Genomic DNA, 112704 nt, shown 5'->3' with positions numbered 1-112704 from the left:
TGGCCGATTTCATCGCGCTGATCTCGCTCCTGCACTTCGATACTGCGCTGGATTTGCTTTTGCGGCGCACGCGCGGCAACCTCCTGATCAACAACGAACTGGACCGCTTCGGCGAGCTCTCCGACGAAAAGCAGGTCCGACGGTTCAGCCACTCGCTGCGGATGAGCGACGTCAGCACGGAAGTGCATGACCTTTCCAAGCCCTTCGCGGGCGCACTCTTCGACATCCTTATCGAGATCTACCAGGTGCTGCTGTTCGAACGCGGGCTGTCCGATCTGGATCCGCGTGACTTTCGTGATCTCAGGAGTGAGCTTTCCGAAGAAGAGGTCGAAGACCTGCTTTCGGTTTCACTCGCCGCCAATGACGGCCGCCTCTTCGCATTGAAATCGGCATTGGAAGAAGCCCGCGACCTAGTGGGCGAGATCCTGGTGCGGTCGTGGGAAGAGCTTGATCCGCATGCACTGGACTATCGCGAAGCAGCCGAGGCGATGGTTGTTGCCTGCGAAAGCGGGCGTGCGCGCCGCTTCGCTGACAGCCTTGTCGACAACTTCGCCTGGCGCGAGATTTTTTGAAGGAGAAAGGGATGCCAAAGTCACCAACGCCGACAGGCAACCCACTTAAACCGTCTGGCCCGGGCGGTGGGCCAGGTCGATCGCCAAACAATACTGGAGGGAGAAGCATTATGTCGTCCGATATTCCTGCGCCACCCAGCGCGCAAAACTATTCGCCGGATCAGATTACGCTCTATGGCGTCAGGTTGAATTTCGATAATGTGGGCAAAGTTAGTCACAGAACAGCGACTTTGCCGTTGAATGAAAACTTACTTCGCATGTCCATTGTCAAGAAACGCGATGACCTCGAGCCTATAATTCCAACCAAGGAGGTGATTGCTGTCGTCTATGGATATGCCTTTGAAGGTCAATGCTACCGCAATGACAAACCAAAACTACTCATTTTTCATCCAACGTCACGAGAAACCGCCGCGACAGGATGCGGATTTGATGACCTGGGATACGTCATGTGGGGAGTTACAAAGAAAACCCCGATCATGGAACTTGCCACAAGTACTGACTTCGCCGAAGAAATCATCTTGAATGCAAACCTTCCCGGCAACCGCAGCCCAAACACTTACGGGAACAGCTTCATGCTGGCACATCGCGGCGGCCGGCTAAGCCGCGGAGGGGGGAGCCAAAGTTAGTTCTTGGTATCTTCCTTGGCGGCTTCTTGCTTCGACTTCGAGGGTGGCGGTGGCGGGAAAGCTTTGTCATCAATATTGTATGTGCTGTCAGCCTCGACCTCCATATTCTCTTCGTGTACAAGCCAATCTTTCTCGTTCTTGCTCACATAGACATCGACACTGCCGACGTTATTGCCTTGGGTCGTAACGGCCACCTCACGTTTGGCATCACGGACTTTCAGGAAAAACTCCGTCGGCGGCGGCTCGGGAAATGGTAGTTTGTCTGTTATTCTCAAAAATTTATCACTAACCGTCACGGTGAAATATATCGATTCCACGCCTGCCATTGATCCCTCCTGCAGAAGGCCGTGCTCAAATTCGGTGCGAAGCAGTACAGTGCAACCAGTTCGGCTCGTTGTAAAGGCAGTGACTACGGCCTTACCTTTCGGGCACAGAACCCACACGGACAAACTCGACCCCGGTGATCGCCATCGCAGGTCGCCTCTCCACGATTGCCAGGATGGAGCGGATAGTTGTGCTCGATCAGGGACGCATCGTGGAAGAAGGCGGGCCGGACGAACTGGTGGGACAGGATGGCCCTGTTTGCCCGTCTGTGGAAACACCAAACCGGTGGCTTTATTCCTTACGAGATAAGCTAACCTACCCCTGTTGCAGGAGCCGACAAAGCTCCAGAGATTTGCGACGGAAATTGGGATTCCCGTTCTGCAGTCGCGAGCGCTCCGATCTACGCTCACGGCGCTTCGTGGCTTGAACGTCGCTCTCATCTATGAAGCTCCATAAGCTGCCCTTCCGCTCGCGGCTCCAAACGCGACGTCTGAGCAGTAGTTCGGCGACAACGCTCCTGGCCCAATCAAGACGTTCGGTGTATAGCAGAAGCGTCCGCAAGTCCGCTTTTCCACACGGCATCAAGCGCCGGCCTTTTCGATCGTCAGCCCTTTCGCCGGCGCATCAGCGCCTCGAGCTCGGCGTCGCCGCCTTCCGGCAGCATCAGCCGCACGTGCGCGTAGAGGTCGCCGTGACCGCCGGCCTTTTCCGGCAGGCCCCTGCCCTTCAGCCGCAGAACCTTGTCCGAGCTCGACCAAGGGGGGACGTTGACCGCAATCCTGCCGGTCGGGGTTTCGACCGCCACCTTGGCGCCGTGCACCGCATCGGCCAGTTCCACCGGCAGGTCGACATGCAGGTCGCGCCCCTCGACGCGGTAGCGCGGGTGCCGGCGGAAACGGATTTTAACCAGCGCATCGCCCGGCTGGCCCGGTCCTTGCTCACCCTGGCCTTTCAGGCGGATGGTCTGGCCGTCCTCGACATAGGCCGGCAACTTGACCGCCATCTTGCGGCCGTCGGGGAACATCGCCGTCACTTTCTCGGCGGTTGCGGCCTCCTCGATGGTGACGTCCAGCGTCACGTTGAGGTCGGCTGCGGTCGGCATCCGGCGGCCGGCGCCCATGCCGGCACCGCGCTGCTGGCTGAAAGCATCGCCGAAGATCTGGCTGAAGATGTCGCTGTTGCCGTCGAACGGGTCACCGCCGGGACGGCCCGTGCGGAATTCGAAATGCGCGCCGCCCGGCCCTTGCTGCCGGCGGAAACCGGCGAAAGGATCGGCGCCGCCGGCCGCACTCTCGAAACCCTGGAACCGCGGTTTGCCTTCGGCGTCGATCTCACCGCGATCGAAAGCCGCGCGGTTCTTCTCGTCGCCGACGATCTCGTAAGCCTGGTTGGCGGCGGCAAAACGCTCCTTTGCCTTGGGATCCGGATTCTGGTCCGGATGATACTTCTTGGCGAGCTTCCGGTACGCCGATTTTATGTCCTTGGCCGATGCGTTCTTGGCAACGCCCAGCACCTCATAGGGGTCGCGCATGCTTACTGCCCTGGAGAAGGAGTGGTTCCATGATCGCCTCCTATATGCGCTTGCATAGGAAGAAATTCCAGTGGCTTACCACTATATCGCCGGCGGAAAATCAGAGCGCCTTGAAGTCCTGCATTCGCCAGGCGCTGCCGCCGGCCAGGCATACTTCGCCTTTGAACAGCGCGACGCCGTCGAAGCTCTCGCGCGACGCGGTGAAGCGACGGCATGTCTCACCGTTAGCCCTGAATTCCGCGAGCTCGGTGATGGAGCCGCGCGAGCCGGTGTCGGCATTCGCCCAGGGAACGGCCTGCCCAGCCAGTTGCTCGACGTCGGCGGAGGACACGGCGTTGCGGATCGTGGCCTGATCGGAGGCGCGGTCCTGATCGAGCGGCGTGACTGAGGCCGGCGTGCTCGAGGTCAGCACCGAGCGGTCGACCTCCGCCTGCTCCAGGCTGAAGCCGCCGCCGCCACAGGCGGTAAGCGGCAGGACGATTATCACGATCATGGCTTTGGCGCTGGCCGAAGCGATAACGCTCCATTGCCCACTGTCAAAAGCTTGCGCGATACGCGACAATCGGCAATCTCCCCAGCCGGCGACAAATTTGGGAAAACTATGAGCGAAACCGGGTTAACAAGCGGTGACTTTACCGAGGCGGCGGAGCCGTTCCGCCTCTTTGCGGCGTGGCTCGACGACGCGACGAAGAGCGAGATCAACGACCCCAACAGCGTGGCGCTGGCGACCGTTGATGCCGAAGGCATGCCGAATGTGCGTATGGTGCTGCTCAAGGGGTTCGATGAGGGCGGATTTGTCTTCTACACGAATTTCGAGAGCGCCAAGGGCCGTGAGATCCTTGGCAGCATGAAAGCGGCGATGTGCTTCCACTGGAAATCGCTGCGCCGGCAGGTGCGAGCGCGCGGCCCGGTGGAGATCGTCACCGACGCCGAAGCCGACGCCTATTACGCGACGCGTCCGCGCGGCAGCCGCATCGGCGCCTGGGCCTCCAAACAGTCGCGGCCGCTGGAGAGCCGCTTCGCGCTGGAAAAGGCGGTCGCCGAATACACGGCGCGCCATGCGATCGGCGAGATCCCGCGGCCAAAACACTGGTCAGGCTTTCGCATCGTGCCGCAGAGCATCGAGTTCTGGCACGACCGTCCGTTCCGGCTGCACGACCGTGTCGTCTTTTCGCGCAACGCCGAGGGCGGCTGGGACAAGGTGAGGCTTTATCCGTAGGGGACGATGCCGCGCTGTTTCAATCGCAGGAGTGACTCCTATGTGGCTGCGCAGGCCATCGAGGATTTTGTAGCCCGTGAGGAATGGCAACTCGCCGAAATAGAGGCAGGATTGGCTGAAGCCTCGCGCGGCGATTTTGCCAGTGCCGGCGAGGTAGAGGCTGTTGTCGGGAAATACGTCAAGTCGACCCGCCAGGCATAAGCCACAGTCAATCCGCTAAACCGAGCGGGCGCTGCGGCGGCTTGATGAAATCGGCGCGCATGGCGAGAAAGACAATCCCGAGGCCGCCGCGAGAGTCATTGCGCGCATCGTAACGGCGGCGGGACATCTCGCCGAACAACCGCGATGGGGCGTGTCGGGCGCATCAACGGGACACGGGAACTCGTCTTGGTCGAAGCCGTATATCATCCCTCATCGCGTCGACGGCGAGACTGTCGAAATCCTCACCGTCATGCACGCCGCCCAGCGGTGGCTTAGGCCTTGTAAGTCGCTCGGCACCCAGGTCAGGCCATACCGCCTGCGCCGAACCACCCGGAACTCCCGGGCTCCAGAGACCTGGCGCTTCCGATCTCACTTCACGATCTCGTGTGCGTGAAACGTTCCAGCTTGCGGGGACGAACCAGGGAAGGGCTCAACGCGCCGCTGGCGCAAATTCAGGAGGACGCAATGCATTCACTCAGGTTGGTCACGATAGCCGGTCTTGCCGGCCTTTTCGCTTCGCAAGCCTTTGCGGAGGACGCGATGGGGACAATGACGGTGATGAAGGGTGGCGAGGTCATGGCGATCATGCCCGATGGGCATATGGGCACCATGATGCCCGACGCGAAGATGAGCGCCGAAATGATGAAAATGGCGAAACCGATCAAGCATTGCATGATGTTGATGACCGACGCCAAAGGCAAGACATTCATGATCGACACGTCTTCGGCAAAGGCCCAGGCCGAATGTAAAAAAATGGCGATGTGACAAAGAGAGCATGGCGAGAAAACCCGCCGGTTGCTGCCGGCGGGTCCACGATGCGAGACAAGGCCAGAAGGTCTAGGCCTTTTTCCTGGTCAAGAAGGCGGTCAAGGCGGCGCGGGCTTCATCGGATTTGAGCCGCTCGCGGAAATGCTGGCTTTCCTGGCCGATGCGCTCGACAAGGTCTTCGCGCGAGCCGCGCATCAGGTCTCGCGCGATCCTCAGCGCTTGCGGCGGCTTGGCCGCGATCTGGCCCGCCGCCGCCAATACCGATGCTTCGAGTGCGTCTTCCTCGACCACCTCGTAGATCAGCCCGGCGGCCTTCGCCCGCTCGGCCGAAAAGCCCTCGCCAAGGCCAAGCAGCGCGAAAGCGCCCTGCCGGCCGAGGATCTGCGGTGCGAGCAGGCTCGAACCGGCCTCCGGCACAAGGCCGAGATCGACGAAGGGCGTCCGGAATATTGTGCGCGGCGTGGCGAACGTCAGGTCGCAATGCAGGTTGAGCGTGGTGCCGATGCCGACCGCAATCCCGTCGACGCCGGAAACCATGGGCTTTTCCACTTTGGCCAACGCCATCAGGAAATCCCAGACTTCGGTACCGGCTTCGCCGCCCGAGGCGATGACCATGAAATCGGCAAGGTCGTTGCCGGACGAGAAGGCACCGGGCACGCCGAGAAAGACATGGACACGGATCGCCGGATCGGCGTCGCCGCCGGTAAGAGCCGCCGACATTGTCGCATACATGGCGCGGGTCAGGGCGTTCTTCTTGTCCGGACGGTTGATGCGGATGATCTGGATGGCGCCCTGGCGTTCGACGAGGATGTGGTCTGTCACGGATTGTCCTTTGTGAATTTCGGGCGTTTGCGAACGTCAGGCGGAAATCAGCGACTTGCCGGCAACGCCAAGGCTGTCGGCGCCGCCGATGACGCGCTCCTTCAGCGCGCCCACCTCGCCCAGCAGGTTCTCGGCGAAGAACCGGCAAAGCGCGATGCGGTTTTGGTCGGCAAGCGCACCGCGCGCCAGATAGGCGCTGCCAGCGGCAAGCGAGATCAGCCTGAGATAAGGCGTGGCGCCGGCCAGCGCCTCGTCGGAACGGCCTTCGGCCTGCAGGTCTTGCAGGAAACAGGTCACCTGTGTGAGGTCGTCGAGCGCCTGGTCGAGGCGATCGGCGGTGCTGCCGAAGCCTTCAAGGTTCGACGCTCGCACCGCATCGGCGACGGCCTTGAGCTCGGCGATGTAGCCATGCACATGCCGACCGCCGCCGAGCGGCAGTTTGCGCGTCACCAGATCGATTGCCTGGATGCCATTGGTGCCTTCGTAAATGGGCGCAATGCGTGCGTCGCGATAAAGCGCTGCAGCCCCCGTCTCCTCGATGAACCCCATGCCGCCATGCACCTGAAGCCCAAGCGAGGCGACTTCGACGCCGACATCGGTGGAAAACGCCTTGGCCAGCGGCGTCAAAAGATTGGCGCGTTCCTGCCAGTGCTTTGCATCCTCGCTCGCGGACGCGAGATCGATGGCGTAGGCGCAGGAATAGCAGATGGCGCGGGCAATCTGGGTCAGCGCCTTCATGGTCAAAAGACTGCGCTGGATGTCGGGGTGATGCACGATCGGCGCCATGCCGGTACCGCGATAGCTTGCCGCCTTGCCTTGCCGGCGCTCGTTGGCGTAGGCCAGCGCCTTCTGCGTCGCCGCCTCGGCGACCGCGACGCCCTGCATGCCGACGGCAAGGCGCGCATTGTTCATCATGGTGAACATGCAGGCGAGGCCTTTGTTCTCCTCGCCGACCAGCCAGCCAATCGCGCCGGGCGTGCTGCCCTCGAAGCCATCGCCATAGATCATGGTGCAGGTCGGCGAAGCGTGGATGCCCAATTTGTGCTCCAGCGCGGAGCAGAAGACGTCATTGCGCCCGCCCAGCGCGCCATCGTCGCCAACCAGGAATTTCGGCACCAGGAACAGCGAAAGGCCACGCGTGCCGGCCGGCGCGTCCGGCAGCCGCGCCAGCACCAGATGGATGATGTTGTCGGTGAAATCGTGCTCGCCATAGGTAATGAAGATCTTTTGCCCGAAGATGCGGTAGGTGCCGTCGCCGGCCGGCTCGGCACGGGTTCGCAAGGCATTCAGGTCCGAGCCGGCCTGCGGCTCGGTCAGGTTCATAGTGCCCATCCATTCGCCAGAGACCAGCTTTTCCAGATATTTGGCCTTGAGCGCTTGCGAGCCGTGCTTGTCGAGTGCTTCGACCGCACCCATGGTCAGCGTCGGAGCGATGCCGAACGCCATTGAGGCGGAGTTCCACATTTCGAGCGCGGCGGCGCCGAGCATGGCCGGCAGCGCCTGGCCGCCATACGCTTCCGGCGCGGACAGCGCGTTCCAGCCGCCATCTATCCAGCGGCGATAAAGTTCCTTCCAGCCGGTTGGCGTGGTGACGGCAGCGCCGTTGAGCACCGCGCCTTGCCGGTCGCCGATCTCATAGAGCGGCGCCACCTCCTCACTGGCGAAACGGCCGGCCTCGGCCAGAATGGCGTCGACGAGGTCTTCGCCGAGTTCGCCAAAGGTGCCGGCATCGAGCGCCGCCTTCAAGCCGGCGACATGCTTCAGGGTGAAGGCGATTTCCTCGACCGGTGCCCGATACATGGCGCTCGCTTCTCCTCAGCCTGGCTCTCCTCAGTCCGGCAGGCCAAGTTAAGACCCGTGCCGGCGCAAAATCATCAGCTTTCGGAGTTCCCTGTCCATCTTCTTTTTACGTAAACGTCAAACTTTGTCACGTGGATTTTGCAATTGCCACGACGCAGGCTAAATTCGCCAAGATAGAGCAGAATACCGAAATAGGATTGCCTCGTGCTCGCAGACCTGACGCCCATCGCTGCATCGAATGCGCCTGCTTTGGCGGGCGGCCGGTTTTTGCTATCATGAAGGTAAGGTCGAGAACGGCGCAGCCTATTGGTCGGATCGCGGCACATTGTGCTCACCACCATGCTCGCTGACCCCTCATCGCAAACGCGAGGCCGAGGGAACGCTGTCGCAAGTGCCGGCGCTAAATCCGTTTCATATCCCCTCTCGCCAGTGACAACCATCAAGACCATCGACGGAGAAGCTGTCCGAGCCGTGGCATCCGCGGGCCGCGATCGAAAGCATTTCCTTAACCATGGCGGTTCAGGATCTGGCTTTGGCCAGCAAGGACCTGCTGTTTGAAAACGCCGGCGCACCCCCTTGTCCGCTCAGCGCTTCTCCTTGTCGCGGCCGCGATAACCCTGGCGCTGACGCCGGCAAGGGCCTCGGATTTCTCCGAACCGTGGAAGGATGCGGACCGGGCGCTGGTCGTCGACGCCTACGAATACAATTCCATTGACTGGACCCGGCTAGCTGCCGACAAGCGTCTTGTCGGCTTCATCAACAAGGCATCCGACGGAATGCCGCCACCCTATTTCTGTTTCGGCGACGAGACCGAGATGCGTCTGTGCAAGACGCTTTGGAAGCGCCATGCGATGGCACAGGAACTGTTCCAGACGCGCAAGGTGGTGGCCAAGGCGCTGGGCCTGAAATGGGGTGCCTATCATCTCGCCCGCCCTGGCAACCCCGTGGGACAGGCCAATAATTTCATCAATTTCGTGAAACCCGGGCCGGATGACCTGCTTGCCCTCGACATCGAGGACGATGATCCCACCCAATGGATGTCGCTCGAGGATGCCGAGGAATTCGTGCGCCATGTGCATCGTCGGGTTGGCCGCTTTCCGGTGCTCTACACCAACGGCACGACCGCCAGGCATATCGCCGACAATAAGTATAAATACCCGCTCCTGTCCCGGTTGCCGCTGTGGTACGCGCGTTATAAGCCAGACATCGATGTGCATTTTCCGATGGGCAACTGGCAGGGCTATGCGCTCTGGCAGTTTTCGGCGCGAGCAAATTGCGGCCGGTTCCGCTGTCCCTACAGGGTTGCGGGCACGCCCAACGATATCGATGTCAGCGTCGCGCCGATGAACGCGACGGAATTGCGCGCACAGTGGCCGTTCGGCGGCCTGATCGACGTGCAGCCGGATTATCTCGCCTCGATACCGGTGCCGCTCTCACGCGAGGCGGGGCTCGCCGGCACTGCCATGACCTATGCCACAGTGGCAGCACCCGCGAGCCTCGAGCAACTGGTCGCGGTATTTAGGACGCGCTTGGCCAGGTTCAGCAGCGGCTTTCAAATGCCTGCGGCGAAGGCGGCGCCGAGCCTTCCGCGCGGGATTGCCGAATATGTTGCCTGGACGCGAAACGAAGAGCGCCTGGCATCGGTGTCTGGAATTGCCCCCACCGCCGATGCGGTCAGCAGCGTCTCGTCCGTATTCGGCCGCGGCCTGCGCTGAGGCTGAGGGCCGCCTGAAGCGTCAGTTCGCCTGCTCGCGCGCCACCGCCAGCCAGCCAATGTCGCGGCGGCAAAAGCCTTGCGGCCAGTCGATCCGGTCGAGCGCGGCGTAAGCCTTCTTCTGCGCCTCGCCGACGGTGCGGCCGGTCGCCGTGACGTTGAGCACGCGACCGCCATTGGCGACGAGTGCGCCGCCGTTGATTGCGGTGCCGGCGTGAAAAATCTCGACGCCCTCACCTGCCGCCGCCTCGACGCCGCGAATGACCGAGCCCTTTTCCGGCGTGCCGGGATAACCCCTGGCTGCCATCACCACGGTGAGCGCCGCCTCGTCGCGCCAGCGCACCGAGGTGTGCGCCAGCTGGCCGTCGGCGGCGGCGTTGAGCAGGACCAGGAGATCGTCCTTCAGCCGCATCATCAGCACCTGGCATTCCGGGTCGCCGAAACGGGTGTTGTATTCGATCAGCTTCGGCCCGCTGTCTGATATCATCAGCCCGGCGAACAGCACGCCGGAAAACGGCGCGCCTGTTTCAGCCATGCCGCGCATGGTCGGCTCGACGATCTCGCGCATGGTTCGGTCGATCATCTCCGGCGTCATCACCGGCGCCGGCGAATAGGCGCCCATGCCGCCGGTGTTGGGGCCGGTGTCGCCGTCACTGAGGCGCTTATGATCCTGCGCGGTGCCGAAGGGCAGCGCGGTGATGCCGTCGCAAAGGCAGAAGAAGCTTGCCTCTTCGCCGCTGAGAAACTCCTCGACCACCACTTCGGCGCCGGCCTGGCCGAAGGAGCCGTCGAAACAGGCGTCGAGCGCGGCCAGCGCCTCGTCAAGCGTCATGGCGACGGTGACGCCCTTGCCGGCAGCGAGGCCGTCGGCCTTGATGACGATCGGCGCACCCATTCTCTCGACATAGGCCTTGGCCGAAGCCAGATCGCCGAAGCGGCCATAGGCGGCGGTCGGGATGCCGTATTTGGCGCAGAGGTCCTTGGTGAACCCCTTCGAGCCTTCCAGCCGTGCCGCTGCCTTTGACGGGCCGAAGACGCGGATGCCCTCGGCGCCAAGGTCGTCGGCAATGCCGGCGACCAGCGGCCCTTCCGGGCCGACCACGACGAGGTCTATTTCTTTCTCGCGGCAAAACCGGACCACCGCTGCATGATCCGAAACATCGAGCCTCACCAGTTCGGCTTCGCCGCCGATGCCCGGATTGCCGGGCGCCGCGTAGAGTTTGGTCAGCAGCGGCGACGCCGCCATCTTCCAGGCCAACGCATGTTCTCGTCCGCCGGAGCCGATCAGCAAAACACGCATGCCTGGATTCCTTGCCCGTTCCGATCAGGACTGCGCTATTGCGCCCCGGGCGGCGGGTCAAGACATTTGGCTGTCCGCGGCGGCGATTCCGCGCCGCGAGCGGATCCGGCCTGCTTGACGCTTGACGGCATTCGCCTCTGCTGCCACTCCAGCAAAATGGAAACCGTCCAGTCGAAAGCGGCCCAGGGCCGCGTCGCCGATGCGCCGAGCGGCCACTGGGTCTATCGCGCGCTGCCGCGGGGGTTGTGGCCCTATGCGCAGCTTGCCCGATGGGACCGGCCGATCGGCTGGCAATTGCTGCTGTGGCCATGCTGGTGGTCGGCTGCACTTGCCGCGAGCGCCTATCCGCGTCCGACGGACCCGCTGCTCTCGCTGCTGCCGTCGCCGTGGTATCTGCTGCTGTTTTTTCTTGGCGCGTTCGCCATGCGTGGCGCCGGCTGCACCTACAACGACCTAGTCGACGAGGACATCGACAACCAGGTGGAACGCACACGCTCGCGACCGCTGCCGGCCGGCAAGGTTACGCGCCGGCAGGCCTGGATGTTTGTTGTCTTGCAGGCACTGGTCGGCCTCGCCGTGCTTTTGCAGTTCAACAGCTTGGCCATCTTGCTCGGCATCGGCTCGCTGGTCATCGTCGCCATCTACCCGTTCATGAAGCGGTACACCAATTGGCCGCAACTGGTTCTCGGTCTTGCCTTTTCCTGGGGGGCGCTGATGGGATGGGCGGTCGAGTTCGGCGATCTCGATGGGCCGGCAATCATGCTCTATATCGGCTCGATCCTGTGGGTGATCGGCTATGACACGATCTATGCGCATCAGGACAAGGAGGACGACGCCATCGTCGGCGTGCGCTCGACGGCGCGCCTGTTCGGCGACAACACCAAGGGCTGGCTTGCCGGACTTTATGGCGGAGCGCTGGTCTGCTTCGCCATTGCTTTCGCCTCGGCGCAGGCACCGGTGCCGGCGCTCGCCGGGCTGATTGCCGCCGGCGCCCATCTGGCGCGGCAGATCGGCGTGCTCGACATCGACGATCCGGACCAGTGCCTGAGGCTGTTCAGATCGAACAACCAGGTCGGCTGGCTGATCTTCCTCGGCCTGATCGGCGGCGCGGTTTGGGTGGCGCTGAAGCCGCTGGTTTAGGAGCCTTTTCCCTTCTCCCCCTGTGGGAGAAGGTGGATTGGCGCGTAGCGCCAAGACGGTTGAGGGGTGTTGGAAGAAATGAGGCGTTGGCGGTCCCTGGAACACCCCTCATCCGACCGAGCTCCGCTCGGCCACCTTCTCCCACAGGGGGAGAAGGAAGAGGCGCTCAGGCCTATTCCCGCGAAATAAGCTCCTCGCCGCCGATGACCAGCCTGAGGCCGAGGTCGCCGGCGCGGCGGCGGGCGAGGAAGCGCGGGCGGCGCATGGTCGAGACGCGACCTTTGCGACGGTCCTGCGCCGGGAGCGCCTTGATGGCGGCGCCGAGCGATTCTTCCAGCGTGCGGGCAATGCCGTCGGCCTCGATCAGAAGCATCGGCAGGCGGTAGGCGTCGGCCCAGGCGCGCCAGTCGGCGGCGACGTCGTCGAGATCGTCGGCGACCAGCAGCGGCACCGACAGCATCGGGTCGTTGTGCAGAAGCTCAAGCGTCACTGTGACATTGCCATCCGGATCCTCCATGGCGCGGGCGGCGACGCCGCGAAACGCGTTGGCGGGCAGAGCGATGATCGCCGGCACGCCACTCATCTCCAGCGTGCGGCGGATAACCGCGCCGCGCTGATCGATGGTGAAGGTAACGTCGCCATAGTCGTCGCGCGTGGCGTAGCTCACCACCTGCGGCAGGCGGAATGGGTCGAGGCGCATATTGCGCCCGGCCCAGACTGGCTTCAGTCCAGTGTTCATATCGTGCCTTTCCTGTTTCTCCTGAGAGCCGGTGTTTCCGGATCTCCGGGCCGGTTTTCCCAGCCTCGTTGTGGAGAAACATTAGCGCGAGCTTCTTATCCTCGCGCTTAAGAAAGTCGGTTAAATTTTGCTGATCCGAGGCGGATGGTTATCGGAATACGAACCGGCGCGGGCCGGCGAAAGGATCAGATAACCTTACCGGGATTCATGATGCCGGCGGGATCGAAAGCGGCCTTCACCCTGCGCATCAGCTCGATCGCCATCGGCGGCGCCGTCGCGATCAATTCGTCCCGCTTCAACTGGCCGATGCCGTGCTCGGCCGAGATCGAGCCATGAAACGAGCGCACGACGTCGTGCACGGCCTTGTTCATGACGTGGTAAAGGCCGAGAAACGCCTCGTCGTCACCGTCGACCGGCCGGGAAATGTTGTAGTGCAGATTGCCGTCGCCCATGTGGCCGAAGCAGACGACGCGTGCGCCGGGACTGACCGATTGCACGGCGCCGGCGGCCTTTTCGATGAAGGGCGGGATCGACGCCACCGGCACCGAGATGTCGTGCTTGATCGAGGCACCTTCGGGTCTCTGCGCCTCGGGCAGCACTTCGCGGAAATTCCAGAACGCATCGCCCTGGGCGATGCTTGACGCGATCACCGCATCGCCGACGATCCCTTGCTCGAGGCCTGCCTCCAGCACCTCTTCGATCAGCGCCCGTGCATCCTCGGCCGAGCGGCCCGACGAGATCTGCATCAGCACATACCACGGCCAATCGCCGGCCAGCGGCCGCACTACGCCTTGTGCGTGGGCAAGCGTGAAGTCGTAAGGCCTCTGGCCGATCAGCTCGAAGGCGGTGAGCGCTGCCCCTGCACGGTCCATCGCGAGGCTGAACAGCGACAGTGCCGCCTCCGGCGATGACAGGCCGGCAAACGCCACCTCGCGCCCCTTGGGCTTGGGGAAAAGCTTGAGCACGGCGGCGGTGATGATGCCGAGCGTACCCTCGGCGCCGACGAACAGGTCCTTCAGATCATAACCGGTATTGTCCTTCTTCAGCTTGCGCAGATCGTCGAACACTTCGCCGGTCGGCAGCACCACTTCGACGCCGAGGCAGAGTTCGCGCGCATTGCCGTAGGCAAGCACGCCGGTGCCACCGGCGTTGGAAGAGAGATTGCCGCCGATCTGGCAGGAGCCTTGCGCGGCAAGCGACAGCGGAAACAGCCGGTCGGCGGCATCGGCCGCTTCCTGCAGCGTTTGCAGGATGACGCCGGTTTCGACCGTCACCGTGTTGGACAGGGTATCGATCTCACGGATGCGGTTTAGCCGCGACAGCGACAGCACGATCTCGCGGCCGGACGCGTCCGGCACCTGGGCGCCGACCAGCCCGGTGTTGCCGCTTTGCGGTACAATCGGCATGCCCGTTTCGGTCGCCAGCCGCATGATGCGGCTGATCTCCTCGACGCTGCCCGGCCTCAGCACCAGCGCCGTCCTGCCGTGCCAAAGTCCGCGCCGCTCGGTGAGGTAAGGCGCGATGTCCTGCTGGTCGCGCAGCGCATATTTGTCGCCGACGATTGTCACAAAGCGCGCGATGACGGCAGGATCGAGGTCGGGGGAAATGTCGTTCATGGGTGGAAACTATGGTGCTCAATCCATCTTGTCACGAGGGGCGATCTTGTCACGCGGGGCGGCGGCGCGCGAAAGCCTGTCGTTGATCGCCTCGCCCAGCCCTTCGAACGGGATCGGCTCGACGGCGATGGTTTTGGCGCCGCTGCCATCGAGATCCTGCAGATGAGCGAAGAGATTGCTTGCTGCCTCGCGCAGGTCGCCGGTCTCCGACAAATTGCGCAGTGCGGCTGCATCGCGCCAGCCCTCGGCACGGCGGCGGCCGAAGGCCAGCAAGGCTTCGCCTGTGGCGACCTTGCCGGCATTGAGCCGCACCGCCGCACCCGGAGCGTAATGCGAGGCGAGCATGCCGGGCGCCTCGATGCCCGAAGCGCCGCGCAGCAACTTTGTCCCGGCCACTGCTTCGATCTCTTCGGCGGCAATGCCGCCCGGTCGCAGCAGCCGCAGCTTTCCGGCTTCGACCTTGAGGATGGTCGATTCCAGCCCGACCGGCGTCGCGCCGCCATCGACCACAAGCTTGATCCTGGGACCGAGGTCGGCCGCCACTGCTTCCGCCGTCGTGGCGCTGATCCTGCCCGAGGAATTGGCGCTGGGCGCCGCAAGCGCGCGACCGAACCTGGCAATCAGCTCGCCGCCAAAGCCTTTCGGCATGCGCAGCGCGATGGTGTCCAGACCGGCGGTGACCAGCGGATGAATGCCGTTGCTGGGCCGTTGCGGCAGCACCATCGTCAGCGGCCCCGGCCAGAATACCTGCGCCAATCTTTCCGACAGCGGATCGAACAGCGCGATGCGCTCGGCCATCGCCGGATCGGCTATATGGGCGATCAGCGGGTTGAAGCGAGGTCGGCCCTTGGCTTCGAAGATACGAGCCACGGCAACGCCGTTGGTCGCGTCGCCGGCCAGGCCATAGACGGTCTCGGTCGGTATGGCGACGACGTCGCCGCTTTCGAGCAGCGCCAACGCCCTTTCCATCGCCTCGCCGACGGCACGAATTTCAGCCACTGTCGTCACCTCACGGATGCGGGTGCCTAATACGGCGACGCCGGGCGAGCAAGCCCAGGCATTGGCGAATCGCAAATCGCTAAAATGCTATGTTTCCCCGCAAGCCGGCATCAACTGCCCTCGGCTACGGTGCCGTCTTGTTGGGCAAGGGGAATTATCATGCTTTCGATGCGTATCCTTGGAGCGCTTGGTCTGGCGGTTATGGCCAGCACGGCACAGGCCTCATCGCTGGTTTTTCTCGGGCAAACGACGGCGACGCCTTCGGTTGTAAGTGCCAGCGCGCTCGAACGGGCGAAAACACGGTCGATCGTCGCGCTCGGCGAGAAGTTGCCTGACGTCAATGAAAACGTCACCGATGAAAAGGTCGCGGCAATCCCGAGCCAGCCGAGTCGTGGCTTCGACGGAAGTCCGATGATCATTCGCGGCGGTATCGTCGGCGATGCCTTTGCAACGCCTGCGCCCAAAGCCGCGCCGGCCACCGCTGCCGCGCCCGCCGCGAACAGCAAGGCCGATCCAAAGGTCGCCAGCAAAACCCCTGAGCCGGCAGCGCCGCAGCCTGCGCCGCTAGCAGCTCCCGACCAGCCCAAATAGCGCCACAAGCGATGATTTTTTCCCAGACGTCAGCCGGCTATCTTGGAGAAATCCGCGACCCGGTCGGTCGCCGCGCGGATGCGGGCGAGCAATGCCAGGCGATTGGCGCGCACCGCCTGGTCCTCGTCGTTTACCAGGACTTTCTCAAAGAATGAATCAACCGGCTCGCGCAACACGCTAAGCGCCAGCATGGCGGCGGAAAAGTCTTCGTTTTGAATTCCTTCGCCGGCTTGCCTCTCGGCCTGATTCACCGCCGCGAACAGGGTTTTTTCGGCGCCCTCCCGGAACAGAGCCGGCTCAACGCTGCTTGCGATCGCTGTCGCCTTCTTCTCTTCGGCAGCCACGATGTTGGCCGCGCGCTTGGTGCCGGCAAGCAGGTTCTTGCCGTCCTCGGTGTCGAGGAACGAGCCAAGGGCTTCGACCCGGCGGACGATTTGCAGAAGGTCGTCGTTTTGCGAAGCCCCCTCATCCGGCCGCTTCGCGGCCACCTTCTCCCCGAGGGGAGAAGAGGTCGCCAACGCCGGTGCCAGCCTCTTCTCCCCAGCGGGGAGAAGGTGGCCCGAAGGGCCGGATGAGGGAGCAGCGCCACTCGCCAGCACCGCGTCGATCAGGTCGTGCCGCGCACCCTGATCGCGGAGATAGACTTTGAGGCGATCGTGGAAGAAGGAGAGGAGATTGTTGATCTCTTGCTGCTGCCTTTCTCCGGAACGCTCAAAGGTGTTGTTTGAGATTGCGGAATCGCGTTCGATGACGAGATCGGTAAGCGAATCTCCTCCGAGTTGCTGGTCTAGCTCCGCAGCAATTTCGAACTGTCGGTCGAGTTTGGGATCGCGTATGTGACCTGCAATATCTTCGGACGCGATATTGGCCACAGATTTCAGGGACAACCTAATCCCGTTCTCAATCAGTATCCTCGTTACCCCCAGCGCCGCTCTCCGCAGCGCATAGGGGTCCTTCGATCCGGTCGGTTTTTCGTCGATCGCCCAGAACCCGACCAGCGTATCGAGCTTGTCGGCGAGCGCCACGGCGATCGATACCGGATCAGTCGGCACGCGATCTGACGGCCCCTGCGGCTTGTAGTGCTCCTCGATCGCAGCGGCGACCGACGGATGCTCGCGTTGCAGCAGGGCGTATTTGCGACCCATGGCGCCCTGCAGTTCCGGGAATTCGCCAACCACCTCGGTGGTGAGATCGGCCTTGGCGAGGACGGCAGCGCGACGCGCCAGCGCGGTAATCTCCCCCCTTGAGGGGGAGATGTCGCCGAAGGCGACAGAGGGGATCGGTGCGTCCTGACGCGACTCTCTCTTGTGGACCGAGGATGCCGGCGCTTCACGCGAAGCGACCCCCTCTGGCCTGCCGGCCATCTCCCCCTCAAGGGGGGAGATTGCGCGCACCACGATTGGTGCCAGTTCTTCGGCCAAGCGCGCAATCCGCTCCACCCGCTCGCCCTGCGTGCCGAGCTTGGCATGAAACGTCACATTGAGATGGTCGAGGCGGGCCATGCGCTGGTCGAGCGGCTTGTTGAGGTCAAGCCCGAACTTTTCCGCCGATGCCTGCAACTGGTCGAGATCCGGCAGGTCGCCCTGGTCGGTCTTCCAGAAATAGAGCGCGTCGGACAGGCGGGCGCGCACCACCTTGCCGTTGCCATGGGCGATCTCCTTGCCGCCATCCTTGGCCTCGACATTGGCGGTCAGGATGAAGCGGTTGGAGAGCTCTTCGCCCGCGCCATGCGGCCGCGTCACAAAACACTTCTGGTTGGCGCGGATGGTGAGCCGGATCACCTCGGCCGGAATGGCCAGAAAATCCTGCTCGAATTCGCCCATCAGCACGACGGGCCATTCGACCAGGCCCGACACTTCCTCCAGCAGCCCCTCGTCCTCGACGAGGTCGAGCCCGCTGGCGAAGGCGAGGTTCCTGGCATCGGCAAGAATGATCTCCTTGCGTCGGTCGGCATCGAGCACGACCTTGGCCGCTTCAAGCTTGGCGACGTAATCGTCAAAGCGGCGCACCGTGATGGCGCCCGGCGCATGAAAACGGTGGCCGTAGGTGACGTTGCCTGAGCGGATACCGTCGATCTCGAAATCGACCACCACCGGCTCCTCGGTTTCCGGGCCGAAGGTGCACAGGATCGATTGCAGCGGCCGCACCCAGCGCAGCGACCCGGGCTTGGCCGACGCCGGCCCCCAGCGCATCGATTTCGGCCAGGGGAAGTTGCGGATGATGCCCGGCACCAGCTCGGCGATGATCTGCTCCGCCGACCTGCCCGGCCTGGAAATATGGGCGACATAGAAGTCGCCCTTCTTCGGATCGGAATGGACATGCGCCTCGGCAATCGAGGCAAGGCCGGCCTTGCGCAGAAAACCTTGCACCGCCTGCTCGGGCGCCTTGGTCGAGGGGCCCTTGATCTCCTCGCTGATGTCCTTCGAGCGGGCGGTCAGGCCGCGGATGTCGAGCGCCAACCGACGCGGCGTCCAATGTTCGCGCGCCGCCTCATAGGTCAGCCCGGCTTCGACCAGACCGTCGGTCAAAAGCTTCCTGAGATCGCCGGCCGCCTTGCGCTGCATGCGAGCGGGGATTTCTTCGGAACGAAGTTCTAGAAGCAGGTCAGGCATTGAAAGAGCTCACGCGACAAAAAACAGCCGCCGCTTCGCGGCGTCCTCCCCCATCGAGGCGGAGGTAAGCGGGGCATAGCAACTCGGTCGGCTGCTGTCACCCTTCCCAGCAAGATCGGGCCAGCACGATCAAGGCGTCCAGCGGCGATTTCCGAAAAAATTCAGCCTCCTGTCGGACACGCGCCGGTCCGCCCGTCCTTGGATCAAAGATTTCCATGAACCGAACGCAGCGCTGAAGCGACCAACGCTCAGGCAGAGAGCTATTGGCTGAACGACCATGAAAACGGCATCGACATTCCTGCAGATCCTCGCGCTCAGCGCCTGTTTTACAGCGCAGGTGCACGGTGCCTTCTCGATGCCCGGCGTCCGGCAGGCGCTGCGGACAATAGCCGGTGCAAGCGGCCAAGGCACGTTGCCAATCAGCGCCCCTGTCGAAATCGCCTGGAGCTAAGCCGCCATTCCACCCGCCTGCGTCAGCAGAAACGCCTCGCCGCAGGCTTTGGCCAGATTGCGCACCCGCAAGATGTAGCTCTGGCGCTCGGTGACGGAAATGACGCCGCGTGCGTCGAGCAGGTTGAAGACATGGCTGGCCTTGATGCACTGGTCGTAGGCGGGGAATACCATCCTGTGCATCGCCAGATTGTCGTTCGACGCCGGCGCGCCGGCTTGTAGCAGCGCCTTGCACTCGGCCTCGGCGTCTTCGAAATGCCTGAGCAGCATCACCGTGTTGGCGAATTCGAAATTGTGGCGCGAATATTCCTGCTCGGCCTGCAGGAAGACGTCGCCATAGGTCACCTTGTCGGCGCCTTCGCGGCCGTTGAAGTTGAGGTCGTAGACATTGTCGACGCCCTGCACATACATGGCCAGCCGTTCCAGCCCGTAAGTGAGCTCACCCGCCACCGGCGCGCATTCGATGCCGCAGACCTGCTGGAAATAGGTGAACTGCGACACCTCCATGCCGTCGCACCAGCACTCCCAGCCCAGTCCCCAGGCGCCCAGTGTCGGGCTTTCCCAGTCGTCCTCGACGAAGCGGATGTCGTGCAGCAGCGGATCGATGCCGATCGCGGCCAGCGAGCCGAGGTAAAGCTCCTGCAAATTGGGCGGATTGGGCTTCAGGATCACCTGGTATTGGTAATAATGCTGCAGCCGGTTCGGATTTTCGCCATAGCGGCCGTCCTTGGGGCGGCGCGAGGGCTGGACATAGGCCGCGTTCCAGCGTTTTGGGCCGAGCGCGCGCAATGTCGTTGCCGGATGAAAGGTACCGGCGCCGACTTCCATGTCGTAAGGCTGGAGGACGACGCAGCCATAGTCCGCCCAATAATTATGCAAGGTCAGGATCAGCCCCTGGAACGAGCGGCTGGGATGCGTGTGGGCAGGGATGTCAACGGTCACGGCGGCCTCCGGCGGGATGCGGCACCTCGTAGAGTGCCGCTCCGCGACCGTCAAGGCGATGGGGTCACCCCTTCGGGGCGGGCGCCGGCTCGGGCTTTACGTTCGGGGTTTCCTGCGCCGTGTTGGATTCGATCGGCGGCAGGCCCTTCATCAGCTTTTGCTGCAAGGCGGCAAGCACGTCCGGGTCCGGCTTCAGGTCGCGGGCCTGGTTCCACTGGAAGGTGGCTTCCAGCTTGCGGCCAACGCGCCAGTAGGCGTCGCCGAGGTGATCGTTGAGCACCGGATCCTCCGGCTTCAACGAAACGGCGCGTTCCATTTCGCGCACAGCGTCGTCGAACTGGCCAAGGCGATAATAGGCCCAGCCCAGCGAATCGACGATGTAGCCGTCGCTCGGCCTCAGGTCGACGGCCTTCTGGATCATCGCGAGGCCTTCCTTGAGGTTCATGTCCTTGTCGACCCAGGAATAGCCGAGATAGTTCAAAACCTGCGGCTGGTCGGGGTAGAGCTCCAGCGCCTTGCGGAAATTCGGCTCGGCCTTCGGCCATTCCTTCAGCCGCTCATAGGCGATGCCGCGCTGGTAGAAGATGTTCCAGTTGACGGCGGTCGGCGTCTTCAGCACCTCGACCGCCTTGTCATAAAGATTGGCGGCGGAGCGGAAATCCTCCTTCGAGGAATAGACCCCGCCGAGCGCCAGATAGGCGCGCATGTCGTCGGGATGCGCATCGACGATGGCCTTGAGGTGGGTGATCGCCTCGTCGTTGCGGTCGAGATCGGCAAGGTTGAGGCCGAGCTGCAGGTCCGAAAGCTCCTTCAGCGGCGAACCGGCGGGAATGCGGCGATAGAGCGCGATGGCGCCCTCGCCGTCCTTCAACTGCTCGGCAACGGCGGCAAGCTGAACGAGCGCCGCGTCATTGTCGGGCCGCAGCGCCAGCGCATATTGCAGATAAAGCCGCACGAACGGCTCGCCGCCGCCGCGGTTGAGCGCGGTGGCGAGATCGAGCAGGATTTCCGAGGCGCCGTCCGACGGGCCGGCAGCGAAGGGTTGGATCCTTTCGCCCTTGTTGATCTTGTCGCGAAGGGCTGCAATCTCGACCTTGCCGGGCGCAAATGTCTCGGCCTGGTCGAGCACCGACAGCGCCTTGGCCTTGTCGCCCTTACGGGCGAGGAAAGAGGCGTAGGCCTGCGCGTTGCGCATCCATGTTTCGGGGGCGGCACCGCCGGCGGCCGTGTCCTGCAGGGTGGCGGTGTAGAGCGCATCCGCCCTGTCGGGCAGGCCGGAGGCGTCGGCAATCAAGGCACGGTGGAAGGACTTGAACAGGCCGAACCAGTCGGGGCCCTGCAGCTTGTCGATGGAAGCCATGGCCTCGCCGGCGTCACCCGCACCCTGCTTGGCCCAGCCGGTCATGACGCCGGAAATCAGCCGGTCGAGATCGGATTCGAGCGACAGCTTGAGCCAGTATTCGGCCTTGGAGAAATCCTTCTTGTGGAAGGAATCGATGGCCAGCGCCAGGCGCGAGAAGCGCTCGACATCGGGAACCGCCTTGAGCTTGTCGGCGTAGACCAGGGACTCATCGAAGCGCCCCTGTGCGATCAGCGACAGCATCAGGCTCTGCTGCAGTCCCGTATCGTTCGGATCGAAGGCAAGCGCCTGCTTGTAGTAGGAGACGGCGCTGTCGAGGTCGTTGTCGCCTTCGGCAATCCGGGCGGCGAGATAGGCCCCCGAGAAGGATGTGATCCTGACCGGCTCTGCGGTCTGTTTGGCATGGACCGGCAGAGCCGAGATCGCCATGCCCGTCGCGATTGCCAGCCCCGTCAGCCAGCGCGCATATCCTTGCCGCATCATATCCCTTTCAGCCAAACGCCATCTCCGCGTCAGCGGGATCGCCGTAGACTCGATCTTTACAGGTAAAGCATGGCCTTTTTGGGGTCGTGCTTCAACCCGGCCCGAATTCACAATCGGGTCAAGCAATTAATAAACCATGCCGAAAGGGCCTGAACTGCGACCCTTGACCGCGTGGCGTCCGCTTTGGCGCTGCCTGCGCGTCGCTATTTGCCCGATGCCGTAAGCGATCCATAAGCGCCATCGGTTGAAAGCTTCCGCCATGCAACTTTGCGTGGCAGGATGAGATTTCAATTCTTGCTTCGCCAGCCATGGGGGCGCCGATGCTGGAAGTGCCGCGCGACGAAGAAGCCTTCGCCATCGTCGATCGTATCTACGAAGCAGCGTTCGCCGCCGCCGACGCCGGAGGTCAATCCCAGAAGGGCCGCCGAACAAGCCGGTAAGTGAGGCGTCACGGCCCGGAACTCAGGACGTTTGCGAAAGCCTTGCGTCGAGCGCCTGCATGGCGACGGTGACAAGATCGTGCAGCCGTTTTTTCGGAATGCCGTCGCGTGCCTGCACCGAAAGGCCGTGCATCAGCGTGGCATAATAATCGCCCAACGCCGCGGCGTCGGTGGCCGGCTTCAATTCGCCATCGCGCACGGCCTTTTTCAATCGCTCGACGATCGATGCGGTACGTGCCAGCCGGTGCTCCGCCAGCCATTGCAGCACGGCGTCATTTTCGACGGCGCAATTGGTCGCGGCCGTCACCACCATGCAGCCCTGCGGCCGCCCCGGCCGCGTATAGATTTCGACGGCGTCGCGAAGCATGCGCTCGATGACGCGCCGGACGTTTGGTTCTTCCTGCAGCGCGCGCGTGGCGAAGCCGCCCTCATTGGCTTCGTAAAGCGCCACCGCTTCGCGAAACAGGTCCTCCTTCGAGCCGAAGGCGGCATAGATGCGCGCCGATGCGAGGCCAAGCGCCGATACGAGATCGGCCATCGAGGTGCCCTCGTAGCCGCGTCTCCAAAAGGCGTCGCGGGCTTTCTCAAGCGCCTGGTCGCGGTCGAATTCCCTTGGCCTGCCTGCCATGGCGGTCTCCAAATTTTGTCGATCAACAAATAATCCGCTTGACTTCGGATTGCAAATCTCAATTCTTTGTCGATCATTAAATAATTGTCGACAAGGAGACCGGCATGAGTTCACTCGATCAAGGCGCGCCGCTCGGGGCGATGGCAGCGCAAGGAACAACCAGCGCGAAGCGCGGCGCAACGCTGGCGCTGCTCGCCTTCGCGCAGCTCATCATCGCGCTCGACCTCAACATCGTCTTCGTGGCGTTGCCGGAGATCGGCGCCGGCCTCGGATTTTCAGGCCAGACCCTGCAATGGGTGGTCAGCGCCTATACCGTGTTCACCGGCGGCTTCCTACTGTTCGGCGGCCGGGCCGCCGACCTGATCGGCCAGCGCCGCGTCTTCATCTTCGCGCTCTGGCTCTACGCGCTCTCGTCCCTGGTCGGCGGCCTCGCATGGTCGCCGCAAATCATCATTGCGGCCCGCGCCGTGCAAGGCATCGGCGGCGCCTTCCTGTTTCCGGCGACGCTGTCGCTGATCAACCGTCTGTTCGCCGAAGGACCGGAACGCAACCGGGCGCTCGCCGTCTGGGGTGGCGCAGGCGCCAGCGGCCTGACGCTCGGTTCGCTTGCCGGCGGGTTTCTGACCAGCGCCTTCGGCTGGCCGTCGGTCTTCTACGTCAACGTGCTTTTGGCCGGGATCGCCATCATCGCGGCTTTCGCCATCATTCCGCGCGATCCGAAGCCGCACGAGCACCGCAGCTTCGATCTGCCGGGCGCGCTGACCGTCACCGCCGGCGCGACCTTGCTTGTCTTCACACTGGTTCAGGGGCCCGAATATGGCTGGGGATCGACCGCAATCATCGTCAGTGCAGCACTGGCGGCATTCTTCCTGATCGCTTTCACGATGATCGAGGCGAAGAGCGCCGATCCGCTGATGCCGCTGCGCCTGTTCCACAACCGCAGCCTCGTCGCCGGCATGACGATCACCTTCCTCTACATGGCCACTTTCGGAGCGCTGCCCTACTTCCTCACCGTGCTGTTGCAGAACGTGCACGGCTTCACCGCCTTGCAGACGGGCCTCGCCTTTCTCGTGCCGTCGGTCGCCATCGCCACCGGCACGCAAGCCGGCGAGCGTCTGGCGACGCGCTTTTCGACGCGCAGCACGCTGGTCGGCGGCATGATCGTCGGCGCGGTAGGCACAGCATTGATGGTATCAGGCGCGACCGCGGAGAGCAGCTATCTGTCCCTCGTACCCGGCCTGATCGTCTCCGGCGTTGGACAAGGCATCGTCTGGACAGCAATGTGGATTGCCGCCGCTTCCGGCGTTGCGCATGATCAGCAAGGCGTCGCCTCGGGGATGGCTTCGACGACACTCAATGTCGGCAATGCCGTCGGCATGGCCGTGCTGATTGCGATTGCGAACAGCCAAATCGGCGAATTGTCCGGCAATGCCTTGAAAATTGCCGTCGCCGACGGCATCCAGGTCGCCTTCTGGCTCGCGGCGGCGGGCATCGTCGTCAGCCTGCTCGCAGCAATGGTTCTTCCGGCAAAGGCGCGATGAGAACAGGCGCGGGCGCCGACGCCTGTCAATTCACCCGGCTGATGCAGAAATCGATGACGTCGATCAGCGCCGATTTCTGCGGCGTCGCCTCGAGCGGCGCCAGCGCGTCACGGGCGATCTCGCCGAAGTGGCGGGCGCGTCCGATGGTGTCGGCAATTGCGCCGTGGCGGAGCATCAGGCCGACGGCCTTCTCCAGTCCGGCATCGTCGGCGGCATTGTCCTCGATGGCGCGTTTCCAGAAGCTGCGCTCGGCCTTTGTGCCGCGCCGATAGGCGAGGATCACCGGCAGCGTCACCTTGCCCTCGCGGAAATCGTCGCCGACATTCTTGCCGAGGTCCTTGCTGGTGCCGCCGTAATCCAGCGCATCATCGATCAGTTGGAAGGCAAGGCCGAGATTCATGCCGTAGGAGCGGAGTGCTGCGCGATCATTGCGCGTCGCCTGGGCGATGACCGGGCCGACCTCGGCGGCGGCCGAAAACAGCGCCGCGGTCTTGGCCTTGATCACGGCGAAATGCTCATCCTCGGTGGTCTCGAGGTTTTTGGCGGCGGCGAGCTGCATCACCTCGCCTTCGGCGATGACCGAAGCCGCACTCGACAGGATGTCGAGCGCTTCCAGCGAGCCGACATCGACCATCATGCGAAAGGCCTGGCCGAGCAGGAAATCGCCGACCAAAACACTGGCCTGGTTACCCCAGATCATGCGCGCCGTCTTCTTGCCGCGCCGCATGCCGCTTTCGTCGACAACGTCGTCGTGGAGAAGTGTCGCGGTGTGCATGAATTCGACCGAGGTGGCGAGCTTGACGTGGCCGTCACCGGAATAGCCGAACATCTGGGCGGCGGCGAGCGTCAGCATCGGCCGCAGCCGTTTGCCGCCGGACGAGATCAAGTGGTTGGCAATCTCCGGGATCATCTCGACGTCGGAGCCGGCCTTCGACAGGATCAGTTCATTGACGCGCCCCATGTCGGCGGCGGTCAGGTCGATAAGGTCCTTGATCGAGGCGGCTTCCCGCTTCCCGTTTTCAATGTTGAGAACGACACCCACGGCAAAACTCCCAACCTCGATATGCACGACGGCAACATGGTCCCTGGACAGACTCTAGGGCGGCAGCCACCGGTGCGGCAAGAGGCGAATTGGCGCGGCGGCTCTGGTACATAATCACGTCCACGTTTACATCAACGCCGCAAACTGCGAGTTTCATCCGATGATAGAGCTCATCCGCACCAACGACGCCGTCATCATTTCCTTTGTCGAATCGCTAATGCGCGATGCCGGCATCGGCTTTTTCGTCGCCGACCAGAACATGAGCGTGCTCGACGGCTCGATCGGCATTCTGCCCCGCCGTGTCATGGTGGACGCCGACAAGGCCGATGCGGCGCGGCGCATCCTGACGGATGCCGGCATCGCCAACGAGATCCGCCAAAAATAATGTCCGCGTCGCCCGCTGCCCTTGTCCCGGACATGCCGGCTCATACGGTCGATGCCTTCCATCGCGGTCGCTTCTGGCTGGTGCAGCCGAGAAAGGCAGGTCACCGCGCCGGCATGGATGCGATGATGCTGGCGGCTGCCGTGCCGTCCTCGTTCGCCGGGCGGCTTGCAGACTTTGGCGCGGGTGCCGGTGCCGCCGGCCTGGCGGTACTGTCGCGCTGCCCCGGTGCCGAGGCAGTGCTCGTCGAGCGTTCTCCGGAAATGGCGGCCTTCGCCACAACCACGCTTGCCCATCCCGGCAACGCGCATCTCAGCGACCGCGCCTCGGTGCTCGTCGCCGATGTCGCGCTGTCGGGCCGGGCGCGAATGGCCGCCGGCCTCGAGGATAACAGCTTCGATTTCGTCATCATGAACCCGCCGTTCAATGCCGCCGAGGATCGCGCGACGCCCGATCCGCTGAGAAAGGCCGCGCATGTCGCGGAGGACGGGCTGTTCGACAGCTGGATCCGCAGCGCGGCGGCGGTGGTCAGGCCGGGCGGCGGGCTGGCCGTCATTGCCCGGCCGGAACAGCTCGGCGCCATCCTCGATGCCATTGCCGGCCGCTTCGGCGATGCCGAGATGCTGGCCGTCCATCCTCGCCCCGAAGCGGCAGCGATCCGCATCGTCGTCCGGGCAACACTCGGCGCACGCGGCAAGCTGTCGATCCGGCCGCCGCTGATGCTGCATGCCTATTCAGGCAATGGCCCCTCGGAACGGGCAGAGCTGATCAATAACGGGTTGGCGTCGCTGTTCGGAGACTGATCCATTTTGATTGCCGGGGTGACGGCATTGCCGTTGGCCGGCGAATTCCTACATGCCTCAAGCAAATCGACCGGAGACAGCCCCCTCGTGAAACGTCTTTTCAATCGCCTGCTGCCGAAATCCTGGCGCTCGAACGTCGTCACCATTCCGGTCATCCGGCTGCACGGCACCATCATGCCCGGCGGCGGCCAGTTCCGGCCGAGCCTGTCGCTGGCGTCGACTGCCGGCCTTCTCGAAAAGCTGTTTTCCTTCGACGCGCCGGCGGTCGCCATCTCGATCAATTCGCCAGGCGGCTCGCCGGTGCAGTCGCGGCTGATTTTCAGGCGCATCCGCGACCTGGCAACGGAGAAAAACAAGAAGGTCCTGGTCTTCGTCGAGGACGTGGCGGCATCGGGCGGCTACATGATCGCGGTCGCCGGCGACGAGATCTTTGCCGACCCGTCCTCCATCGTCGGCTCGATCGGCGTGGTGTCGGCCTCGTTCGGCTTTCCGGAGCTGTTGAAGAAGATCGGCGTCGAGCGCCGCGTCCACACCGCCGGCCAGAACAAGGCGGTGCTCGACCCGTTCAAACCGGAAAAGAAGGAAGACGTCGAGCGCCTGAAGGCGCTGCAGCTCGAGGTCCACGAGACCTTCATCGATCTCGTCAAGGATAGGCGCGGCAGCAAGCTCAAGGACGATCCCGACCTGTTCACCGGCCTGTTCTGGACGGCCAAGAAGGGGCTCGAGCTCGGGCTGGTCGATGCCCTCGGCGACATGCGCAGCGTGCTGAAAAGCCGTTTCGGGCCGAAGACCCAGCTCAAGCTGATCACCGCGCCGCGCGGCCTGTTCGGCCGCTTCGGCCTGTTCGGCTCGAGTTTTTCGGCGCCCGATATTGCCGCCGCCGCGGCAAGCGGCGTCATCGATGCGGCGGAAGAGCGCGCGCTGTGGGCGCGCTTCGGGCTTTGAAAAGCCGGTGAAAGCGTCTAGCATAAATCATCAACCGACCCGACCGGCCGTCTTGCCGGCCTAGATCGGAAGAGCACACGTCTGNCTTCGGGCTTTGAAAAGCCGGTGAAAGCGTCTAGCATAAATCATCAACCGACCCGACCGGCCGTCTTGCCGGCCTTGCGAGGGAGAGTTTGACATGCCGCAGATCATCTTCTTCGCCGTCGTCGGCATTGCCGCCTATTTCGGCTACCGCTCCTTCGTCAGGGAAGCCGAGCGGGTGACCGCCAAGGTGCGGCGTACCGAAAAGCAAGCCGCCAACGGTACGATGGGAACGCTGGTCAAGGATCCGAAGACCGGCGAATACCGTCTGGCCAAGGATTGACCGTCGTCTCCCTCGCGGCCGAGCCAGTGGATTCCGAGACCAGCATCCGGGCATCGCATGCGCACGCCAAGATAAATCTCGCGCTGCACGTCACCGGCCGGCGCGCCGACGGTTATCACACGATCGAAAGCCTGGCTGTGTTCACGCGCTTCGGCGACCGCATCGAGACGGAACTTGCCGACAGCGACGGGTTTTCCGTGTCCGGCAAATACGCCTCCGCGGTACCGGCCGACGACAATAATCTGGTGGCGAAAGCGCGCGACGCGCTGCGTCGCGAGGCCGGTCCCCAGCATGCGCCGGCTGTCGCCATCAGGCTCGAAAAGAACCTGCCGGTCGCGTCCGGCGTCGGCGGCGGGTCAAGCGACGCGGCGGCTGTGCTGCGTGCTCTGGTCCAGGCCTGGAGGCTCGACATCGGCGATGCCGAACTGGCGCGGATCGGCCTGTCGCTTGGCGCCGACGTGCCGATGTGCCTCGCAGCCAAGCCGCTGATAGCCCGCGGCATCGGCGACGAGCTGACGCTCGTGCGGAGTTTCCCGGCCCTGGGTCTGGTGCTCGTCAATCCAGGAACTGCCGTCTCGACGGCCGAAGTGTTCGAGGCGCTTGGCCGCCGCGACAATGCGGGGCTGCCGCCGCTGCCGCACAGCCTCGACTTCCACAGCATCCGCAACTGGCTGGAGATCACCCGCAACGATCTCGAGCCTGCGGCGCGTGCAATCCAGCCCGCCATCGGCAAGGCGCTTTCTGTGCTCAACAAGGCTGGAGCCGGTTTTGCCAGAATGTCTGGTTCCGGCGCCACCTGTTTCGGGCTGTTCGAGACCGGCAATGTGGCCAAGCGCGCGGCCGTCGATATCCGCAGCCGCCATCCCGACTGGTTTGTCGCCGCGACGCGAAGCATGACATCGGAGGCTGAGGCGCATGGCCAGGATTGACGAGAGCCGCCCCTTCGTTCCCGTACGCATCGCGGTACTGACCGTTTCAGATACGCGCAGCCTCGCCGACGACAAATCCGGGCAGACCCTGGCCGACCGCATCACCGAGGCCGGCCACATCCTCGCCGCTCGTGACATCGTCACCGACGACCGCGACAAGATCCGCGACAAGGTTTTGGGCTGGTCGAAGGACGATGCGATCGATGTCGTCATCACCACCGGCGGCACCGGCTTCACCGGCCGCGACGTGACGCCGGAGGCGCTGGAGCCGATCTTCGAAAAGCGCATGGACGGCTTTTCCGAAGTGTTCCACCGCATCTCCTACGACAAGATCGGCACTTCGACGATCCAGAGCCGGGCAACCGGCGGCGTCGTCAACGCCACCTTCGTCTTCGTGTTGCCGGGCTCGCCCGGCGCCTGCAAGGACGCCTGGGACGGCATTTTGAAGCCGCAGCTCGACTATCGGCACATGCCCTGCAACTTCGTCGAGATCATGCCGCGCCTGGACGAGCATTTGCGGCGCGGCTGAGACGGAGCGAGGTATCAGCCGGGCGATCCCGCCTCAGCGAATGACCGGCTCGCCGTGAAACCGCCGGCGCGACGGCGGCGAGACGCCGAAGCCGACTTCCATCATCAGTCGTGGCGTGCGCGTCGGCACGGTACCCATATGGAAGCCGAACGGATCCTCGACAAAGCCGAGACCGGCCTGCCCCGTCAGCGTGACCGGGCTCTGCTCGCCATAGACGCCCAGCACCTCTTCCGCCGAATGGCCGACCAGAAGCGTCAGCTGATGCTTCAGGATGCGGCGGTTGTGGGAGCCGCGGACATAGACATGCGGCCCGGTGTCGTTGTCGACCGGCACCAGGTAGAAAAAGAACTTCAGCATGCGCCAGTCGTCGAGGTCGAAATGGTATTTGCCGAGCGAAGCCATGTTCTTGTCGGCGTCCGAGACGCCACCGGTCGGAAAGCTCCACCAGACGCGGGTGGTGATCAGCTTGGCCTGGCTGCCGAGATAGTGCGCTGCGATGTCGAGGAGTAGCGGATCGCGCTGCACGGCGACCGCAGCGTTGCAGTCGAGGACCCGCTCGAAATAGTGGCCGCTGAGCAGCGGGCGGCCGAAATGCTTTTCTGCATCGGCGTGTTTTTCGGGCAGGAATTCCAGCCGGCGGTCGAAATTGCCGAAGCATGGCGTGTGCTCGGCGAAGCGGGCGATCTCCTCATGGATGGCGGCTGGCAGCGTCAGGCCCGAATAGAGCCCCTCCGTCCGCAGCGCGCCGACGACGGCATCGCGATCGACGCCGGCGAACATCGTTTCACTGACATTGCGCGCCGGCCGAACCGGCTTCGCACCGCGCCAGTGCAGCCGCCGCGCCGGCATGGTGCGCGCCAGCATGAACATCGGCAGCCATGCCGGATTCTCGCGAAGGTCGGAAAGATAGGTCGGAATGCGGGCGGCGATGCGGCGCAGCGTACCGCCGTTGCGTGCGATCGCCTCGAGGCTTGCAGCGCCGGACTTGTCAGGGCTTGAAAGGGTCATCGGGGTCCTCAAATGTCGAGGGAACAGCATCGACGATAGTCGTCGTCGCCGCTCCGGCACACCCCAAACCCATTCGCCCGTATCGCTGGGAATGGTAACCCCCGGCCAGATTTTGTGCAATGCACAATAAACGACAACCCGCCAGAAAATTTGCTTGGGCGGCGTTTCCTAGGCCGGGATGGTAAGCCGTCACTTCCGCGGCGCCACCCAGATCTCGGCGTGGAGCCTTCTTGTCGCCAGGCCGCGGGCGATCGCTTCGGCGCTGCGGGCGCTCTTAGACAGCGCGGCGGCCTGACGCTTGCTGATCACCAAGCCTTCGGCGAGAGCGCGATTTCCGGCAAAGACCCGCGACAGGAACGGCGCGCGGCTGCCGCGTGCCCGCGAAAATCGCGCCGCCATGGTTTGCCTGGCCGTATGGGCGACGACCTCGTCGATCCAGCCCTCCCCCAGCCGCGCTCCCGGTTCCAGCAAAAGCAGCCAGTCGCCCTTGGCCTGCCTGATGCCGGCGGCGATGCCGCCGCTGACATAGTGGCAGCCGGCATGTTCGGCGACGCGGTGCGTCTGATCGGTCGAGCCGGTGTCGCAGACGAGAACGTCGCGCACCACGCCTTCGACCGCGCCGCCGATCAGCGAGGCGAGCGTGCGGGCGAGGCCCTCCTCGTCATTCAGGGTTTCGATCAGGACGCTAAGCATGTTTAGCCGAATAGCGGAAAGCGGTGGGCAGCGCCAGTTTTTGCGGCACGCCGCGAGAAAGTTCTTGCTTTGTTCCACTCGGTGCGATAGGAATACATTCATGAGCAGAGCGATTCGACAGCGGGCGGACAGTCCCTGGGAAAGGGCCAAAATGGAACAGATCGTGCGTGCCGACATTGCCGCCTTCGGCGCTGGCAGGGCCGAGATGGCGAATGCGATGATCGAGCAGAGCGGCATGCGCGTCCGCCCAGACCGCAATCGCGGCAGGTCGGCGGGCATCAATCCGTCCGGCCGTTTCGAGCCGGTCAGCCGGCATGTGTTCGACGACGGCTGGAATTCGCTGGAGGAGCTGCCGCCCTTCAAGACCGAGGTACAGGTCGAGAAGCCGCGCACCATCATCACCCGCAACGAATCGCCCGACATCTCCTTCGACCGCTCGATCAATCCCTATCGCGGCTGCGAACATGGCTGCGTCTATTGCTTCGCGCGGCCGACGCACAGCTTCATGGGCCTGTCGCCGGGGCTGGATTTCGAATCGAAGCTGTTTGCCAAGCCGGATGCGGCGCGGCTGCTCGACAAGGAATTGTCCAGGGATAATTACCAGCCGCGCACCATCGCCATCGGCACCAACACCGATCCCTACCAGCCGATCGAGAAGCAATACCGGATCATGCGCGAGATCCTCGAAGTGCTGGAGGCGCGTGGGCATCCGGTCGGCATCGTCACCAAGTCAGCGCTGGTGACACGCGACATCGACATTCTGTCACGCATGGCCGAACGCGGGCTGGCCAAGGTGGCACTGTCGGTGACGACATTGGACAGGATGCTGGCCAGAACGATGGAGCCGCGCGCGTCGACGCCGACCAAGCGGCTGGAGGCGATCAGGCAGCTTTCGGACGCCGGCATTCCGGCCTCGGTGATGGTCGCACCGATCATCCCCGGACTGACCGACCCGGAAATGGAGCGCATCCTCGATTCGGCGCAGGCAGCGGGCGCGCGTGAAGCGGGCTATGTGCTGCTGCGCCTGCCGCTGGAGGTCGCGCCGATCTTCAAGGACTGGCTGCTGCGCCACTATCCCGACCGCTATCGCCACGTCATGTCGCTGATCCGTTCGATGCGCGACGGCAAGGACTACGATTCGGAATGGGGCAAGCGCATGAAAGGCTCCGGCCCTTATGCCTGGCAGATCGGCCGCCGTTTCGAGATCGCCGCCAAACGGCTCGGCCTCAATGCCGAGCGGCGCTCGCTGAGGACCGACCGGTTCGTCCCCGCCGCCAAGGCAACCGAGCAGCTGATGCTGCTGTGACAAAGCGTCTCGTGCGAGCCGCTTGAAGCGGCCGGCAACAGGCGAAAAATCCCGTCCGGCCTGTCCTGTCCCCGGGCTTGCAGACGGTAGCCCCCTCCTGGTCCGGTGCCCCGCCCGACCCGGAGGGACTTGCGGAGAATCGGAGCCGATGCGAACCTCGCCGCACCATGGCTCGCCCGCGTTCCGATTCTCCGCTTCTCTTCGAAATCGTCGAGAAACCCGACTTCTCGTTCGAGACGAAGGCAATGGCCGAAGGCCTGTGGCCGGTGGCGGGGATGGACGAGGCCGGGCGCGGCCCGCTCGCCGGGCCGGTGGTCGCGGCAGCGGTGGTGCTCGATCCCGCCAACATCCCCGACGGGCTCGACGATTCCAAGCGCCTGACGCATTTGCAGCGGGAGGCGCTGTTCCTGAAGATCCTCGGCTCCGCGCTTGCCGTGTCGATGGCCTCGGTCAGCGCCGAAGGCATCGACGCCAGCAACATCCTCAAGGCCAGCCTGGAGGCAATGCGCCGTGCCTTGATCGGGCTGTCGATCCGGCCGAAGCTGGCGCTGGCGGACGGCCGCGACGTGCCGCCCGGCCTGCCCTGCGAGGGCAGAGCGCTTATCAAGGGCGACCAGCGCTCGCAGTCGATCGCCGCCGCCTCGATCGTCGCCAAGGTGATGCGCGACCGCATGATGTGCGGCTGCGGCAGCCATCATGCGCATTACGGCTTCGAGTTGCATATGGGCTACGCCACAGTGCGCCATCGCACGGCGATCGATCTGCACGGGCCAGTGGCACGGCTGCACCGCGCCTCCTTCGCGCCGTTCCGGTTCGGCGGCACCGAGGTGCTGGAGGAAGAGGGCCTTTCGGGCCTGGATTGAGCGAAAGCGGCTAGGCGTAATCTCCCCCCTCGAGGGGGAGATGGCCGGCAGGCCAGAGGGGGTCGCCTCGCGTGAAGCGCCAACCTTCTCTTTCGTCCCACATGGCGTCGCGCCAGGACGTACTGACCCCCTCTGTCGCCTTCGGCGACATCTCCCCCTCGAGAGGGGGGAGATTTGCGCTCAGCCGCTTTCGCTAACAAAAAAGCCGCCAGGTTTCCCAGGCGGCCTTCGATGAATTTCTCGACGACGTCGCTTAATTCAGCTTCGACTTCAAATCCTGCAGCGAGGCGTTGAAAAGGTCGGCGCCGGCCTTGGCGTCGATCTTGCCGGCCAGCAGCGCGCGCGCGGCTTCGACCGCGATGTCGACGGCGCTGGCGCGCACTTCGCCGATCGCCTCGCGCTCGGCCTGGCCGATCTTCTGCTCTGCCAAGGCGGTACGCCGGGCGACATAATCCTCGGTCTTCTTGTGCGCCTCGGCGGCGAGCATGTCGGCTTCGCGCTTGGCGGCGGCGACGATGGCCGCGGCCTCCTGCTCGGCTTCCTTGCGCTTGCGCTGATATTGGCCGAGCAACTGCTGGGCCTCTTCGCGCAACCGGCGCGCTTCCTCGAGTTCGCTGCTGATCTTGTCGGCACGGGCATCGAGCGCCTTGGCGATCATGCCCGGCACCTTGATGTAGATGGCAATGCCGAGGAAGATTATGAGGGCAACGGTTGCCCAAAGCGTCGCGAGAGATGTGGCGTCCATGATGCGCTCCTCACCCGGCCACGGATTTGACCGCGGCCGCGATCTCGGCCTTGCTGGCCTTGCCGCCGACCAGCGCCTCGACGATGGCCGAAGCGGTGTCCTCGGCGATCGTGCCGACTTCCTTCATGGCATTGGCCTTGATGGAAGATATGCGCGCCTCGGCCTCGCCAAGCTTCTGGTCGAGGGCGGCTTCGATCGTCTTGCGGGCAGCCTCGGCTTCCGCCTTGGCCGCATCGTTGGCCTGCTGGCCGATCGCATTGGCCTTGCCCTTGGCTTCCGCCAATTCCTGCTCATAGGCGGCAACGGCGGCATCGGCCTCGCCTTTCAGCCGGGCAGCATGATCGAGATCCTGCGTGATGCGGTCGTTGCGCACGTCGATGATGCCGCCGACGCGCGGCATCACTACCCGCTTCAAGAAGAGGTAGAACAGCCCGAAAGTGATTGCCAGCCACAGCAGCTGTGACGGGTACGTCGCCGGATTGAATGGCGGGAACGTGCCGTGCGCCTCGGCAGGCACGCCGGTGGCGGCGTGCGTTTCGCCTTCCGTTGCGGCGGGCGCGGACTCTTGCGCAAAGGCAGATGTCACGAACATGGACTATCCCCGAAATTCAGACCCGCCGCAGGATCGCGGCCGGCCTGTTCAATTCTTCCCAATGTTCAGCCGAACAAGTATTCAGCCGAACAGGGCGAGAAGCGCGATGAGAAGCGAGAAAATACCCAGCGCTTCGGTCACGGCGAAGCCGAAAATCAGGCGGCCGAACTGGCCGTCGGCGGCCGACGGGTTGCGCAGCGCGCCCGCCAGATAGCTGCCGAATATGTTGCCGAGGCCAATGCCCGCGCCGCCCATGCCGAGGCATGCGATGCCGGCGCCGATGTACTTTGCTGCTTCTGCGTCCATTTGTTCAACTCCTTTGGATCTAAAATTCCGTTGCAAATTCGATCCGGCGGCAATGCCGGAAACCTTGTTAGTGCCCGGGATGCAGGGCGTCGTTGAGATACATGCAAGTCAGCACGGCAAAGACGTAGGCCTGCAGGAACGCGACCAGCAGCTCCAGCGCCGTCAGCGCCACGGCCATCGCCAGCGGCAGAACCGAGCCCGCCACGCCGACCGCGCCGAGCGCGCTCAGGCTGACGACAAAGCCCGAGAACACTTTCAGCGTGATGTGACCGGCAAGCATGTTGGCGAACAGACGAACCGAGAGGCTGACCGGACGCGAGACGAAGGAAATCACCTCGATCAGCACCACCAGCGGCAGCAGGTAGACCGGCACGCCATGCGGGACGAACAGCTTCAGGAAGCCAAAGCCGTGCTTGGTGAAGCCGTAGACGACGACCGTTCCGATCACCAGCGCAGCGAGGCCGAAGGTGACGATGATGTGGCTGGTGATGGTGAAGAAATATGGGAACAGGCCAAGCAGGTTGGCGACAAGCACGAACATGAACAGCGAGAACACGAAGGGGAAGAACTTCATGCCTTGCGTGCCCGCGGCGTCCCTCAGCATATTGCCGACAAATTCATAGGCCATTTCCGAGACCGACTGAAGGCGGCCGGGAACGAGGCTGCGGCTCGACGTGCTGAGGTAGAGAAACGCCGATGCAACAGCAACCGTCGCAAGCATAAACAGAGCCGAATTGGTGAAAGACAGGTCGTAACCGCCGATGTGAATCGGAATGATCGGCTGAATCTGGAACTGGTGGATCGGATCGACCTTGTCAGCAGCCACTTTAAGTCCCCATCGAAGCCGCAGACGGCTTGAGTATCCTGTTCAATGCGCCGGCATGCGGCGCCTCAATTCATTCTTTCGGATCGCGCGGTTTGTCGCCCGTTCCGAATTCCGACACAAGCCCGGCTGAACGCAGGACATTGAGCACGCCGGCGCCAAAACCCAGCAACAGCCCGACTATCAGACCCCATGGCGATGTCCCCGCCACGCGATCGATAAACCAGCCGAGAGCCGCGCCGACCACTATCCCGGCGATGAACTCGCTGGACAGCTTGAGCGCCTGGCCGTACCCGGCCACACTGCCCGCTTTCGCGTCGTCTTTCCCCTCGAGCCGGTCCGGCCGCCTTGTCGCAAGCGATGCTTCAAGGTCGCGCCGACGGCGCTCAAGATCGTCGTCGCGGATGTCGGCTTCATGCTGCTTGCCGCGGCCGGTTTTTCCGGTTCCGTCTGGCCCATTCTTGTCGGCCACGCAACCCCCCTGCCCGGTCAGACCGTCACCGTCCGTCCGTTTCTTAAAGTCGCCGGCAACATAGTTAGAGGGTCCGCGCCCGTCAAGCCACGAGCGGACGTTCAAGCTCAAGTATTTTTTCGTTATAAATCAGCTACTTGCTTGGGTGCGACATCGTGCCCGACGCGGTCTCTGGCGGGCTGCGGCCGAATCCCCACGACGACGGGTCTTCGATCGGCCGCTCTCCCGCGAAAGATGCAAGGGCTGCCCGAGCACTCAGCTCCAGCCGCCGCCATAGGTGCGGTAGAAGATATGCAGGCCGATCCTGGTCATTTTCTTCATCGTCCTCGCCCAGCCCGGATGGACGTAGTTGGCGTAATAATGGGTCGACGAGCCGACTTCCGGAATGAATATCTTGCCGGCTGTGACGGCCATGGCGACATCCTGGGCGGTCTTGTAGGCGGCGGGATTGTCGATGCGCTTCTTCCTGCCGTCGCAGGCGAAGGAAAACTGGCAGCGGTTGAACCAGTTGTCGTTCTGGTAGACGACGCCGCAGATCGAGTTCGGATAGGCCGGGTTGCGGACGCGGTTGAGGATAACCTGGGCGACGGCGGCCTGGCCGCGCACGGATTCGCCGCGCGCCTCGAAATAGATGCCGTTGGCGAGACAGGCCTGCTCCGGTTTGGAAAAGACGCTCGCCGGCAGCGGCGTCTGCATCCAAGAATGATCGCCCTTGCTCAGCGGTGGAATGAAGCGGCCATCGTTCGGGTCCTCGTCCTGCAGCAAGGCCTCGAAAGGCGATGCCTTGGCATAGTCGGGAGCCGACGAGGCATAGGCGGTTGCCAGCACGTCGGGATGATCGTTGTTGACCAGCGCGGCAAGCATCGCCGGCACGCCGGGATCCGGCTTCTTGTCGACGCGCGTGTGGAAGGCGGCGGCGATCTGGATTTCCTTGCCTTTGATCTCGGGCTTGGCGAAAGCCATCCTCAGGCCGCTGTCCATGCTTGGGCGGAGCAGTGAGGAGGTGCGCTCGAAGATCGAGCCGGCGTTGAAGTTCTTCGGCGGCGAGACGGGCGAGACCTGGATGATGCGGCCCTTCTTGTCGGCACGCGTGATACGGTTCTCGTCCGGCGTCGTGCCGGCGATGCCGCCCTTGCCGCGAAACGAGACGGAGCCGATGCCGGGCAGTTGGACGCCGGAGCCGGAGAGCGAGCCGGTGCTGCTGGAATCGAGGAAGGGCATTTCGGCGGCGTGAACGGAGCCGGCGACGGACTTCTCGACATAGGCGTTCCAGCGGACGCTCGGCGCCTCAAGGCCGGAGACCAGGCTTGTCATGTCCTGATAGGCAGCGACCGTCGGAAAGCCGATCCAGATGCCAAGGCCAATAATAAACGGAGACAGGAAGGAACGTTTTTTGTCACCGGCGGCGGCGACAAGCCGCGTCAAAACACGTCGATGCACGGAACTCTCCAGAAACGCAACGGACCCCACTGGAGAGCTACAATGATGCATTAACCTTGATGGGGCGTTAACAGCTTAGAACGTTGTTTTCCCATCTCATGTCGAAGTCAGGCGCTTTTGCGGCCATCGCTTGACGGAAGAAAGATCGGCCAGGCGATCAGTGCGCAAATAGCCGCACCCAGCCAGACGCCTGCCCACGAGCAGAGCACGAGAAGTCCGGGAATGGCGATCGGCACCAGGAAGAAGGCAATAAAGACCAGGCTGTTGGCGAGGCCGAGCGCCGTTCCGGCCTGGCTCGCGCCGGCCAGCGTCGCAAGCTCGGTGTAGGCGACGCCATGCCAGGAGGAGACGCAAATGCCGGCCACGACCAGCATCGCGACGATCGCCGGCGACAGCATCGGCACTTGGCCTGACAAGAATTGGGCCGCCAACAAGACGAGCGCCGCAAGCACGGTGAAGGCGATCAGGCTCAACAGGCTGCACAGACGCAGAAACGACCGGCGGTTGCCGTGACGGTCGGTGTAGCGGCCGCTCCAGACGCGCATGACCATGGCGCCGACCTGCACGGTGGCGAGGCTGGCGCTGATCACGGCTGTTCCCATGCCGGCGAAATCATGCAGGAAGACGGAAGCAAAGGTGAGCACCGCCACCTGTGGAAAGCACAGCAGGCCGATGGCTGTTGCGATGCGCCAGACGGCCGGGTTGCGCAGCGGCGCCGGGCCGGCCGGCAATGCCGTGCTGCTCGAATTGGTATCGTCATGCACCGGTGGCTGATGCAGCCAGCGCCAGGCGAGAGAGGTCGAGACGGCGGATGCAGCCGCCAGAAGTCCGAAGACCGCCGTGAAGCCATGGGCCGAAGCGAGCGACGGCAGCACGAGCGCGCCAAGCCCGCCGCCAAGCGGCACCGCTGTCTGCCTGATGCTCATGGCAAAGCCGCGCTCGCCTTCGCCGAACCAGGCCATGATGGCACGGCCGCTGGAGCCGTTGACGCTGCCGCCGAGCAATCCGGTGACCAGCAGGGCAGCGGCGAGAAGCGCGATGCCAGGAATGTGGGCCGGTGACGGCACGATCAGCGCGGCCATGACAAGCAGCCAAACCGCGGTTGCGCCGAGCCCGGTCAGCAGCACGCGGCGGTCGCCCCAGCGATCGGTCAGCAGTCCCCACGGCAATTCGCTCAGCGCTACGCCCAGGCCGAGAAGACCAAGCGCCATGCCGAGTTCGCCATTGGAGAGATGATAGCCCGAGCGCAGGAACACCGCCGTCGCCGGAATGCCGGAGAAGGTCGCGGAAAAGCAGGCATTGGCGGCGACGCCGATGCCCAGCACCTTCCAGCGATGATTGGCTCGAAGTGCCGCCGCTTCCGACGGGGCGGCAACGGCGCCTGGGCGAAGCGGTTTGCAATCTGGTCCTGTGGCGACAGCAGACATGGTTCAGCTCCTGCATGGGCTGGTTGCGTTCGGTCTTGACGCGCTGTCTCTATCGCCATAGCTTCGTCCTGAATATCAGGAAGTTTTTGACGTAATGTCCCAAATATCAGGATTATTGCCATGCGACGCGTGACATTCGATCTCGACGTCCTGCGCAGCTTCGTCACCGGTATGGAGTTGGGCAGCTTCGCCAAGGCCGCCGACCGGCTCGGCCGCTCGACCTCGGCAATCAGCGCACAATTGAAGAAACTGGAGGAGCAGGCGGCGACGCCGATCTTCCGCAAGTCGGGGCGCAGCCTGGCGCTGACCGAGGCAGGCGAGACCATGCTGGGCTATGCGCGGCGGCTGATCGAGCTCAACGACGAGGCCGCGTCCGCCATCCACGACGTCGAGCTGGAGGGCTGGGTGCGGCTTGGATTGCAGGAGGATTTCGGCGAGGCGGTCCTGCCGGAGGTGCTCGGGCGCTTCGCCCGCGCCCATCCCAAGGTCAAGATCGAAGCCAGGATCGCACGCAGCCACGAGCTTGCCGAACGGATCATTTCGGGCAGCCTCGATATCGCGCTTGCCTGGCACAATGGCGCGACGCTGCCCTACAGCCGGCATGTCGCCGACGTCCAGATGCGCTGGATCGGCCCGGCAAAACAGATCGAGACCAGCCTGCGCGATGGGGAGCCTTTGCCGCTGGTGGCGCTCGAAGCGCCGTGCCTGCTCCGCAGCGTGGCGACCGAAACCCTGGACCGCGCCGGTCTGGGATGGCGGATGGCCTTCTCCAGCCCGAGCCTTGGCGGTATCTGGGCAGCCGTCGCCGCCGGGCTCGGACTGACGATCCGCACCGATATCGGCCTGCCGGCCACCGTCAGGGCGATGACGCCGGGGATCGCCGGGCTGCCCGCTTTGCCCAAGATGGCGCTGTTCCTGCATCGCAAGGAGGCCGAGCCCGACCCGGTGGCGGCGCGGCTTGGCGACATCCTGCTGCAGGCGGCGCTGGAAGCGTTGCCGCAGACGCAAACAGCGCCTGTCCTGCGCAACGTGGCGTAGAGGAGAAGTGGCGCTCAGCGGCGCTTCTTTGCCTTGCTGGCGAATGGGTTGTCCGAGGTGCGCAAGGCGATGCGGATCGGCACGCCGGGCATGTCGAAAGCCTCGCGCAGGCTGTTCGAGAGATAGCGGACATAGGATTGCGGCATCGCGTCGGGCCGTGAGCAGGAGACGACGAAGCCCGGCGGCCGCGTCTTGGCCTGCGTGACATATTTGATCTTCAGCCGGCGTCCGGCGACGGCGGGCGGCGGGTGATGCGCCAGGATGCCTTCCAGCCAGCGGTTGAGCTTGCCGGTCGACACGCGGCTGTTCCAAACGCGATGCGTCCTGATGACAGCATCCATCAGCTTGTCGAGGCCACGCCCGGTCTCGGCCGAGACCGGCACCGCCTGCATGCCGCGCGCCTGCGGCAACAGCCGCTCGGTTTTTTCGCGCAGCTCGGCCAGCAACTCCTGGGGATGGTCGATAAGGTCCCATTTGTTGAAGGCGATCACCGGGGCACGGCCCTCGCGGATGATCAGGTCGGCGATCTGCAGATCCTGCTTCTCGAAGGGAATAGTCGCGTCGAGCACGATGATGACGATCTCGGCAAAGCGGATGGCGCGCAAGCCGTCCTGCACCGACATCACTTCGAGCTTTTCGTGGATCCTGGCCTTGCGGCGCATGCCGGCGGTGTCGAACAGTTTTAAGCGGCGGCCATGCCAGTCCCAGTCGACCGAGATGGAATCGCGGGTGATGCCGGCCTCGGGGCCGGTCAACAGCCGTTCCTCGCCGATCAGCGCGTTGATCAGCGTCGACTTGCCGGCGTTGGGACGGCCGACGACGGCGATGCGCATCGGCTTGGTGTCGTCATAGCTCGGCTCTGCGTCCGGGTCGGTGATGTCCTCGCCGATCAGCACCTCGCTGGCGGCGACCTCATCCTCGCCGGCCTCTTCGTCCTCGCCGAAGGCGCGCGCCTCGCCAAGTGCCGCGATCACCGCGTCGCGCAGATCGGGCAGGCCCTGGCCGTGTTCGGCCGAGACCGGGATCGGTTCGCCAAGGCCGAGCTCCCAGGCCTCCAGCATGCCGCCCTGGGCGCCGCGCGCCTCGGCCTTGTTGGCAACGACGACAACCGGCTTGCCGGACTTGCGCACGATCTCGGCGAACGTCTTGTCGTCGGGCATCAGCCCGGACTTGGCATCGATCGTAAAAAAGATCAGGTCGGCCTCGCGGATGGCGATCTCGGTCTGGGCGCGCATGCGGCCGGGCAGCGTCGAGGCAGCCGCATCCTCGAAGCCGGCGGTGTCGATGACGTCGAAATGCAGGTCGTAGAGCTTTGCGGCATGGACGCGGCGATCGCGTGTGACGCCGGGCGTATCGTCGACAAGCGCCAGCTTCCTTCCCACCAGCCGATTGAAAAGGGTCGATTTGCCGACGTTAGGCCGGCCGATGATGGCGACTTTGAAGGTCATGGACTATCACGACACGCCGCCCGAGCCGCGGATCAGCTCGGACATCAATGTCGCCCGCTCGCGCGTGTTGCGCGGGGCGCCGTCATCCGCGGCGATCTGGTCGAACAGCTTCAATGCATCCGCCGCCTTGCCTTCCTTCCAGGCGGCAAGGCCAAGCGCCTCGCGCGCCGTATGGCGCAGCGTGTTGGTGTCGGCGGTGAGCGCCTCGACGCGGCTGGAGACATCGGCGAAAGAGCCGTGGTCGACCAGAAGCAGCGCTGCCCTGAGACGAGCCATGTCGCGAATGCCGGAGGGGATCTTGGTGTCGGCGGCGACCTCGTCGAAATCCTTGACGGCGGCGTCGACGTCGCCCTTGTCCGCCTTGACGGTTGCCGCGCGCATGCGGGCGAGCAGCGGATAGGCGCCGTAGCCGTCCTTCTCCAACGCCTCCAGAGCGGCAAGCGCCTCGTCGTTCTTGCCGTCATTGGCAAGCTTGAGCGCCTGCGAAAAAGCATCGCCCGAGCGGTTGGCGCGGGTCTCGTCCCAATAGCGGTAGCCGACGACAGCAGCAGTGCCAAGCACCACCAGCACGGCCAGCACGAGCAAGGCGGGACCGAAACGGTCCCACAGCGCATGCGCCTGGTCGCGACGAATCTCTTCGTTGACTTCGCGGATAAAACTGTCGTCCGACATGATCAAAACCATTCATGCCCCGGGCGGGGCGGTTGATGAGCCCGCGTTTTAGCGAAATTTTGCCGGCATGGAAGGGGTTCGGCAGGAAAATCGCCTATTCACGAGGCAGTCGCCGCCAACGGCGGCCGACAGGTCGATCGTACCCGTGCCATATTTCACCGGTAGGCGTCGCTTCTACATTCCTTGACCCGGTCAGATGCCTTTGCCCCGTTTGTCCCGCGTTGTTGCGTTTTCCATTGCCGTGTTTGCTGCCGGCGCGGCTTGCGCCGACCCGCCGGCGCCGCCGGCAAAACCGAAGCAGATCGTCATCATCTCATTCGACAGCGCCCGCGACATTTCGCAGTGGCAGCGCAGCCGGGCGCTGGCCGCACGCACGGGTGCGCATTTCACCTATTTCGTCTCCTGCGTATTCCTGCTGTCGCCCGAGACGCGCAAGGAATACACCGCGCCCGGCAAGACAGAAGGCAAATCGAACATCGGCTTTGCCGCCTCCAAACAGGAAGTCGCCGAGCGGCTCGAGCAGATCAACCTCGCCGCCTCGGAAGGCCACGATATCGGCAGCCATGGCTGCGGCCATTTCGACGGCAAGGACTGGAGCAAAGCCGACTGGCTAAGCGAGTTCGGCTCGTTCAAGCATGTTCTCGAAAACGCCTATTCGATCAACGGCATTGCACCCGAACCAAAGGGCTGGCGCGATTTCGCAGGCAAGGCAGTGGTCGGCTTCCGCGCGCCTTATCTGTCGGCAAACAAGGCGCTCTACGAGGCGCTGCCTGCGGCCGGTTTCCTGCTCGACGCAAGCGGCGTCTCGCGTGGGCCGGTTGAGCCACCGACCGTCAGCGGCATCACGCGTTTTTCGCTGCCGCAGATCCCGGAAGGGCCGAGCTCAAGGCGGGTGATCGCCATGGACTACAATCTCTATGTCAGACATTCCGGCGGCTTCGAGCGGCCGAGCATGGCAGAAGAGTTCGCTGACCGGGCCTATCACGCGTTCCGCGCCGCCTTCGATGCGCAATACCGGGGCAAGCGCATTCCGCTGGAGCTCGGCTTCCACTTCACGCTGATGAACGACGGCGCCTACTGGAACGCGCTGGAACGCTTTGCCGGCGAGGTCTGCATCAAAGCGGACGTCGAGTGCATCAGTTTTCGCGATTATGTTGCGCGGCGCGGAGAAAGGCAGACGGCGGTGGGCGGCTGAGCCGCCCAGCGCCCTCCACCCGATTTTCTTAGCTTGCTGGCTGATCCTCAGGGCGCAGGCCAGCTTGCTCCCGTTCCAGATAGTGCTGATCGATTACCGGCAGCGGTGCCCCTTCAAGGGTCGCTTCGAACGCGCGCAGACGTTTGTAGATAGAAATCAACTCGACGATAGTAGGCCAGGAATTGACGAGATACTGGAACGAACTGGCGACTTGGGAAAAGGCGGAGACGACCTGCTGAAAAATGCCGAAGCTTATCTTGCCTACAGCGAGAGTCGGAACAAGAATAAGTGTGGCGAAAACATTGTCTACCTGGAGATAGAGATACCGGACCATGTCGAAGTAGACATAATGAGCGTAGAGGGTGAAATAGTTCTTCCGAACATTCGCGAACAGCTCAGCTAGGGTTGGCGGTTGCGCTCTTGCCATATCGTCCTCACCAAGGACAAGTTCCTTGCGCAGAGCGGCTTCAACCCGTTGATTCCGAAATTCCAGGCCAGGAAGCTTGACCCCGACCACGGCCAACAACCCAGTGCCGAACAACGACCACACGATTGCGGCGATGACCAGTGGATAGGGAATCGCTCCGACGATGGGAAGGGTTGGGACATGACGAGACAGAGCTGCCAGCAAGGGCAGGAATGCGATGAGGGTCATAACGGAATCGATGAAGTTCACTCCCAGCCCTTGCATTGTGCTCGAGAAGCGCATCGTGTCGTCCTGAACGCGCTGCGACGCCCCTTCGATATGACGTAGCCTCGGCCAATAGGCGGTAAAATAGTCGTTCATGGCCGTCCGCCAGCGGAAGACATAGTGCCTGACGAAGAAGACGTTCAAAACCGCGATGGTCATATAGACCAGCGCCAAAGAGAGGAACTGCCACACTCCGTAGTAAAGCTCGGCAGGCGTGACAGAGCCGGGCGTGGTCAGGGCCCTCTGCACCATGTCGTAGAACATGCCACGCCAATCGTTCAGCGCCACACTTATCTGGACGATGAAATTAGTGACAAAAACAACCAAACCAGAACCAAGGATCGACCAATTCTGCCAGGGATGGGGGGCGTACAGCGCCCAAAAAAGGTAAAATATGCCGATACCAGCGAAGAAATATCCGTAGAACCAGAGGAATGACGGCGTCAGGAATCTCACTGGGCTTATGACAGGCGCTGCCTGCGGATCGACTGGCGGCATGCCAAGCATCGTGCCGAGGTGTTCGCCGCCGAAAAACCAAAGAACAACGAGCAGAAGGCTCCAGACGGCCGCCGAGGTGAAAAACAGCTTCGGCTGCGGAAAAAACGATACAAACACTGTGGGAAAATCCTCGGTCGATGCGCAAATCAGCGGGTTCAGCGGGCATAAAGTCACACATTAGTGGGAAAGAAAATGCCCGCTACCCGACGCCCGGTGCCGAGCAAGACCATAATCATGGCGATTTTGGCGCAGCCGACCAGGCGATCGCGCCGGAGGCTAGCAGGACGGCGGCGGCCACGATCGAGGCAAGGAAAAAGTTACCCGAGGCCTGCGCAAGCAGCCCGGCGACGATCGGGCCGATGATCTGGCCAAGGCCGAAGGCGGCCGTCATTACCGCCAGCATCCGGCGTGGTGCTTGCGGAGCAAGCTGCCTGCCGGCCTGCAGGCCAAGCGCGGTGATGGCAATGAAGGTGCCGCCGACAAGAAGGCCGCCGAGCAGCGGCCCGGTGCACCCGCCCATGACGACACTGGCGCTGACGCCGACCACCTCGACCAGGCACCCCAAGGCGTAGGTGGCATAGAGCCCGATTTTAGCCGCGAGCTTCTGCCACAGCCAGACCGATGGGAAACCGGCAAGCCCGGTGACCATCCAGACCACGGCCTCGAAGACGCGGCCGCCGCCGCCCTGGCGGACGATGGCGACCAGGAACGTCGCCGTGACGATGTAGCCGAAGCCGAACAGGCCGTAGGCGACAATGATCTTCACCAGTGACGGGTTTTTTGGCAGTGCCGGCTCGCTCCCGGTGGTGCTGTTCGCGGCCGAGGTGCCGCCGGCCAGCAAGGCGACGGCGGCAAAGCCGCAGGCCGAAATCACCGCGGACCACAGCCAGCCCGCCGCCCAGCCGGCATGTTCGGTGACGAGGACTGCCAACAGCGCCGAGGACGCGGTGATGCCGAGGCCGACACCGCCGAAATACAGCGCCTGCAGGTCGTTTCGCCCCGTCGCGGCGAGATGGCCGAAAACGATGCTGGTCATGAAGACCAGGACAAAGGCGCTGGCGAGGCCGGCAAGAAAGCGGATGACGAGAAACGCGGCCATCGTGCCGCTCAGGCCCATCAGGCCGGCGAGGATCGCGGTGGCGGCAAGGCCGGCCAGCATCAGCTGGCGCTCGCGGCCTTGCGCCCAGCCGCCGGTAGCGGCAAGCGCGCCGACGAGGTAGCCGAGATAATTGGCCGATGCGATCCAGCCGGCATCGGCCGGCGACAGGCCGAGCTCTTCCATCATGCCGGGCAGGATCGGCGTATAGACGAAGCGGCCGATGCCCATGGCCACGGCCAGGGCGATCATGCCGGCGATTGCGAGGCGCAAAGGCGAAGCGATGTTCATCGCGGTGCACAATAGGTGCGCCTGCCGGTGAGACAATCCGCCTTTTATTGGGCCAGAAGGGCTGCGCAGCCTCGTCCGCGGCCGGCTCGCCTGAAGTGCCAGCAAGTCCTTGTTCAGCCGCAGCAGGTCCTTGGCGGGGCCGCCTCGAAGCGGGTACGACCCGCGGTCAGCCTGAACGGCATGTCGGCGAGCTCGCGCTCCGACATGGTGTCGAGCACCGGATGCGCCAGCGGATCGGTCACCCAGTTGATGGCCTCGCTGTCATGCCGGTGTGGCTGCGTTCCGATCGGGGAAAAGGCGCCGAGCCATGACAAAATCTTCATCAGATTGCCTCCTCACTCTGAGTAGCCCACTTAGAATCCGGCATTCGGCAGCGCCTGGCAATTGAGATTTCAGCCGGACGAGTTTAGATAAACTGTATGGCTATGCTGAACCGTGTCCATCTCAACGGCTTGCGCGCCGTCGAAGCCGTCGCGCGCCTGGGCTCGCTTGGGGCGGCGGCCGGCGAGCTCAACGTCTCGGTCAGCGCCGTCAGCCAGCAGATCAACCGGACCGAAAAGCAGCTCGCCCGGGCGCTGTTCGAACGAACGCCAGCCGGTCTGGTGGCGACGGAATTCGGCATCGTCTTTACCGCGCGGCTCAGCGCCGGGTTTCGCGAACTCGCACAGGCGATAGCGCTTGCCGATGAAAGCTCGGAGTGCACGCTGGTGGTTTCGGTGGCGCCGGCTTTCGCCTCGAAATGGCTGCTGCCGCGGCTGTCGCGGCATTTCGCCCGCCATCCGAACGTGCTCCTGCGCATCGATGCCTCGGTGCGGCTTGCCGATCTCGATCGCTCGGACATCGACGTCGCCATCCGGCTCGGCGACGGCAAATGGCCGGGCGGGCGGGCAGAATTGCTGCTGGCGCAGGAGGTGTTTCCGGTCTGTGCACCGGTGATCGCCAGCAAGCTGAAATCGATCGAGGACCTTGCTTTGACCTGTGCGATCACCGACGAAAGGTCGATGATCAGCTGGGAGAGCTGGTTCGAAGCGGCGGGGGTGGAGCCGGTCACCTTCATGAAGGGCGCGCGCTTCACCGATCCGATGCTGTGCCTGGAATCGGCGATTGCCGGTCACGGCGTCATGCTCGGCTGGCAGTTGCTGGCCGCCGACGCACTGGCCGACGGCCGGCTCGTCGCGCCGTTCGGCGTACGCGCGCAGAGCGGCCTCGGCTATTGGCTGGTGACTTCGGCCAGCAAGAGCGAAAGCCGCAAGGTCAGGGATTTCAAGATCTGGGTGCGCCAAGAGATCGAGGCGACGATGGCGCAGTTCAGGTCGCTCGAGAGTGCCAGCTAAACCTGCCGACATCATCACGGTGGAAAGGGCGGCAGCGCCGGTCTATGTAAGAAACAGTCCCCAATCACGACAGGCAGGATCATGACCACACATTCGCGCGGCGTTTCCGCAACCATCGACCCGGTAAAGCTCGACAGGCTGGCGGAGGTCGCCGTCAAGGTTGGGCTGCAATTGCAGCCGGGGCAGGATCTGGTGCTGACCTCGTCTATTGCAGCGCTGCCTTTGACGCGGCGGATCGTCGAGCACGCCTACAAGGCAGGTGCGGGCCTGGTGACGCCGATCTTCAACGATGACGAGATCACGCTGGCGCGCTTCCGCTACGGCGCCGACGCCGGCTTCGACCGCGCCGCCGGCTGGCTCTTTGAAGGCATGGCAAAAGCCTTCGCCAATAATGCGGCGAGGCTTGCCGTGCGCGGCGAGGATCCGTCGCTGCTTTCTTCTCAGGACCCGGCAAAGGTGGCGCGTGCCAACAAGGCGAATTCGATGGCTTACCAGCCGGCGCTGGAGAAGATCACCGGCTTCGATATCAACTGGAACATCGTCGCCTATCCCGATCAGGCCTGGGCCAAGCAGGTTTTCCCGGACGACGCCGAAGACGTCGCCGTGGCCAAGCTAGCCGACGCCATCTTTGCGGCCTCGCGGGTGGACGTCGAAGACCCGATCGGCAACTGGACGGCGCACAATGCGGCGTTGAAGAGCCGCACCGAATGGCTGAACGGCCACAATTTCCACGCACTGCATTTCACCGGCCCCGGCACCGACCTGACCGTCGGACTGGCCGAAGGCCACGAGTGGATGGGTGGTGCCTCGACCGCCAAGAACGGCATCACCTGCAACCCCAACATCCCGACCGAAGAGGTTTTCACCACGCCGCATGCAAGGCGCGTCGAGGGTCATGTCACCAGCACCAAGCCGCTGTCCTACCAGGGCACGCTGATCGACGGCATTGCGGTGCGTTTCGAGGCGGGGCGCATTGTCGAGGCCAAGGCCACGAAGGGCGAGGATGTGCTGCAAAAGGTGCTGGACACCGACGAAGGCTCGCGCCGTCTCGGCGAGGTGGCGCTGGTGCCGCATTCCTCGCCGATCGCCAAGAGCGGGCTGCTGTTTTTCAACACGCTGTTCGACGAGAACGCCGCCTGCCACATTGCGCTCGGCCAGTGCTACTCGAAGTGCTTCGTCGACGGCGCCTCGCTCAGCCAGGACGAGATCGCGGCGCGCGGCGGCAACAAGAGTTTCATCCACATCGACTGGATGATCGGCTCCGACAAGATCGACATAGACGGCATCCACAAGGACGGCAGCCGCGTGCCGGTGATGCGCAAGGGCGAGTGGGTTTAGGCCCGGGATCGCTAAGCGAAGGCCAGCAAGCATCGGCGCCTGCTGGCCCATGCGGAGTTGGCAATGGAGCTCGCGGTCAAGCGCATCTATGAGCCGCCGGCGCCCGATGACGGGCAGCGGGTGCTCGTCGATCGCATATGGCCGCGCGGCATCGCCAAGCAGGACGCGGCGCTGACGGCCTGGCTAAAGGACATCGCGCCAAGCGACGCGTTGCGCAAATGGTTCGGCCATGAGCCGGCGCGCTGGGCGGAGTTCCAGCGGCGATACCGCGATGAGCTTGAACGGAACGGCGAGGCGGTGGCGGAACTGCGCGCCTTGCTCCGTGAAGGCAAGGTGACGCTGCTCTACGGCGCCCATGACGAGGCGCACAACAATGCGGTGGCACTGGCTAGCTATTTGCGTGAGAACAATTAGTCACGCCGGCGGGACAGCACCCCTCTCTGTCCTGCCGGACATCTCCCCCTCGTGGGCCCCCAAGGGGGGAGATTGGCAGCTTCGCCGAAAGCGCCCTTCTTTGGAGACTAGCGAACGCCGAAGTGACATCCAATCACCCCACTAGAGTGGGAGATGTCCGGCAGGACAGAGGGGGCGCGACGGATCGCGGCGGGTCGGTCCTATTTCCCACTCACCGCCTGCTGATAAACATCAGGCTTGAAGCCAACGAGAACCCTGTCGCCAAGTTCCAGCACCGGTCGCTTTATCATCGTCGGTTTGGCCAGCATCAGCGCCTTGGCCTTGTTCTCGTCCAGACCCAGTCTGTCCTCCTCCGACAGTTCGCGAAACGTCGTGCTCGCCTTGTTGAGCAGGATTTCCCAGCCGACCTTGCCTGACCAGCCGTTCAGCCGATCCGCGTCAAGCCCGTCTGCCCTGTAATCGTGAAAGCGATAGGCAACATCATGGCTCGCCAGCCAGGAACGCGCCTTCTTGACCGTATCGCAATTGGTGATGCCGTACATGGTGATCGTCAAAACGCTTCCTCGGATCGGTCGAATCTGATGGCACCCTAAAACCGTGCCTCTCACTTTTCCAGCTGCCTTGCCAGGCATCCGTGATTTTTGCGCTTGCCAATAGTAAGGAATTTTCCTAACTATTTTCCCGAGCTAATTTTGGTCACGCGGAATGGCCGAGGCAAGGAAATGACCATGACGAGCCTGCAGACCGAAAGCCCCCCACCGATCGACGGCATTTTCCGTGCGCTCGCCGATCCGACCCGGCGGCGCGTGGTCGAGCGGCTGAACCGAAGCCCCGCCTCGGTCAGCGAGCTTGCCCAGCCGTTCGAGATGGCCCTGCCATCCTTCATCGAGCATCTCAGGGTTTTGGAAGGCTGCGGGCTGGTGCGTTCGGAGAAGGCCGGCCGCGTCAGGACCTACCGGCTTGCGCCGGAGCCGCTGAAGCTCGCGGAAAGCTGGCTGGCCGAGCAGCGTGAGCTGTGGGAGCGCCGTCTCGACCAGTTCGACGACTACGTGCTGAAACTCAAGGAGACAGACAGATGAATATGGTCGCGTTTTTTCAACCCGATCCGAAGCTCGACCTCGTGCTCGAACGGACGATCGAGGCGCCACGAGAACTGCTGTGGACGGCCTTGACGAAGCCCGAGCATGTCCGCCAATGGTTCACGCCGAAGCCGTGGATCATCACCGATTGCGAGATCGACCTGCGGCCCGGCGGTCTGTTCCGCACCCGCATGCAGTCGCCCGACGGCAAGGAGGTCAACGACAGGCGTTGCTGCTACCTCGAGATCGTCCAGAACGAGCGGCTGGTGTGGACCGATGCGCTGCTGCCCGGCTACCGGCCGTCAGGCGACCCATTCATCACAGCCGTCATATCGCTGCAATCGCAGGGCGAGGCGACGCGCTACACCGCGACCGCTATCCACCGCGACGAAGCCACGCGCAACAGCCACGAGGAGATGGGCTTTTACGACGGCTGGGGCACGGTGGCGGATCAGTTGGCGGGCTACGTCAAGACGATCTGAGGGGACCCTGGCTTGGCTCACATTGCGGCCACGGAATCGTCGTGGCCGTTCAACCGCCAGCGCCCGAGCTCTTCGTACCGGCCTTGCCGGATCAGACTGCGGATGAGCACAAAGTCACGTACGGTCCAGCTGATGGGTTCGATCGCCCGTTCTCGAACCCTTTGAACCCGCAATTTGTCACGAAGCAATGTAACATGAGGTTCAAAGGAGCTCCCCACAAAGGGCTTCAGCGGGCTGTCGGCGATCAGGGCGGTAAGATTGCGCCAGAACGCTTGCAGCGGCGGGACGCCGTCGCTGCCACGCAGCACCAACGCACCGCCGCCGAAAGCCGACAACCGATCGAACGACACCTCAAACGGTTCGCCTGGACCATCGAGGCGACGTGGCGGGCGATTTTGACCAATTCCTCCGGCAGTCCATCATAGTCGCCGAGCCCAATAAGCGAGATGTGCAGGCGTTCCGCCGGAAACACTTGCCCTCGCAATCCCGATTCTCGCCGCCAGACGGCGGCCCGGCGTGCAAGCGGCACGGCGATCGTACTTTCAAGAAGAATGGCGAAGAACAGCCGGTCATTCCAGCGCCGATCCAGCTCCTGCCAGTTGAACACGGCTTGGCCGTTTTCGGTGATCCTGAATGCGGGCAGCTCATTCATGTTCATTGCTCCTCTCAAAGCCATTCCCGCCCAGCCAAGCAGAATAGAACAAAAAGGGAACAAATCAAACGAAAATGATACGGGCGCCGGTACTGGCAGCACCAACGCTCGCAACCACATTTCGGTCGGCCGTATGTTGATGGCTCAGGCGCCGTCGCCGATGATGCCCTTGATCTCGAGGAAATCGTGGATCGCCCGGTCGGCGTATTCGCGGCCGTTGCCTAGCTGGACAGCATAGGGCAGTTGGCGCCACGGCGCAGGCTGATATGCGCCACGTCGCCGACGCTGAATTGAAAACCCTCCGCCCGGCGCGGCGCGTCGATCACCACCTGTGTCCCCTGCCCCAGCTCCGCATGAAGGCGCAAGGTGCGGCCGTGGAAGACGATGCTGTTCACCCGCACCGGTACAGTGCCGGCCGCCGCTTCGGTCGTCGCCAAAAAATCCTCTGGACGCACGCCGATGGTGCGCACCGTGCCCTCGCCAGGCAGTTCGCCCGTCTCCGAAACCGCTTCCAGCGGCAGGGCGCCGGCGGCGAACCGCAAGCGCTCGCCGTCACGGCCGACGAAGCGCGACTGCAGAAGGTTCATCGTGCCGATGAAGCTGGCAACGAATTTGGTGGCGGGCCGGTCGTAGAGGGTCGCCGGCGGCGCAATCTGCTCGATGCGGCCTTTGTTCATGACGACGATGCGATCAGAGATCGACAGCGCCTCGGTCTGGTCGTGCGTGACCATGACGAAAGTGGTGCCGAGGCGCGACTGCAGTCGCTTCAATTCGACCTGCATCTGTTCGCGCAGATGCGCATCGAGCGCCGACAACGGCTCGTCGAGCAGCAGCACGCGCGGTTCGCAGACGATGGCGCGGGCAAGCGCGACGCGCTGGCGCTGGCCACCCGACAATTCGGACACGCGGGCGCCGAGCTTTTCAGCAAGGCCGACCATGTCGAGCGCTGCGCCGACGCGCTTTGCCTGTTCGGCACCGGAGAGCTTGCGCAGCGACAAGCCGAAGCCGACATTTTCGGCGACGTTCATGTGCGGGAACAGCGCGTAGTCCTGGAATACGGTATTGACCGGACGGTCGAAGGGCCTGAGCGCACTGATGTCGCGGCCTTCGAGCAGAACCTTGCCGCTCGACGGGCTTTCGAAGCCGGCGATGACCCGCAGGCTGGTGGTCTTGCCGCAGCCGGATGGTCCGAGCAGGGTCAGGAACTCGCCGCGCGAAATATCGAGATCGACGGCATCGAGCCCGACGATGCTGCCGGGGAATATCTTGGAGACCTTGTCCAGCCGGACGAGTGGATCAGGTGCCATCGCGAACCTCGGACGGCTTGGTCGTGTTGACCCACAGGATCTGGCAGCGCTCGCTGCCCGGATTGCGGAAAGCATGCAGCAAGGTGCTCTTGAAGGCGAAGCTGTCGCCGGCCTTCAGGCCGTATCTGGTCGAATCGACCACCAGCTCGACCTCGCCCGAAAGGACGAACCCGAATTCATGGCCGGCATGGGCGTAGGCTTCGGCGGTGCCGCCACCGGCCTCCACCGTCACCAGCATGCCGGTCAGCGCAGCAGCCGGCGGCGACAGCAGCGACTTGGCGATGCCTTCCGACTTGACCGGGATCTGACGCCGGCTGTTGGCGCGCACACAATAAAGATCGTTGCCGGCGTCGTTGCCGTCGGCGATCAGCGCGGACGGCTCGATGTCGAGGGCGGCGGCGAGCGGCCAGATCACTCGGACCCGCAATGACGACATGCCGCGCTCGATCTGGCTCAGCGCTCCGATCGAGACGCCGGCTTTGGCTGCAAGTTCGGCCAGCGAGAGATTACGCTCCAGCCTGAGCGCCCGCACGCGCCGGCCGACCCTGACGTCGGCGTCGTCCTTCGGCTTCTCAGCCGCTTCGTCCAGCATGTCCATCCATTCGTCCTTTTTGCCAACGCTTTCCCTTCCCCTTGCGGGAGAAGGAAGAAGCAGGCTCAGCCGCCCGCCTTGACCTTCTCGAACACCTTGGCGAGTTCATCATTCTGTTTCATCGGCCCGGTGAAGATGGTGGTCTTCAACATCACTTCCGGATCGGACGGCAGCTGCAATTTCTCCAGCTCCTCCTTCGGCACGGCAGCGAAAGCCGAGCTGGTCGAGCTGCCATAGCCATAGGCCTGGATCAGGTATTTGCCCGAGTCCGTTTCCAGCCGGCTGTTGATGAAGTCATAGGCGAGGTCGACGTTCTTGGCGTCCTTGAGCATGACGAAACCGCAAGCCCAGGTAAGCATGCCTTCCTTCGGCTTCATGAACTCGACAGGCACGCCTTGCTTCTTCAGCGACGTGGCCGAGGCATTCCAGGTCATGGCGGCGACCAGCTGGCCGCTGGCCAGCGCCTGTTCGACCGATGTCATGTCTGTGGTGTAGTTTGAGAGCAGCGGGCGCTGCTCGCGCAGTTTCTCCGCAACCTTGTCCATCTGTTCCGCCGTCATGTCGAATGGATTGACGCCGGCAAGAAGGGCCGCCACCACCGGAGTGTCGTGGACGGCATCGATGGTCGCCATGCGCCCGGCATATTGCTTGTCCCAGAGCAGGTTCCAGCTCGCTTCCGGGTTCTTCACCAGATCGGTGCGGTAGAGAATCGAGGTGTTGCCCCAGTCCCACGGCACCATCCAGACCTTGCCGTCGCCGGCCTGCAGGTCGGGCAGGTTCTTGAAGACCGGGAAGATCGAATCCCAGTTCATGATGCGCTTGGTGTCGATCGGCTGCAGCAGGCCTTCCTTGTTCCAGCGCGCCACCTTGTCATAGCATGGGTGCGCGACATCGGGGCGGAAGCCGGCCTTGACCTTGGTGAAAGCGTCATCGTCGTCGCCGAACATCGAGGCTTCGACACCATCCGGGTGCGCGGCGAGGAAGCTCTTGTTGAAGTCGGGCAGCTCATAGCCCGACCAGGTGAAATATTGCAGCTTGTCGCCGGCAAAAGCGACAGTCGACGCAAGCGCCAGCGCGAAGGCGGCCAGTCCGGTTTTCGCTGTCTTTGTCGTTATCGATTTCAGGTCGAATGCCATTGCAGTTCTCCTCTTTCGGTTTCTTCTGGTTTTGACAGGCTGGCGGTCGCTGGCCGCTGAGCGGCGGCAAGCCCGCGATGGCGCAGGATTTCGGCGAGTGCGGCGGTGACGAAGGACACGGCCAAGATCGCCGTGCCCAGCGCCATGACGGTCGGCAGCGATTTCGGGAAGCGCAGCTGGCTCCAGATATAAAGCGGCAGCGTCGGCTCGGTACCGGCAAGGAAGAAGGCGACGATGAACTCGTCGAACGAGGTCAGGAAGGCCAGCATGAACGCCGAGATAATGGCGGGCAGGCTGAGTGGCAGCATCACCCGCCTGAAGGTCGTCCAGTCGGAGGCGCCGAGGTCGAGCGCTGCCTCACGGATGGTCTTCGGGATGGCGGCGAAGCGGCTGCGCATGACCACCACCGTCGCCGGCAGCGCCACCAATATGTGGCCGAGCACAATGGCAATGCGCGACGGCCCAAAGCCGGCGAGGTTGACGAGGATGAGCAGCGATATGCCGACGATGACCCCTGGGATCAGGATCGGCAGCCGCGCTATGGCACTGATGGTGGCGGCCAGCGGCGAGCGTCCGTAGAGGTCCATGTAGGACACCGTGATGCCACAGAGCGTGGCGCCGGTGGCGGCAATGGCGCCGATGACGAGGCTGTTGGCGAGCGCACCGGACAGCGCCGAATTGCCTAACAGCGTGCCGTACCATTCAAGCGTAAAGCCTTGCAGGGGAAATGCCGCCTGGACGGAATTGTTGAAGGAAAACAGCGGGATCAGCAATATCGGCAAATACAGGAACACCAGATAGGCAAGGACATAGGCACCGAGCCAGCCGCCGCCCTGCCTTGCATCGATACGCGCTGTGTTCATGTGCGGCTGCGGTATCGGCGGTCGGCGAAGCGCACCACCAGCACCACGGCGAGAATGACAAGCATGACGGCGACGGCGAGTGCGGCGCCGAACGGCCAGTCATTGGCCTTGCCGAACTCGGCCTGGATCAGTGTGCCGATCATCGTGCTGGCAGGGCCGCCGACCAGCGCCGGGGTGACGTAGTCGCCGACGGTCGGCACAAAAACGACGAGGGCCGCAGCCAGCACGCCGGGCATCGAATTGGGCAGCACGACGCGGCGGAAGCTGGTGAACGGTTTTGCGCCGAGATCGGAAGCGGCTTCGAGCAGCGATTTCGGGATCGTGTCCAGCGCCACGTAGATGGGCAGGATAGCGAATGGCGCATAAGCGTGGGCGAGCGTGACGACGACTGCTGCCGGCGTATTCAAGAACGCCAATGTCGGCTCCGACCAGATGCCGCTTTCAATCAGCGCCGAGTTCAGCACGCCATTATAGGCAAGCACGATCTTCCAGGCGAAGACGCGCAGGAGATAGCTGGTCCAGAACGGCAGGGTCAGCAGGAACAGCAGCAGCCCACGCCGCCGCCCGGCATGGAAAGCCAGATAATAGGCGACGGGATAGGCGGTGACGACGGTTGCGAGCGCGACCAGGCCGGCGATGCCCAGCGAGCGCAGCGTCACCGTCCAGTACAGTGGATCGGTGGCCACAGTGACGAAATTCGCAAGGGTAAAACCAGCCCCCAGCAGCGAGCCGTCATTGCCGCGGAAGGCAAGGAAGAACACCAAGCCAAGGGCGAAAAGGATCAGCAGAAAGGTGACCAGCCCGCCGGGCAGCAGCATAGCGAAACGGAAGCCTGGCGAAGACCGGGTTTCCGGCAGCGGCTGCGTTGCGGCAATGGTCGACATTGACTGTCCGTCGAAATTTGAAATCGACTAAGCTTTTTTCATATTGGTGAAACTGTCAAGCTGTTTCACCCTTGGGAATGAAAGTCAGCGTTCGAACGCGTCCAGCATCCGGTACCAGGCGATGGTCGCGGCAACGCCGACCTGCCGAAACGCGTGAAAAGGGATCGGCCGGATCGGCGATATCGGGAACGGCAATTGCCTGGTGTCGCCGCTCGACAGATAGGAGGCGATGCGCTCGCCAAGCGCGGTCATCAGGCCGATGCCGCGGCCCTGGCAGCCGACGACCGCCAGCAGACCCTTCTCTGGCTCGTGGATATGCGGGAGATGGTCCGGCGTCATTGCCACCCGGCCGAACCACCGCTTTTCAATGGCAATGTCTGACAGCGCCGGATAAAGCCGCAGCAGCGCGCGTTCAAGATGCGCCCAGTCGGCCGGGCCGTTCGGCAAAGCCATGCGGCCGCGCCCGCCGAGCACCAGCCGGCCGTCGGCACTCTTGCGGTAATAGACGAGGATGCGGCGCGAATCCGAAACCGGCTGCCCTTCCGGCAGGATCGCCGCAGCGAGATTGGACGATAGCGGCGCTGTCGCGATCTGGAAGGAATGCAGCGGAACGATCGTCTCGGCGAGGCCGGGAAGCAGGCCGCCGGTATAGGCGTTGGTCGCCAGAACGACCGCCTTGGCCTTCAGTTCGGCGCCGCTTTCCGCCGAAACGTGCCAAATGCCAGCACCCTTGCTGATCTGCATCACGTTCTGGCGTTCGGCGATCTTCACGCCCGCCGCGGCAGCGACGCGCGCCAGTTCCGACGTGTAGGCGAGCGGATCGATGACACCGGCGCGGCGATCGAGCCAGCCGCCGAGATAGCCTTGCGCGCCGGTCATCGTCGCAATCTCCGTCGCGCTCAGCAGCCGGACATCTGCGCCGCGGGCGCGCCACTGCCGATCCCGGTTTGCCGCCGCTTTTAGCGCGGTCCCGGTATGCGCCGCCTGGATCCAGCCATTACGGACGAACGGCACCGCCAGTCCTTCGTCGCGGATCAATTCGAAGACGGTGTCAGCGGTCGAGGCGGCAAAGTTGACGAGCGCTTCGCCGCGCTCCAGACCAAAATGCTCCAGCAGCCAGTCCGGATCGTATTTCAGGCCGGGAATGACCTGACCGCCGTTCAGGCCGGATGCGCCATTGCCGATTTCGCCGGCGTCCAGCACCTGGACGGCAAGACCGAGCCGGGCGGCGTGCAAGGCCGTCGACAGCCCCATGATGCCGCCGCCGACGATGACGACATCGACGCGTCGGCCGGCTGGAAAAAGCGACTGGAACGCGGTTGCTGTCCGCGGCTTTTGCCAGATTGGATCGGAAAACCGTAAGCGCAAGCGTCACCTGGAGATTTCAGTAAGTGAAAACCCTAGCGACGGTTTCATTATTTTGAAAGAGCGTTTTCCATGGCCATTGGCGCACGTCAGGCTCGATCAAGGTCCAGCGATGCGAAGACCGCTGGAAAGAATTGACAAAGCTCACCCTGGAAGCGGGATAGACGTTTGGCGGGAATTTGTTGAAAGTGCCGCGGCCAAAGGACAAGACAACAGGAAACGCAAGTCATGACGAACGCCACACATTTGCCCGCCGAGGGCCTCTTCGTAGGCCGCGCCCGGACGAGCGATGCTTCCCATCCGCTGGTGGTCACGGTGCGCGACGGCACGGTCTTCGACATCACGTCAAATGTGGCACCGACCGTACGCGACATTTGCGAATTGCCGGATCCGGCAGGACACGTCCGCTCGGCCAAGGGGCGGCCGATCGGCCCGCTCGAAGCCATTGCCGCCAACAGTTTCGAGACAGCGCGCGATCCGGGAACGCCGTACCTGCTGTCCCCCGTCGACCTGCAGGCGATCAAGGCGTCTGGCGTTACCTTTGTCGTCAGCCTGCTCGAGCGCGTCATCGAGGAACAGGCGCGCGGCTCGGCGGAGAAGGCCGACGCCATTCGAGCCGACATCGCCGGGCTGATCGGCCACGATCTGTCGAAGCTCAAACCCGGCTCGCCGGAAGCGATGGAGATCAAGGCCAAGCTGATCGCGCGCGGCGCCTGGTCGCAATATCTGGAAGTCGGCATCGGGCCCGATGCCGAGATCTTCACCAAATGCCAGCCGATGGCCTCGGTCGGCTTCGGCGCCGATGTTGGCCTGCATCCGGTTTCGACATGGAACAATCCGGAGCCGGAGATCGCCATGATTGCCGCCAGCAGCGGCAGGATTGTCGGGGCGACGATCGGCAACGACGTCAATCTGCGCGACGTCGAGGGACGCTCGGCGCTCCTGCTCGGCAAAGCCAAGGACAACAACGCTTCGGCAGCACTTGGCCCCTTTATCCGGCTGTTCGACGAGACATTTTCCATCGGCGACGTGAAGAAGGCGGTCGTACGGCTGAAGGTCGAGGGCGAGGACGGGTTCTCGCTGGAGGGCGCCAGTTCGATGGCCGAGATCAGCCGTTCGCCGGAAGAGTTGGTCGCCGCCGCGATGGGGCCGCACCACCAGTACCCGGACGGGCTCGCGCTCTATCTCGGCACGATGTTCGTGCCGTCGAAGGATCGCGGCGAAAAAGGCAAGGGTTTTACCCACAAGGTCGGCGACATCGTCACCATCTCGTCGGAGAAGTTCGGCGCCTTGGTCAACCGCGTGCGGCTGTCACCCGACTGCCCGCACTGGACCTATGGCGCCAGCCATCTGATGCGCGACCTCGCCAGAGCCGACCTGATCTGAATAGAGAACGATCCAATTCGGCAGTACCCAGGCCGTGAACCGCCTCTATTTCGGGACGGGCAAGCAGGAGCCGCCGAGGATCAGATGGGTCGGAAAGGCGATGCGTTGCGCCGGCCGCTCGCTCTGGCCGCCGAGCCGCTCCAGCAGAAGCTGTGCCGCGGTGCGGCCGATCTCCTCGACGGCCCGGTCGATGAGCGTGATCGGGCAGGGATAAAGCAACGCGACGTCCGACCTGTCGCAGCCAATCAGCGAGATATCGCCCGGGACCGAAACGCCTTGCTGCTGGATGGCGCGCAGCACGCCGACCAGAATGCGGTTGCCGGCGGCGATGATGGCGGTTGGACGCTCCTTCATCTGCAACAGGGCGGTGGCCTCGCGGAAACCGAAGTCCACCGAGAGGCTTTGCGAGCGGATCAGGTCCTGCGTCACCGGCAGGCCGCTGCGCCGGAACGCCTCGACGAAGCGCGCACCCGTTCACGGCCCGGCCTGATGTCGCTGCCGGCCGTGATGATGGCAATGCGACGGTGCCCGAGTTCGATCAGATAGCTTGTCGCCTGCCGTAACCCGGTGGCGTGCTCGGTCAGCACCGCGTCGATCTCGAGCGGAACGTCGCGATCGAGCAGTACTGATGGAATCCGCAACTCCTTCAAGCGCTTGATGGTGCGCGCATCCTGTTCGTTGTTGATGGTCATGATCATGCCGTCGGCCCGCCCATGCTGCAGCATGCCGATCGCCGCCGCCTCCTCGGTGGCCCGGCCGTTGGTGCTCATCAGGTAAAGCGAATAGCCGCGCTGGCGCATTTCCGCGTCCACCGCCTTGAAGCAACTGGCATGCCAGGGATTGGCAATGTCGTCGATCACGAAACCAACCGTCATGGTGTTTCGACGGCGCATGTTCTGGGCGCGCGAATCGGGCTGGAAGCCGAGCGACTGGATTGCAGCGCGTACCTTCCCCAACGTCTCCGGCCTGACAGTCTCAGGCGCGTTCAAGCTCCGTGAAACGGTTCCGACGGACACGCCGGAAACGCGCGCCACGTCGCGTATTGTCGCCGCCAGAATCCGGGTTTTCCATGTCGCGAAACTGAAAATCGAACGCGACATGATGAATGCTGGCGACTTCCGCGTCTCGCCGCTGGAAGTCGAGGCAGCGCTTGCGCCCTGCCCCGGCGTCGCCGAGATCGCCGTTGCCGAACACCGGGTGCGCGACGATGTCTCGGTCATCGCGGCCTATGTCGTGCGCAAGGCAGGCGTCAGCGTCAGCGCCGAAGATATCGTCGCCCTGGCGGGGCAAAGGCTCGCCGCCTACAAACGGCCGAAACAGGTGTTCTTCATGCCGAGCCTGCCGCGCAGCGCCAACGGCAAATTGCTGCGCCGAAATCTCGCGCCGGACTGAAGTGGTTCAGGTCTTCTGCGTCGGCTTCTTTGCGGCTCCCCGACCCCCAGCGAAGCGGGCGAGCACCGCCTCGGTATCGGCGTCGAACGGACGGCCCTGATGACGCAGGCGGCCGGGTGTCTTCGACATGCCGGCAACGACATTCTGCATCACCACGCCGTCCACTTCGGCGATCATACCGCGGGCGCGGAAATGCTCGTCGTCAAAGATGTCCTTCATGTCAAGGACCTTGGCGATTGCCGCATCGACGCGGCGGAACTCGCGCAGCACCTCCTCGGATGGCCGGCCGGCGACCCAGGCGGCGACATAGGCCTCCAATGCCTCGCGGTTCTGGCTGCGGGCCTGGAAGCCGGCAAAGCGGGGATCGTCACCGTGACCGATCAAGGCCAGGACGCGGCGGGCGACTGAATCGGACGAGCTCGAAATCGCCACCCACACGCCATCGGCGCAGCGATAGGTGCCGCGCGGGACGGTGTAGGGGATGCCGGAGCCGAGCCGCGGCTGCAGATAGCCGAGATGGGCATAGGCGGACGGTAACGGCCCCATGATCTGGAACATCGAGTTGAGCAGATTGACGTCGACTGTCTGGCCTTCGCCTGTCCGCTCGGCATGACGCAGCGCCGCCAGTGCCGCAAAGGCGCCGACAAGGGCGGTGACTTCGTCGGTCATGGCGATCGGCGGCAGAAGCGGCGGGCCCCCGGCCTCGCCGAGGAGCCCGGAAAACCCACTCATCGCCTCGGCAATCGTGGCGAAGCCCGGATGCATGGCATAGGGACCATCCTGGCCGAAACCGGTGATGCGCAGGATCACCAGCCTGGGATTGCGGCGCAGCAGTTCGTCCGGCGCAAAACCCAGCGCCTCGAGCTTGCCCGGCCGCATGTTCTCGATCAGTACGTTGGCGTCGAGCAGCAGCGACCAGAGATTTTCCTTGCCGGTATCGGTCTTGAGGTCGAGCGCAATGACCTGCTTGTTGCGGTTGACCAGTTTCCAGAAATAGGAATCCGTTTCCCCCGGACCGGTCCACCCCATGCGGCGGGTCGGGTCGCCACCCGGCCCCTCGACCTTGATGACCTCCGCGCCGAAATCAGCAAGATAACGGCCGGCACCCGGCCCGGCTACGACGGTGGCCAGCTCGATGACGCGGACGCCCTCGAGCGGCCCCGACGCTTCGGCCTTCGGCACGGTCTTGGTCGCTGGCGGAGCCGGCTTGTCCATCACGCGTCCTTCCCGGGGCGCAGCGGCAGCAGGACCGAGCGCGTGAATGTGCAGACTTTGAGCCGGTCCTGGTTGAACCCATCCGTGCGAACGGTCAAAACCCCCTCGCCCTGCCTGGAGGCGGATGGACGCTGCGCCAGTATTTCGGTCTCGCCATAGAGCGTATCGCCATGGAACAACGGAGCGAGATGGCGCAGCTCGCTAAGGCCGAGATTGGCGACCGCGCGTCCGGAAATGTCGGGTACGCTCATGCCGAGAAGCAGCGAGTAGACATAGGTGCCGACGACGACATTGCGGCCTTGCGCCATTTCGGTCTCGGCGAAATGGCGGTCGATGTGGAGCGGGCTGGCCGCCATGGTCAGCAGGCAAAAGAGGTGGTCATCGGCCTCGGTAACGGTCTTGCCCGGCCAGTGCTTGAACACGTCGCCGATCTCGTAGTCGTCGAGATACGAGCCAAACCTTTCGTCGCGGGCCGAATGAACCCTCGGCATGTCAGACCTCGAGCACCAGGGTCGGGGCGCCGGTCCTCACGTCATCGCCGACAGCGATCAATATCTCGATGACGGTTCCGGCGAAGGGTGCGGGAACCTCGACCTGGGTTTTGTCGGTCTCCACCGTGAACAGGGTTTGCCCCTCGGTGATCTTGGCACCGATGCTGGCCTGGATTTCGCTGATGACGACTTCATCGACGGCATCGCCGACCTTGGGCATCTTGAGTGTGGAACGCATCGTCAGTTCTCCGTCTGCAAGGCGAGGGTTGAAGGAAGTCCGCCGGCTGGCAGCCAGGCTTCGCGGCGGATGGGCGCTTGAAAACACCCACTTCTTCGTTGCCAGACGACAAGACCCCCGCCAAGATCGAGCGCAAAGACTTCGGTGAAATTCGAGGCGGCACGCGTTCTCATCACAGCGCCTTGCCCGTGGTGCCGTCGAAGAGATGCGCGCGGCTACCATCGATGACGAGTTCCAGCATCGTGTCGCGGCGCGGCACCTTGTCGGCGCTGACGCGAAGCACGATCAGGCGGGCATCCCGGCGCACCAGCTCGGCCGGATCGGCGGGAGTGCCGATCGAATAATCATCAGCGGTGCGGATGACGACCTGGGGATTGGCTGGAGCCACCGCGATGAAGGATTCAGGTTCGAGCTGTTCGACCAGCTCGACACGGCCGGCCAGACACCTTGCTGCCCCCCCGCTGGCCGAAGCTTCGCCTGCAGGCCGCCATGACAGGTGCTCCGGCCGGAGGCCGACCAGCAATGTTCTGCCGGCCGGGAGGTCGTGGGCATCCGACTTCGGTGTCACAACCAGCCGACCGTCGCCGATGGACACGACCATCTTGCCGCGCCCGGCATCGACTACAGTTGCCTCAAGGAAATTCATCGCCGGGCTGCCGATGAAACCGGCAACGAAAATGTTGGACGGCGCGTGATAGAGCGCGTGCGGCGTGTCGTACTGCTGCAGCGCGCCGCGCGAAAAGACGGCGACGCGGCTGCCGAGCGTCATCGCTTCGACCTGGTCGTGGGTGACATGGATTGTGGTGACGCCGAGCCGCACATGCAGGCGGCTGAGCTCGGCGCGTAGCTGGACGCGCAATTTCGCGTCAAGATTGGAGAGCGGCTCGTCGAGCAAAAAGGCCTCCGGATCGCGCACAATGGCGCGGCCCATGGCGACACGCTGCCGCTGGCCGCCGGAGAGCTCGCGCGGCTTACGGTCAAGCAGATCGGCGAGGTCGAGAATTCGCGCCGCTTCGCTGACGCGGCGGTCGATCTCGGCCTTGGCAAATTTACGCAACTGCAGCGCGAAGGCGATGTTCTCGCGCACCGTCATTTGCGGATAGAGCGCATAGTTCTGGAAGACCATGGCAATGTCGCGATCGCGCGGCGACACCTCGTTCATCACCTTGCCATTGATGCTGATCTTGCCGGTGGTGATGGATTCCAGCCCAGCGATCATGCGCAACAATGTCGACTTGCCGCAGCCGGACGGGCCGACGAAGACGACGAACTCGCCGTCCTCGACCTCAAGGTCGACGCCATGGACCGCCGAAACGGCGCCATAGAGCTTGCCGACCTTCTGCAGGCTGATCGATCCCATCAACACCCTTCCCTGCGCAACGGCCTGCAAGCAGCCAGGCGCGGGCGATGCAGGAGCGCATTTCGCACCGTTGGCGACTGCCGACAAAAGCGGTCCCGCACCAGAAATTGTGGCGCGAGACTAGGCAATTCGAGAATCTATGTCAATCGTTTGACCAGACCAGATCAATCGGTTGACCAAACCGCCTCGCGGGGCTATGGTTGCTCCGCTTTCCCGGGTCGGCCGGGGTCCTTGGGAGGGGATGGAATGCCTGGTCCTTCAACTATCGTCGATATCAGCGTCGCCGCCATACAGGGCCAATTGCCGGCGCCGGTGATCTTTGGCGACTGGGTGATGAAGCAAAGGGAATTCGTGGTCGTGCGGCTGCGCACGCAGTCCGGCCATGAGGGCTGGTCGTTCACGCTGACGCGGGATGGCGCCTGCGCCGAGCAGATCCGCAAGAGCATCGCCCCAGTTTATATCGGTACCGACGTTGGCGACCGCGTGAAGACCTTCAAGACAGCCAAGGGGCGCAGCTACGGTTCGCACAGCGCCGGTGTCGGCTTGCGCGCGCTGTCGCAGGTCGACCTCGCCGCATGGGACGCGGCAGCAAAGATAGCCGACAAGTCGATCGCCGAGTTCCTCGGCGGAACAACCGCGCCAATGCCGGCAACCGCGATCGTCGGCTACCCGCCGGCGCTGATGAACCCGCAGCAGATCGGCGACCAGGTGAAAGGGCTCTATGCCGCGGGCTGGCGCCGGTTCAAGGCGCCAATGGGCGTCACGCTGGATGAATCCGAAGCGCGGCTGCGCGCCGCGCGCAGGAACGCGCCGGACGCCTGGCTCGGCACCGATCTGGTCTGGATGTTCTCGGACGTCGACGCGGCTGCCGCCTATGCCAACCGCCTCGCCGATCTCAATATGGGCTGCATCGAAGACATCTTCCCGCCGGGAAACGCCAGGAAGCTCGCCGAGCTGCGCAAACGCGTGCCGATGCCGATCTGGCAAGGCGACGAACAGGGCGGCTCTTACTATCCCGAAGCGCTGATCATGGCCGGCTCCGTCGACCGCGTGCGCGTCGACCTGACCTGCATGGGTGGGATTACCGGCGGCCGCGCCATCATCGACGAGTGCCTTGCCGCGGGCGTCGATTTCGGTCCGCACATGTTCGCGCATGTGCACAGCCAGGTGTTCAGCGCCTGGGGCTTTTCCGACAAGCCGGTCGAATGGGGCGTGCCGTGGAGCGGCGTCGACCCCTATGCGGACAGCCTGGTGCAACCGGAAATCATCAAGGGCGGGCTGATGAAGCCGCTTCCTGCCAAACCCGGCTTCGGCGACATGATCAACCGGGAATGGGCGCTGAGCCAACCGCACCAGGATCCCGACCACATTCTCGACTGACCAAAGCCGCCGCGGAGCGGCCTAGACACGGGCATAGCGATGACCGACGACCAGACCGTTCCCGCCAATTATGCAGCGGGCCTCTTCGACCTCTCCGGCCGCGTCGCCGTCGTGACCGGCGGCGGCAGCGGGCTGGGTGCCGCGATCGCGATCGGCTACGCGCAATTGGGCGTCACCGTCATCGTTGCCGACATCAACATGGCCGGCGCCGAAGCGACGCGCGCAACGATCGCCGAACAGGGTGGCAAAGCCGAGGTCGCCAGCCTCGATGTCACCAAGCGCGACCAGTGCTTCGCCTTGGCCGAGGCGGTCAAGCGCGGTCACGGCCATATCGACATACTGGTCAACAGCGCCGGCTCGGCCTTCCGCAGCCCGGCCGAGGAGTTCCCCGAGGACAAATTCAACTTCATCCTCGACCTCAACCTGAAGGGCACGTATTTCTGCTGCCAGGCCTTTGGCGGAGTGATGCTCGGCCAGAACAAGGGCTCGATCATCAACATCGCCTCGATCGGCTCGTTCAAAGCCTATCCCTGGGCGAGCGCCTATCTCGCGTCGAAGGGCGGCGTCCTGCAGGTCACCCGCGCACTGGCGCTCGAGTGGCGCGACCGCGGCGTCAGGGTCAACGGCATCGGGCCGACACTGATGGAATCGCCGCTGACCAGGGCGGCGGGAGCGACAAGCTCGATCACCGCCGATTTCATCAAGGCGCGCATGCCGCGGCCGCGACTCGGCTTGCCGCGCGAACTGATCGGCACGGCGGTGTTCCTCGCCAGCGACGCCTCGGAACTGGTCACCGGCCATGTCGTCATGTGCGACGACGGCTATCTGAACGCCTGACCAAAGGAGCGCAGACGGAATGGCCAGGATCACGAAAGCCCATCACACCGGCTTCACCGTGCGGTCGCTCGACCGCTCGATCGCGTTCTATCGCGACGTGCTCGGATTCGAGCTGGCGTTCCAATGGAACCCGCGTGCGCCCTATATCGGCGAATTGGTCGGCTATCCGGAAGTCGACCTGCACAGCGCCATCCTGCGCCTGCCCGGTACCGACGTCTGCCTCGAGCTTCTGGAATACCGCAATGTCGAGCAGATTCCCGTCGACATGCATAACGGCAATGTCGGCAATGGCCACATCGCCTTCAACGTCGATGACCTCATGTCGTTCTACGAAAAACTGACGGCGATGGGCGTCAAATCCGTGTCGCCGCCGGTGACACCGACGATCGGGCCGAACAAGGGCGGCAAGGCGGTTTACATGATCGACCCGGACGGCTTCCGCGTCGAGCTCATCGAAAGTGCCCAAGCCTTCGGCAGCTACAAACCGGAATGACGCCAGTGCCGATAAAAACGTTCCAAATTTCTTCCGCTGCGATAATTTCGCCGACGCTATCGACGATCCGGGCAGTGCATTGGGAGGTCTGAACCTTGGCTAAGATCTGGATACGGCAAGCGGTTCTGCGGGCACTTGACGACGCGATGACGGATGACCCCAGCGTCATCGTCATGGGTGAAGACATCGCCGCCGCCGGGGGTCCGTTCAAGGTGACCGAGGGGCTGCTTGCCACGCATGGCCCCGAACGGGTGATCGACACACCGATTTCGGAAATGGCGTTCATGGGTGCCGCGGTCGGTGCTGCCGTCTGCGGCCTGAAGCCGGTGGTCGAGATGATGTTCATCGAATTCATCGGCGTCGCGCTCGACCAGTTGACGACGCAGGCGGCAACGATGCGCTATCTGTCGCGCGGCCGGCTGACGACGCCGCTCGTCGTGCGCGCGTCAGCCGGCGCCGGCCAGGGGTTTGGCTGCCAGCATTCGCAGATGCTCGACCACTGGTTCCGCGGCACGCCCGGCCTCAAGGTCGCGGTGACCAGCAATGCGCGCACGACCTATGGCCTGCTGCGGTCGGCGATCGAAGATCCGGATCCGGTGGTGGTGCTCGAACCGCGCGTGCTTTACGCCGAGCGCGAGGAATACGAATTCGACCGCAACTACCGCATTCCGCTCGGCCAAGCCGAGATCGCGCGGCCCGGCAGCGACGTGACGCTCGTCACCTGCGGCGCGATGCGGCGGGTGGCGCTCGCGGCAGCGGAAACCAGCCACGCCAATATCGAGGTCGTCGACCTTCTGACGCTGTGGCCATGGGACCGCCGGACCGTTGCCGAATCGGTTGTGCGCACAGGCCGCCTGGTGACGCTCGAAGAGGCGCCGGCCGGCAGCGGCTGGGGCGGCGATGTCGTCTCGTCGATCGCCATCGAAGCGTTCGGCCGGCTGAAGGCGCCGCCGCATCGTATCACGCTTCCCGAAGCGCCCGTACCTTATAGCGGCGCGCTCGAAGCCCGTTTCCTGCCGAGCCCGGCCTATGTGGCCGAACAGATCGCAACGCTTGTCTCGACCAACAAGCCACCCCTTCCGTGGTGGAGGAACGCAGCATGACGCTCTCCAATTCGAATGTGCCGATCGTGCGGCGCGAGGCCTTGAAGAACAGGCTGGAGCAGCTCACGCGCATGGTCGAGATTCGCGCGGTCGAGGAGCGCATCCAGAAACTCTTCGCCGAAGGGCACGTCCGCGGCAGCACGCATCTTGCCAGCGGACAGGAGGCCGTCTCGGTCGGCATCGCGCGCTCGATCGATCCCGACGACATCGTCACCTGCACCTATCGCGGCCATGGCCATGCATTGGCGCTCGGCGTGTCGCCAACGGCGGTCATCGGCGAGATCTGCGGCCGCGTCATCGGTTGCGCCGGTGGCCTCGGCGGTTCCATGCATCTGGTCGAGCCGGAGGTCGGGCTGCTGCCGACCGCCGCCATCGTCGGCGCCGGCCTGCCGATCGCCTGCGGCGCGGCGATGGCGGCTCGCGCCCGCGGCAAGGACCGCATCGCCGTATCCATTTTCGGCGACGGCTCGGCCAATATCGGCGCCTTCCACGAGTCGCTCAATTTCGCGGCGATCCGCAAGCTGCCGGTGGTCTTCGTCTGCGAGAACAATCTCTACGGCGAATACACCCGTATCCAGCTGTCGACGCCGGTCGAGGACATCGCCATACGTGCCGCGAGCTACAACATGCCGGGCGTCGTCGCCGACGGGCAGGATGTCGACAAGGTGGCGGAGGCGATGGCGACCGCCGTCGCCCGCGCCCGCCGCGGCGGAGGGCCGACACTGATCGAAATGAAGACCTATCGCTATTCCGGCCATTCACGTTCGGACCCGGCGACCTATCGGCCGGCCGGCGAGCTCGATGCCTGGCTGAAGCGTGACCCTATCGACATCCTGGCAGAGCGGCTGGCCGGCGAAAAAATATTGGCGCCGGGCGGTCTCGACCAGCTTAAGGCCGACATAAGCGATGCCGTGGAGCGGGCGACAATGGAGGTGCTGGACTCACCGGCGCCGGATCTCGGCGAAATCCTGTCGCATGTCGGCGCCCATTCGGCTGGAGGGGACCAGAGATGGAATTTCTGGTCGAAATAGAGGTCAATTTCCCGCCCGACGGCGACCCCCGGCAAAAGGCGGAGCTGATCGCGGCAGAAGGCCGTCGCGCCAAGGAATTGGCCGCGGCCGGCATCGTGCGCCGGCTGTGGCGTCAGCCGGGCCGATGGGCGAATTTCGGCATCTGGGAGGCGCCCGACGCGACCGCGCTGCATGAGGCGATCGCGTCGCTGCCGTTCTACCCCTGGCTGAAGGTGGTGGTGCGGCCGCTGGCAGCGCATCCTTCTGATCCGGGCCGAAGCTGACGAAGGATCAGCAGCGTGAGCACGTCTCCTCCCGCAATAGGCATCGACGGTCCGTTCTACGAGGATCTCCGCATCGGCGACCGCTTCGACGGAGCGCCGGTGATGCGGCTGAGCGACGGCCTTGCCGCTGCCCACCATACAATCGTCGGCGGCAGGCTGAGGCTGGCCTTCGATGCGGCACTGTCGGCATCCGTGACCGGACTAAAGCAGCCTTTTGCCGCGCCGGCGCTGGTCTGGGACGTGGCGATCGGCCAGTCGACGCTGGTGACGCAGCGGGCGATCGCCAACCTCTTCTACCGCGGTCTGATCTTTCGCCGGGCGCCGGCGATCGGCGACAGTTTGAAGACCGTTACCACCATCATCGGGCTGCGGTCCGCCGCCGCCAGGCCGGGGCGTGCGTCGCGCGGCCTGGTCACCATGCGGATCGCCACCAGCGATCAGGAGGACCGACCGGTACTCGATTTCTGCCGGTGCGCGCTACTACCGGCCAGACAGGCAGGGGATGGTGCCGCGCAGGGCGAAACCGATCCGCCGCGATCCGAGTTCATGGGAGCGCCGGCGGCGATCGGCGGATGGAACCTCGACGCTTACCGCAAGGCGGTGCCTGGCCCGCATTTCAACGATCTCAGCGCCGGCACCATCCATCGCCTTGCCGGCGGCGATGTGGTGAGCAGCGCGCCGGAGCTGGCGCGGCTGACGATGAACCTGGCGACGATCCACCATGACCGCACCCAGACGGGGCAGCGCCTCGTCTATGGCGGCCATACGATCGGGCTGGCAGCGGCACAGTTGACCCGTGCACTGCCGTCGCTGGTAACCATTTTGGGCTGGCAGGACTGCGATCATCTGGGGCCGGTGCACGAGGGCGACACGCTGCATTCCGAAATCGGCATCGGGCACTGCGAGCCTCTGCCCGGCGGCGGTGGGCTGGTGCATTTGCGCTCACTGGTGCGGGCGACCGCTTCCGATGGCGGGATTTCCGACGTGCTCGACTGGCGATCAGTGGGGCTGTTCGCATGAGCGGCGGCATTCTCGCCGGCCTTAGCATCGTCGAGGGCTCGGCCTTCGTGGCGGCACCGCTTGGCGGCATGACGCTGGCACAATTGGGGGCCGACGTGATCCGCTACGACCAGATCGGCGGTGGGCTCGACCATGGCCGGTGGCCAGTGGCGGACAACGGCCAGAGCCTGTTCTGGGCCGGCATGAACAAGGGCAAGCGTTCGATCCAGATCAACCTGCAGTCGCCCGAAGGGCAGGACGTCGTGGCCAGTCTGATCGCGAGACCGGGGCCGGGCAACGGCATCTTCCTGACCAATTTTGCGGCGCGCGGCGCCCTCTCCTACGAGGCCCTGAAGCACCGGCGCAACGACGTCATCATGATCGCGCTGACCGGCAACAATGATGGAACCAGCGAGGTCGACTATACCGTCAACGCGGCAACCGGCTTTGCCGAAATCACCGGCGCGCGCGGCGCCACGGAGCCTACCAATAGCGTGCTGCCGGCCTGGGACATCGCGATGGGCGAGATGGCGGCGGTGGGCGTGCTTGCCGCCGACCGCCACCGCAGCCGCACCGGCAACGGGTCATTGGTGAAACTGGCGCTATCGGACGTAGCGCTGGCCATGACCGGCAATCTCGGTCGGCTGGCGCAGGCCGAACTTGGAGGCAGTGCCGAAAAGGACGGCAACTATCTCTATGGTGCGTTCGGGCGGGATTTCCTCACCGCCGACGACCGCCGCGTCATGGTGATGGCGCTGACCGGCCGGCAATGGGCCGTACTGCTGCAGGCGACCGGGCTGGACACGGCAAAGCTCGCGGCAACAAGCGGCGCCGACCTCGACAGCGAAGGCGGGCGTTATGCGGCGCGCGAGGCGATCGCCGCCCTACTGGCGCCGTGGTTTTCGGCACGGAGCTTCGCCGACGTGCGGCGCAGCTTCACGGCATCCGGCGTCTCGTGGGGGCCTTACCAGACATTCCGGCAATTGTTGGTCGAGGATCCGCGCTGCTCGACGGACAACCCGATGTTCGCAAAGGTCGATCACCCCGGTCTCGGATCGCTGCTGACGCCGACTTCGCCACTGGATTTCTCCTCGGTGGAACGGCTTCCTGCAGTCCGCGCGCCCGTACTTGGCGAGCACACCGACGAGATCCTGACCGAACTGGGGTTGAGCGACGGCGAGATCGGAAGCCTGCACGACCGCGGCATCGTCGCCGGTCCGGCGACGGCTTGAGCCGCGAAGGCTTTAGCGCAATTCCAGGAAAGGTGTGAAACGGTTTTCCGTCCGGAATTGCGTAGAAACAAAGAGATAGAGCGGTTCGGCGTTTCCGTGAAACTATGAACCGCTTTAGCGAGGCGGCGGCGCCACGGATTCGCGGTAAACCAGCTTCGGCGGGATATTGATGACGACATCCTGCGGTTCGCGCCCCTGGATCATGGCTTCGAGCTCGACGACGGCGCGCGCGCCCATTTCGGCGAGCGGGGTAATGATGGCGGTCAGCGGCGGCGCGGTAAAGATGGCGTCCTCGCCGTCGAGCGTGACCACCGAAAGATCGTCCGGCACGCGCACGCCGCGCACACGGGCCGCCGCCAGCGCACCGATGCCGACCAGCATGTTGAAGGCGAAGACGCCGGTCGGGCGTTGCGCCTCATCGAGCAGCCTGTGCAAGGCATCGTAGCCACCGCGGCGCGAGACCGGGCCGGCGATTTCGACGACGGCTGGCAGGCCGGCAGCCTGGCAGACTTCGACGAAGCCATGGCGCCGGCGTCGCGAGGTGTCGAGTTCGGGCAACGCGCCGATGAAGCCGAGGCGCCGATGGCCGGCCTCGATCAGGGTCTGCGCGGCAAGCCGTCCCGAAGCCTGGTCGTCGACGGTGACGCTGCGGCCGATGCTGGAACGGCGGTTGACGAAGACGTGCGGCACCGGATTGTTCTCGATGGCAGCGATCATCTCGCTGGTTTCGGCGCTGACGGCGATGATCAGCCCGTCGATGCGGCGTTCGCTGACCAACCGCATATAGGCGGCGGCGGAGGTGCGCTCGTCCGCAACCTCGGCAATGAGCATGACGTAGCCGGACCGTTCGGCCTGGCGCATCGCACCATGCACCGTCTCGGCATAGATTGGATTGGTGAGGTCGGGCAGCAGAATGCCGAGTGCGCCGGTGCGCTGGGTGCGCAGGTTGCGAGCAAGCGCATGTGGGCGATAGTTGACCCGGCTTGCCTCGTCGATGATTGCTTGGCGCGTCTGCGGCCGCACGCTGATGCCGCCGTCGTTGAGCACCTTGGAAACGGTGGAAACGTCGACGCCGACAGTGCGGGCAATGTCCTTCAGCGTGGCGCGCCCCGGCGGGCTGATTGGCTTCAAAGGCTTCAGCCCTTTCCGTACATGGCGAGCAGTTGCGCGTCGGGCGCATAGCGGTAGCAGCGCGAGGTCAAGCCGCCATCGACGGCCAGCGACTGGCCGGTGACGAACGAGGCCTCGGACGAAATCAGCCACGAGACGGCGGCCGCGATCTCCTCCGGCTCGCCGATGCGCTCGAGCGGATGCTGAATCGACATTTCCTTTTCAGCCACCGCGCTGTCGGGGCTGTCGCGGATCACGCGTTGCACCAGCGCCGTACGGACGGCGCCGGGCGCGACCGCATTGGCGCGGATGCCGATCGGCCCGTATTCGACCGCGATATAGCGGGTCAGCGCATCGATGCCGGCCTTGGCCACATCATAGGCCGCCCACATGTTGAAGGCCGAGCGGCCATGCACCGAGGAGACATTGACGATCGAACCGGTCGCCCGGTCTCGAACCCACGTCCGGATGGCTTCGGACGAGCCCCAGAAATGCGACATCAGGTTGACGGCGAACAAACGCTCGACCTCGGGCTCATTGGGTTCATGCAGATTGCCCATCAAGGCGATGCCGACATTGTTGACCCATCCGCGCAACGGCGCGAGTTGTTCCGCCGCCTCGCGGGCGGCTTTCAGCACCGAGCGGTCGGATGCGTCGCCGCACACCGCATGATGGCCGTTGCCAAGCGTCTTGCCAAGCGCCTCGGCTGCCGCCCGGTCAAGTTCGAGGCCGACGACATTCCAGCCGTCGGCGGCCAATCGGATCGCTATGGCGCGTCCTATGCCGTCGCCCGCACCTGTCACGACAACGCTTCCCAGGCTCATCGACGACCTCCCTGTCGGTTCGGGCTTCGGATGCGCTGGAAGGCCGCCATTCAGTCGCCTGGCACATTGTTGTTTGCCATCGTGTAGAGGCCGTGCGCGACAGCTGTCAAGCGCCTGCGCCCGAGACAATTTTCACCCATAGAGCACGGCATCGATAACACGACGTGTTTGTTCAAGCAATCGTTTGAGCGATCATTAAGCAATCGATTGACTATTTAGATCGCCGGATGCAATCTGCCGTCCGGACCGATGCAGTCCCGTCGGCAGAACAAAGAAGAAACTGGGGAGTGAGACATGAGCGGAAAAGAGCAGACGGATCACCCGCGGCCCGGCGAAAACGCCGCCGTGGATACAGGCGGCCTGACGCGCCGCGACCTGATGCAGCGCGCCGGCATGCTGGGCCTGGCAACGGCGTTTGGAGGACTTGGCGGCACCGTGCCGCTCTACGCCGCCGGTTTCGACATGAAGAAGTTCGCCGGCACCAAAATCAACATCCTGATGACCGGCGATGAGAACGACCATCGCGCGCTCGCCGACATGATGCCGAAATTCGTCGAGGAGACCGGCATGGAACTGGAGATCACCTCGCCGGCACTCGGCGCGCTGATCGAAAAGACATTGCAGAACCTCAAGGCAGACAAATCCTCGTTCGAATTGATCGAGTATCTTGGGTTCCTGACGACCCAGCAGGTCGGCGGCGGCTATTACGAGCAGCTCAACGCCTATATCGACGATCCCGCAAAAACGCCGCCGGACTGGGATTTCGCCGATCTCATCCCGGCGGCGATGAAGAATGTCGGCATTTTCGACATGGCCTCCGGCACGGTTGGCAAAGGCAAGGACGTCTACGGCATACCCGGCCTGCATTCCGGGTCGGTCATCTATTTCTATCGCAAGGACCTGTTCGACGCGGCAGGCCTGCAGCCGGCCAAGACCTGGGACGAGTTCAAGGCTGCCGCCGAGAAGCTCAACACCGACGACGTGGCCGGTTGCTCCTTCATCGGCGCCAACGATTTCTCGCTCGCCGCGGTCGACTGGTACACTCGCTTCATCACCACTGGCGGCGTGCTGATGACCGGCAGCGCCAAGGAGAAGAATTTTAAGCCGCAGGTCAATTCCAAGGAAGGCATCGGCGCCTTGCAGATGCTGATCGACCTGCTGCCCTATGCGCCGAAGAATGTGACCAAATACGGCTTTGCCGAAAACGTCGACGGCTTCTCCACCGGCAAGATCGCGCAGATGATCTTCTGGTCTACAATTGCCGGGCCGATCCTGAACAGCGAGAATTCCATGGTCGCCGAGACCACCGCGACCACCCCGGTTCCTTCCGGCGACGGCAAGTCGCCGCGGGCAATCCAAGGCGGCTGGGGGGTCGGCATCCCGAAGAATATCGACCCGGCGAAGAAGGACGCCGCCTGGCTGGCGCTGACCTGGATCACCAGCAAGGCGGTGAACCGCTATTCCATCGAGAAATACAACATCGATGCGAACCGCACCTCGGCTTTCACAGATCCCGAGCTGGTGGCGAAGTTCCCCTACCTCAAGGACGCGCTGACGGCGATCGAGACGGCCGACACCATACCGACGTCGCTGATCCCGGAATTCTTTCAACTCAACGATGTCATGAACGTCGAGTTCAACGCGGCGCTGATCGGCACGCAAGATGCCAAGACTGCCTGTGAAAAAGTGCAGACCCAGTGGGAGGCGATCTTGCGGAAGGCAGGCCACCTTGCCTGATCGGTGCCCGCGCGGATCGCTGTGGATGTGATTTTCGATGAGCCTTGCGACAACCGCCGCCACCCAGACGAAATTCGTCTTCGGCACACGTGACGAGCCGGGGAGAGCCGTGTGGCTGCTCCTCGGCCCGTGCCTGCTTTACCTGATCGTCTTCAGCATTTATCCGCTGTTCCACAGCCTGCGCCTGTCGCTTACAGATTTGACCGCCGCGACCGGCACCGGCAATTTCGTCGGCCTCGCCAATTACCGTGCCCTGCTGGTCGATCCGCTGTTTTGGAACGCCGCCATGAACAGCGCCATCATGGTGTTTTTCTCGGTTTCCATCCAGGTCGTGCTCGGCGTCGCACTGGCGATGTTCTTCAACCTGCAGCTGAAGGGCGGCTGGATCGTGCGCGGCATCCTGTTGCTGCCGATGCTGATGACGCCGATCATCGTCGGGGTGATGTGGCGCGCCCTGCTCAATCCGGACTGGGGGCTGGTCAACTGGGCGATAAAGCAGATCGGACTGACGCCACCCGACTGGCTGGGCTCGGTCGGCATGTCGATGGTGACGGTGATCCTCGTCGACTGCTGGCAATGGACGCCATTCGTCTTCATCATCGTCTTTGCGCGCCTGCAGGCGCTGTCGCAGGATGTCTTCGAAGCCGCCCAGGTCGACGGCGCCGGCCCATTCGTCACCTTCCGGCGCATCACGCTGCCGATGCTGACGCCGGCCATCGTCTTCGCCGCCGTGTTCCGCGCCGTCGATGCTTTCCGTTCGTTCGACCTGATCTACGGGCTGAGCTATGGCGGGCCAGCGCGCAGCACGACGACGCTGTCCTTTTTCTCGTTCCAGAACGGCTTCCAGTTCCAGAATTACGGCTATGCCGCGGCGGTCGCCTACATGATGCTTTTGATCCTCGCCGTCGGCACGACAGTGATGCTCAGATACGTCCAGATCCGGCCCGGGAACTCGCGATGAAGATCCGCCCGGGCCGGGTCATCGCCTACCTCTTCCTCATCGTGCTCGGCATCTTCGGCGCCGCGCCCTTCCTCTATCTGGCGGTGCTGTCGACCAAGAAGCGCATCGAGATCCTGGCGCAGGTGCCACCGACGCTCAACCTCAACTGGACGCAGATCGTCAAGAACTACAATGAGGTGCTGTTCAGCCAGGGGATGCTGGCCTTCACCCTCAACTCCATCATCGTGGTCGGCATCGCAACCGCAGCCGCGATTCTGATCGGCACGCCGGCGGCCTATGCGTTTTCAAGGCTGCGCTTCAAGCATAGCGAGCAGCTGGCAAGCACCATCCTGTCGATGCGCTTCATGCCGCCGATCGCTGTCGCCATTCCGCTGTTTCTGATGGTCAAGACGGCCGGCCTGCAGGACAGTTATCCGGGCCTGGTCCTGCCCTATATCGCCTTTTCGCTGCCGCTCGTGGTGTGGATCATGATCGGCTTCTTCGACGAAATCCCGAGCGAGATCGATGAAGCGGCGATGATCGACGGCTGCACGCGCGTCGGTGTGCTGTGGCACGTCATGCTGCCGATCGTGCGGCCGGGCCTGGTGACGGCAGCGCTGTTCGGCGCGCTGTTCATCTGGAACGAGTTCCTGGTCGCACTCTACGTCATCGACAGCCGTGCCTTCCAGACCATATCGCTGGGTGCCGCGACCCTGGTCAGCGCGCAGCGACCGATCGACTGGAACATCGCCGCGACGGTCGGCGTCGTCACCGTCATCCCGATCCTCCTCTTCTCGCTTTTCGTCCAGCGCTACATCGTGCGCGGACTAACCGCAGGGGCCGTGAAATGAAGAACGATCTTTCGCCGGAACTGGTGACGGACAATCTCGGATGGCCGGAAGGGCCGACCGTGATGCCGGACGGCAGCCTGGTCTTCGTCGAAAGCTACCGCAGCCAGCTGACCATTGTCGGCAAGGATGACAAGGCAAGGCAATTCGCCTATGTGACCGGCGCGCCGAACTCCTGCGTGCTTGGCTCCGACGGCGCGCTCTATGTCTGCCAGAACGGCGGCACCGTCGGTCCGTGGCGCGCGCCTGAGATGACCGTGCCATCGATCCAGCGGGTGCGGCCGGGCGCCGGGCCGGAAATTCTGGTGACCGAGGTCGAGGGCGTCAAACTCAATGGCCCGAACGATCTGGTCTTTGCGCCGGACGGTACGCTGGTCTGGACCGACCCCGGCACCTATAATCCCGCCAGTCCCGACCCGAGCTACATTTTTGCGCTGGCGCCGGACGGCAAGGCGACGATCAAGGTGGCCTTCCCAGAACCGGTGTTTCCGAACGGCATCGTCGTCGAGGCCGACGGCTCGATCGTCTGGGACGAATCCTACACCGGCCGTGTCAGGCGACTGAAGGGCGACGGCAGCATCGAGGATCTCGGCCGCATGCCTGGCGACAACCCGATCCTCGACGGCATGACGATCGCCGCCGACGGTTCGCTGCTGGTCACGGACCTGGTCGGGGGCGGCATCCATGTCGTCGCCCGCGACGGCACCATCAAGGGCTTCATCAAGTGCGGCGGCGCGCCGACCAATCTCGCCTTCGACGGCGAGACGCTCTGGGTGACCGACGCCAGCGTGCTGGCATCGAGCGACAAACCGTCCTATGCCGGGCGCCTGTGGCGGCTGAAAGTGCCGGGCGGCGGCGCCCCGACCTACAAAGGCGCTATCAAAATGGCAGCGAAGGCGGGCGCATGAGCCCGCGCGACTCATTTCCCGGACTTTCCTATCAAGGCAAGGTCGCCTTCATCACGGGCGGCGGCTCGGGCATAGGCCGCGAGACGGCGCTGACGCTGGCCGATCTCGGCGCCGATGTCGCGATCCTCGACTGGACCGCGGGCGCTGCTGCAGACACCGCCAGGCAGGTCAAGCACATCGGTCGGAAAGCGATCGCCTTCGAAGGCGATGCCGGTCATGAGAAGACCGTCGCCGATGCCTTTGCAGCGACGCGCAAGCAGCTTGGCGAAATCGATGTCGCCGTGGCCTGTGCCGGCGTGCTTGGCGCCGGCGGCCCGGTGTTCGAGACCTCGGTCGAGGATTTCGAACAGGTGATGGGCGTCAACGTGCGAGGCTCGTTCCTGGTGGTGCGCGAGGCGGCCAAGGGCATGCGCAAGCAAAAGAGCGGCGCCATCGTGCTGCTCTCCAGCCTCGATGGGCTGCAGGCCGAGCACGGCATGTTCTCCTACTGCGTGTCGAAGGGAGCGCTGCTCAACCTTGCCCGCGCGGCGGCGCTCGACCTGGCGCGGGACCGGGTCACGGTCAATTGCGTCTGCCCGAGCGTGACCCATACGCCGCTGCTGGCCGGACGGCTGGCAGCGCTGCCGAATGGTGACGAGATCCTCGCCTCCTACGCCGAGCGGCATCCGCTCGGCCGGGTGCTGACACCGCGTGACATCGCAGCGGCGATTGCGTTCGTCGCCTCGCCCATAGCCAATGGCATTACAGGCGCTGCCATTCCGGTCGATGCAGGCATCGGTGCCACATGGGACAATTTTCGCGACCCGGCCTGGATCAAGGGCTGATCTTGACACCCGGAACCTGAGGTCTTCGGTATCAAACAGGCCCGCAGCGCCCACGACAAAGGGCGTCATGGTCATTTGGAGTAGATGGGCGCCGGGAGCAATCCGGCCGGCGCAGTCCAGGAATCGCCTGCCTGGAAATATCACGCAAACTGATGCAATCTGATGGTAGCTCTGATGGCGCCTGCGGATGCGCCAACTACCACTGGCAGATGAAGGCTTGCCATCGATCGAAAAAGGGGATGCTCTGATGCACCCAGGTCGACGCTGGCAGAATACGATCACGGTTTTTGCCGCGCACGGTTTTTCGCCGCGATCGTCGTGGGAGGAGGAGTTCGGTTCAAATGGGAGGAAATCAAATGCTGACGAGGCTAAGACTGCTTGTACTTGGCTTGGTGGTGGCGCTGGCCATTCCGGCCGCGGCACAGGCCAAGACATTCTACTGGATTTCGCATGGCGGCCCGGCCGATCCGGTCTGGACCTACTTCCTTGCCGGCGCCAAGCAATGGGCGACGGACACCGGCAATACCGTCAACACCTCGTTCCACAATGGTGACGTGGCGTCGCAGCAGGAAGCCGTTCGCGCCGCAATCGCCGCCAAGGCCGACGGCATCACCACCACCAGCCCCGATCCGGGCAGCCTTGTCGAGATCGTCAAGGAAGCGCGGGCGGCGAACATCCCGATCATCAACTTCAACACGCCCGACCCGAAAGCGGATTTCAACGCCTATGTCGGCGGCGACAACGTCACCTTCGGCAAGCATTGGGCGCAGTACTTGGTCGACAAGGGCCTGGTGAAGAAGGGCGACTTCGTCTGGATGCCGGTCGAAATTCCCGGCGCCACCTATGGCGTCCAGGAAGAGGAAGGCATCAAGAGCGTCTTCGAGCCGCTCGGCATCACTTATGAAATCACCGAAGCGACGCTCGACCAGGCCGAAGTGATCAACCGCATGGTCGATTACCTCACCGCCAACAGGGCCAAGGTCAAGGCGGTCATCGGTCTCGGCGACCTTGTCACCGGTTCGATCAAGCGAGTGTTCGACCAGGTCGGCGTCAAGCCGGGCGAAATCCCGGTTGTCGGCTGGGGCAACTCGCTCGATACCACCCAGGAAGTGCTGAACGGCTACGTCAATGCCGGCCAGTGGCAGGATCCGCAGGCGACCAGCTACGTCGCGCTCTCGCTCGCCAACATGGCGGCGAGCGGCATTCCGCCCGGCTTCGACGTGATCACCGGCGCGCTGTACGAGAAGGACACCGCGGCAGTCTACGACAAGATCCTGTCCGGCAAATAAATCCGCGATCGAGTTGGTCACGGCCGCTCCGGCGGCCGTGACTGTCGCATCATTCCGCCGAAGCCGGTTGCCGTCTCGGCCAGTTCCAATCCTATCGCGGGTCCAAGGTGGAAAATCGTTCCCTTATCCAACGCTCGATCGCGCGGCCAGAGTTCGGGCCTTTCGTGCTGCTTGTCGTCGAGATTGCCGTGTTCTGGGGCATCAATCACGACTTCCTGTCGCCGCAGAACATCTCGAACACGCTGGCCTTCACGGTCGAACTCGGGCTGATCGCGCTGGCGATGACACTGCTGATGACATCGGGCGAATTCGACCTCTCGGTCGGCTCGGTGTTCGGCTTCTCGCCGGTCCTGATGTGGACGCTGTTCAACAGCGGTCTCACCTCGCTTGAAGCCGCCTTCGCCGTTGCCCTGGTGGTTGCCGCCTTCATCGGGCTGGTCAATGGCTGGTTCGTGACGCAGCTCAAGATCCCGTCCTTCCTGGTGACGCTGGGCATGCTGCTGGTGGTGCGCGGCACCGCTTTGTTCGTCACCAACGGGTTTCCGCAGAGGACCTGGAGCGCCGAGGGCAGCTGGCTTGCGGAAGCGCTGGTCGGCGATTTCTTCATCGGGCCGTTCCGTATCTATATGTCGCTGTTCTGGTTCATCGCGGCCGCAGTCGCGCTCGGCTACGTGCTGACGCAGAGCCGGACCGGCAACTGGATCCAGGCGGCCGGCGGCAACCCAAGCGCTGCAAGGGCGCGCGGCGTCAATGTCAGCGGCGTCAAGATCGGCCTGTTCATCCTGTCGTCGATCCTGGCCTCGCTTGCCGGCGTCATCAGCTCGCTGCGCACCTCGGCGGCCAACCCCAACAGCGGCACCGGCTACGAGCTCGAAGTCATCGCCATGGTGGTGATCGGCGGTACGGCGCTGACCGGCGGGCGCGGCACCATCATCGGCACAGTGCTCGGTATCCTGATCCTGCGCGTGATGCGCAACGGCATCGTGCTGATCGGTGTGCCGGGCCTTGCCTACAACATCTTCATCGGCGCTATCATCCTCGGCATGATGGCGCTCCACTCCTGGCTGGAACGCCGGCATCAGGCAGGGACTTGAGACGATGGTCGAGCCGCTGATCCGCATGACGAACATCCGCAAGTCCTATGGCCGCGTTCAGGCGCTGGTTGATGCCAATTTCCATGTCAACGAAAGGGAGATCGTCGGACTGCTCGGCGACAATGGCGCCGGCAAGTCGACGCTGATCAAGGTGCTGTCGGGCGCGGTCCCGCTGACCAGCGGCGACATCTTCATCCGCGGCAAGAGGGTAAATTTGCGCAGCACCAGCGACGCCATCGCCCACGGCATCGAGACGATCTACCAGGACTCGGCGCTGGTGACGCAACTGTCGATCGCCCGCAACCTGTTCCTTGGACGCGAGCCGATCAAGCCGCCGCGTTTCCTCAACCGCATGGACCAGGAGGCGATGAACGTGGTTGCCCGCGACCTGCTCAAGCAGGTCGGCATCTCGAAGAACATTCCGCCGACGACGCCGATCGGCTCGCTCTCCGGCGGCGAGCGGCAGGCGGTGGCGATTGCACGCGCCATGCATTTCGACAGCGACCTCATCATCCTCGACGAGCCGACCAACAATCTCGGCGTCGCCGAAACGCAAGGCGTTCTAAGCTTCGTGCGCAGCGCCCGCGATTCCGGCCATTCCTGCATCTTCATCGCCCACAACATCCACCACGTCTTCCAGGTGGTCGACCGCATCGTCGTCATGCGCCGCGGCAAGGTGGTCGCCGACGATATCGACCCGAAGAAGACCAGCGTCGCCGAAGTCGAACGCGTCATCACCGGCATGTCGGACAAGGAGATCCACGACGCGCTGGTCGAGCGCACAAAGCGGCACGACTGACCGCCGGCTGACCGCCGAGGCACTGGATCGCATCGCCACATGGTTGCGAGATGAAAGCCACCGTTTCGGATATTGCCAGGAGCTGCGGCCTGTCGACCGCGACGGTCGACCGTGTGCTCAACAACCGGCCGGGGGCGAGTGCCGCCAACCGGCAGCGCGTAATGGAGGCGGCCAAGCAGCTCGGCTATCTGCCGGTTGTCGACCAGGTCGCGTTGCCCTCGCGGCCGGCGCATCTCGAATTCTTCCTGCCGATCGGCAGCAATGCCTTCATGGCCGATCTGGCCAGGCACATCGAGGATTATGCGGCGCGCCTGCCGCTGGTCGCCTCCTGCCGCATCCATAAGCTCACCGGCATTTCGCCGAGCGCCTTACAGACAGCCGTCGAAAACCTCTCCCTCAAGGCGAACGGGGTCGGCGTCATTGCCGTCGATCATCCAAGGACGCGCAACATCTTGCGCGAGATCGTCGAGGCCGGCATCCGCCTAGTCACGCTGGTGTCCGACGTTCCGGGCGCGCCCCGCTCGGCCTATGTCGGTATCGACAACCGGGTGGCGGGCCGCACCGCGGCGCTGCTGATGGGACGGTTCCTCGGCGGCCGCAAAGGCCATCTGGCGATGGTGGTCGGCTCACGTTCCTATCGCGGCCACGAGGAACGCGAAATGGGCTTTCGCTCCGTGCTCGGCGAGGAGTTCCCCAATCTGACCGTCACCAGTGCCGTCGAGATCAACGACGAGCCGGGGGTCAGTTACACCGCGACCATGAAGGCGCTGCACAACGAGCCGGAGCTGCTCGGCATCTACTGTATCGGCGCCGGACGATCAGGCGTGGCGAAAGCGTTGCTCGAAGCCAGACCGCAGAAAAAGCCGGTGTTCATCTGCCATGATCTGACGCGCGAAACGCGCGGCTATCTCGTCGACGATCTGCTCGACGTCGTCATCGACCAGAATGCCAGGCTGATCGCCGAACAGTCGGTCATTCGCCTGCTCGGCTCGATCGCCTCGTCGGCGCCCTATCTGACGCGGAAATTCATCGAGCCGCGCCTGATCTTCAAGGAAAATGTCCCGGTGCAGTGATGCCGCGCGAGGGCGGTGTTCGCTCGGCCTCGATCGTTAAAATTCGGTTGATACCGCAAATCTGCACATCAGCTATGCAACTTTTGTGGTTGCCGAATCATTGGGCAACCAGTAAGTTCATAAGCGTCGGCCATCTACTCCTCCCAGATGCGATGCCGACGTTGAATTCGGTGCACCTCCTCCCGCACCGCATTCGAAAATCAAGCCCGCTGCCACCTCCTCCCGGCAGCGGGCTTTTTTCGTTCCGGCTCTGAGGTATCGGCCAAGGCTGGGGCCATGACTATCACCGGGACGAGTACCGATCCGCGAATCGATGGGCCTTCGCTGAGATCGCCACGGCATTTCCGGGCGGAATCCTGTCACACTTGTCACTCTCACCAATTCGCTGCCGGCCCTATCTTGCCCTCACAACCAACAAGCAATACGCCGCGCAAGGAATGGCGCGGCGGCAGACGGAGAAGTGTGGTGACGACACATCCGAATGGGACGAAAGAGCGCTCGGCGGCGCGGCTCGTAACCAACGAGCTGTCAATGGTTTCGCCGCTTGCGAGACTATCTGGCCCTGAAAGAAGTGATCAGGCCTTCCGCCATGCGGACGAACTGCGCGCTCGGGCCTTCGGCGCCGACGCTTTGCAGGCTGACACGGGCGCCCTCGAGCAGAAGCGACAGCGTGTCGGCGAGAAGTTCGGCCTGGCCGATGCCGGCATCGCGACACAGCGAGACCAGCCGCTCGCGCTGCGCTTCCTTGAGTTCCTTGATCACTTGCCTTGCCGGATGATCGGTCTCGCTCAGCTCGATGGCGGCGTTGGCCATGTCGCAACCGCGACGATCCGACATCAGGCAATCGGCCGCCATCCGGACCCAGGCGTGCAGTTGCGCCAGTTTGTCGCCCGGATTCTCGGCCTCGAACTTTTCCCACATCGCGTTGGCGCTGCAGGCGGTCGCCCGCAGACATTCGATGATCAGGTCGTCCTTGGACTCGAAATGCCGGTAGAGCGTCATCTTGTTGGTACCGGCGGCCTCGGTGATGGCGTCGATGCCGACGCCGCGAATGCCATGCTTGTGAAACATGTCCCGTGCCGTCTCCAGGATCCTGTCCCGGGGGCGAACACGCTCCACAACACCGTCTGTCATCAAAACCTCCGTGATTGCGTTTCCCGAAATTCCCTCGGTGCACCTCTTGACTAGGGTGTTACCGGTCTGTAACGTTAGAGATGTTACTTACCTGTAACACCCGCATTGCATCATGTCAAACTCGCAAGTGCCGGCCATCAGCCCCGCCCAATCGGCAAGGGGACGAACCGCACCTTACGGCCTCGGCCGGCGAGCAAGAGAACACCCGATCCGCGGCCTGCCGCGGATCGCCAAAAACCAGGAGCCGCTTCGATGTCGCAGCGCAATGATCTGACGATCGATGAAGTTGTGAAGGATCCGATGATCCGCATGCTGATGAAGGCCGACCGCGTCGACCCGCGGTCTTTCGAGGCGATGCTGCGTGCGCTGGCGGACGAGCAGGCCGAGCGCCGCAACGCGCCGCGTCGCCCGCTGCAAGATTTCGGCTTTCTCGAAGATTCCGGCTCAACGCGCAGCCGGCGACTGTCCAGGGTGGCCAGGGCCTTTGGCCGGGCCAGAGCATCGGGCGAGGCGTGCATCTCATGGTAAACTTCTTCATTCATCGTCCGATCTTTGCGTCGGCGATCGCCATCATCATGGTGCTCGCCGGGGGCATTTGTTATTTTCTGCTGCCCGTCTCGCAGTTTCCCGACATCACGCCGCCCCAGGTCGTGGTCAGCGCCCACTACCCGGGCGCCAGCGCGCAGGTTGTCGCCGACACGGTGACGACGCCGCTCGAACAGCAGATCAACGGCGTTCAGGGCATGACCTATATGTCGTCGTCGAGCTCCAATGACGGCTCCTCGACGATCACCATCACTTTCGAGGTCGGCTATTCCCTGAGCACCGCCGCCGTCGACGTCCAGAACCGCGTTTCGCAGGCGGCTTCCTCGTTGCCGGCCATCGTCAACCAGGGCGGCGTGACGATCAAGAAACAGAACCCGAACTTCGTCCTGATCGTCGACCTCACCTCCCCGGACGGCTCCGTCAACCCGGTCACTTTGAGCAATCTCGCCTACCTGCAGGTGGTCGATCCGCTGAAGCGCCTGCCTGGCGTCGGCGACGTGCAGATCTTCGGCGAGCGGCGCTATTCGATGCGCGTTTGGCTCGATCCCGACAAGCTCGCCAATCTCGGCATCACCGCCGTCGACGTGCAGAACGCCGTCGCCGAGCAGAACGTCCAGGTGGCGGCCGGCAAGATCGGGCAATCGCCGGCTCCGGCCGGCACCGCTTTCGAGATGCAGGTCAACGCCGTCGGCAGGCTGAGCGACCCCAAGGAGTTCGGCGACATCGTCGTGCGGGCCAATACCGCCAACGGCTCGTTGGTGCGGCTCCGCGACGTTGCGCGCATCGAGCTCGGCGCGCTGCAATATTCGTCGTCGGCCTTCTTCGGCAAGGACCCGACGGTGGTGCTCGCGGTCTACCAGATGCCGGGCTCCAACGCGCTCGATCTGCAGCAGCGCGTCAAGGACAAGATGCAGGAGCTGTCGGCCCGCTTCCCGAAGGGGGTCAGCTATGCCATGCATTACGATACGACACGTTTCGTATCGGCGTCTATGCATGACGTGCTGATCACGCTCGGCGAGGCGCTGGTCCTGGTCGTCGCGGTGGTGTTCATCTTCCTGCAAAGCTGGCGCACCACGATCATCCCGACGATCGCGATTCCGGTGTCGCTGGTGTCGACATTAGTCGTCATGTACATGTTCGGCTTCTCCCTGAACATGCTCAGCCTGCTCGGCATGGTGCTGGCGATCGGCCTCGTCGTCGACGACGCGATCGTCGTCGTCGAGAATGTCGAACGCCAGCTCGAGGCCGGCCTCAAACCGCTGGCTGCCACGCGTACGGCGATGGCCGAGGTCACCGGACCGATCATCGCCACGACCGCCGTGCTGATGGCCGTGTTTGTGCCGGTTGCCTTCATCCCCGGCGTTTCCGGCCGGCTCTACAACCAGTTTGCCCTGACAGTCGCGATCTCCTTCGGCATCTCGGCCTTTGTCTCGCTCACGCTTACTCCGGCGCTCAGCGCGGCGTTCCTGCGCCACCGGCCTGAAACGCAGTTCGTGCTGTTCCGCTGGTTCAACATGGGCTTCGAACGGCTGTCGCATGCGTATGCGAATGGCGTGCGCATTCTCATCCGTCTGCGCTGGATCATGCTTGGCCTGTTCGCGGCCGGACTTGTCGCGACCTACTTCGTCTGGCAGCGCCTGCCCTCGACCTTCCTTCCGGTCGAAGACCAGGGCTACTTCTTCGTCGTTATCCAGCTCCCCGACGGGGCCTCGCTGGAACGCACCGATGCAGTGGCGCAAAAGGCACGCGATATCCTGCAGAACACGCCCGGCGTCGACATTGTCGGCTCGATCAGCGGCTTGAACTTCCTGACCAGTGCCGCGCAGTCGAACTCGGCGGTCGAATTCGCCATCCTGAAGCCATGGGACGAACGCGGCCCCGACCAGAGCGCCTCGAAGCTCGTCGCCGACGTGCGCAACAAGCTGCTGCAAATTCCAGAGGCTTTTGCGCTGAGCTTCGACCCGCCTTCGATCCCGGGCATCGGCACCACCGGTGGCTTCGAGTTCCAGGTCGAGGATCTGACCGGCCGCGGCAGCGTGGCGCTCAACGATGCGACGCAAGCTGTGATTGCCGAGGCGCGCAAGCAGCCGGAGCTCAACCCACAGCAATTGTTCTCGTCGTTCTCGACCTCGACGCCGCAGTTCAACTACGATCTCGATCGCGCCAAGGCAAAGCTGCTCGGGCTCAACCTGCCGGACGTCTTCAACACGCTGCAGATCTATCTCGGCTCGCTTTATGTGAACGACTTCAACCTGTTTGGCCGCACCTTCCGGGTGACGATCCAGGCCGACAAGGACTCTCGAGCCGGTCCGGCCGACATTTCGCGGCTCTATGTCCGCAATGCGTCGGGTGGCATGGTGCCGCTGAGCACGCTGGGCAAGCTTGTGCCCATCGTCGGCCCCGAGACCGTGCCGCACTACAACAACAATGCGTCGGCCCTGATCAATGGCGGCGCCGCCCCCGGCTTTTCGTCCGGCCAGGCGGTGGCGGCAATGGAACGTGCCGCTGCCACGGCGTTGCCGAGAGATTTCGGCTACGAATGGACCGGCATCACCTATCAGGAGCTCAAGGCGGGATCGATCGCATCCGTCGTCTTCGGCCTCGCCATCGTCTTCGTTTTCCTCATCCTTGCCGCGCAATATGAGAGCTGGGCGATGCCGTTCATGGTGCTGCTGGCGGTGCCGCTCGCATTGTTCGGTGCGTTCGTCGTGCTGTGGCTGCGCGGCATGCAGATCGACGTCTACTCGCAGATCGGCTTCGTCATGCTGATCGGACTGGCGGCCAAGAACGCGATTCTGATCGTCGAGTTTGCCCGGCGCCGGCGCGAAGAAGGCCTCAGCATCGTCGACGCCGCGATGGAAGCGGCGCGGCTGCGGCTGCGGCCGATCCTGATGACCGCCTTCGCCTTCATCCTCGGCGTGCTGCCGCTGATGTTCGCCACAGGTGCGGGTGCCGCAAGCCGGCAGTCGATCGGCACCACCGTCTTTGGCGGCATGGTCGCAGCGACCATCCTGTCGCTGGTGTTCGTGCCGGTCTTCTATGCGGTGATCGAGCAGCTGCGCGAGCGCCGCAGCGAGAGCGAACCGGTCTCCGAAACGACTGAACAACCAACCGCCGAACCCGCCTTCGAGCCATTGGCCGAAGCGGCTGAATAGGACTGGAGAATCGATCATGCGTAAATGGAAAATCGCGCTGGGAACGGCCGTCGCCCTTGGGGCGATTTCGATAGCGAGCGTTCACTTGCTCGACATGGGCAGTCTCAGCCTCAACGCCGGCACGGCCGGGGCGGCGACACCCAAGCCGGAAGCCTTTGTCATGCCGGTGCCGGTGGTGAGCGTCGTCAAGAAGACGATCCCGATCTATCTCGACTACGCCGCCCGGGTAGAGCCGATCCGCAGCATTACGCTGCAGGCGCGCGTGCCGGGCTATCTGCAGGAGCAGGTCGCCACCGACGGCGGCGATGTTGCAAAGGGCGACCTTCTCTACAAGATCGCCCCGGAGGATTTCCAGGCTGCCCTGGAGCAGGCGAAGGCGCTTATCCAGCGCGACACGGCAACACTCGACTATGCGCGCTCCAATCTCGGGCGCGGCAGCGAGCTCGCCAAGAGCGGCTATCTCGCCAAGGACGTGTTCGACCAGCGCACCAGCACCTTGCGCGAGGCTCAGGCCTCGCTCGCCGTGAACCAAGCCGCCTTGCGGACCGCCGAGCTCAATTTGAGCTATACCGAAATCCGTGCCCCGTTCGCGGGACGCATCGGACGTAGCCAGGCTTCCGTCGGAACGCTGGTCAGCGTTGCCGGCACGGTGCTCAACTCGCTGGTGCAGCTCGATCCGATCTACGTCACCTTCAATCCGAGCGAAACGGACCTGACCCAGATCGAGGAAGCTCGGGCTGCGGGACCGATCAGTGTCGACGTCCTGCTTCCCGGTGAAACCGAACCGCGCCAGAAGGGCGATCTTACCTTCATGGACAACACAATCGATCGCTCGACCGGCACGATCACGGCACGGGCGACGGTCGGCAACGGCAAATTCACGCTGCTGCCCGGGCAGTATGTCCGCGTCCGGCTGCACGTCAAAGAGCAGCCCGATGCGCTGATGGTGCCGCAGACGGCACTCGGCTCAGGCCAGCTCGGCAAATACCTCTATGTCGTCGGCAAGGACAACACCGTCGACCAGCGCATCGTTTCGCTCGGACCGACCAATGGCGATCAGGTGGCCATCTTGAGCGGCGTAGCCGAAGGCGACCAGGTGATCACCGGCAATCTGCAGAAGATCGGCCCGGGAATGCCGGTCTCGCCGCTACCCCAGAAACCGGCCACCTGATAACCCCCATCAGGTCCGGTCCCGCGGCGCCCTCGGCTCCCACGCCGAGGGCGCCGTTTTCTTGCTGAGCAGGGTCGGCAAGATTGGCCTCATCGGCGCACTCGGCCTTGGCAGGAGCCATGAAGGCGCAAATAGAGCGGGCCGTGACGTACCCATCTGCCGCAAGCTGCAGGCCAGCGGAGAACCTGAACCCGCAATTACCCTCTTGTTAGATTGTCGACAATCTGCTTGTGTAGCTTTTGGTCTCCTGGAGCACCGAATGGCGAAGCTGGATTTCAGTCCGATCGCGGATACGACACGCCGGGCCGAGATCGTGGCGCTGCTCCGGCGCGCGATCCTGACCGGCCAGTTAGAGCCAGGACAAAAACTCAACGAACTCAGGATTTCCGAGCAGATGCGGGTGAGTCGTGCGCCGCTGCGTGAGGCGATGCGCGAGCTGGTGCAGGAAGGCATCCTGACCAGCATCCCCTACGCCGGAACCTTCGTCATCGACGTTACCGCCAAGGACATCGACGATGCCTATTCGCTCAACAAGGTGCTGGACGAATTCGCCATCGAGCGGACCTGGCCGCTTCGCGACCAGCGCTTCTTCGATGAGATCGACCGGCGGCATGCGGCGGTGAAGCAGGCGACGCGCGAGTTGGACACGACGCGGCAGATCGAAACGGCGCTGCAACTGCATGGACTGATCCACGAATGGGCCGACAACTCGGTGCTGCTGGAAACCTGGCAGCGGCTGGCCAGCCGGCTGCAGATGTATTTTGCGCTGCACCAGCGGGCCCGCAACGAGCCGGTGCCTGCCGAAGACGCTCACGAAACCTATGTGCAGTTGCTCCAGGGCAGCGACATGCGCGCTGCCCAGCGCCACGCCAAGGAGCATATCGATTTGGATTTCGAGGAACTGCTCGCCTATGCGCGCGGGCTGGAAGAGCGCGGCTCAAAGGGCGCCGGTGCCGATCGTAGCGGCCGGCCCGAAGGCGGTTGAAACCGACAAGTTTGGCGGGTCATCCCGGAACATAGGCAACGGACAGAAAACGTGCAGATCAAAACCATCAAAGCCTACCATGTCGTGCAGCCCTTCGTTGACGGGCCTTATCGTATGTCCAAGGGGCGCGTCGCCGATGCGTTCGACGCGGTGATCGTCGCCGTCATCGCAGATAGCGGGCTCACCGGCTGGGGCGAGATGGCGCCGCTCGGCAATTTTTATTCACCGGCGTTCGCCGCCGGCACGCGCGCCGGCGTCGTCGAGATCGCGCCGCATCTCATGGGCCATGACCCACGCGGGCTTGCCGGGATCAACAGGCTCATGGATACGGTGTTCAAGGGCCATCCCTACGTCAAGTCGGCGCTCGACATGGCATGCTCGGATCTCGCGGCGCGCGCCGCCGACGTGCCGCTGGTTACGTTGCTTGGCGGACGCGAGAGCGAGACGGCCGAACTCTACAAGGTCGTCACCCATGGCACGGTCGACGCGATGGCTGCACTTGCCAAGCGCATCGTCAAAGACGGCTTTCATCGACTGCAGGTCAAGGTCGGCGGCAACGTCCATGACGACATCGAACGCGTCACAGCCGTCGCCGCCGCGGTGCCGAAGGGCACCGTCATCTTCTGCGACGCCAATGCCGGCTGGACGCCTTACCAGGCATGCCAGTTCGTGGATGCGACGCGCACCATCGACTACACGTTCGAACAGCCCTGCACGACGATCGACGAATGCATGTCGGTGCGCCGCTCGCTTGACAAACCGATGGTGCTCGACGAATCCGTCGCCTCGCTGGACGACATGCTCGACATCCACCGCAAGCGCGCTGCCGACGGGCTGACGCTGAAGATCTCGCGGCTCGGAGGAGTGACCAAAACGCGCCAAATCCGCGACCTCGCCGTCGATCTCGGCTTCATGATCACCGTCGAGGACACTGGCGGCGCCGAGATCGACACATCGGCCATGGCGCATCTGTCGCTGTCGACGCCCGAGGAGCGCCGGCTGCACGCCATCGCCTTCCACGAATGGGTGACGGTGCGCACCGCATCCAATATGCCGCCGGTCTCGGGCAGCCGCATGGGCATTCCGGACGGGCCGGGACTTGGTATCGATGTCGTTCCCGACCTGCTCGGCGCGCCCTTCTTCGAGATCGGCAGCTGAGGTAGAGACCGCGCCACCTCAAGGCAACGTCGAGCAACCCGCATCGGTCGGCGCCGTCCGGCTACCTGCAGAGGTCGTGCCCTGACCGGCAGCTGACCCCAAGCGATCGGCCATTCCAGAGCGGGAATGTCCCAATTGCAGGTTGAAATATTTTTCATTTGGAAATAGGAATGTTCAAAACGTTGATTTGGACGCTGCGGCGCGTCAAGAACTGGAGGAAGCGACATGTCCCATCCGCAATTTGCAGCGGAACTTCTGCAGCGCGCTGAACAGCAGGGGCCGATCACCATCGGGCTTGCCGGCGCCGGTCAGATGGGCACCGACATCGTCGTCCAGGTGGCACTGATGCCGGGCATGCGGATCGGCGCTATTTCCGAGGTCAGGCCGCAGGCAGCGATCGACGCGGCGCTGCTCGCTGGCCACGACCGTTCCGACATCGTCCAGGCCGGCAATGCGGCGGCGATCGACCGCGCCATCGAGGCCGGCAAGATTGCGGTGACCGAAGATTTGCACGCGCTGGCGGCGGCCGGCCGGATCGACGTCATCATCGACGCGACGGGCAATCCCAATATCGGCACGCTGTTCGCGCTGGAAGTGATGAAGAACGGCAAGCACATCGTCATGCTCAATGTCGAGGCCGACATCACGATCGGCCGCTTCCTCAAGGACGAGGCACGCAAGGCCGGCGTCGTCTATACCGGTGCCGCCGGCGACGAGCCGGCCTGCACGCTGGAGATCATCGGCTTTGCCAAAAGCCTCGGCTTCAACATCATCGCCGCCGGCAAGGGCAAGAACAATCCGCTGAAGATCGACGCCATGCCGGCCGATTACGAGAAAGAAGCGGCCGAGCGCAACATGAATGCGCGCATGCTGGTCGAATTCGTCGACGGCTCGAAGACGGCCATCGAAATGGTGGCGATCGCCAATGCCACCGGCCTGGTGCCCGACGTGCCGGGCATGCACGGCCCAACCGCAACGCTGGAGGAGCTCGCCAGCGTGCTCTGCCCGCGCGAGGATGGCGGCGTGCTGCATCGCAAGGGCGTGGTCGATTATTCGATCGGCAAGGGCGTGGCGCCCGGCGTGTTCTGCATCATCGAGACCCAGCATCCGCGCGTGCTGGAGCGCATGATCGACCTCAAGGTCGGCAAAGGCCCCTATTTCACGATCTTCCGGCCCTATCATCTGACCAGCCTGGAAGTGCCGCTGTCGGCGGCGCGCGCCGTCGTCTACAAACGGGCCGACATGGAGCCGCTCGACCGTCCGGTCGCCGAGGCGGTGGCGGTTGCCAAGAGCGATCTTGGCGTCGGCCAGTCGCTCGGCATGATCGGCGAGAACGACTATCGCGGCTTCGCCATGACATGGGAAGATGCACGCGCCCGGGGCGCGCTGCCGCTCGGCCTTGCCGAACGGGCCAAGGTGGTCAAGCCGCTCAAGATCGGCGATTTCCTGACCTATGAAAATTGTGTACCCGACGATTCGATGGTGATAACCCAGATCCGCCGTCGTCTCGATCAGTCGGACGGACGGTTCGCTACCAACGCGGCTTGACCCCGCCGGATCTCCGCCTGATGGACGATATCGTAATCGGGATCGACGCCTCGACCACGGCCGTGAAGGCGATTGCCTTCACCCGCGACGGCGAGGAGCTGTTCCAGGCGCGCGAGACTTATCCGCTTTCAAATCCGAAGCCCAGCCATTTCGAGCAGGACGCCGAACATTGGTGGACGGCGCTGCTTGGCGCATTGAAGCAGGTCACTGAGGCGGTCGGCGCTTTCCGCGTGGCGGCGATCTCCATTGCCCACCAGCGCGAGACCTTCACGCTGGTCGACAGCGCCGGCAAACCACTTATTCCGGCGATCCTGTGGCTGGACGAACGCGCCCGGCCGCAGGTTATCAGGCTTTCGGCCGAACTCGGCCGCGAGGCGATCCGCGACTGGAGCGGCAAGCCGCCGGACCCGACGCCGGCGCTCTACGCCATCGCCTGGCTTGCCGAACACCAGCCTCAGGTGCTTCACCAGGCAGCGGCACTGGTCGACGTGCACGGTTTCTTCGTCCAGCGGCTGACCGGGCGATTGGTCACCAGCACCGCAAGTGCGGATCCGCTCGGGCTCCTCGACGTCGAGAGAGGTACCTGGCATCCCCGCCTCGTTGCGGCCGCCGGACTGCAGATGGAGCAATTGCCCGACCTGGTCGCGCCGGGCGCAATTTGCGGCGGGCTTTCCGCAACCGCGGCGCAACTGACCGGCCTGAGGGCCGGCACGCCGGTCGTTGCCGGCGCTGGGGACGGCCAGGCGATGGGCCTCGGCATGGGCGTCTACGGCGAAGGCAAGAGCTATCTCTCGCTCGGCTCCGGCGTGGTCAGCGGCTGCTATTCCGGCAAGGTGAAAACCTCGGACGCCTTTCGCACGCTGGTCTCGCCGACCGGTTCCGGTTTCATGCTGGAGACAGTGCTGCGTTCGGGCATGCAACTGGTCGACTGGATTGTCCGCACGACCGGTTCGCCGTCGGCGGCAGCACTGGAGAAAGCGGCGCTGGAGGTTGCCGCTGGCAGCGAGGGCCTGCTCGTCATGCCCTATTGGGCCGGCGTCATGAGCCCCTATTGGGATGGTGCCGCGCGTGGCGCCATTGTCGGCCTGTCGCTCGACCACCGGCCGGAGCATCTTTTCCGCGCTGTCCTGGAAGGCATCGCCTTCGAGCAGGCCGTTGCCACCGAGGCCATGGAAGCCCAGGCCGGCGGACAGGCGGCGATGATTGCCGCCGGCGGCGGCACCAATTGCGTACTCCTCATGCAGATCATGGCAAGCGTGCTCGAGCGGCCGATCTCGGTTTCGCCGGTCAACGAAGCCGCCGCACTCGGCGCCGCCATGCTGGCGGCCGCCGCGGTCGGCTGGTTTGCCTCGCCGGAAGCCGCCGCAAAGGCAATGGCTGCCGCTCCCACCATGCATGTCGACCCGGTCGATGGACTTGTTGCCGGCTATCGCGGCCGCAAGGCAATCTACCGCGATCTCTATCAAGCGACGCGCGATATCCACGTGCGGCTGAGTGCTCTCAACGCGACTAGCGGTTGAGCAGCCCCTTTGCCGCATCCTCGTCGGTGATCAGAACCGATACCTTGGTGTTGGCGAGTGCTGCCCGCATGATGGCAATCTTTTCCTGCCCTCCCGACACCAGGATGATGCTCGGGATATCCGACAGATCCTGCAGCGGATAGGCACAGACGCGGCGGTTCACCTCGTGGTCGACCGGGCGGCCCTCGGCGTCGATGAAATGACACAGAATATCGCCGACGGCGCCGGCCGCCTGCAGTTCCTCGAGTTCGCTTGGCTTGATGAAGCCGTAATTGGCGATCGGGCTGTCGTTGGAAAACGAGCCGACGCTGAGCACGGCAATGTTTGCCCGGCGTGCACGGAAGACAACGTCCTGAACGCTGCGCTGGCTCATGAACGCGTCGCGCTGTTCCGGCCGGTCGGCATAGACCGGCACCGGCAGCAGGAAGCACTCCGCACCGATCTTCTCGGCGAAATCCCAGGCGCTTTCTGTCGGGTTGAGCGGCTGTGCATGGGTCAGGCCGCCAAGCATCGAAACCACCGTGGTCCTGGCGATAGGCCGCCTTGGCAACTCATTGATGGCGAATTTCAGCGTCCGCCCCCAGCCCAGCGCAATGACATCGCCGGCATTCACATGGTCGGCCAGATAGGCGGCGGCGGCGTGGCCGATCATCAGCGGTGCGTTGCTTCGGTCGGCAGCCGACGGCACCACAACAGCCTGGCTGAGCCCGAACCTCTGCTTGAGGCTTTCCTCCAAAACCACGCATTCGACGACGCTGTCGCGGATGCGAAACTGGACGACACCCTCTTCGCGGGCGGCTGAGAGAATGCGATGTACCTTGATGCGGCCGACGCCAAGAATTTCGGAAATCCGCTCCTGTGTAAGACCCTCGACATAATAGTGCCAGGCGGCGCGGGCCTTGAGTTCGGCGTCGGGAAAGCGCGAGGCTCTTTCGTTCTCTACGATCGTCATCTGTTTGCCTTGCCGCAGCCGCCGGCTCTGCTCATGATATTCCAATCCGGCGACTTCGAAATGCCCAAGATTTCCGAGACCTTGCGTAAGGCAAACCGGCGGACAGCGCAAACCGTCGTCGAATGAAACGGCAGGCCTTGACAATTTTCCGACGAACAGTTTAGCTGAACAAAATTGCATGTTAAAGATAAATTGTTCACATGGAGGGGCCTGGTGAACAAAGTGGCCCGGTGATGCAGCGCCGGATTGCTGTGGAGGAGACGAAGTGGCTGTGAGCAACGACGCAAGCGAGTTGAAAGCAGGCTCTGGTACGCAGGCCACGACGGGCGCAAAGTTTTCGGCTGTCTTTGCCGGAACCATGGGCCCGCTGATCGGGCTGGTCCTGCTGTGCCTGGCGCTCTCGCTGACCACCGATACGTTCCTGACCATCCGCAACATCCTCAACGTGCTCGACCAGGTTACCGTACTCGGCATCATGGCGATCGGCATGACGCTGGTCATCCTGATCGGCGGCATCGACCTGTCCGTTGGCTCGGTGCTGGCGCTGGCTTCCATGGTGATGGGCTTCGTCGCCCATCCGGACTATCTCAATCTCGGCCTGCCGGCCGGCATCGCCGCAGCCCTCGTCGTCGCCGGCCTTTGCGGGCTGGTTTCGGGCCTGCTGGTGACGGTCACCAAGCTGCCGCCCTTCATCGCCACGCTGGCCATGATGTCGGTGGCGCGCGGTCTCGCCAATATGATCACCGACGGCTCGCAGATCGTCGGCTTTCCCGACTGGTTCACCAGCCTGTCGATCATCCGCCATTTCGGCTTCCTGTCGGTCACCGTCGGGCTGATGATCGTGCTTGCCGTCATTTTCGCGATCTTCCTGAATTATCGCGCCACCGGCCGCAGCCTCTACGCAATCGGCGGCAGCGCCGAAGTCGCCCGGCTGTCCGGCATACCGGTCAGGTCGCTGACAAACTGGGTCTATACGATCTGCGCCGTGCTGGCCGGTCTCGCCGGCATCGTGCTTGCCGCCCGGCTCGATTCCGTCCAGCCGAGCTCCGGCCTTGGCTACGAGCTCGACACCATCGCGGCGGTGGTTATCGGCGGCGCCAGCCTGTCGGGCGGCGTCGGTTCGATCGGCGGCACCGCCATCGGCGTCCTCATCATCGGCGTGCTGCGCAACGGGCTGAACCTGCTCGGTGTCTCGCCCTTCATCCAGCAAGTGGTTATCGGCGTGGTGATCGCGCTGGCGGTGGCCACCGACACCTGGCGGCGCAGAGCACAATGAAAAATGGGGCACAATGAAGAATTGGGCTCAATGAGATTCACCCGGATATTCGGGCGAAAACGGATCGGTGATCCGAAACTGGGAGTTGTTCGGCCACGGGGCGCCGCGATGCGCGGGCAGGACAGATTGAACATCAACGGAGGAATAACATGCTGACTAAACGTTCATTGCTGGTTGCCGCCGCGGCCATCATCCCGCTGCTTAGCCTGTCCGACATGGCCTCGGCCAAGGAAGCCAAGAAGCTCGGCCTCGCCGTCGCCAATCTGCAGGCCGACTTCTTCAACCAGATCAAGCAGTCCGTCGAAGCCTACGGCAAGGAAAAGGGCATCGAGGTCGTCACCGTCGACGCCAAGGGCGATTCGGCGACCCAGGTCAGCCAGGTGCAGGATCTGATCACGCAGAATATCGATGCGCTGATCTACATTCCGGCCGGCGCCACCGCCGCCACCGTGCCGACCAAGACGGCCAAGGCTGCCAGCATCCCAGTCATCAATGTCGACCGCAACGCCGACGGCGCGCCCGGCGACACCTTCATCGCCACCAATAGCGTGGCATCGGCGAAAGCGGTTTGCGACTACATCGCCAAGCAGGCCGGCGGCAAGGGCGAGCTGATCATCATCCACGGCCAGAAGGGTACGACGCCCGAGGTCGATCGCTCGAAGGGCTGCGGCGAAGCGCTGAAGGGCTATCCCGACATCAAGGTCGTCGGCGAATTGTGGAGCGAAGGCTGGCACCAGGACGAAGGTTTCAAGCTGACGCAGGATCTGTTGCAGTCGCATCCCGACGTGTCGATCGTCATCGGCCAGGCCGATGCGCTGGCGCTCGGTGCGGCGCAGGCGGTCAAGGTCGCCAATCCCGGCCACAAGGTCTGGGTTGCCGGCTTCGACGGCGACGTGGCGGCGCTCAAGGCGCTGAAGGACGGCGTCTTCGACGTGACGGCGACGCAGCAGACCCAGGGCATGGGCCGGCTTGCCGTCGATGCGGCAATCAAGCTGGTGGCCGGCGAGACCATTCCCGCAGAACAGCTGCAGGATGCGACGCTGACCACCAAGGACAATGTCGAGCAGTTCATCGCCAAGCATCCCTGATTTAGACCAGTCCGGCAGTCGACGAGCGCAACAATGTCCACCGAACCTCGCCACACGCACAGCCCCAATCTGGGTCTCGTCGTCAGCGGCCTCTGCAAAAGCTACGGACCGGTGCAGGTCCTGGCCGATGCGAGCTTCGAGGTGCGGCCGGGCGAGGTCGTGGCGCTGCTTGGCGAAAACGGCGCCGGCAAGTCCACCGTCTCGAACATCATCGCCGGGTCGACCAAGCCCGATGCCGGCACCATCACCTGGCGGGGGAACGCTTATTCCCCCGCCAATCCTGCCGCGGCGATCGACGCCGGCATCGGCATGATCCACCAGGAGCTGAAGCTGCTGCCGGATCTGTCGGTCGCCGAAAACGTCTATGTCGGGCGCCTGCCGATGCGCGGCGGCCGCATCGACCGCGCGGCAATGAATGCACGGGCATCAGCCCAGTTGAAGCGCCTCGGGCTCGATGTCTCGCCCGAGCGCAAGGTGCGCACGCTGCGTATCGCCGCCCAGCAGCAGGTCGAGATTGCCAAGGCGCTGACGCTCAATGCCGAGCTGCTGATCTTCGATGAACCGACGGCCGCCCTTGGCGGCGAGGAAACGGAGCTCCTGTTCCAGCAAATCCGCAAGCTCAAGGCGGAAGGCATGTCCTTCATCTATATCAGCCACCGGCTGGACGAAATCGCCCAAATCGCCGACCGTGTGGTGGTGATGCGCGACGGGCGCATCGTCGCGCGGCACGAGCGCGCCGACATTCCGGTGCGCACCGTTGTCGAGCAGATGGTCGGCCGCAGCGTCGAGCGGATGTTCCCGACTTTGTCGGCGCCCCGCAACGACACGCTGCTCGAGGTCGAGAACCTGTCCTCGCCGGAACGCAGTTTTCAAAATGTCAGCTTTTCGGTGCGGGCCGGCGAAATCCTCGGCATTGCCGGGCTGATCGGCGCCGGCCGCACGGAGCTGGTGAGGGCGATCGCCGGCGCCGACCCGATCTCATCCGGCTCGGTGCGCGTCGCCGGCAAGCCGGTGCATCTCAATGGGCCGGCGGCGGCGATCAAGGCCGGCGTCGTGCTCGTGCCGGAAGACCGCAAGGCGCAAGGCGTGGTGCTCGACCAGACGATCGGCGAGAATCTGGCGATCGGCAATTTCGACCATGTCGCGCCGAATGGCTGGGTGTTCCCGAAGGCGGTGCAGAAATTCGCCGAGGCCGGTATTCGCCGGCTCGGCGTCAAAGGCCGGCCGAACCAGGCGGTCAGCAAGCTTTCAGGCGGCAACCAGCAGAAGGTGATCATTGCCAAATGGGTGTCGCGCCCGCCCAAGGTGTTTATCCTGGACGAGCCGACGCGCGGCATCGACGTTGGTGCCCGCGCCGCGATCTACGATGTCATCGCCGACCTTGCCCGTTCCGGCATGGCGGTGGTGGTGGTGAGTTCCGACCTCGAGGAAGTGCTCGGCCTGTCGCATCGCGTGCTCGTGCTGAGCCGCGGCCGTCAGCGCGGCATTCTCGACCGCAGTGATGCGAGCAATGTCGCCGTCATGGAACTCGCCACAAGCTAGGACAGCCCATCGAAACAAAGCGCAGCAGGTGGTATCCTCCCGGGCACCAGACCGCGCGGGGCGCCAGCAACAGAGTTGGCGCCCCTTTATTTCCGGAGGACGGCGGTTGGAGGAGAGGGACCGACGATGAAACTATTCGAACTTCATGGTGACGTGGCACTTGTGACAGGCGCCGGCAGCGGCATCGGGCAAGCAATCGCCATCGGCCTGGCCGAAGCCGGCGCCGACATAGCCTGTTTCGGTCACGCCTCCAAAGGCGGGCTGGAGGAGACCGCACACCAGATCACAGCACTCGGCCGCAAGGCACTGGTGCTGACTGGCACGGTGACTTCAGAGGCCGATTTGGCGGCTGCGATCGAGCGTACGGAGGCTGAGCTCGGCGCGCTGACCGTCGCCGTCAACAATGCCGGCGTTGCCGCTGCCGAGCCGGCCGAGACGCTGTCGCTGGAGAAATGGCAGAAGCTCTACGACGTCAATGTCAGCGGCGTGTTCCTGTCCTGCCAGGCCGAGGCCCGTGCCATGCTGACGCGGCGCAAGGGCTCGATCATCAACATCGCGTCGATGTCGGGCTCGATCGTCAATCGCGGCCTGACCCAGGCGCATTACAACTCGTCGAAGGCCGCGGTCATCCACATGTCGAAGAGCCTCGCCATGGAATGGGCCGATCGCGGCCTGCGCGTCAACGTCGTCAGCCCCGGCTACACGCTGACGCCGATGAACAAGCGGCCGGAGGTCGCCGACCAGGTCAGGATCTTTGAGCGCGACACGCCGATGGGCCGCATGGCGGCGCCGGAAGAGATGGTCGGCCCGACCGTGTTCCTGGCCAGCCGCGCCGCGAGTTTCGTCACCGGCATCGACCTGATCGTCGATGGCGGCTTCGTCTGCTGGTAGGAGAAAAAATGCAGAAGCGATTCCAGGGAAAAACGGCGGTGATCACCGGCGCGAGCGGCGGCATTGGCGCGGCAATGGCCAGGCGCTTCGCGGCGGAAGGTGCTGCGGTCGTCGTCAGCGCCATCGACGCGCGCGTCGAAGAGGTTGCCGCCGATCTGAAGACTGCGGGCGCCAAGGTCGCGTGGATGCGCATGGACGTGACCAAAAAGGACGAAGTCGTCGCGCTCTACGATCTGGCCGAGCAGGAGTTCGGCCGCGTCGACATCTCCGTGCAGAATGCCGGTGTCATCACCATCGCCAGGATCGAGGCGATGACCGAGGCAGAATGGGACAAGGTGATGGCGGTCAACACCAAGGGCGTGTTCCTGTGCTGCCAGGAGGCGATCGCGCGCATCCGCAAGCATGGCGATGGCGGCCGGCTGATCAACACCGCATCCGGCCAGGCGCGGCAGGGCTTTATCTACACGCCGCATTATGCGGCCTCGAAATTCGGCGTCGTCGGCATCACCCAGAGCCTCGCCAAGGAAGTGGCGAAGGAGAAGATCACCGTCAACGCGATCTGCCCCGGCATCATCGACACCGATATGTGGGCCTATAACGATGCCGCATGGGGCAAGTTGATGGGCGACTACAAGCCCGGCGAGCTGATGGCCGAATGGGTGGAGAACATCCCGATGGGCCGCGCCGGCAGCGGCGAGGACGTCTCCGGCCTGGTCAGCTTTCTCGCCAGCGACGATGCGGCCTATATCACCGGGCAGACCATCAATGTCGATGGCGGCCTGATCATGTCGTAAGATACGACACAGGCCAACGTTCCATCCGCCGGGATCTGAAAGCCGCTTCGCTGCATTCAGGCTGCTCGGCCGGCCCGCGCCAATCCATGTTCCACGAGCCGGTCGATGATTTCGGAATAGCTGACGCCGCTTGCCGCCATTGCCTTGGAGTACATGCTGATATCGGTGAAGCCGGGGATGGTGTTGATTTCATTGACCAAGAACTGCATGTCCGGTGTCAGGAAAAAGTCGATGCGCGCCATCCCGTCACAGCCGACGGCTCTGAAAGCCCTTGCAGCCACATCCCGCATGCTTGCCTCGACCTCGGGCGGCAGTTCGGCCGGCACTTTTAGCGCCGCGCCGTTCTCGTCGATGTATTTGGCATCGTAGCTGTAGAAACCGTGGCTTTCCGCCGGCACGATCTCGCCTGGCCGCGAGACGAACAGGTCGCCTGCCGGGTCCTCCAACACGCTACATTCGATCTCGCGCCCATGAACGAATTCCTCGGCCAACAGCTTGCAATCGTGCTGGAAGGCTTCAGCAAGCGCCCCATCGAATTCCTGGCTGGCATTGACCTTTCTGACCCCGACAGACGACCCCTGACGCGCCGGTTTGATGAAGAACGGCAGGCCGAGTTCGCTTTCTAGTATGGCGAGGGCAGGCGCCGCACCTTCATAGACCGTCACTGAGCGCGCGATTGGCAGACCCGCCGCTTTCAGGAGCCGCTTGGTGATATCCTTGTCCAGTGCGGTTGCTGAACCCAGGATGCCGCAGCCGGCGAGCGGCACCAGAGCCACCTCGGCCACCCCCTGTACCGAGCCGTCTTCGCCATGGGGGCCGTGCAGGACGGGAAACAGGATGTCGATCGTTGGCAGATCATAGGGCGTGCCGTCGGCCGGGATCGCCATCATCCGTCCGCGCCCACCCGGAAGCAGGCAAACTTCCGTGCCGCCTGCAGGTTTCGCGAGCTTACCATCCTGAAAGCTGCTCAGCCGCCACCGTCCCTCGCGCGTGACGAAGATTGGGACGGCATCGTATTTGGCAGGCAGCAGCGCACGCATGACATTGGTTGCGGAAAGCACCGAAACGTCATGTTCGGCGGAACGTCCGCCAAAGAGCACGGCAATGCGCAGTCTGTTCAAGGAAGAGGTCATGCAAGCCTCGGAGACGATCTGGTGTTGAAAGGGTCAGAAGCCGACGGCGATACCGCGGTTGGCGAAGAAATAAGGCGCTCTGGTCTGCTGCATTGTGTCGATATCCTGTCGTCGCGGCTGGTAACCCGATGACTGGCAACCTTGGCTTTTTTCGAACCGATCTAAGGGTTCATGCAAAAAGACGGCCGTGAAATTGGCGCAGGCGTTAATCGTTGCGCCACGTGAACGTTGGTATATATAATTTCATCTCATGAAAGTGGCTCTGGCAAATTACAGAGCCAACAGCCGAGATCATGGGACTTTGATGGTTTGCACCTCAAGACCGGCGATCGATCCGTGGATCACTGCCTCGGCAGCAATCGTTCGGCAGTCATGACGCGGCCGGTCCCGCCACATCTTCACCAATTTGGGCACCACGCCGTTTTGCGCCGGCATCCGCTTCGGCAGCATTGTGGCGCCGACGGCCTTGCGCAACGACCAGCTTTTCCAACACAATCAAAAAAAGACGCAAGAAGGGAACGAACGATAACGTCCACCAGAGCTTGACAGGAGAACAAGCATGTTACTTCGGAGCATGATTTCGAAACTATCAATGGGAGCCTTGGCGCTTGCCGCAGCAAGCGCGCTGACACTACCGGCACAAGCAGCGGCGCCGGAATCCAACGACCCGATCAAGATCGCGCTGTTCGACTGGACCAGCGTCAATCTGAACGCCAAGATCCTCGGCGGCATCCTCGAAAAGCTCGGCTATACCGTCGAGTACCCGACCGCCGACTATCTCTCCAGCCTGACCACCGGCCTGACCAATGGCGACATCGATGTCGGCATGGAGTTCTGGGACACGACGGCCGGCGAAGCGATGAAGGCCTCGGATGCGACCGGCCAGACCGAACGTCTCGGCAAGCTCGGGCCCAAGGCCAAGGAGGAATGGTGGTTTCCTGAATATATGAAAGAGAAATGCCCGGGCCTGCCGAACTGGGAGGCATTGAAGGACCCGAAATGCGCCGAGACCTTTTCGACGGCGGAAACAACACCGAAGGGGCGCTATCTCGGCGGCCCTGTGACATGGGAAGGTTTTGACGACGAGCGCGTCGAGGCGCTGAAACTGCCCTTCACCGTCATCCATGCTGGCACCGATGCAGCGATGTTCGCCGAACTGGACTCGGCCTATCAGCGCAAGGCGCCGATAATGCTGTGGATCTATTCGCCGCATTGGGCACCGGCCAAATACAAGGGCGAATGGATCGAATTCCCCGACTATACTGTAGAGTGCTACACCGACCCGAAATGGGGCGTGAACCCCGATGCGAAATACGACTGTGGCAAGCCGCATGGCGAGATCTGGAAATATTCCTGGGCCGGCATGAAGGACAAATGGCCGGTCGCCTACAAGGTCGCCAAAAACTACACGGTCGATACCGACGAGCTCAACAAGATGAGCGGCGAGATCGATCTCGAAGGCAAGACGCCGGAAGACGTCGCCGCCGCCTGGATCGCCGCCCACGAAGCCGACTGGAAAGCTTGGGCCGAGTGACCGTCTGACTGGAAATCCGACGGCCCGGCCATTCGTGGCCGGGTCTCGATCCCTATTCCAGAAGGACGATTGCATGACCGATACGATTGAACGCGCGGCGAAAGCGGGCAACGATGCCCGCCCGATAAAGCTTGCCTGCCGCAATGTCTGGAAGCTGTTCGGGGCGGACGCGGCCAATTTCATCCGCCGGCGCGACGGCAAGGCCAGCCTGGCGGACATCGCCGCTGCCGGACTGGTTGGCGCGGTGCGCGCCGTCGATCTCGAAATCCGGCAAGGCGAGATCTTCATCATCATGGGACTTTCGGGATCAGGCAAGTCGACGCTGGTGCGCTGCATGTCGCGGCTGATCGAGCCGACCCACGGCAAGGTCGAGTTTGAAGGCAAGGACCTGCTCAAGATTTCCGATGCCGCGCTGATCGAGCTGCGACGCCACCGCATGGGCATGGTGTTCCAGAATTTTGCCCTGCTGCCGCATCTCAACGTACTGGAGAACATCGCCTTTCCCTTGGGCATCCAGGGGCAGGACCGGCCGACGCGCGAAAAGCGGGCTCGCGAGGTCATCGAGTTGGTCGGCCTGCGCGGCCGCGAGCATTTCTATCCACGCGAGCTTTCCGGCGGCCAGCAGCAGCGTGTCGGCATCGCCCGCAGCCTCGCCACCAAGCCGGAAATCTGGTTCCTCGACGAGCCATTCTCGGCGCTCGATCCGCTGATCCGCCGTGAGATGCAGGACGAGCTGATGCGGCTGCAGACCATGCTGCACAAGACCATCGTCTTCATCACCCATGATTTCGACGAGGCCATCCGGCTGGCCGACCGGATCGCCATCATGAAGGACGGCGAGGTCATCCAGATCGGCACGCCGGAAGAGCTGGTGGTCAACCCGGCGACGGATTATGTCGCCGAATTCACCCGCGACGTCGACCGCGCCAAGGTGATCTCGGCCAAGAGCCTGATGCGCGCCTGCGACGGCGCTGAACATGGCGGCACGGTCGCGCCCGATGCCAAGATCGCCAGTTTCTCGGCAGATATCGTCTCTGCCGGCAAGCCCTTCGCGGTGGTCAACGGCACCGGCAAGCCGATCGGCGAGGTAACGCCGCAGGCGGTGATCGATCTTCTCGCTGGCATCGAACGTCCCGGAGCCGGCGCATGACGGTCACGGCAAGCGCGAGCGCAGCGAGGCCGCGGCAGGGTCAGACCTGGCTGGTGATCTGGGCCTGCGCGCTCGCCGCCGTGCTTGTTGTCTTCCTGCTGCAGGAAAGCCTGCCCTGGACGGTCAATTACCCAGCCAATGCCGTCATTCCCGTCGCCGACTGGGTCAGCGCGCTGATGAACTGGGTGAAGTCGAACTTCTCCTGGCTGACGCGCTCGCTCACCGCCGTGCTCGGCGTGCCGCTCGATTTCGCGCTCAATCTTCTCGCCAAGAATTTCAAGATCGGCCATGGCGCGGATATGATCGTCTTGCCGCGCCTGTCCTGGGTCGGCGTCTGCGCTGCCGCGTACCTTGCCGGCCGCGCTGCCGGCGGCTGGAAGCTGGGCGCGCTGGTCGGCGGGTGTTTTCTCTACATCGCGCTGTTCGGGCAGTGGACCAGCGCCATGCTGACGCTGGGCCTGATCTCGATCGCTGTGCCGTTTTGCATTGTCACCGGGCTGTTCGCCGGCATCTGGGCATGGCGCAAGCCTTGGGCAGAAAGGCTATTGATCTCCCCTGCCCTCGATCTGATGCAGACGATCCCAACCTTCGCCTATCTCATCCCGATGCTGCTTTTGTTCGGCAACAGCCCAGTCTCGGCAATGATCGCGACGGCAATCTTCGCGACACCGCCAATGGTGCGGGCGACGATGCTGGGCCTGTCGCGGGTGCCGTCGGAGATCGACGATTTCAGCGAGATGGCCGGCTGCACGGCACGGCAGAAGCTGTGGCGGGTGCTGTTGCCGTCGGCGCGGCCGACGCTGATGGTCGGCGTCAACCAGGTTATCATGCTGGCGCTCAATATGGTGATCATCGCCTCGATGATCGGCGCCGGCGGCCTCGGCTATGATGTGCTTTTGGCGCTGCGCGCGCTCAAGGTCGGCGAGGCGATGGAGGCAGGCCTCGCCATCGTCGCACTGGCAATTGCGCTCGACCGGCTGAGCCAGGCGATCGCGCACAATCACGCCAAGGGCAATGTCTATCAGGACGTGAGCCCGAGCTTCTGGCGCCGTTATCCCAATCTGACGCTGGCCGTTGCCATCCTTGCCGTCAGCACACTGTTCGGCCTGTTCGTGCCGGCCTTCGCGGCGGTGCCGAAGGCGATCACCTTCACCACCGCGCCTTTGTGGAAGGCGGCGGTGAACTGGATCACCATCAACTTCTTCGACACGATCGAGGCGTTCCGCGTGGCGCTGATCCTCAATGTGCTGAACCCGGTGCGCGCTCTCTGCGAGGGCTTTCCGTGGCTGGGCGCGGTTTGTCTCCTCGGCCTTGCCGGATACCAGCTCGGCGGCTTGCGCTTCGCCGCCCTGGTCGCGGCATTGACAGCGTTCTGCGCCGTCACCGGCCTTTGGGAAAAGACCATGGCGACGGTCTACCTGTGCGGCATCTCGGCCTTTATCGCTTGCCTGATCGGCATCCCTATCGGGCTGATGGCATCGCGCAGCGACCGCTTCGAAAAGATCGTGACGCCGGTCATCGACACGCTGCAGGTGCTGCCGTCGTTCTGCTTCATCATTCCGGTGGTGATGCTGTTCAGAGTCGGCGACGTCACCGCGATGATCGCCACCGTCGCCTTCGCCGTGGTGCCGGCCATCCGCTACACCAATCACGGAATCCGGCAGGTGCCGCCGGCGCTGATCGAGGCGGCGAAGGTTTCCGGCTGCACCAAGCGCCAGACCTTCTTTCGCGTGCAGCTGCCGCTGGCGTTGCCGGAGATCATGCTCGGCGTCAACCAGACTATCCTGATGGCGCTGGCAATGATCATCATCTGCGCCATGGTCGGCACGCGCGATCTCGGCCAGGAAGTGTTCATCGCCCTGTCCAAGGCCGATTCCGGCCGCGGCATCGTCGCCGGCCTGGCCATCGCCTTCATCGGCATCGTCGCCGACCGGCTGTTCAATGCATGGACGGCCAAGGCGAGAGCGAGGCTGGGATAGCCGGGAATAGGACGGCCACAGGAAGCTGCCGTTAATGGCGCCCCGGTGACGAGTTACCGATCCCTACGCCTAACGACATAGCCCTTCGGGATTATTGCTCGCTCTTGGCTCACATCGTACGGCTGTGATGGGACGGGTAGGCTCAACAGGAGAGCGGATAATGTCTAAACGCGTTCCCTTTACTACCGGTGATCTAGCAGATCATCAGTGGGGTATCGATGACGCCCTCACAGGCGATCCAAACACGAATATCTTGACCGGCGACGCCGGCGGCAGCCTGCTCGATTTCTCGAGAGGCGGCAACGATACCTTTACGGAAACCGCACCGTCGACCTACACCTTCTACGGTGACGCGGCTCGGAGCTTGTTCAATTTTGCTCGGGGCGGTGACGACACCTTCACCACGGGGCTTTCGTCCACCACGACGACTGCCTATGGTGACGCGGGCGACGATATGTCGGACCACAGCAAGGGCGGCAACGATACCTTCAACAGTGGATTGGCAAGGCAGGTAGTCGATACCTTCTATGGTGACGCCGGCGGCAACATGCTCGGCCATGCTCATGGGGGTGACGACACTTTCCTGACCCAAACCAAACAAGGAGCCGACCACACCTTCTACGGTGATGCAGGCGGCGAGATGTCCGATCGCAGCAAGGGCGGCAACGACACCTTCGAGGGCTCGAAAGAAGCCAATAACATTTTCTACGGTGACGCCGGCAGCAACATGTCCGGCAATGCGCGGGGCGGCGACGATAGCTTCACGGGCAAGAGCGATTCATTCAACACTTTCTACGGCGATGCCGGCGGCGACATGTCGGACGACAGTAGGGGTGGCAACGATACCTTTACGGGCCGCTCCTTTTCCACCAACACTTTCTTCGGCGACGCCGGCGGCAACATGTCTGGCCATGCTCTGGGCGGCGACGACTATTACACAGACACGTTTGGGGATCTCGGGAGCAAAACTCTCTATGGCGATGCGGGCGGCGATCTTTCCGGTTTTGCCACGGGCGGCAACGACACCTTCACGAGCGTGGGTGGGTCCCGGGTAACGTTCTACGGTGACGCGGGCGGCAGTATGTTCGACCATGCGCTTGGGGGCGATGACGTGGCCGTGCTGCAAGGCACCGCCCATAATGTGGGGTATGGCGACGCCGTGACGATGCTCGGCAACGCTGTGGGCGGCAATGACACCCTGACCGGCGGGGACAAGAGCGCCTTTCCTGACGTTCTAAACGAGTTGTCCGGCGACGCGCGCGCTATGTCCGGCTCCGCCCAGGGCGGCAATGACATTCTTACCGGGGGCCAGAACAGCGAAAGCGGCCAAGTTCGCAACTTCCTGTGCGGCGACGCTCTGCAAATGTCCGGTTCGGCTCAGGGCGGCAACGATGTCCTGTACGCAGGGAGCGCGGCACCTGGCTGCACGGTCATCAATGACATGTGGGGGGATGGACAACTGAGCGAGTTGGCTCAGGGCGGCGCAGACCAATTCATATTCAAGCACGATGGTTCAATGACGGTCGGAACCCAAAACACCATCTACGACTTCAGCCAGACCCAAGGCGACACTATCGTGTTTAGTGGCGTGGAGGGCGTGCAATCGTTCGATGATCTCACAATTGCGCAAAGTGGAACCGACACCATTATTACCGCGGGAGTCGATCAAGTTACTCTCGCAAACTTTGCGAGCCCGCTGACAACGAGTGACTTTTTGTTCGTCTGAAAGTGAAACCTTACCTGTTCGAAGTAGCTGGAATGCGGTGAGAGTTCGTTGAAGATGGTCGCGCGGCCGGTCGCCCCAATTCTGCTCGACCGGCCGATCGGCGATCCCAGCCGCAAGTATGGATCAAGCGGCCAGGAATCTCTCGGTCAATCGAGCCCAGAGCGCTGCGCCAACGGTCAAATTGCCGTCGTTGAAATCATATTTCGAGCTGTGAAGGATGGCTGAATCCTCGCCGTTGCCGAGGCGGAGGAAGCAACCGGGTTTGTGCTCGAGGAAATAGGAAAAGTCTTCGCTGCCGGGGATCAACGGGCAGACGGCCACCTTGTCGTGACCAACGAGTTCAACAGCGACGTCTGTCGCAAAGGACGTCTCGCTCTCGGAATTGACCACCACCGGGTAGCCGCGCTCGTAGTCGATCTCGACGGTTGCGCCATGCGCCTGCGCCACAAGTGCTGCGATACTGCGAATACGCTGCTCGAGCCTATCGCGAATCTCGACCGAGAAGGAGCGGACGCTGAGCGTGATCTCGGCCTGTTCGGGGATGACGTTGGAGGCCGTGCCGCCGTGAATGGTGCCGACGGTGACGACAGCCGTCTCGATCGGGTTGACGTTGCGCGACACCACCGTCTGGAGGGTCATGATGATGTTGGCGGCAGCGACGATCGGGTCGACCGTCAGGTGCGGACGCGAGGCGTGGCCGCCACGCCCGGCGATCTTGATGGTGACGGTATCGCTCGCTGCCATCAGCGGCCCCGCGCGCATCAGGAAGGAACCCGCCGGCGCGCCCGGATGGTTGTGCAGCCCGAAAATCGCATCGCAGGGAAAGCGCTCGAACAGGCCGTCGGCGATCATCGCCTGCGCCCCGCTTCCTTTGCCGGCTTCCTCGGCCGGCTGGAAGATGAGGTTCACCGTGCCGTTGAAATGGCGCGTGCGCGCCAGGTATTCGGCCGCGCCGAGCAGCATCGTGGTGTGGCCGTCATGGCCGCAGGCGTGCATCTTGCCGCTGGCTTGGCTGGCATAAGGGAGATTGGTCGCTTCGGTGATCGGCAAGGCGTCCATGTCGGCGCGGATGGCAATGCTGCGGCCGCTGCCTTGGCGCAAGCGGCCGACGACCCCGAGCCCGCCGACATTGCGTGTCACCTCATAGCCCCAGCTTTCGAGCCGTTCGGCAACGTATGCACCCGTTTCGTGCTCCTGGAAGGAAAGCTCGGGATGCGCGTGCAGGTGCTGGCGAGCCGCAGCAAGCTCGGCGGCCTTGTCGGCGAAGTCGGAAACATCGGCGAACTGGTTGGAGGTCTTTGGCATGAGGGGTCCTTTGCCGAGCACGTAATGGCGCCGGCTTTTCTGTCAGATGAAACGGCTTAAAAAGGCCCGCGTGCGCGGGTGCCTGGGTTTGGCGAGAACCTCGTCCGGAGGCCCGGCCTCGATCACATTGCCGTCGTCCATGAACACCACCCGATCCGCCGCTTCGCGGGCGAAGCCGATCTCATGCGTGACCACGATCATGGTCAAGCCCTGCCTGGCAAGATCGCGCATGGTGGCGAGCACCTCGCCGACCAACTCCGGATCGAGCGCCGACGTCGGCTCGTCGAAGAGCATCAATTTCGGGCGGATGGCGAGCGCACGGGCGATGGCGACGCGCTGCTGCTGGCCGCCTGAAAGCTGGCGCGGATAGGCGTCGATCTTGTCGGCGAGACCGACACGGGTCAGCAGTTCGCGGGCGTAGCCGATCGCTTCCTTGCGGTTCTCCCGGTGAACGCCGACCGGAGCCTCGATGACGTTCTGAAGGGTCGTCATGTGTGGATAGAGATTGAACTGCTGGAACACCATGCCGATCTTGCGCCGCTGCGCCGCGATCGCCCGATCGGAGAGCTTGTCGAGACGGTCGTCGTGCAACCGGTAGCCGATCTGCTCGCCGTCCACCTCGATCGCCCCTTGGTCGATCGCCTCGAGATGATTGATGCATCGCAGGAAGGTCGACTTTCCGGAGCCGGACGGTCCGAGAACGACCACCACCTCGCCAGGCGCGACGTCCAGGTCGATGCCCTTCAGCACCTCGAGCGGGCCGAAGGCCTTGTGAACGTTGCGCGCCCGGACCAAGGGCGTGTCATGCGCGCTCATTGGCGGCCTCCAGGGTGGCGGTCGCCGTCTTCTCGCGGGCGCCGCGGTCGCCGCGGCTGTAATGGCGTTCGATCGCGCCCTGCGCGACATTGAGAACCGAGATGATCAGCAGGTACCAGAGCACCGCAACCATCAGCAGCGGAATGATTTCGAAGGTGCGGTTGTAGATCGACTGCACGGAGTACAGCAGGTCGGCCATGGCGATGACGCTGACCAGCGACGTCGCCTTGATCATGCTGATCAGCTGATTGCCGGTCGGCGGCACGATCGAGCGCATCGCCTGCGGGATGATGATGCGCCGCAGGGCCCGCGCGCGGGTCATGCCGAAGGCTTCAGCCGTTTCGGCCTGCCCCTTGTCCACCGACAGCAGCCCACCACGAATGATCTCTGCCATATAGGCGGCCTCATTCAGCGCCAGACCGAGGATAGCCGCCGTCAAAGGCGTGATCAGGTCGTTGGTGTTCCAACTGGCGAAACCGATGGAAATGCGCGGAAACAGCGTCGAAAGATTGTACCACAGGATGAGCTGCACCAGCAGCGGCGTTCCCCGGAAGAACCAGATGAACAGTCCGGATAGAAAAGATGCCAGCCTGTCTTTCGACATGCGCGCGATGGCGAGCAGCAGGCCGAGCACGATACCCAGGATCATCGCCACGACCGTCAGGCCGAGCGTTACGGAAAGCCCCTGCATGACCGTCGGATCGAAGAAATACTGGGCGACGACTGGCCAACCGAAATTCGGGTTGACCGCGACGATATAGGCGAAGCCGGCCGCCACGGCGACGGTGAACGCCCAGAGCGCCAGCCGGACAAGCGGAAACGGCCGGTGGGCTCGCTTGACATCGCGCAGAGCGTCGTCGGGACGTCGCGGCACCTCGGACGCGTAGGCAGCGGTCGCGTCGGTCATGGCAGCCTCTACTGTCCCTGGTTGATGCCGGGCGCGTCGATCATGTTCTTCTCGAGACCCCACTTCTTCATCACCGCGGCGTAGGTGCCGTTCTTCATCAGGATCTTGAACGCGTCGAGTAGTACACCGCCCAGCGGCGAGCCCTTCTTGACGACGGCGCCTTGATAGATGTCCTTGAAGCCATTGGCCTGGCCGACACCTGAAAGTTCCAGTTGGCCCTTCGCCTGCTCGACGAAATAGGTCAGTGGCGCCTGCGAGGAGAAGAATGCGTCGGAGCGCTTCGACCGGACGGCCAGTATCGAGCTCGGCTGGTCGGTGAAGGATTGCACCTCGACGGCCGGCTTGCCGCCCTCGGTGCATTTCTGCGCCTGCTGCTTGATGACCTTTTCGGCTGAGCCACCCGACATCACGGCGATGCGCTTGCCGCACGCCGTGTCGAGCGAGGTGATGCCTTGCGGATTGCCCTTCTCGACGGAAAAGACGACGTATTCGCGCACCCAATCGATGAAGTCGTTGGATTTCTGGCGGTCGGGATAGTCGCCGACAGGTCCCATCGCGAACTGATAACGGCCGGCATTGATGCCGCTCAGCAAGGCCGGCAAGCCGGCGACCGAGGCGTGATCGACTTCGACACCGAGCAGCTGGCCGATGGCGTCGGAAATGTCCCTGGTTGCCCCGGTCAGTTCGGTGCCGGTGACGATCTCATAGGGCGGGAACGAGCCGTTGTTGACGGCCGTGATCTTTCCCGCCGTGCGGATCTCTTCCGGCAGCCGGGCCCGCAAATCTTCGTTCACCGATTGCTTCTGGATATCCTGGGCGAAGCTGGCCTGCGCCAGAATGGTGACGAGCGAGGCGAATATGAAGCTGATTGTCCTCATGGCATTCTCCTTCGTGTTCTTCGTTGCGCGTTGTCAGGCTGCGGTGGCCCGCGACCTGGCGTCGAAAGGAAACAAGGCTTCGGCGGAAATCGGTTCCGTCAGAATGCCCTGGGCATGTAGCTCGGTGACGAAATCCTCGATCATGCGCCGGTTGGCGGGCAGGCCGCTGGCGTTCCAGGAGGCAGGCAGGTCGCGCCCCGCATGAAGCAGCTCCTCGAGGATCCAGGGCGAGGTATCGGCATATTTTCGGCGCTTGCCCGTCCAGACGCGCTGGCTTTCGTCGATCAGCCTGGCGAGTTCCTGCGGCAGCCAGGGGTGCTCCCTGGCCAGGACGGCCTTGACGGCGACCAGATGCATGCCCGGGACATAACCGACGTCGGCGAAATAGGCGCGTTCGGCCGCGCGAAAATCGCGCAGCACTTGCCGGAAGCCGGAAGCCGGGCCGAAAAAGCCGTCCGGCATGAAGGGTGTGAAAACGGCGTCGAGCTCGCCTTGCGCCAGCAGCTCCATCATCGGGCGCTCGCCTGGCGCTGCTTCGATGCGACCCGGCCTGCCGAATCCGTCGAGGCGGTCGGCGACCGGGTGCTCGGATGTCAGCCTGCCGGCAAACCAGTAGGCGTCCTCGACGCCGACACCTTCGCGGCGAAGTGCCGCCCGCGTCCATGTGTTGCCGGAATCGCGCCAGCCGGTGACGCCGATGCGTTTGCCGGCAAGGTCGGAGAGCCGTACCAGCGGACTGTCACTGACCGTGATGATGCAGCGGTGGCGAAAGCCGCGCATGATGAAACACGGTATTCCAACCACCGTATCCCGGCCCGACGCCATGGCCGACACATAACGGCTGAACGAGACCTCCGCCGCATCGTAGTTCGGATCCGTGCAGAGATCCGGGATCAGCGTGGCGACACGGTCGACCTTCACCGACAGGCGGCTCGAAGTGACGTCACCCAGGACCAAGGGAGTGAGGTAGTCCCAATCGCGGGTGGCTATGGTGATGGAGACGGGCGTGGTGGAGGCGGGCATCGGCATGAACTTCAAAGCTATGTTTGACCGGCGATTGGTAAATGTTTATTTTTGGCCGATCAAATGTTATTATGTTACTGAACATTCACACTGACAGTCGTTGATTCGATGGATTTCGATGCAGGATGGTTCGCTGAACGCCTCGGTGACCGCACGACGCGCGGC

General features: G+C 63.6%; 117 protein-coding genes and 1 pseudogene (2 of these 118 only partly in view). 64 read left to right on the top strand and 54 right to left on the bottom strand.

From position 1 onward, the window contains the following. Together X760_RS42895 and X760_RS73600 are read left to right on the top strand one after the other, a co-directional pair. On the top strand, positions 1-572 hold the end of the coding sequence (locus X760_RS42895; protein ID WP_023716889.1) for a hypothetical protein. Its footprint begins 625 nt before the window's first position; the window shows 572 of its 1197 coding nt (coding positions 626-1197); its start codon lies beyond the left edge, outside the window; the stop codon is at positions 570-572. Positions 573-682: 110 nt separating this feature from the next. After that, entirely contained in the window at positions 683-1198 is a 516-nt protein-coding gene (locus X760_RS73600; RefSeq protein WP_051409559.1) for a hypothetical protein, read from the top strand. On the opposite strand, the gene X760_RS42885 is transcribed toward X760_RS73600, so the two are convergent. From X760_RS42885 to X760_RS42875, 3 genes are all read right to left on the bottom strand, one after another. Then, the gene (locus X760_RS42885; RefSeq protein WP_023716887.1) at positions 1195-1524 is read right to left on the bottom strand and encodes a hypothetical protein; all 330 of its coding nucleotides are present in this window, start codon (positions 1522-1524) and stop codon (positions 1195-1197) included. The two genes, X760_RS73600 and X760_RS42885, sit on opposite strands and share 4 nt — an antisense overlap. 602 nt (positions 1525-2126) lie before the next feature. Continuing rightward, positions 2127-3053 (bottom strand): DnaJ C-terminal domain-containing protein, encoded by a 927-nt coding sequence (locus X760_RS42880; protein WP_023716886.1) that lies wholly within the window; start codon positions 3051-3053, stop codon positions 2127-2129. 100 nt (positions 3054-3153) lie between these two features. Further along, positions 3154-3615: an RT0821/Lpp0805 family surface protein gene (locus tag X760_RS42875; protein WP_023716885.1), complete on the bottom strand. Its 462-nt coding sequence runs from the start codon at positions 3613-3615 to the stop codon at positions 3154-3156. Between the two features lie 39 nt (positions 3616-3654). Here X760_RS42875 and pdxH point away from each other — a divergent pair, with 39 nt between their 5' ends. From pdxH to X760_RS42860, 4 genes are all read left to right on the top strand, one after another. Continuing rightward, on the top strand, positions 3655-4272 hold the full coding sequence (gene pdxH, locus X760_RS42870) for a pyridoxamine 5'-phosphate oxidase (protein WP_023716884.1): 618 nt from the start codon (positions 3655-3657) through the stop codon (positions 4270-4272). Positions 4273-4278: 6 nt separating this feature from the next. After that, the gene (locus X760_RS42865; protein ID WP_023716883.1) at positions 4279-4473 is read left to right on the top strand and encodes a hypothetical protein; all 195 of its coding nucleotides are present in this window, start codon (positions 4279-4281) and stop codon (positions 4471-4473) included. Between the two features lie 31 nt (positions 4474-4504). Next, positions 4505-4867, top strand: coding sequence for a type II toxin-antitoxin system RelE/ParE family toxin (locus tag X760_RS74240; protein ID WP_348633202.1), 363 nt, complete (start codon positions 4505-4507; stop codon positions 4865-4867). Between the two features lie 71 nt (positions 4868-4938). Beyond that, on the top strand, positions 4939-5238 hold the full coding sequence (locus X760_RS42860) for a hypothetical protein (RefSeq protein ID WP_023716881.1): 300 nt from the start codon (positions 4939-4941) through the stop codon (positions 5236-5238). A gap of 72 nt (positions 5239-5310) precedes the next feature. Here the strand turns inward: X760_RS42860 and X760_RS42855 are convergent, their stop codons facing one another. Next, positions 5311-6063 carry a crotonase/enoyl-CoA hydratase family protein gene (locus X760_RS42855; RefSeq protein WP_023716880.1) on the bottom strand — a complete coding sequence of 251 codons (753 nt, stop codon included), beginning with the start codon at positions 6061-6063 and terminating at the stop codon, positions 5311-5313. Between the two features lie 36 nt (positions 6064-6099). Continuing rightward, complete coding sequence (locus X760_RS42850; protein WP_023716879.1) at positions 6100-7863, bottom strand: acyl-CoA dehydrogenase; 1764 nt, start codon at positions 7861-7863, stop codon at positions 6100-6102. A gap of 197 nt (positions 7864-8060) precedes the next feature. Here X760_RS42850 and X760_RS77750 point away from each other — a divergent pair. Together X760_RS77750 and X760_RS42845 are read left to right on the top strand one after the other, a co-directional pair. Next, a pseudogene (locus tag X760_RS77750) lies at positions 8061-8296 on the top strand (hypothetical protein). Positions 8297-8474: 178 nt separating this feature from the next. After that, a complete protein-coding gene (locus X760_RS42845) occupies positions 8475-9578 on the top strand; it encodes a GH25 family lysozyme (RefSeq protein WP_023716878.1) in 1104 nt (367 codons plus the stop codon). A 21-nt stretch (positions 9579-9599) separates the two neighbouring features. On the opposite strand, the gene purD is transcribed toward X760_RS42845, so the two are convergent. Further along, positions 9600-10877 carry a phosphoribosylamine--glycine ligase gene (gene purD / locus X760_RS42840; RefSeq protein ID WP_023716877.1) on the bottom strand — a complete coding sequence of 426 codons (1278 nt, stop codon included), beginning with the start codon at positions 10875-10877 and terminating at the stop codon, positions 9600-9602. Between the two features lie 156 nt (positions 10878-11033). On the opposite strand from purD, the gene ubiA reads away from it, so the two are divergent. Next, a complete protein-coding gene (gene ubiA, locus X760_RS42835; RefSeq protein ID WP_023716876.1) occupies positions 11034-12017 on the top strand; it encodes a 4-hydroxybenzoate octaprenyltransferase in 984 nt (327 codons plus the stop codon). A 172-nt stretch (positions 12018-12189) separates the two neighbouring features. Here the strand turns inward: ubiA and X760_RS42830 are convergent, their stop codons facing one another. The 3 genes from X760_RS42830 to X760_RS42820 all read right to left on the bottom strand — a co-directional run bounded on the left by X760_RS42830 (position 12190) and on the right by X760_RS42820 (position 15371). After that, positions 12190-12756, bottom strand: a complete 567-nt coding sequence (locus X760_RS42830; RefSeq protein WP_023674094.1) for a DUF6101 family protein — start codon at positions 12754-12756, stop codon at positions 12190-12192. Positions 12757-12941: 185 nt separating this feature from the next. After that, positions 12942-14372: an FAD-binding oxidoreductase gene (locus X760_RS42825; protein ID WP_023716875.1), complete on the bottom strand. Its 1431-nt coding sequence runs from the start codon at positions 14370-14372 to the stop codon at positions 12942-12944. An 18-nt stretch (positions 14373-14390) separates the two neighbouring features. Next, positions 14391-15371 carry an L-threonylcarbamoyladenylate synthase gene (locus tag X760_RS42820; protein ID WP_023716874.1) on the bottom strand — a complete coding sequence of 327 codons (981 nt, stop codon included), beginning with the start codon at positions 15369-15371 and terminating at the stop codon, positions 14391-14393. 159 nt (positions 15372-15530) lie between these two features. Between X760_RS42820 and X760_RS42815 the strand changes: the two genes are divergently transcribed. Next, a complete protein-coding gene (locus X760_RS42815; RefSeq protein WP_023716873.1) occupies positions 15531-15962 on the top strand; it encodes a hypothetical protein in 432 nt (143 codons plus the stop codon). A gap of 29 nt (positions 15963-15991) precedes the next feature. Here X760_RS42815 and glyS read toward each other — a convergent pair whose 3' ends face one another. Beyond that, positions 15992-18574 carry a glycine--tRNA ligase subunit beta gene (gene glyS / locus X760_RS42810; protein WP_023716872.1) on the bottom strand — a complete coding sequence of 861 codons (2583 nt, stop codon included), beginning with the start codon at positions 18572-18574 and terminating at the stop codon, positions 15992-15994. 277 nt (positions 18575-18851) lie between these two features. Between glyS and X760_RS77095 the strand changes: the two genes are divergently transcribed. Next, entirely contained in the window at positions 18852-19025 is a 174-nt protein-coding gene (locus X760_RS77095; protein ID WP_023716871.1) for a hypothetical protein, read from the top strand. Here X760_RS77095 and X760_RS42805 read toward each other — a convergent pair. From X760_RS42805 to X760_RS42795, 3 genes are all read right to left on the bottom strand, one after another. Further along, positions 19022-19966 (bottom strand): glycine--tRNA ligase subunit alpha, encoded by a 945-nt coding sequence (locus X760_RS42805; RefSeq protein ID WP_023716870.1) that lies wholly within the window; start codon positions 19964-19966, stop codon positions 19022-19024. The genes X760_RS77095 and X760_RS42805 overlap by 4 nt on opposite strands. 64 nt (positions 19967-20030) lie before the next feature. Beyond that, the gene (locus X760_RS42800) at positions 20031-21806 is read right to left on the bottom strand and encodes a tetratricopeptide repeat protein (RefSeq protein ID WP_023716869.1); all 1776 of its coding nucleotides are present in this window, start codon (positions 21804-21806) and stop codon (positions 20031-20033) included. A 465-nt stretch (positions 21807-22271) separates the two neighbouring features. Then, complete coding sequence (locus tag X760_RS42795; RefSeq protein WP_023716867.1) at positions 22272-22877, bottom strand: TetR/AcrR family transcriptional regulator; 606 nt, start codon at positions 22875-22877, stop codon at positions 22272-22274. 104 nt (positions 22878-22981) lie between these two features. Here X760_RS42795 and X760_RS42790 point away from each other — a divergent pair, with 104 nt between their 5' ends. Continuing rightward, a complete protein-coding gene (locus X760_RS42790; RefSeq protein WP_198030447.1) occupies positions 22982-24418 on the top strand; it encodes an MFS transporter in 1437 nt (478 codons plus the stop codon). A 25-nt stretch (positions 24419-24443) separates the two neighbouring features. On the opposite strand, the gene X760_RS42785 is transcribed toward X760_RS42790, so the two are convergent. After that, entirely contained in the window at positions 24444-25460 is a 1017-nt protein-coding gene (locus X760_RS42785; RefSeq protein WP_023716865.1) for a polyprenyl synthetase family protein, read from the bottom strand. A gap of 160 nt (positions 25461-25620) precedes the next feature. Between X760_RS42785 and X760_RS42780 the strand changes: the two genes are divergently transcribed. From X760_RS42780 to moaB, 6 genes are all read left to right on the top strand, one after another. Further along, a complete protein-coding gene (locus tag X760_RS42780; protein WP_023716864.1) occupies positions 25621-25845 on the top strand; it encodes a DUF2007 domain-containing protein in 225 nt (74 codons plus the stop codon). Then, on the top strand, positions 25845-26645 hold the full coding sequence (locus tag X760_RS42775; protein WP_023716863.1) for a methyltransferase: 801 nt from the start codon (positions 25845-25847) through the stop codon (positions 26643-26645). Before X760_RS42780 ends, X760_RS42775 begins: the two co-directional genes overlap by 1 nt. An 87-nt stretch (positions 26646-26732) precedes the next feature. After that, positions 26733-27590: a S49 family peptidase gene (locus X760_RS42770; protein WP_023716862.1), complete on the top strand. Its 858-nt coding sequence runs from the start codon at positions 26733-26735 to the stop codon at positions 27588-27590. A 178-nt stretch (positions 27591-27768) separates the two neighbouring features. After that, positions 27769-27954: a membrane protein gene (locus X760_RS42765; protein WP_023674078.1), complete on the top strand. Its 186-nt coding sequence runs from the start codon at positions 27769-27771 to the stop codon at positions 27952-27954. Positions 27955-27980: 26 nt separating this feature from the next. Beyond that, complete coding sequence (locus X760_RS42760; RefSeq protein WP_023716861.1) at positions 27981-28883, top strand: 4-(cytidine 5'-diphospho)-2-C-methyl-D-erythritol kinase; 903 nt, start codon at positions 27981-27983, stop codon at positions 28881-28883. Further along, positions 28870-29412 (top strand): molybdenum cofactor biosynthesis protein B, encoded by a 543-nt coding sequence (gene moaB / locus X760_RS42755; RefSeq protein WP_023716860.1) that lies wholly within the window; start codon positions 28870-28872, stop codon positions 29410-29412. The genes X760_RS42760 and moaB overlap by 14 nt, the downstream gene beginning before the upstream one ends. Before the next feature lie 33 nt (positions 29413-29445). Here the strand turns inward: moaB and X760_RS42750 are convergent, their stop codons facing one another. Together X760_RS42750 and X760_RS42745 are read right to left on the bottom strand one after the other, a co-directional pair. Continuing rightward, the gene (locus X760_RS42750) at positions 29446-30420 is read right to left on the bottom strand and encodes a hypothetical protein (RefSeq protein ID WP_023716859.1); all 975 of its coding nucleotides are present in this window, start codon (positions 30418-30420) and stop codon (positions 29446-29448) included. A 189-nt stretch (positions 30421-30609) separates the two neighbouring features. Next, complete coding sequence (locus X760_RS42745) at positions 30610-31113, bottom strand: glycosyltransferase (RefSeq protein ID WP_023716858.1); 504 nt, start codon at positions 31111-31113, stop codon at positions 30610-30612. Positions 31114-31264: 151 nt separating this feature from the next. Here X760_RS42745 and X760_RS42740 point away from each other — a divergent pair, with 151 nt between their 5' ends. Continuing rightward, the gene (locus tag X760_RS42740) at positions 31265-32419 is read left to right on the top strand and encodes a PA0069 family radical SAM protein (protein ID WP_023716857.1); all 1155 of its coding nucleotides are present in this window, start codon (positions 31265-31267) and stop codon (positions 32417-32419) included. Positions 32420-32586: 167 nt separating this feature from the next. Beyond that, a complete protein-coding gene (locus tag X760_RS42735) occupies positions 32587-33282 on the top strand; it encodes a ribonuclease HII (protein ID WP_023716856.1) in 696 nt (231 codons plus the stop codon). 253 nt (positions 33283-33535) lie between these two features. Here the strand turns inward: X760_RS42735 and X760_RS42730 are convergent, their stop codons facing one another. The 7 genes from X760_RS42730 to X760_RS42700 all read right to left on the bottom strand — a co-directional run bounded on the left by X760_RS42730 (position 33536) and on the right by X760_RS42700 (position 39087). Next, complete coding sequence (locus X760_RS42730) at positions 33536-34027, bottom strand: F0F1 ATP synthase subunit B (RefSeq protein ID WP_023716855.1); 492 nt, start codon at positions 34025-34027, stop codon at positions 33536-33538. 10 nt (positions 34028-34037) lie between these two features. Beyond that, on the bottom strand, positions 34038-34619 hold the full coding sequence (locus X760_RS42725; protein ID WP_023716854.1) for a F0F1 ATP synthase subunit B: 582 nt from the start codon (positions 34617-34619) through the stop codon (positions 34038-34040). An 81-nt stretch (positions 34620-34700) separates the two neighbouring features. Further along, entirely contained in the window at positions 34701-34925 is a 225-nt protein-coding gene (locus X760_RS42720; RefSeq protein ID WP_006206606.1) for a F0F1 ATP synthase subunit C, read from the bottom strand. A 67-nt stretch (positions 34926-34992) separates the two neighbouring features. Continuing rightward, complete coding sequence (locus X760_RS42715; protein ID WP_023716853.1) at positions 34993-35751, bottom strand: F0F1 ATP synthase subunit A; 759 nt, start codon at positions 35749-35751, stop codon at positions 34993-34995. Positions 35752-35821: 70 nt separating this feature from the next. Beyond that, a complete protein-coding gene (locus X760_RS42710) occupies positions 35822-36220 on the bottom strand; it encodes an AtpZ/AtpI family protein (RefSeq protein ID WP_023716852.1) in 399 nt (132 codons plus the stop codon). Between the two features lie 255 nt (positions 36221-36475). Continuing rightward, entirely contained in the window at positions 36476-37660 is a 1185-nt protein-coding gene (locus tag X760_RS42705) for a cell wall hydrolase (protein WP_023716851.1), read from the bottom strand. A 107-nt stretch (positions 37661-37767) separates the two neighbouring features. Then, complete coding sequence (locus X760_RS42700; RefSeq protein WP_023716850.1) at positions 37768-39087, bottom strand: MFS transporter; 1320 nt, start codon at positions 39085-39087, stop codon at positions 37768-37770. A gap of 120 nt (positions 39088-39207) precedes the next feature. Here X760_RS42700 and X760_RS42695 point away from each other — a divergent pair, with 120 nt between their 5' ends. Further along, on the top strand, positions 39208-40125 hold the full coding sequence (locus X760_RS42695; protein ID WP_023716849.1) for a LysR substrate-binding domain-containing protein: 918 nt from the start codon (positions 39208-39210) through the stop codon (positions 40123-40125). A gap of 14 nt (positions 40126-40139) precedes the next feature. Here X760_RS42695 and der read toward each other — a convergent pair whose 3' ends face one another. After that, on the bottom strand, positions 40140-41573 hold the full coding sequence (gene der / locus X760_RS42690) for a ribosome biogenesis GTPase Der (protein ID WP_023716848.1): 1434 nt from the start codon (positions 41571-41573) through the stop codon (positions 40140-40142). 6 nt (positions 41574-41579) lie between these two features. Next, on the bottom strand, positions 41580-42245 hold the full coding sequence (locus X760_RS42685; protein ID WP_023674063.1) for a tetratricopeptide repeat protein: 666 nt from the start codon (positions 42243-42245) through the stop codon (positions 41580-41582). 202 nt (positions 42246-42447) lie between these two features. Between X760_RS42685 and X760_RS42680 the strand changes: the two genes are divergently transcribed. Beyond that, positions 42448-43440: a polysaccharide deacetylase family protein gene (locus tag X760_RS42680; protein WP_023716847.1), complete on the top strand. Its 993-nt coding sequence runs from the start codon at positions 42448-42450 to the stop codon at positions 43438-43440. A 28-nt stretch (positions 43441-43468) separates the two neighbouring features. Here the strand turns inward: X760_RS42680 and sbmA are convergent, their stop codons facing one another. The 3 genes from sbmA to X760_RS42665 form a co-directional block, all read right to left on the bottom strand. Beyond that, positions 43469-44746 carry a peptide antibiotic transporter SbmA gene (sbmA, locus tag X760_RS42675; RefSeq protein ID WP_023716846.1) on the bottom strand — a complete coding sequence of 426 codons (1278 nt, stop codon included), beginning with the start codon at positions 44744-44746 and terminating at the stop codon, positions 43469-43471. 115 nt (positions 44747-44861) lie between these two features. After that, positions 44862-46016 (bottom strand): YbfB/YjiJ family MFS transporter, encoded by a 1155-nt coding sequence (locus tag X760_RS42670; RefSeq protein ID WP_031193349.1) that lies wholly within the window; start codon positions 46014-46016, stop codon positions 44862-44864. A 113-nt stretch (positions 46017-46129) separates the two neighbouring features. Next, complete coding sequence (locus X760_RS42665; protein ID WP_036244137.1) at positions 46130-46339, bottom strand: hypothetical protein; 210 nt, start codon at positions 46337-46339, stop codon at positions 46130-46132. Positions 46340-46435: 96 nt separating this feature from the next. On the opposite strand from X760_RS42665, the gene X760_RS42660 reads away from it, so the two are divergent. The 3 genes from X760_RS42660 to X760_RS42650 all read left to right on the top strand — a co-directional run bounded on the left by X760_RS42660 (position 46436) and on the right by X760_RS42650 (position 49102). Continuing rightward, positions 46436-47350 carry a LysR substrate-binding domain-containing protein gene (locus X760_RS42660; RefSeq protein ID WP_023716843.1) on the top strand — a complete coding sequence of 305 codons (915 nt, stop codon included), beginning with the start codon at positions 46436-46438 and terminating at the stop codon, positions 47348-47350. 81 nt (positions 47351-47431) lie between these two features. After that, positions 47432-48688, top strand: coding sequence for an aminopeptidase (locus X760_RS42655; protein ID WP_023716842.1), 1257 nt, complete (start codon positions 47432-47434; stop codon positions 48686-48688). Between the two features lie 57 nt (positions 48689-48745). Beyond that, entirely contained in the window at positions 48746-49102 is a 357-nt protein-coding gene (locus tag X760_RS42650) for a DUF488 domain-containing protein (protein WP_023716841.1), read from the top strand. A 200-nt stretch (positions 49103-49302) separates the two neighbouring features. Here the strand turns inward: X760_RS42650 and X760_RS42645 are convergent, their stop codons facing one another. Then, a complete protein-coding gene (locus X760_RS42645) occupies positions 49303-49656 on the bottom strand; it encodes an ArsC family reductase (protein ID WP_023716840.1) in 354 nt (117 codons plus the stop codon). 174 nt (positions 49657-49830) lie between these two features. Here X760_RS42645 and X760_RS42640 point away from each other — a divergent pair, with 174 nt between their 5' ends. Together X760_RS42640 and X760_RS42635 are read left to right on the top strand one after the other, a co-directional pair. Then, entirely contained in the window at positions 49831-50181 is a 351-nt protein-coding gene (locus X760_RS42640) for a metalloregulator ArsR/SmtB family transcription factor (RefSeq protein WP_031193345.1), read from the top strand. A gap of 2 nt (positions 50182-50183) precedes the next feature. Then, the gene (locus tag X760_RS42635; RefSeq protein ID WP_023716838.1) at positions 50184-50663 is read left to right on the top strand and encodes an SRPBCC family protein; all 480 of its coding nucleotides are present in this window, start codon (positions 50184-50186) and stop codon (positions 50661-50663) included. 17 nt (positions 50664-50680) lie between these two features. Here X760_RS42635 and X760_RS79025 read toward each other — a convergent pair whose 3' ends face one another. The 8 genes from X760_RS79025 to X760_RS42600 form a co-directional block, all read right to left on the bottom strand. After that, complete coding sequence (locus X760_RS79025; protein ID WP_348633201.1) at positions 50681-50971, bottom strand: hypothetical protein; 291 nt, start codon at positions 50969-50971, stop codon at positions 50681-50683. Next, positions 50908-51420 carry a hypothetical protein gene (locus tag X760_RS77745; RefSeq protein WP_245278493.1) on the bottom strand — a complete coding sequence of 171 codons (513 nt, stop codon included), beginning with the start codon at positions 51418-51420 and terminating at the stop codon, positions 50908-50910. The genes X760_RS79025 and X760_RS77745 overlap by 64 nt, the downstream gene beginning before the upstream one ends. 116 nt (positions 51421-51536) lie before the next feature. Then, the gene (locus tag X760_RS42625; RefSeq protein WP_023716836.1) at positions 51537-52622 is read right to left on the bottom strand and encodes an ABC transporter ATP-binding protein; all 1086 of its coding nucleotides are present in this window, start codon (positions 52620-52622) and stop codon (positions 51537-51539) included. Beyond that, positions 52612-53220, bottom strand: a complete 609-nt coding sequence (locus tag X760_RS42620; RefSeq protein ID WP_023716835.1) for a cupin domain-containing protein — start codon at positions 53218-53220, stop codon at positions 52612-52614. The genes X760_RS42625 and X760_RS42620 overlap by 11 nt, the downstream gene beginning before the upstream one ends. 59 nt (positions 53221-53279) lie before the next feature. After that, the gene (locus X760_RS42615; protein ID WP_023716834.1) at positions 53280-54350 is read right to left on the bottom strand and encodes an ABC transporter substrate-binding protein; all 1071 of its coding nucleotides are present in this window, start codon (positions 54348-54350) and stop codon (positions 53280-53282) included. Next, complete coding sequence (locus X760_RS42610; RefSeq protein ID WP_023716833.1) at positions 54335-55213, bottom strand: ABC transporter permease; 879 nt, start codon at positions 55211-55213, stop codon at positions 54335-54337. Before X760_RS42610 ends, X760_RS42615 begins: the two co-directional genes overlap by 16 nt. Next, the gene (locus X760_RS42605) at positions 55210-56097 is read right to left on the bottom strand and encodes an ABC transporter permease (protein ID WP_023716832.1); all 888 of its coding nucleotides are present in this window, start codon (positions 56095-56097) and stop codon (positions 55210-55212) included. Before X760_RS42605 ends, X760_RS42610 begins: the two co-directional genes overlap by 4 nt. An 84-nt stretch (positions 56098-56181) precedes the next feature. Beyond that, positions 56182-57351, bottom strand: a complete 1170-nt coding sequence (locus X760_RS42600) for an FAD-dependent oxidoreductase (RefSeq protein WP_348633199.1) — start codon at positions 57349-57351, stop codon at positions 56182-56184. Here X760_RS42600 and X760_RS77090 point away from each other — a divergent pair. Both X760_RS77090 and X760_RS42595 read left to right on the top strand, forming a co-directional pair. Further along, positions 57350-57694 carry a hypothetical protein gene (locus tag X760_RS77090; RefSeq protein WP_198030456.1) on the top strand — a complete coding sequence of 115 codons (345 nt, stop codon included), beginning with the start codon at positions 57350-57352 and terminating at the stop codon, positions 57692-57694. The two genes, X760_RS42600 and X760_RS77090, sit on opposite strands and share 2 nt — an antisense overlap. Then, positions 57691-58848: a fumarylacetoacetate hydrolase family protein gene (locus tag X760_RS42595; RefSeq protein WP_023716830.1), complete on the top strand. Its 1158-nt coding sequence runs from the start codon at positions 57691-57693 to the stop codon at positions 58846-58848. Before X760_RS77090 ends, X760_RS42595 begins: the two co-directional genes overlap by 4 nt. A gap of 45 nt (positions 58849-58893) precedes the next feature. Here X760_RS42595 and X760_RS78780 read toward each other — a convergent pair whose 3' ends face one another. Further along, positions 58894-59277 carry a substrate-binding domain-containing protein gene (locus X760_RS78780; protein WP_023716829.1) on the bottom strand — a complete coding sequence of 128 codons (384 nt, stop codon included), beginning with the start codon at positions 59275-59277 and terminating at the stop codon, positions 58894-58896. Further along, positions 59274-59723 carry a hypothetical protein gene (locus X760_RS78775; RefSeq protein ID WP_023716828.1) on the bottom strand — a complete coding sequence of 150 codons (450 nt, stop codon included), beginning with the start codon at positions 59721-59723 and terminating at the stop codon, positions 59274-59276. Before X760_RS78775 ends, X760_RS78780 begins: the two co-directional genes overlap by 4 nt. Between X760_RS78775 and X760_RS77735 the strand changes: the two genes are divergently transcribed. Then, entirely contained in the window at positions 59695-60240 is a 546-nt protein-coding gene (locus tag X760_RS77735) for a hypothetical protein (RefSeq protein WP_245278492.1), read from the top strand. The genes X760_RS78775 and X760_RS77735 overlap by 29 nt on opposite strands. Before the next feature lie 6 nt (positions 60241-60246). Here the strand turns inward: X760_RS77735 and X760_RS42580 are convergent, their stop codons facing one another. The 4 genes from X760_RS42580 to ugpC all read right to left on the bottom strand — a co-directional run bounded on the left by X760_RS42580 (position 60247) and on the right by ugpC (position 63544). Beyond that, complete coding sequence (locus X760_RS42580) at positions 60247-61455, bottom strand: CoA transferase (RefSeq protein ID WP_023716826.1); 1209 nt, start codon at positions 61453-61455, stop codon at positions 60247-60249. After that, positions 61455-61946 carry a MaoC family dehydratase gene (locus X760_RS42575; RefSeq protein ID WP_023716825.1) on the bottom strand — a complete coding sequence of 164 codons (492 nt, stop codon included), beginning with the start codon at positions 61944-61946 and terminating at the stop codon, positions 61455-61457. The genes X760_RS42580 and X760_RS42575 overlap by 1 nt, the downstream gene beginning before the upstream one ends. 1 nt (position 61947) lies before the next feature. Next, positions 61948-62184, bottom strand: coding sequence for a biotin/lipoyl-containing protein (locus X760_RS77085; RefSeq protein WP_023716824.1), 237 nt, complete (start codon positions 62182-62184; stop codon positions 61948-61950). Positions 62185-62356: 172 nt separating this feature from the next. Continuing rightward, positions 62357-63544, bottom strand: coding sequence for a sn-glycerol-3-phosphate ABC transporter ATP-binding protein UgpC (gene ugpC, locus X760_RS42565; RefSeq protein ID WP_023716823.1), 1188 nt, complete (start codon positions 63542-63544; stop codon positions 62357-62359). A 246-nt stretch (positions 63545-63790) separates the two neighbouring features. Here ugpC and X760_RS76125 point away from each other — a divergent pair, with 246 nt between their 5' ends. The 8 genes from X760_RS76125 (at position 63791) to X760_RS42525 (ending at position 70882) form a co-directional block, all read left to right on the top strand. Then, positions 63791-64924 (top strand): enolase C-terminal domain-like protein, encoded by a 1134-nt coding sequence (locus X760_RS76125; protein ID WP_023716822.1) that lies wholly within the window; start codon positions 63791-63793, stop codon positions 64922-64924. 39 nt (positions 64925-64963) lie between these two features. Continuing rightward, positions 64964-65761 (top strand): SDR family oxidoreductase, encoded by a 798-nt coding sequence (locus X760_RS42555; protein WP_023716821.1) that lies wholly within the window; start codon positions 64964-64966, stop codon positions 65759-65761. A gap of 19 nt (positions 65762-65780) precedes the next feature. After that, complete coding sequence (locus tag X760_RS42550) at positions 65781-66254, top strand: VOC family protein (RefSeq protein WP_023716820.1); 474 nt, start codon at positions 65781-65783, stop codon at positions 66252-66254. A 95-nt stretch (positions 66255-66349) separates the two neighbouring features. After that, on the top strand, positions 66350-67357 hold the full coding sequence (locus X760_RS42545; protein WP_023716819.1) for a transketolase C-terminal domain-containing protein: 1008 nt from the start codon (positions 66350-66352) through the stop codon (positions 67355-67357). Then, entirely contained in the window at positions 67354-68388 is a 1035-nt protein-coding gene (locus X760_RS42540; RefSeq protein WP_084642367.1) for a thiamine pyrophosphate-dependent dehydrogenase E1 component subunit alpha, read from the top strand. The genes X760_RS42545 and X760_RS42540 overlap by 4 nt, the downstream gene beginning before the upstream one ends. After that, positions 68367-68651 (top strand): muconolactone Delta-isomerase family protein, encoded by a 285-nt coding sequence (locus tag X760_RS42535; RefSeq protein ID WP_023716817.1) that lies wholly within the window; start codon positions 68367-68369, stop codon positions 68649-68651. Before X760_RS42540 ends, X760_RS42535 begins: the two co-directional genes overlap by 22 nt. A 15-nt stretch (positions 68652-68666) precedes the next feature. Then, on the top strand, positions 68667-69671 hold the full coding sequence (locus X760_RS42530; RefSeq protein ID WP_023716816.1) for a MaoC family dehydratase: 1005 nt from the start codon (positions 68667-68669) through the stop codon (positions 69669-69671). Next, positions 69668-70882 carry a CoA transferase gene (locus X760_RS42525; RefSeq protein WP_031193340.1) on the top strand — a complete coding sequence of 405 codons (1215 nt, stop codon included), beginning with the start codon at positions 69668-69670 and terminating at the stop codon, positions 70880-70882. The genes X760_RS42530 and X760_RS42525 overlap by 4 nt, the downstream gene beginning before the upstream one ends. 114 nt (positions 70883-70996) lie before the next feature. Here the strand turns inward: X760_RS42525 and X760_RS42520 are convergent, their stop codons facing one another. Next, complete coding sequence (locus X760_RS42520) at positions 70997-72013, bottom strand: LacI family DNA-binding transcriptional regulator (RefSeq protein WP_023716814.1); 1017 nt, start codon at positions 72011-72013, stop codon at positions 70997-70999. A 5-nt stretch (positions 72014-72018) separates the two neighbouring features. Then, entirely contained in the window at positions 72019-72816 is a 798-nt protein-coding gene (locus X760_RS42515; protein WP_023716813.1) for an SDR family oxidoreductase, read from the bottom strand. Between the two features lie 294 nt (positions 72817-73110). On the opposite strand from X760_RS42515, the gene X760_RS42510 reads away from it, so the two are divergent. From X760_RS42510 to X760_RS42475, 9 genes are all read left to right on the top strand, one after another. Then, positions 73111-74553, top strand: a complete 1443-nt coding sequence (locus tag X760_RS42510) for an extracellular solute-binding protein (RefSeq protein ID WP_023716812.1) — start codon at positions 73111-73113, stop codon at positions 74551-74553. Between the two features lie 37 nt (positions 74554-74590). Then, a complete protein-coding gene (locus X760_RS42505) occupies positions 74591-75514 on the top strand; it encodes a sugar ABC transporter permease (RefSeq protein ID WP_023716811.1) in 924 nt (307 codons plus the stop codon). Beyond that, positions 75511-76344, top strand: a complete 834-nt coding sequence (locus X760_RS0136890) for a carbohydrate ABC transporter permease (RefSeq protein ID WP_023716810.1) — start codon at positions 75511-75513, stop codon at positions 76342-76344. The genes X760_RS42505 and X760_RS0136890 overlap by 4 nt, the downstream gene beginning before the upstream one ends. Further along, a complete protein-coding gene (locus X760_RS42500) occupies positions 76341-77249 on the top strand; it encodes an SMP-30/gluconolactonase/LRE family protein (RefSeq protein WP_023716809.1) in 909 nt (302 codons plus the stop codon). Before X760_RS0136890 ends, X760_RS42500 begins: the two co-directional genes overlap by 4 nt. Further along, positions 77246-78073, top strand: a complete 828-nt coding sequence (locus X760_RS42495; RefSeq protein WP_023716808.1) for an SDR family oxidoreductase — start codon at positions 77246-77248, stop codon at positions 78071-78073. The genes X760_RS42500 and X760_RS42495 overlap by 4 nt, the downstream gene beginning before the upstream one ends. A 356-nt stretch (positions 78074-78429) precedes the next feature. Next, positions 78430-79362: a substrate-binding domain-containing protein gene (locus X760_RS42490; protein WP_023716807.1), complete on the top strand. Its 933-nt coding sequence runs from the start codon at positions 78430-78432 to the stop codon at positions 79360-79362. Positions 79363-79469: 107 nt separating this feature from the next. After that, on the top strand, positions 79470-80456 hold the full coding sequence (locus X760_RS42485) for an ABC transporter permease (RefSeq protein ID WP_023716806.1): 987 nt from the start codon (positions 79470-79472) through the stop codon (positions 80454-80456). Between the two features lie 4 nt (positions 80457-80460). Further along, positions 80461-81255: an ATP-binding cassette domain-containing protein gene (locus X760_RS42480; RefSeq protein WP_023716805.1), complete on the top strand. Its 795-nt coding sequence runs from the start codon at positions 80461-80463 to the stop codon at positions 81253-81255. 50 nt (positions 81256-81305) lie between these two features. Beyond that, positions 81306-82328, top strand: a complete 1023-nt coding sequence (locus X760_RS42475) for a LacI family DNA-binding transcriptional regulator (RefSeq protein WP_023716804.1) — start codon at positions 81306-81308, stop codon at positions 82326-82328. A 552-nt stretch (positions 82329-82880) separates the two neighbouring features. Here X760_RS42475 and X760_RS42470 read toward each other — a convergent pair. Continuing rightward, positions 82881-83462 carry a TetR/AcrR family transcriptional regulator gene (locus X760_RS42470; RefSeq protein WP_023716803.1) on the bottom strand — a complete coding sequence of 194 codons (582 nt, stop codon included), beginning with the start codon at positions 83460-83462 and terminating at the stop codon, positions 82881-82883. A 252-nt stretch (positions 83463-83714) separates the two neighbouring features. Here X760_RS42470 and X760_RS42465 point away from each other — a divergent pair, with 252 nt between their 5' ends. The 7 genes from X760_RS42465 (at position 83715) to X760_RS42435 (ending at position 93545) form a co-directional block, all read left to right on the top strand. Beyond that, on the top strand, positions 83715-83990 hold the full coding sequence (locus tag X760_RS42465; RefSeq protein ID WP_023716802.1) for a hypothetical protein: 276 nt from the start codon (positions 83715-83717) through the stop codon (positions 83988-83990). Beyond that, positions 83984-87163, top strand: coding sequence for a multidrug efflux RND transporter permease subunit (locus X760_RS42460; RefSeq protein ID WP_023716801.1), 3180 nt, complete (start codon positions 83984-83986; stop codon positions 87161-87163). The genes X760_RS42465 and X760_RS42460 overlap by 7 nt, the downstream gene beginning before the upstream one ends. A gap of 16 nt (positions 87164-87179) precedes the next feature. Next, positions 87180-88334: an efflux RND transporter periplasmic adaptor subunit gene (locus X760_RS42455; protein WP_023716800.1), complete on the top strand. Its 1155-nt coding sequence runs from the start codon at positions 87180-87182 to the stop codon at positions 88332-88334. Between the two features lie 259 nt (positions 88335-88593). Continuing rightward, the gene (locus X760_RS42450; RefSeq protein WP_023716799.1) at positions 88594-89319 is read left to right on the top strand and encodes a GntR family transcriptional regulator; all 726 of its coding nucleotides are present in this window, start codon (positions 88594-88596) and stop codon (positions 89317-89319) included. Positions 89320-89370: 51 nt separating this feature from the next. Continuing rightward, complete coding sequence (locus tag X760_RS42445) at positions 89371-90477, top strand: mandelate racemase/muconate lactonizing enzyme family protein (protein ID WP_023716798.1); 1107 nt, start codon at positions 89371-89373, stop codon at positions 90475-90477. Between the two features lie 225 nt (positions 90478-90702). After that, positions 90703-92025 (top strand): homoserine dehydrogenase, encoded by a 1323-nt coding sequence (locus X760_RS42440; RefSeq protein WP_023716797.1) that lies wholly within the window; start codon positions 90703-90705, stop codon positions 92023-92025. Positions 92026-92045: 20 nt separating this feature from the next. After that, a complete protein-coding gene (locus X760_RS42435) occupies positions 92046-93545 on the top strand; it encodes an FGGY family carbohydrate kinase (RefSeq protein ID WP_023716796.1) in 1500 nt (499 codons plus the stop codon). Here the strand turns inward: X760_RS42435 and X760_RS42430 are convergent. Further along, entirely contained in the window at positions 93535-94497 is a 963-nt protein-coding gene (locus X760_RS42430) for a sugar-binding transcriptional regulator (protein WP_031193335.1), read from the bottom strand. The two genes, X760_RS42435 and X760_RS42430, sit on opposite strands and share 11 nt — an antisense overlap. 265 nt (positions 94498-94762) lie before the next feature. On the opposite strand from X760_RS42430, the gene X760_RS42425 reads away from it, so the two are divergent. From X760_RS42425 to X760_RS42405, 5 genes are all read left to right on the top strand, one after another. Next, positions 94763-95773, top strand: a complete 1011-nt coding sequence (locus X760_RS42425) for an ABC transporter permease (RefSeq protein ID WP_023716794.1) — start codon at positions 94763-94765, stop codon at positions 95771-95773. Between the two features lie 149 nt (positions 95774-95922). After that, positions 95923-96861, top strand: a complete 939-nt coding sequence (locus X760_RS42420) for a sugar ABC transporter substrate-binding protein (protein ID WP_023716793.1) — start codon at positions 95923-95925, stop codon at positions 96859-96861. 33 nt (positions 96862-96894) lie between these two features. Beyond that, positions 96895-98403 carry a sugar ABC transporter ATP-binding protein gene (locus X760_RS42415; RefSeq protein WP_023716792.1) on the top strand — a complete coding sequence of 503 codons (1509 nt, stop codon included), beginning with the start codon at positions 96895-96897 and terminating at the stop codon, positions 98401-98403. Between the two features lie 126 nt (positions 98404-98529). Beyond that, a complete protein-coding gene (locus X760_RS42410) occupies positions 98530-99294 on the top strand; it encodes an SDR family oxidoreductase (RefSeq protein ID WP_023716791.1) in 765 nt (254 codons plus the stop codon). Between the two features lie 8 nt (positions 99295-99302). Then, on the top strand, positions 99303-100088 hold the full coding sequence (locus X760_RS42405; RefSeq protein WP_023716790.1) for a glucose 1-dehydrogenase: 786 nt from the start codon (positions 99303-99305) through the stop codon (positions 100086-100088). A gap of 56 nt (positions 100089-100144) precedes the next feature. Here the strand turns inward: X760_RS42405 and X760_RS42400 are convergent, their stop codons facing one another. Beyond that, a complete protein-coding gene (locus X760_RS42400) occupies positions 100145-101221 on the bottom strand; it encodes a D-alanine--D-alanine ligase family protein (RefSeq protein ID WP_023716789.1) in 1077 nt (358 codons plus the stop codon). Between the two features lie 291 nt (positions 101222-101512). Next, positions 101513-101695, bottom strand: a complete 183-nt coding sequence (locus X760_RS42395; protein WP_023716788.1) for a hypothetical protein — start codon at positions 101693-101695, stop codon at positions 101513-101515. 85 nt (positions 101696-101780) lie between these two features. Here X760_RS42395 and X760_RS42390 point away from each other — a divergent pair, with 85 nt between their 5' ends. The 4 genes from X760_RS42390 to X760_RS42375 all read left to right on the top strand — a co-directional run bounded on the left by X760_RS42390 (position 101781) and on the right by X760_RS42375 (position 107610). After that, positions 101781-102755, top strand: coding sequence for an ABC transporter substrate-binding protein (locus X760_RS42390; RefSeq protein WP_023716787.1), 975 nt, complete (start codon positions 101781-101783; stop codon positions 102753-102755). Positions 102756-102828: 73 nt separating this feature from the next. Further along, the gene (locus X760_RS42385; protein WP_023716786.1) at positions 102829-103905 is read left to right on the top strand and encodes a glycine betaine/L-proline ABC transporter ATP-binding protein; all 1077 of its coding nucleotides are present in this window, start codon (positions 102829-102831) and stop codon (positions 103903-103905) included. Continuing rightward, on the top strand, positions 103902-105884 hold the full coding sequence (locus X760_RS42380; protein WP_023716785.1) for an ABC transporter permease subunit: 1983 nt from the start codon (positions 103902-103904) through the stop codon (positions 105882-105884). The genes X760_RS42385 and X760_RS42380 overlap by 4 nt, the downstream gene beginning before the upstream one ends. Before the next feature lie 160 nt (positions 105885-106044). Beyond that, the gene (locus tag X760_RS42375; RefSeq protein WP_031193333.1) at positions 106045-107610 is read left to right on the top strand and encodes a hypothetical protein; all 1566 of its coding nucleotides are present in this window, start codon (positions 106045-106047) and stop codon (positions 107608-107610) included. 123 nt (positions 107611-107733) lie between these two features. On the opposite strand, the gene X760_RS42370 is transcribed toward X760_RS42375, so the two are convergent. From X760_RS42370 to X760_RS42355, 5 genes are read right to left on the bottom strand one after another with little or no spacing between them, the layout of a single operon-like run. Then, on the bottom strand, positions 107734-108915 hold the full coding sequence (locus tag X760_RS42370) for a M20 aminoacylase family protein (protein WP_023716783.1): 1182 nt from the start codon (positions 108913-108915) through the stop codon (positions 107734-107736). Between the two features lie 42 nt (positions 108916-108957). Continuing rightward, the gene (locus X760_RS42365; RefSeq protein ID WP_023716782.1) at positions 108958-109731 is read right to left on the bottom strand and encodes an amino acid ABC transporter ATP-binding protein; all 774 of its coding nucleotides are present in this window, start codon (positions 109729-109731) and stop codon (positions 108958-108960) included. Continuing rightward, positions 109718-110638 carry an amino acid ABC transporter permease gene (locus X760_RS42360; RefSeq protein ID WP_023716781.1) on the bottom strand — a complete coding sequence of 307 codons (921 nt, stop codon included), beginning with the start codon at positions 110636-110638 and terminating at the stop codon, positions 109718-109720. The genes X760_RS42365 and X760_RS42360 overlap by 14 nt, the downstream gene beginning before the upstream one ends. Positions 110639-110646: 8 nt before the next feature. Next, positions 110647-111516 (bottom strand): ABC transporter substrate-binding protein, encoded by an 870-nt coding sequence (locus X760_RS0136885; protein WP_031193332.1) that lies wholly within the window; start codon positions 111514-111516, stop codon positions 110647-110649. A 33-nt stretch (positions 111517-111549) separates the two neighbouring features. Then, positions 111550-112539, bottom strand: coding sequence for a nitrate ABC transporter substrate-binding protein (locus X760_RS42355; RefSeq protein ID WP_031193330.1), 990 nt, complete (start codon positions 112537-112539; stop codon positions 111550-111552). 108 nt (positions 112540-112647) lie between these two features. Between X760_RS42355 and X760_RS42350 the strand changes: the two genes are divergently transcribed. Next, positions 112648-112704, top strand: the 5' end (the start) of a protein-coding gene (locus X760_RS42350; RefSeq protein ID WP_023716779.1) for a PLP-dependent aminotransferase family protein. 1281 nt of this gene lie beyond the right edge of the window; 57 of the gene's 1338 nt are visible here — the first part of the coding sequence; it begins with the start codon at positions 112648-112650; its stop codon lies beyond the right edge, outside the window.

The organism is Mesorhizobium sp. LSHC420B00, assembly GCF_000503055.1.
Lineage (GTDB): Bacteria > Pseudomonadota > Alphaproteobacteria > Rhizobiales > Rhizobiaceae > Mesorhizobium.
The sequence above is the reverse complement of the archived record's forward strand: the minus strand, read 5'-3'. Positions and strand labels throughout refer to the sequence as shown.

Coding starts and splice junctions, on each gene's coding strand:
- X760_RS42470 (WP_023716803.1), bottom strand. CDS start 83,462: ATGACAGACGGTGTTGTGGAGCGTGTTCGCCCCCGGGACAGGATCCTG.
- X760_RS42455 (WP_023716800.1), top strand. CDS start 87,180: ATGCGTAAATGGAAAATCGCGCTGGGAACGGCCGTCGCCCTTGGGGCG.
- X760_RS77085 (WP_023716824.1), bottom strand. CDS start 62,184: ATGCGTTCCACACTCAAGATGCCCAAGGTCGGCGATGCCGTCGATGAA.
- X760_RS42555 (WP_023716821.1), top strand. CDS start 64,964: ATGACCGACGACCAGACCGTTCCCGCCAATTATGCAGCGGGCCTCTTC.
- X760_RS42850 (WP_023716879.1), bottom strand. CDS start 7,863: ATGTATCGGGCACCGGTCGAGGAAATCGCCTTCACCCTGAAGCATGTC.
- X760_RS42390 (WP_023716787.1), top strand. CDS start 101,781: ATGTTACTTCGGAGCATGATTTCGAAACTATCAATGGGAGCCTTGGCG.
- X760_RS0136885 (WP_031193332.1), bottom strand. CDS start 111,516: ATGAGGACAATCAGCTTCATATTCGCCTCGCTCGTCACCATTCTGGCG.
- X760_RS42355 (WP_031193330.1), bottom strand. CDS start 112,539: ATGCCCGCCTCCACCACGCCCGTCTCCATCACCATAGCCACCCGCGAT.
- X760_RS42420 (WP_023716793.1), top strand. CDS start 95,923: ATGCTGACTAAACGTTCATTGCTGGTTGCCGCCGCGGCCATCATCCCG.
- X760_RS42795 (WP_023716867.1), bottom strand. CDS start 22,877: ATGGCAGGCAGGCCAAGGGAATTCGACCGCGACCAGGCGCTTGAGAAA.
- purD (WP_023716877.1), bottom strand. CDS start 10,877: ATGCGTGTTTTGCTGATCGGCTCCGGCGGACGAGAACATGCGTTGGCC.
- X760_RS42595 (WP_023716830.1), top strand. CDS start 57,691: ATGACGAACGCCACACATTTGCCCGCCGAGGGCCTCTTCGTAGGCCGC.
- X760_RS42360 (WP_023716781.1), bottom strand. CDS start 110,638: ATGACCGACGCGACCGCTGCCTACGCGTCCGAGGTGCCGCGACGTCCC.
- X760_RS42655 (WP_023716842.1), top strand. CDS start 47,432: ATGACCACACATTCGCGCGGCGTTTCCGCAACCATCGACCCGGTAAAG.
- X760_RS77095 (WP_023716871.1), top strand. CDS start 18,852: ATGAAAACGGCATCGACATTCCTGCAGATCCTCGCGCTCAGCGCCTGT.
- X760_RS42405 (WP_023716790.1), top strand. CDS start 99,303: ATGCAGAAGCGATTCCAGGGAAAAACGGCGGTGATCACCGGCGCGAGC.
- X760_RS42800 (WP_023716869.1), bottom strand. CDS start 21,806: ATGCGGCAAGGATATGCGCGCTGGCTGACGGGGCTGGCAATCGCGACG.
- X760_RS42765 (WP_023674078.1), top strand. CDS start 27,769: ATGCCGCAGATCATCTTCTTCGCCGTCGTCGGCATTGCCGCCTATTTC.
- X760_RS42635 (WP_023716838.1), top strand. CDS start 50,184: ATGGTCGCGTTTTTTCAACCCGATCCGAAGCTCGACCTCGTGCTCGAA.
- X760_RS42735 (WP_023716856.1), top strand. CDS start 32,587: ATGGCTCGCCCGCGTTCCGATTCTCCGCTTCTCTTCGAAATCGTCGAG.
- X760_RS42775 (WP_023716863.1), top strand. CDS start 25,845: ATGTCCGCGTCGCCCGCTGCCCTTGTCCCGGACATGCCGGCTCATACG.
- X760_RS42490 (WP_023716807.1), top strand. CDS start 78,430: ATGCTGACGAGGCTAAGACTGCTTGTACTTGGCTTGGTGGTGGCGCTG.
- X760_RS42615 (WP_023716834.1), bottom strand. CDS start 54,350: ATGGCATTCGACCTGAAATCGATAACGACAAAGACAGCGAAAACCGGA.
- X760_RS42440 (WP_023716797.1), top strand. CDS start 90,703: ATGTCCCATCCGCAATTTGCAGCGGAACTTCTGCAGCGCGCTGAACAG.
- X760_RS73600 (WP_051409559.1), top strand. CDS start 683: ATGTCGTCCGATATTCCTGCGCCACCCAGCGCGCAAAACTATTCGCCG.
- X760_RS42435 (WP_023716796.1), top strand. CDS start 92,046: ATGGACGATATCGTAATCGGGATCGACGCCTCGACCACGGCCGTGAAG.
- X760_RS42550 (WP_023716820.1), top strand. CDS start 65,781: ATGGCCAGGATCACGAAAGCCCATCACACCGGCTTCACCGTGCGGTCG.
- X760_RS42365 (WP_023716782.1), bottom strand. CDS start 109,731: ATGAGCGCGCATGACACGCCCTTGGTCCGGGCGCGCAACGTTCACAAG.
- X760_RS42725 (WP_023716854.1), bottom strand. CDS start 34,619: ATGTTCGTGACATCTGCCTTTGCGCAAGAGTCCGCGCCCGCCGCAACG.
- X760_RS42660 (WP_023716843.1), top strand. CDS start 46,436: ATGGCTATGCTGAACCGTGTCCATCTCAACGGCTTGCGCGCCGTCGAA.
- X760_RS42415 (WP_023716792.1), top strand. CDS start 96,895: ATGTCCACCGAACCTCGCCACACGCACAGCCCCAATCTGGGTCTCGTC.
- X760_RS42385 (WP_023716786.1), top strand. CDS start 102,829: ATGACCGATACGATTGAACGCGCGGCGAAAGCGGGCAACGATGCCCGC.
- X760_RS42610 (WP_023716833.1), bottom strand. CDS start 55,213: ATGAACACAGCGCGTATCGATGCAAGGCAGGGCGGCGGCTGGCTCGGT.
- X760_RS42505 (WP_023716811.1), top strand. CDS start 74,591: ATGAGCCTTGCGACAACCGCCGCCACCCAGACGAAATTCGTCTTCGGC.
- X760_RS42510 (WP_023716812.1), top strand. CDS start 73,111: ATGAGCGGAAAAGAGCAGACGGATCACCCGCGGCCCGGCGAAAACGCC.
- X760_RS42515 (WP_023716813.1), bottom strand. CDS start 72,816: ATGAGCCTGGGAAGCGTTGTCGTGACAGGTGCGGGCGACGGCATAGGA.
- X760_RS42540 (WP_084642367.1), top strand. CDS start 67,354: ATGACGCTCTCCAATTCGAATGTGCCGATCGTGCGGCGCGAGGCCTTG.
- X760_RS42400 (WP_023716789.1), bottom strand. CDS start 101,221: ATGACCTCTTCCTTGAACAGACTGCGCATTGCCGTGCTCTTTGGCGGA.
- X760_RS42825 (WP_023716875.1), bottom strand. CDS start 14,372: ATGAACGACATTTCCCCCGACCTCGATCCTGCCGTCATCGCGCGCTTT.
- X760_RS42465 (WP_023716802.1), top strand. CDS start 83,715: ATGTCGCAGCGCAATGATCTGACGATCGATGAAGTTGTGAAGGATCCG.
- X760_RS42460 (WP_023716801.1), top strand. CDS start 83,984: ATGGTAAACTTCTTCATTCATCGTCCGATCTTTGCGTCGGCGATCGCC.
- X760_RS42740 (WP_023716857.1), top strand. CDS start 31,265: ATGGAACAGATCGTGCGTGCCGACATTGCCGCCTTCGGCGCTGGCAGG.
- moaB (WP_023716860.1), top strand. CDS start 28,870: ATGGCCAGGATTGACGAGAGCCGCCCCTTCGTTCCCGTACGCATCGCG.
- X760_RS42790 (WP_198030447.1), top strand. CDS start 22,982: ATGAGTTCACTCGATCAAGGCGCGCCGCTCGGGGCGATGGCAGCGCAA.
- X760_RS77735 (WP_245278492.1), top strand. CDS start 59,695: ATGTCGTCGATCACGAAACCAACCGTCATGGTGTTTCGACGGCGCATG.
- X760_RS42410 (WP_023716791.1), top strand. CDS start 98,530: ATGAAACTATTCGAACTTCATGGTGACGTGGCACTTGTGACAGGCGCC.
- pdxH (WP_023716884.1), top strand. CDS start 3,655: ATGAGCGAAACCGGGTTAACAAGCGGTGACTTTACCGAGGCGGCGGAG.
- X760_RS42880 (WP_023716886.1), bottom strand. CDS start 3,053: ATGCGCGACCCCTATGAGGTGCTGGGCGTTGCCAAGAACGCATCGGCC.
- X760_RS42430 (WP_031193335.1), bottom strand. CDS start 94,497: ATGACGATCGTAGAGAACGAAAGAGCCTCGCGCTTTCCCGACGCCGAA.
- X760_RS42500 (WP_023716809.1), top strand. CDS start 76,341: ATGAAGAACGATCTTTCGCCGGAACTGGTGACGGACAATCTCGGATGG.
- X760_RS42830 (WP_023674094.1), bottom strand. CDS start 12,756: ATGAACACTGGACTGAAGCCAGTCTGGGCCGGGCGCAATATGCGCCTC.
- X760_RS42575 (WP_023716825.1), bottom strand. CDS start 61,946: ATGCCGAGGGTTCATTCGGCCCGCGACGAAAGGTTTGGCTCGTATCTC.
- X760_RS42480 (WP_023716805.1), top strand. CDS start 80,461: ATGGTCGAGCCGCTGATCCGCATGACGAACATCCGCAAGTCCTATGGC.
- X760_RS42625 (WP_023716836.1), bottom strand. CDS start 52,622: ATGGCACCTGATCCACTCGTCCGGCTGGACAAGGTCTCCAAGATATTC.
- der (WP_023716848.1), bottom strand. CDS start 41,573: ATGACCTTCAAAGTCGCCATCATCGGCCGGCCTAACGTCGGCAAATCG.
- X760_RS42620 (WP_023716835.1), bottom strand. CDS start 53,220: ATGGACATGCTGGACGAAGCGGCTGAGAAGCCGAAGGACGACGCCGAC.
- glyS (WP_023716872.1), bottom strand. CDS start 18,574: ATGCCTGACCTGCTTCTAGAACTTCGTTCCGAAGAAATCCCCGCTCGC.
- X760_RS42640 (WP_031193345.1), top strand. CDS start 49,831: ATGACGAGCCTGCAGACCGAAAGCCCCCCACCGATCGACGGCATTTTC.
- X760_RS42475 (WP_023716804.1), top strand. CDS start 81,306: ATGAAAGCCACCGTTTCGGATATTGCCAGGAGCTGCGGCCTGTCGACC.
- X760_RS42730 (WP_023716855.1), bottom strand. CDS start 34,027: ATGGACGCCACATCTCTCGCGACGCTTTGGGCAACCGTTGCCCTCATA.
- X760_RS42815 (WP_023716873.1), top strand. CDS start 15,531: ATGCTTTCGATGCGTATCCTTGGAGCGCTTGGTCTGGCGGTTATGGCC.
- X760_RS42860 (WP_023716881.1), top strand. CDS start 4,939: ATGCATTCACTCAGGTTGGTCACGATAGCCGGTCTTGCCGGCCTTTTC.
- X760_RS42780 (WP_023716864.1), top strand. CDS start 25,621: ATGATAGAGCTCATCCGCACCAACGACGCCGTCATCATTTCCTTTGTC.
- X760_RS42750 (WP_023716859.1), bottom strand. CDS start 30,420: ATGACCCTTTCAAGCCCTGACAAGTCCGGCGCTGCAAGCCTCGAGGCG.
- X760_RS42605 (WP_023716832.1), bottom strand. CDS start 56,097: ATGTCGACCATTGCCGCAACGCAGCCGCTGCCGGAAACCCGGTCTTCG.
- X760_RS42450 (WP_023716799.1), top strand. CDS start 88,594: ATGGCGAAGCTGGATTTCAGTCCGATCGCGGATACGACACGCCGGGCC.
- X760_RS42685 (WP_023674063.1), bottom strand. CDS start 42,245: ATGTCGGACGACAGTTTTATCCGCGAAGTCAACGAAGAGATTCGTCGC.
- X760_RS42495 (WP_023716808.1), top strand. CDS start 77,246: ATGAGCCCGCGCGACTCATTTCCCGGACTTTCCTATCAAGGCAAGGTC.
- X760_RS42380 (WP_023716785.1), top strand. CDS start 103,902: ATGACGGTCACGGCAAGCGCGAGCGCAGCGAGGCCGCGGCAGGGTCAG.
- X760_RS42600 (WP_348633199.1), bottom strand. CDS start 57,351: ATGGGGCTGTCGACGGCCTTGCACGCCGCCCGGCTCGGTCTTGCCGTC.
- ugpC (WP_023716823.1), bottom strand. CDS start 63,544: ATGGGATCGATCAGCCTGCAGAAGGTCGGCAAGCTCTATGGCGCCGTT.
- X760_RS42745 (WP_023716858.1), bottom strand. CDS start 31,113: ATGCTTAGCGTCCTGATCGAAACCCTGAATGACGAGGAGGGCCTCGCC.
- X760_RS76125 (WP_023716822.1), top strand. CDS start 63,791: ATGCCTGGTCCTTCAACTATCGTCGATATCAGCGTCGCCGCCATACAG.
- X760_RS0136890 (WP_023716810.1), top strand. CDS start 75,511: ATGAAGATCCGCCCGGGCCGGGTCATCGCCTACCTCTTCCTCATCGTG.
- X760_RS42525 (WP_031193340.1), top strand. CDS start 69,668: ATGAGCGGCGGCATTCTCGCCGGCCTTAGCATCGTCGAGGGCTCGGCC.
- X760_RS42700 (WP_023716850.1), bottom strand. CDS start 39,087: ATGTCTGCTGTCGCCACAGGACCAGATTGCAAACCGCTTCGCCCAGGC.
- X760_RS42535 (WP_023716817.1), top strand. CDS start 68,367: ATGGAATTTCTGGTCGAAATAGAGGTCAATTTCCCGCCCGACGGCGAC.
- X760_RS42370 (WP_023716783.1), bottom strand. CDS start 108,915: ATGCCAAAGACCTCCAACCAGTTCGCCGATGTTTCCGACTTCGCCGAC.
- X760_RS42670 (WP_031193349.1), bottom strand. CDS start 46,016: ATGAACATCGCTTCGCCTTTGCGCCTCGCAATCGCCGGCATGATCGCC.
- X760_RS78775 (WP_023716828.1), bottom strand. CDS start 59,723: ATGACGGTTGGTTTCGTGATCGACGACATTGCCAATCCCTGGCATGCC.
- X760_RS42695 (WP_023716849.1), top strand. CDS start 39,208: ATGCGACGCGTGACATTCGATCTCGACGTCCTGCGCAGCTTCGTCACC.
- X760_RS42375 (WP_031193333.1), top strand. CDS start 106,045: ATGTCTAAACGCGTTCCCTTTACTACCGGTGATCTAGCAGATCATCAG.
- X760_RS77090 (WP_198030456.1), top strand. CDS start 57,350: ATGATGCCGCCGCCGACGATGACGACATCGACGCGTCGGCCGGCTGGA.
- X760_RS42720 (WP_006206606.1), bottom strand. CDS start 34,925: ATGGACGCAGAAGCAGCAAAGTACATCGGCGCCGGCATCGCATGCCTC.
- X760_RS42865 (WP_023716883.1), top strand. CDS start 4,279: ATGCCGCGCTGTTTCAATCGCAGGAGTGACTCCTATGTGGCTGCGCAG.
- X760_RS42885 (WP_023716887.1), bottom strand. CDS start 1,524: ATGGCAGGCGTGGAATCGATATATTTCACCGTGACGGTTAGTGATAAA.
- X760_RS42665 (WP_036244137.1), bottom strand. CDS start 46,339: ATGAAGATTTTGTCATGGCTCGGCGCCTTTTCCCCGATCGGAACGCAG.
- X760_RS42580 (WP_023716826.1), bottom strand. CDS start 61,455: ATGGACAAGCCGGCTCCGCCAGCGACCAAGACCGTGCCGAAGGCCGAA.
- ubiA (WP_023716876.1), top strand. CDS start 11,034: ATGGAAACCGTCCAGTCGAAAGCGGCCCAGGGCCGCGTCGCCGATGCG.